The 110,283-nt window shown below is 61.4% G+C and carries 116 protein-coding genes, 2 tRNA genes and 2 riboswitches (2 of these 120 only partly in view); of the genes, 56 read left to right on the top strand and 62 right to left on the bottom strand.

Annotated elements, in window-relative coordinates; all coding sequences use genetic code 11:
• Together Q1A89_RS10375 and Q1A89_RS10370 are read left to right on the top strand one after the other, a co-directional pair.
• A protein-coding gene (locus tag Q1A89_RS10375) for an ABC transporter substrate-binding protein (RefSeq protein WP_299727287.1) crosses the window boundary here: on the top strand, positions 1-930 show its 3' portion. The gene continues 60 nt to the left of window position 1, outside the view; only the last 930 of its 990 coding nucleotides appear in the window; its start codon lies beyond the left edge, outside the window; its stop codon occupies positions 928-930.
• Positions 931-1,048: 118 nt separating this feature from the next.
• Entirely contained in the window at positions 1,049-1,312 is a 264-nt protein-coding gene (locus Q1A89_RS10370; RefSeq protein WP_299727284.1) for a hypothetical protein, read from the top strand.
• Between the two features lie 137 nt (positions 1,313-1,449).
• Here the strand turns inward: Q1A89_RS10370 and Q1A89_RS10365 are convergent, their stop codons facing one another.
• Entirely contained in the window at positions 1,450-1,818 is a 369-nt protein-coding gene (locus Q1A89_RS10365) for a DUF4157 domain-containing protein (protein WP_299727281.1), read from the bottom strand.
• A 696-nt stretch (positions 1,819-2,514) separates the two neighbouring features.
• On the opposite strand from Q1A89_RS10365, the gene Q1A89_RS10360 reads away from it, so the two are divergent.
• The gene (locus Q1A89_RS10360; protein WP_299727278.1) at positions 2,515-3,108 is read left to right on the top strand and encodes a Fic family protein; all 594 of its coding nucleotides are present in this window, start codon (positions 2,515-2,517) and stop codon (positions 3,106-3,108) included.
• A 258-nt stretch (positions 3,109-3,366) separates the two neighbouring features.
• Here the strand turns inward: Q1A89_RS10360 and ettA are convergent, their stop codons facing one another.
• Complete coding sequence (gene ettA, locus Q1A89_RS10355; protein ID WP_299727275.1) at positions 3,367-5,022, bottom strand: energy-dependent translational throttle protein EttA; 1,656 nt, start codon at positions 5,020-5,022, stop codon at positions 3,367-3,369.
• A 96-nt stretch (positions 5,023-5,118) separates the two neighbouring features.
• Between ettA and Q1A89_RS10350 the strand changes: the two genes are divergently transcribed.
• Genes Q1A89_RS10350 through dacB form a run of 3 tightly spaced genes read left to right on the top strand, consistent with a single transcriptional unit; the run spans position 5,119 to position 7,801 of the window.
• A complete protein-coding gene (locus Q1A89_RS10350; RefSeq protein ID WP_299727272.1) occupies positions 5,119-5,589 on the top strand; it encodes an MOSC domain-containing protein in 471 nt (156 codons plus the stop codon).
• A 56-nt stretch (positions 5,590-5,645) separates the two neighbouring features.
• Positions 5,646-6,254, top strand: a complete 609-nt coding sequence (locus Q1A89_RS10345; RefSeq protein ID WP_299727269.1) for a nicotinate-nucleotide adenylyltransferase — start codon at positions 5,646-5,648, stop codon at positions 6,252-6,254.
• Positions 6,255-6,307: 53 nt separating this feature from the next.
• Positions 6,308-7,801: a D-alanyl-D-alanine carboxypeptidase/D-alanyl-D-alanine-endopeptidase gene (dacB, locus tag Q1A89_RS10340; RefSeq protein WP_299727266.1), complete on the top strand. Its 1,494-nt coding sequence runs from the start codon at positions 6,308-6,310 to the stop codon at positions 7,799-7,801.
• Between the two features lie 35 nt (positions 7,802-7,836).
• Here the strand turns inward: dacB and Q1A89_RS10335 are convergent, their stop codons facing one another.
• On the bottom strand, positions 7,837-9,069 hold the full coding sequence (locus tag Q1A89_RS10335) for a D-amino acid dehydrogenase (RefSeq protein WP_299727263.1): 1,233 nt from the start codon (positions 9,067-9,069) through the stop codon (positions 7,837-7,839).
• 63 nt (positions 9,070-9,132) lie between these two features.
• Positions 9,133-9,240, bottom strand: a riboswitch (glycine riboswitch).
• Between the two features lie 18 nt (positions 9,241-9,258).
• A riboswitch (glycine riboswitch) is annotated at positions 9,259-9,352 on the bottom strand.
• Between the two features lie 209 nt (positions 9,353-9,561).
• On the opposite strand from Q1A89_RS10335, the gene Q1A89_RS10330 reads away from it, so the two are divergent.
• Genes Q1A89_RS10330 through Q1A89_RS10315 form a run of 4 tightly spaced genes read left to right on the top strand, consistent with a single transcriptional unit; the run spans position 9,562 to position 13,918 of the window.
• Positions 9,562-10,686, top strand: coding sequence for an MlaE family lipid ABC transporter permease subunit (locus tag Q1A89_RS10330; protein ID WP_299727240.1), 1,125 nt, complete (start codon positions 9,562-9,564; stop codon positions 10,684-10,686).
• Entirely contained in the window at positions 10,683-11,474 is a 792-nt protein-coding gene (locus Q1A89_RS10325) for an ATP-binding cassette domain-containing protein (RefSeq protein WP_299727237.1), read from the top strand. Before Q1A89_RS10330 ends, Q1A89_RS10325 begins: the two co-directional genes overlap by 4 nt.
• 18 nt (positions 11,475-11,492) lie before the next feature.
• Entirely contained in the window at positions 11,493-13,271 is a 1,779-nt protein-coding gene (locus Q1A89_RS10320) for an MlaD family protein (RefSeq protein ID WP_299727234.1), read from the top strand.
• Positions 13,268-13,918 carry an ABC-type transport auxiliary lipoprotein family protein gene (locus Q1A89_RS10315; protein WP_299727231.1) on the top strand — a complete coding sequence of 217 codons (651 nt, stop codon included), beginning with the start codon at positions 13,268-13,270 and terminating at the stop codon, positions 13,916-13,918. The genes Q1A89_RS10320 and Q1A89_RS10315 overlap by 4 nt, the downstream gene beginning before the upstream one ends.
• Before the next feature lie 3 nt (positions 13,919-13,921).
• On the opposite strand, the gene Q1A89_RS10310 is transcribed toward Q1A89_RS10315, so the two are convergent.
• Both Q1A89_RS10310 and Q1A89_RS10305 read right to left on the bottom strand, forming a co-directional pair.
• Positions 13,922-14,323 (bottom strand): DUF4864 domain-containing protein, encoded by a 402-nt coding sequence (locus tag Q1A89_RS10310; protein WP_299727228.1) that lies wholly within the window; start codon positions 14,321-14,323, stop codon positions 13,922-13,924.
• Positions 14,324-14,398: 75 nt separating this feature from the next.
• The gene (locus Q1A89_RS10305; protein WP_299727225.1) at positions 14,399-15,976 is read right to left on the bottom strand and encodes a lysine--tRNA ligase; all 1,578 of its coding nucleotides are present in this window, start codon (positions 15,974-15,976) and stop codon (positions 14,399-14,401) included.
• A gap of 144 nt (positions 15,977-16,120) precedes the next feature.
• Here Q1A89_RS10305 and Q1A89_RS10300 point away from each other — a divergent pair, with 144 nt between their 5' ends.
• Positions 16,121-16,546, top strand: coding sequence for a tellurite resistance TerB family protein (locus Q1A89_RS10300; protein WP_299727222.1), 426 nt, complete (start codon positions 16,121-16,123; stop codon positions 16,544-16,546).
• 24 nt (positions 16,547-16,570) lie between these two features.
• On the opposite strand, the gene Q1A89_RS10295 is transcribed toward Q1A89_RS10300, so the two are convergent.
• Positions 16,571-17,452 (bottom strand): cobalamin-dependent protein, encoded by an 882-nt coding sequence (locus tag Q1A89_RS10295; protein WP_299727219.1) that lies wholly within the window; start codon positions 17,450-17,452, stop codon positions 16,571-16,573.
• Between the two features lie 167 nt (positions 17,453-17,619).
• Here Q1A89_RS10295 and Q1A89_RS10290 point away from each other — a divergent pair, with 167 nt between their 5' ends.
• A complete protein-coding gene (locus tag Q1A89_RS10290; RefSeq protein ID WP_299727216.1) occupies positions 17,620-19,905 on the top strand; it encodes a glycosyl hydrolase family 28-related protein in 2,286 nt (761 codons plus the stop codon).
• A 37-nt stretch (positions 19,906-19,942) separates the two neighbouring features.
• On the opposite strand, the gene Q1A89_RS10285 is transcribed toward Q1A89_RS10290, so the two are convergent.
• Positions 19,943-20,590: a hypothetical protein gene (locus Q1A89_RS10285; protein WP_299727213.1), complete on the bottom strand. Its 648-nt coding sequence runs from the start codon at positions 20,588-20,590 to the stop codon at positions 19,943-19,945.
• 119 nt (positions 20,591-20,709) lie between these two features.
• Between Q1A89_RS10285 and Q1A89_RS10280 the strand changes: the two genes are divergently transcribed.
• Complete coding sequence (locus Q1A89_RS10280; RefSeq protein WP_299727210.1) at positions 20,710-21,180, top strand: DUF427 domain-containing protein; 471 nt, start codon at positions 20,710-20,712, stop codon at positions 21,178-21,180.
• Positions 21,181-21,222: 42 nt separating this feature from the next.
• Here the strand turns inward: Q1A89_RS10280 and Q1A89_RS10275 are convergent, their stop codons facing one another.
• From Q1A89_RS10275 to Q1A89_RS10255, 5 genes are all read right to left on the bottom strand, one after another.
• The gene (locus Q1A89_RS10275; RefSeq protein ID WP_299727207.1) at positions 21,223-21,561 is read right to left on the bottom strand and encodes an EamA family transporter; all 339 of its coding nucleotides are present in this window, start codon (positions 21,559-21,561) and stop codon (positions 21,223-21,225) included.
• A 216-nt stretch (positions 21,562-21,777) separates the two neighbouring features.
• Complete coding sequence (locus tag Q1A89_RS10270) at positions 21,778-22,197, bottom strand: hypothetical protein (RefSeq protein WP_299727203.1); 420 nt, start codon at positions 22,195-22,197, stop codon at positions 21,778-21,780.
• 259 nt (positions 22,198-22,456) lie between these two features.
• Positions 22,457-22,975, bottom strand: a complete 519-nt coding sequence (locus Q1A89_RS10265; RefSeq protein ID WP_299727200.1) for a hypothetical protein — start codon at positions 22,973-22,975, stop codon at positions 22,457-22,459.
• Between the two features lie 254 nt (positions 22,976-23,229).
• Positions 23,230-25,428 (bottom strand): excinuclease ABC subunit UvrB, encoded by a 2,199-nt coding sequence (gene uvrB / locus Q1A89_RS10260; RefSeq protein ID WP_299727197.1) that lies wholly within the window; start codon positions 25,426-25,428, stop codon positions 23,230-23,232.
• A gap of 54 nt (positions 25,429-25,482) precedes the next feature.
• Positions 25,483-26,631, bottom strand: a complete 1,149-nt coding sequence (locus tag Q1A89_RS10255; protein WP_299727194.1) for an adenylate/guanylate cyclase domain-containing protein — start codon at positions 26,629-26,631, stop codon at positions 25,483-25,485.
• A gap of 100 nt (positions 26,632-26,731) precedes the next feature.
• Between Q1A89_RS10255 and Q1A89_RS10250 the strand changes: the two genes are divergently transcribed.
• The 3 genes from Q1A89_RS10250 (at position 26,732) to Q1A89_RS10240 (ending at position 27,617) form a co-directional block, all read left to right on the top strand.
• Positions 26,732-27,043 carry an ETC complex I subunit gene (locus Q1A89_RS10250; protein WP_299727191.1) on the top strand — a complete coding sequence of 104 codons (312 nt, stop codon included), beginning with the start codon at positions 26,732-26,734 and terminating at the stop codon, positions 27,041-27,043.
• Entirely contained in the window at positions 27,031-27,495 is a 465-nt protein-coding gene (locus Q1A89_RS10245; protein ID WP_299727188.1) for a GNAT family N-acetyltransferase, read from the top strand. The genes Q1A89_RS10250 and Q1A89_RS10245 overlap by 13 nt, the downstream gene beginning before the upstream one ends.
• Before the next feature lie 45 nt (positions 27,496-27,540).
• Positions 27,541-27,617: transfer RNA gene (locus Q1A89_RS10240), tRNA-Arg, on the top strand.
• An 8-nt stretch (positions 27,618-27,625) separates the two neighbouring features.
• Here the strand turns inward: Q1A89_RS10240 and Q1A89_RS10235 are convergent.
• Entirely contained in the window at positions 27,626-28,108 is a 483-nt protein-coding gene (locus tag Q1A89_RS10235) for an acyloxyacyl hydrolase (RefSeq protein ID WP_299727185.1), read from the bottom strand.
• Between the two features lie 236 nt (positions 28,109-28,344).
• Between Q1A89_RS10235 and Q1A89_RS10230 the strand changes: the two genes are divergently transcribed.
• The 3 genes from Q1A89_RS10230 to Q1A89_RS10220 all read left to right on the top strand — a co-directional run bounded on the left by Q1A89_RS10230 (position 28,345) and on the right by Q1A89_RS10220 (position 30,143).
• Positions 28,345-28,770 carry a hypothetical protein gene (locus tag Q1A89_RS10230; protein ID WP_299727182.1) on the top strand — a complete coding sequence of 142 codons (426 nt, stop codon included), beginning with the start codon at positions 28,345-28,347 and terminating at the stop codon, positions 28,768-28,770.
• Entirely contained in the window at positions 28,767-29,510 is a 744-nt protein-coding gene (locus Q1A89_RS10225; protein WP_299727179.1) for an SDR family NAD(P)-dependent oxidoreductase, read from the top strand. Before Q1A89_RS10230 ends, Q1A89_RS10225 begins: the two co-directional genes overlap by 4 nt.
• Before the next feature lie 63 nt (positions 29,511-29,573).
• Positions 29,574-30,143: a TetR/AcrR family transcriptional regulator gene (locus Q1A89_RS10220; RefSeq protein WP_299727176.1), complete on the top strand. Its 570-nt coding sequence runs from the start codon at positions 29,574-29,576 to the stop codon at positions 30,141-30,143.
• Between the two features lie 30 nt (positions 30,144-30,173).
• Here Q1A89_RS10220 and Q1A89_RS10215 read toward each other — a convergent pair whose 3' ends face one another.
• The 3 genes from Q1A89_RS10215 to Q1A89_RS10205 are packed head-to-tail and all read right to left on the bottom strand — an operon-like array spanning position 30,174 to position 34,319.
• Positions 30,174-31,472, bottom strand: a complete 1,299-nt coding sequence (locus Q1A89_RS10215) for a hypothetical protein (RefSeq protein WP_299727173.1) — start codon at positions 31,470-31,472, stop codon at positions 30,174-30,176.
• An 8-nt stretch (positions 31,473-31,480) separates the two neighbouring features.
• The gene (locus tag Q1A89_RS10210) at positions 31,481-33,070 is read right to left on the bottom strand and encodes a hypothetical protein (protein ID WP_299727170.1); all 1,590 of its coding nucleotides are present in this window, start codon (positions 33,068-33,070) and stop codon (positions 31,481-31,483) included.
• A gap of 49 nt (positions 33,071-33,119) precedes the next feature.
• Positions 33,120-34,319: a hypothetical protein gene (locus Q1A89_RS10205; RefSeq protein ID WP_299727167.1), complete on the bottom strand. Its 1,200-nt coding sequence runs from the start codon at positions 34,317-34,319 to the stop codon at positions 33,120-33,122.
• A gap of 172 nt (positions 34,320-34,491) precedes the next feature.
• Between Q1A89_RS10205 and Q1A89_RS10200 the strand changes: the two genes are divergently transcribed.
• Both Q1A89_RS10200 and Q1A89_RS10195 read left to right on the top strand, forming a co-directional pair.
• Positions 34,492-35,031 carry a hypothetical protein gene (locus Q1A89_RS10200; RefSeq protein ID WP_299727164.1) on the top strand — a complete coding sequence of 180 codons (540 nt, stop codon included), beginning with the start codon at positions 34,492-34,494 and terminating at the stop codon, positions 35,029-35,031.
• 38 nt (positions 35,032-35,069) lie between these two features.
• Positions 35,070-37,232, top strand: a complete 2,163-nt coding sequence (locus Q1A89_RS10195) for a hypothetical protein (RefSeq protein WP_299727162.1) — start codon at positions 35,070-35,072, stop codon at positions 37,230-37,232.
• A 3-nt stretch (positions 37,233-37,235) separates the two neighbouring features.
• Here the strand turns inward: Q1A89_RS10195 and Q1A89_RS10190 are convergent, their stop codons facing one another.
• The 4 genes from Q1A89_RS10190 to Q1A89_RS10175 form a co-directional block, all read right to left on the bottom strand.
• On the bottom strand, positions 37,236-37,850 hold the full coding sequence (locus tag Q1A89_RS10190; protein ID WP_299727160.1) for a DNA-3-methyladenine glycosylase I: 615 nt from the start codon (positions 37,848-37,850) through the stop codon (positions 37,236-37,238).
• Between the two features lie 3 nt (positions 37,851-37,853).
• Positions 37,854-38,141 carry a YciI family protein gene (locus Q1A89_RS10185; RefSeq protein WP_299727158.1) on the bottom strand — a complete coding sequence of 96 codons (288 nt, stop codon included), beginning with the start codon at positions 38,139-38,141 and terminating at the stop codon, positions 37,854-37,856.
• 7 nt (positions 38,142-38,148) lie between these two features.
• Entirely contained in the window at positions 38,149-38,730 is a 582-nt protein-coding gene (locus Q1A89_RS10180) for a TetR/AcrR family transcriptional regulator (protein ID WP_299727155.1), read from the bottom strand.
• 108 nt (positions 38,731-38,838) lie between these two features.
• Positions 38,839-39,999 carry an amidohydrolase gene (locus Q1A89_RS10175; RefSeq protein ID WP_299727152.1) on the bottom strand — a complete coding sequence of 387 codons (1,161 nt, stop codon included), beginning with the start codon at positions 39,997-39,999 and terminating at the stop codon, positions 38,839-38,841.
• Between the two features lie 58 nt (positions 40,000-40,057).
• Between Q1A89_RS10175 and Q1A89_RS10170 the strand changes: the two genes are divergently transcribed.
• Positions 40,058-40,381, top strand: coding sequence for a hypothetical protein (locus tag Q1A89_RS10170; RefSeq protein ID WP_299727149.1), 324 nt, complete (start codon positions 40,058-40,060; stop codon positions 40,379-40,381).
• Here Q1A89_RS10170 and Q1A89_RS10165 read toward each other — a convergent pair.
• From Q1A89_RS10165 to Q1A89_RS10150, 4 genes are all read right to left on the bottom strand, one after another.
• The gene (locus tag Q1A89_RS10165) at positions 40,360-40,938 is read right to left on the bottom strand and encodes a dihydrofolate reductase family protein (protein WP_299727146.1); all 579 of its coding nucleotides are present in this window, start codon (positions 40,936-40,938) and stop codon (positions 40,360-40,362) included. The genes Q1A89_RS10170 and Q1A89_RS10165 overlap by 22 nt on opposite strands.
• Before the next feature lies 1 nt (position 40,939).
• Complete coding sequence (locus tag Q1A89_RS10160) at positions 40,940-41,437, bottom strand: SRPBCC domain-containing protein (RefSeq protein WP_299727143.1); 498 nt, start codon at positions 41,435-41,437, stop codon at positions 40,940-40,942.
• Entirely contained in the window at positions 41,434-41,769 is a 336-nt protein-coding gene (locus Q1A89_RS10155; RefSeq protein WP_299727140.1) for a metalloregulator ArsR/SmtB family transcription factor, read from the bottom strand. The genes Q1A89_RS10160 and Q1A89_RS10155 overlap by 4 nt, the downstream gene beginning before the upstream one ends.
• A 95-nt stretch (positions 41,770-41,864) precedes the next feature.
• Positions 41,865-42,491, bottom strand: coding sequence for an HTH domain-containing protein (locus Q1A89_RS10150; protein WP_299727137.1), 627 nt, complete (start codon positions 42,489-42,491; stop codon positions 41,865-41,867).
• Between the two features lie 66 nt (positions 42,492-42,557).
• Between Q1A89_RS10150 and Q1A89_RS10145 the strand changes: the two genes are divergently transcribed.
• The 3 genes from Q1A89_RS10145 to Q1A89_RS10135 all read left to right on the top strand — a co-directional run bounded on the left by Q1A89_RS10145 (position 42,558) and on the right by Q1A89_RS10135 (position 43,924).
• A complete protein-coding gene (locus Q1A89_RS10145) occupies positions 42,558-42,980 on the top strand; it encodes an SRPBCC domain-containing protein (protein WP_299727134.1) in 423 nt (140 codons plus the stop codon).
• A complete protein-coding gene (locus tag Q1A89_RS10140) occupies positions 42,973-43,389 on the top strand; it encodes a DUF6855 family protein (protein WP_299727131.1) in 417 nt (138 codons plus the stop codon). Before Q1A89_RS10145 ends, Q1A89_RS10140 begins: the two co-directional genes overlap by 8 nt.
• Positions 43,390-43,735: 346 nt before the next feature.
• Complete coding sequence (locus Q1A89_RS10135) at positions 43,736-43,924, top strand: hypothetical protein (protein WP_299727128.1); 189 nt, start codon at positions 43,736-43,738, stop codon at positions 43,922-43,924.
• An 871-nt stretch (positions 43,925-44,795) separates the two neighbouring features.
• Here the strand turns inward: Q1A89_RS10135 and Q1A89_RS10130 are convergent.
• The gene (locus Q1A89_RS10130) at positions 44,796-45,827 is read right to left on the bottom strand and encodes a hypothetical protein (protein WP_299727125.1); all 1,032 of its coding nucleotides are present in this window, start codon (positions 45,825-45,827) and stop codon (positions 44,796-44,798) included.
• Positions 45,828-45,940: 113 nt separating this feature from the next.
• Between Q1A89_RS10130 and Q1A89_RS10125 the strand changes: the two genes are divergently transcribed.
• The 5 genes from Q1A89_RS10125 to Q1A89_RS10105 all read left to right on the top strand — a co-directional run bounded on the left by Q1A89_RS10125 (position 45,941) and on the right by Q1A89_RS10105 (position 51,376).
• Positions 45,941-46,558 carry a hypothetical protein gene (locus Q1A89_RS10125; RefSeq protein WP_299727122.1) on the top strand — a complete coding sequence of 206 codons (618 nt, stop codon included), beginning with the start codon at positions 45,941-45,943 and terminating at the stop codon, positions 46,556-46,558.
• A 43-nt stretch (positions 46,559-46,601) separates the two neighbouring features.
• A complete protein-coding gene (locus Q1A89_RS10120; RefSeq protein WP_299729110.1) occupies positions 46,602-47,264 on the top strand; it encodes a response regulator transcription factor in 663 nt (220 codons plus the stop codon).
• Complete coding sequence (locus tag Q1A89_RS10115; protein ID WP_299727119.1) at positions 47,264-48,604, top strand: HAMP domain-containing sensor histidine kinase; 1,341 nt, start codon at positions 47,264-47,266, stop codon at positions 48,602-48,604. The genes Q1A89_RS10120 and Q1A89_RS10115 overlap by 1 nt, the downstream gene beginning before the upstream one ends.
• 97 nt (positions 48,605-48,701) lie before the next feature.
• A complete protein-coding gene (locus Q1A89_RS10110; protein ID WP_299727116.1) occupies positions 48,702-49,493 on the top strand; it encodes an endonuclease/exonuclease/phosphatase family protein in 792 nt (263 codons plus the stop codon).
• Between the two features lie 200 nt (positions 49,494-49,693).
• Positions 49,694-51,376, top strand: coding sequence for a Na/Pi cotransporter family protein (locus tag Q1A89_RS10105; protein WP_299727113.1), 1,683 nt, complete (start codon positions 49,694-49,696; stop codon positions 51,374-51,376).
• Here Q1A89_RS10105 and Q1A89_RS10100 read toward each other — a convergent pair.
• From Q1A89_RS10100 to Q1A89_RS10080, 5 genes are all read right to left on the bottom strand, one after another.
• Positions 51,336-52,079, bottom strand: a complete 744-nt coding sequence (locus Q1A89_RS10100) for an inositol monophosphatase family protein (protein WP_299727110.1) — start codon at positions 52,077-52,079, stop codon at positions 51,336-51,338. The genes Q1A89_RS10105 and Q1A89_RS10100 overlap by 41 nt on opposite strands.
• Positions 52,076-52,984: a TIM barrel protein gene (locus Q1A89_RS10095; RefSeq protein ID WP_299727107.1), complete on the bottom strand. Its 909-nt coding sequence runs from the start codon at positions 52,982-52,984 to the stop codon at positions 52,076-52,078. The genes Q1A89_RS10100 and Q1A89_RS10095 overlap by 4 nt, the downstream gene beginning before the upstream one ends.
• A gap of 10 nt (positions 52,985-52,994) precedes the next feature.
• Positions 52,995-54,731: an iron ABC transporter permease gene (locus Q1A89_RS10090; protein WP_299727104.1), complete on the bottom strand. Its 1,737-nt coding sequence runs from the start codon at positions 54,729-54,731 to the stop codon at positions 52,995-52,997.
• Positions 54,701-55,660 (bottom strand): ABC transporter ATP-binding protein, encoded by a 960-nt coding sequence (locus Q1A89_RS10085; protein WP_299727101.1) that lies wholly within the window; start codon positions 55,658-55,660, stop codon positions 54,701-54,703. Before Q1A89_RS10085 ends, Q1A89_RS10090 begins: the two co-directional genes overlap by 31 nt.
• 131 nt (positions 55,661-55,791) lie before the next feature.
• Complete coding sequence (locus Q1A89_RS10080) at positions 55,792-56,787, bottom strand: extracellular solute-binding protein (RefSeq protein ID WP_299727098.1); 996 nt, start codon at positions 56,785-56,787, stop codon at positions 55,792-55,794.
• Positions 56,788-56,930: 143 nt separating this feature from the next.
• Between Q1A89_RS10080 and Q1A89_RS10075 the strand changes: the two genes are divergently transcribed.
• Entirely contained in the window at positions 56,931-58,091 is a 1,161-nt protein-coding gene (locus Q1A89_RS10075) for an ROK family transcriptional regulator (protein ID WP_299727096.1), read from the top strand.
• A 163-nt stretch (positions 58,092-58,254) separates the two neighbouring features.
• On the opposite strand, the gene Q1A89_RS10070 is transcribed toward Q1A89_RS10075, so the two are convergent.
• The 3 genes from Q1A89_RS10070 to pyrC form a co-directional block, all read right to left on the bottom strand.
• Entirely contained in the window at positions 58,255-58,488 is a 234-nt protein-coding gene (locus Q1A89_RS10070; RefSeq protein ID WP_299727093.1) for a hypothetical protein, read from the bottom strand.
• Between the two features lie 358 nt (positions 58,489-58,846).
• Entirely contained in the window at positions 58,847-59,461 is a 615-nt protein-coding gene (gene plsY, locus Q1A89_RS10065; RefSeq protein ID WP_299727091.1) for a glycerol-3-phosphate 1-O-acyltransferase PlsY, read from the bottom strand.
• Positions 59,462-59,478: 17 nt separating this feature from the next.
• Entirely contained in the window at positions 59,479-60,783 is a 1,305-nt protein-coding gene (gene pyrC / locus Q1A89_RS10060) for a dihydroorotase (RefSeq protein ID WP_299727089.1), read from the bottom strand.
• A gap of 247 nt (positions 60,784-61,030) precedes the next feature.
• On the opposite strand from pyrC, the gene Q1A89_RS10055 reads away from it, so the two are divergent.
• A complete protein-coding gene (locus Q1A89_RS10055) occupies positions 61,031-61,669 on the top strand; it encodes a TetR/AcrR family transcriptional regulator (protein ID WP_299727087.1) in 639 nt (212 codons plus the stop codon).
• Positions 61,670-61,678: 9 nt separating this feature from the next.
• Here Q1A89_RS10055 and Q1A89_RS10050 read toward each other — a convergent pair whose 3' ends face one another.
• Complete coding sequence (locus Q1A89_RS10050) at positions 61,679-62,404, bottom strand: YHYH protein (RefSeq protein WP_299727085.1); 726 nt, start codon at positions 62,402-62,404, stop codon at positions 61,679-61,681.
• 422 nt (positions 62,405-62,826) lie between these two features.
• Between Q1A89_RS10050 and Q1A89_RS10045 the strand changes: the two genes are divergently transcribed.
• The 6 genes from Q1A89_RS10045 to urtE all read left to right on the top strand — a co-directional run bounded on the left by Q1A89_RS10045 (position 62,827) and on the right by urtE (position 69,521).
• On the top strand, positions 62,827-63,210 hold the full coding sequence (locus Q1A89_RS10045; protein ID WP_299727083.1) for a hypothetical protein: 384 nt from the start codon (positions 62,827-62,829) through the stop codon (positions 63,208-63,210).
• A 293-nt stretch (positions 63,211-63,503) separates the two neighbouring features.
• Entirely contained in the window at positions 63,504-64,781 is a 1,278-nt protein-coding gene (gene urtA / locus Q1A89_RS10040) for an urea ABC transporter substrate-binding protein (protein ID WP_299727080.1), read from the top strand.
• A gap of 101 nt (positions 64,782-64,882) precedes the next feature.
• Entirely contained in the window at positions 64,883-66,805 is a 1,923-nt protein-coding gene (gene urtB / locus Q1A89_RS10035; RefSeq protein ID WP_299729107.1) for an urea ABC transporter permease subunit UrtB, read from the top strand.
• A gap of 1 nt (position 66,806) precedes the next feature.
• A complete protein-coding gene (urtC, locus tag Q1A89_RS10030) occupies positions 66,807-68,087 on the top strand; it encodes an urea ABC transporter permease subunit UrtC (RefSeq protein ID WP_299727077.1) in 1,281 nt (426 codons plus the stop codon).
• Entirely contained in the window at positions 68,084-68,824 is a 741-nt protein-coding gene (gene urtD / locus Q1A89_RS10025; RefSeq protein ID WP_299727074.1) for an urea ABC transporter ATP-binding protein UrtD, read from the top strand. Before urtC ends, urtD begins: the two co-directional genes overlap by 4 nt.
• Complete coding sequence (gene urtE / locus Q1A89_RS10020) at positions 68,814-69,521, top strand: urea ABC transporter ATP-binding subunit UrtE (RefSeq protein ID WP_299727071.1); 708 nt, start codon at positions 68,814-68,816, stop codon at positions 69,519-69,521. The genes urtD and urtE overlap by 11 nt, the downstream gene beginning before the upstream one ends.
• A 7-nt stretch (positions 69,522-69,528) precedes the next feature.
• Here the strand turns inward: urtE and Q1A89_RS10015 are convergent, their stop codons facing one another.
• Positions 69,529-70,500: a hypothetical protein gene (locus Q1A89_RS10015; RefSeq protein ID WP_299727068.1), complete on the bottom strand. Its 972-nt coding sequence runs from the start codon at positions 70,498-70,500 to the stop codon at positions 69,529-69,531.
• Positions 70,497-71,348, bottom strand: coding sequence for a DUF6502 family protein (locus tag Q1A89_RS10010; RefSeq protein WP_299727065.1), 852 nt, complete (start codon positions 71,346-71,348; stop codon positions 70,497-70,499). The genes Q1A89_RS10015 and Q1A89_RS10010 overlap by 4 nt, the downstream gene beginning before the upstream one ends.
• Before the next feature lie 145 nt (positions 71,349-71,493).
• Between Q1A89_RS10010 and Q1A89_RS10005 the strand changes: the two genes are divergently transcribed.
• Positions 71,494-71,982 carry a fasciclin domain-containing protein gene (locus Q1A89_RS10005; protein ID WP_299727062.1) on the top strand — a complete coding sequence of 163 codons (489 nt, stop codon included), beginning with the start codon at positions 71,494-71,496 and terminating at the stop codon, positions 71,980-71,982.
• A gap of 54 nt (positions 71,983-72,036) precedes the next feature.
• On the opposite strand, the gene Q1A89_RS10000 is transcribed toward Q1A89_RS10005, so the two are convergent.
• Positions 72,037-73,179, bottom strand: a complete 1,143-nt coding sequence (locus Q1A89_RS10000; RefSeq protein WP_299727059.1) for an alpha-D-ribose 1-methylphosphonate 5-triphosphate diphosphatase — start codon at positions 73,177-73,179, stop codon at positions 72,037-72,039.
• 34 nt (positions 73,180-73,213) lie between these two features.
• Between Q1A89_RS10000 and Q1A89_RS09995 the strand changes: the two genes are divergently transcribed.
• Positions 73,214-73,894, top strand: coding sequence for a DUF1045 domain-containing protein (locus Q1A89_RS09995; RefSeq protein WP_299727056.1), 681 nt, complete (start codon positions 73,214-73,216; stop codon positions 73,892-73,894).
• Here the strand turns inward: Q1A89_RS09995 and phnN are convergent.
• Genes phnN through phnG form a run of 9 tightly spaced genes read right to left on the bottom strand, consistent with a single transcriptional unit; the run spans position 73,876 to position 79,806 of the window.
• Complete coding sequence (gene phnN, locus Q1A89_RS09990) at positions 73,876-74,418, bottom strand: phosphonate metabolism protein/1,5-bisphosphokinase (PRPP-forming) PhnN (protein WP_299727053.1); 543 nt, start codon at positions 74,416-74,418, stop codon at positions 73,876-73,878. The two genes, Q1A89_RS09995 and phnN, sit on opposite strands and share 19 nt — an antisense overlap.
• Positions 74,415-75,098 carry a phosphonate C-P lyase system protein PhnL gene (gene phnL / locus Q1A89_RS09985; protein WP_299727050.1) on the bottom strand — a complete coding sequence of 228 codons (684 nt, stop codon included), beginning with the start codon at positions 75,096-75,098 and terminating at the stop codon, positions 74,415-74,417. The genes phnN and phnL overlap by 4 nt, the downstream gene beginning before the upstream one ends.
• A gap of 59 nt (positions 75,099-75,157) precedes the next feature.
• Positions 75,158-75,928, bottom strand: a complete 771-nt coding sequence (phnK, locus tag Q1A89_RS09980) for a phosphonate C-P lyase system protein PhnK (protein ID WP_299729105.1) — start codon at positions 75,926-75,928, stop codon at positions 75,158-75,160.
• A gap of 1 nt (position 75,929) precedes the next feature.
• A complete protein-coding gene (locus Q1A89_RS09975) occupies positions 75,930-76,322 on the bottom strand; it encodes a VOC family protein (protein ID WP_299727047.1) in 393 nt (130 codons plus the stop codon).
• The gene (locus Q1A89_RS09970; RefSeq protein WP_299727044.1) at positions 76,319-77,191 is read right to left on the bottom strand and encodes an alpha-D-ribose 1-methylphosphonate 5-phosphate C-P-lyase PhnJ; all 873 of its coding nucleotides are present in this window, start codon (positions 77,189-77,191) and stop codon (positions 76,319-76,321) included. Before Q1A89_RS09970 ends, Q1A89_RS09975 begins: the two co-directional genes overlap by 4 nt.
• Complete coding sequence (locus Q1A89_RS09965; RefSeq protein ID WP_299727041.1) at positions 77,188-77,700, bottom strand: endonuclease domain-containing protein; 513 nt, start codon at positions 77,698-77,700, stop codon at positions 77,188-77,190. The genes Q1A89_RS09970 and Q1A89_RS09965 overlap by 4 nt, the downstream gene beginning before the upstream one ends.
• Positions 77,697-78,788 (bottom strand): carbon-phosphorus lyase complex subunit PhnI, encoded by a 1,092-nt coding sequence (locus Q1A89_RS09960; RefSeq protein ID WP_299727038.1) that lies wholly within the window; start codon positions 78,786-78,788, stop codon positions 77,697-77,699. Before Q1A89_RS09960 ends, Q1A89_RS09965 begins: the two co-directional genes overlap by 4 nt.
• Before the next feature lie 2 nt (positions 78,789-78,790).
• Positions 78,791-79,351: a phosphonate C-P lyase system protein PhnH gene (gene phnH, locus Q1A89_RS09955; RefSeq protein ID WP_299727035.1), complete on the bottom strand. Its 561-nt coding sequence runs from the start codon at positions 79,349-79,351 to the stop codon at positions 78,791-78,793.
• Positions 79,351-79,806, bottom strand: a complete 456-nt coding sequence (gene phnG, locus Q1A89_RS09950; RefSeq protein WP_299727032.1) for a phosphonate C-P lyase system protein PhnG — start codon at positions 79,804-79,806, stop codon at positions 79,351-79,353. The genes phnH and phnG overlap by 1 nt, the downstream gene beginning before the upstream one ends.
• A 102-nt stretch (positions 79,807-79,908) precedes the next feature.
• Here phnG and phnF point away from each other — a divergent pair, with 102 nt between their 5' ends.
• Complete coding sequence (phnF, locus tag Q1A89_RS09945; RefSeq protein WP_299727029.1) at positions 79,909-80,619, top strand: phosphonate metabolism transcriptional regulator PhnF; 711 nt, start codon at positions 79,909-79,911, stop codon at positions 80,617-80,619.
• A gap of 261 nt (positions 80,620-80,880) precedes the next feature.
• Here the strand turns inward: phnF and Q1A89_RS09940 are convergent.
• Positions 80,881-80,955 (bottom strand) — tRNA-Thr (locus Q1A89_RS09940).
• An 84-nt stretch (positions 80,956-81,039) separates the two neighbouring features.
• On the opposite strand from Q1A89_RS09940, the gene Q1A89_RS09935 reads away from it, so the two are divergent.
• From Q1A89_RS09935 to Q1A89_RS09895, 9 genes are all read left to right on the top strand, one after another.
• Positions 81,040-81,201, top strand: a complete 162-nt coding sequence (locus tag Q1A89_RS09935) for a hypothetical protein (protein ID WP_299727026.1) — start codon at positions 81,040-81,042, stop codon at positions 81,199-81,201.
• A complete protein-coding gene (gene murA, locus Q1A89_RS09930; RefSeq protein ID WP_299727023.1) occupies positions 81,194-82,465 on the top strand; it encodes a UDP-N-acetylglucosamine 1-carboxyvinyltransferase in 1,272 nt (423 codons plus the stop codon). The genes Q1A89_RS09935 and murA overlap by 8 nt, the downstream gene beginning before the upstream one ends.
• Positions 82,462-82,929 (top strand): DUF2948 family protein, encoded by a 468-nt coding sequence (locus tag Q1A89_RS09925; protein ID WP_299727020.1) that lies wholly within the window; start codon positions 82,462-82,464, stop codon positions 82,927-82,929. Before murA ends, Q1A89_RS09925 begins: the two co-directional genes overlap by 4 nt.
• Positions 82,922-83,428 (top strand): GNAT family N-acetyltransferase, encoded by a 507-nt coding sequence (locus Q1A89_RS09920; RefSeq protein WP_299727017.1) that lies wholly within the window; start codon positions 82,922-82,924, stop codon positions 83,426-83,428. The genes Q1A89_RS09925 and Q1A89_RS09920 overlap by 8 nt, the downstream gene beginning before the upstream one ends.
• 67 nt (positions 83,429-83,495) lie before the next feature.
• The gene (gene hisD, locus Q1A89_RS09915; RefSeq protein ID WP_299727014.1) at positions 83,496-84,797 is read left to right on the top strand and encodes a histidinol dehydrogenase; all 1,302 of its coding nucleotides are present in this window, start codon (positions 83,496-83,498) and stop codon (positions 84,795-84,797) included.
• 183 nt (positions 84,798-84,980) lie between these two features.
• On the top strand, positions 84,981-85,460 hold the full coding sequence (locus Q1A89_RS09910; protein WP_299727011.1) for a UPF0262 family protein: 480 nt from the start codon (positions 84,981-84,983) through the stop codon (positions 85,458-85,460).
• Complete coding sequence (locus Q1A89_RS09905) at positions 85,461-85,922, top strand: low molecular weight phosphatase family protein (protein ID WP_299727008.1); 462 nt, start codon at positions 85,461-85,463, stop codon at positions 85,920-85,922. It abuts the gene before it with no gap.
• Positions 85,919-86,314: a ketosteroid isomerase-related protein gene (locus Q1A89_RS09900; protein ID WP_299727005.1), complete on the top strand. Its 396-nt coding sequence runs from the start codon at positions 85,919-85,921 to the stop codon at positions 86,312-86,314. The genes Q1A89_RS09905 and Q1A89_RS09900 overlap by 4 nt, the downstream gene beginning before the upstream one ends.
• 2 nt (positions 86,315-86,316) lie before the next feature.
• A complete protein-coding gene (locus tag Q1A89_RS09895; protein WP_299729103.1) occupies positions 86,317-86,892 on the top strand; it encodes a GNAT family N-acetyltransferase in 576 nt (191 codons plus the stop codon).
• Positions 86,893-86,901: 9 nt separating this feature from the next.
• Here the strand turns inward: Q1A89_RS09895 and Q1A89_RS09890 are convergent, their stop codons facing one another.
• Positions 86,902-87,264, bottom strand: coding sequence for a hypothetical protein (locus Q1A89_RS09890; RefSeq protein WP_299727002.1), 363 nt, complete (start codon positions 87,262-87,264; stop codon positions 86,902-86,904).
• A gap of 188 nt (positions 87,265-87,452) precedes the next feature.
• Between Q1A89_RS09890 and Q1A89_RS09885 the strand changes: the two genes are divergently transcribed.
• Complete coding sequence (locus tag Q1A89_RS09885; protein ID WP_299726999.1) at positions 87,453-87,578, top strand: entericidin, EcnA/B family; 126 nt, start codon at positions 87,453-87,455, stop codon at positions 87,576-87,578.
• Between the two features lie 392 nt (positions 87,579-87,970).
• Here Q1A89_RS09885 and Q1A89_RS09880 read toward each other — a convergent pair whose 3' ends face one another.
• The gene (locus Q1A89_RS09880; protein WP_299726996.1) at positions 87,971-89,143 is read right to left on the bottom strand and encodes a hypothetical protein; all 1,173 of its coding nucleotides are present in this window, start codon (positions 89,141-89,143) and stop codon (positions 87,971-87,973) included.
• Between the two features lie 355 nt (positions 89,144-89,498).
• On the opposite strand from Q1A89_RS09880, the gene lepA reads away from it, so the two are divergent.
• Together lepA and Q1A89_RS09870 are read left to right on the top strand one after the other, a co-directional pair.
• A complete protein-coding gene (lepA, locus tag Q1A89_RS09875) occupies positions 89,499-91,295 on the top strand; it encodes a translation elongation factor 4 (RefSeq protein ID WP_299726993.1) in 1,797 nt (598 codons plus the stop codon).
• Positions 91,296-91,657: 362 nt separating this feature from the next.
• Entirely contained in the window at positions 91,658-92,509 is an 852-nt protein-coding gene (locus tag Q1A89_RS09870; RefSeq protein WP_299726990.1) for a hypothetical protein, read from the top strand.
• Positions 92,510-92,557: 48 nt separating this feature from the next.
• Here the strand turns inward: Q1A89_RS09870 and Q1A89_RS09865 are convergent, their stop codons facing one another.
• On the bottom strand, positions 92,558-93,115 hold the full coding sequence (locus tag Q1A89_RS09865) for a transposase (protein WP_299726987.1): 558 nt from the start codon (positions 93,113-93,115) through the stop codon (positions 92,558-92,560).
• 687 nt (positions 93,116-93,802) lie between these two features.
• On the opposite strand from Q1A89_RS09865, the gene Q1A89_RS09860 reads away from it, so the two are divergent.
• Positions 93,803-94,117: a TraR/DksA C4-type zinc finger protein gene (locus tag Q1A89_RS09860; RefSeq protein ID WP_299726984.1), complete on the top strand. Its 315-nt coding sequence runs from the start codon at positions 93,803-93,805 to the stop codon at positions 94,115-94,117.
• A gap of 54 nt (positions 94,118-94,171) precedes the next feature.
• On the opposite strand, the gene Q1A89_RS09855 is transcribed toward Q1A89_RS09860, so the two are convergent.
• From Q1A89_RS09855 to Q1A89_RS09815, 9 genes are all read right to left on the bottom strand, one after another.
• Positions 94,172-94,753 carry a hypothetical protein gene (locus tag Q1A89_RS09855; protein WP_299726981.1) on the bottom strand — a complete coding sequence of 194 codons (582 nt, stop codon included), beginning with the start codon at positions 94,751-94,753 and terminating at the stop codon, positions 94,172-94,174.
• Positions 94,754-94,992: 239 nt separating this feature from the next.
• Positions 94,993-95,556: a PA14 domain-containing protein gene (locus Q1A89_RS09850; RefSeq protein WP_299726978.1), complete on the bottom strand. Its 564-nt coding sequence runs from the start codon at positions 95,554-95,556 to the stop codon at positions 94,993-94,995.
• A 108-nt stretch (positions 95,557-95,664) separates the two neighbouring features.
• Positions 95,665-96,144: a class I SAM-dependent methyltransferase gene (locus tag Q1A89_RS09845; RefSeq protein WP_299726975.1), complete on the bottom strand. Its 480-nt coding sequence runs from the start codon at positions 96,142-96,144 to the stop codon at positions 95,665-95,667.
• A complete protein-coding gene (locus Q1A89_RS09840) occupies positions 96,131-96,889 on the bottom strand; it encodes a polysaccharide deacetylase family protein (protein ID WP_299726972.1) in 759 nt (252 codons plus the stop codon). The genes Q1A89_RS09845 and Q1A89_RS09840 overlap by 14 nt, the downstream gene beginning before the upstream one ends.
• Positions 96,886-98,016: a glycosyltransferase gene (locus Q1A89_RS09835; protein ID WP_299726969.1), complete on the bottom strand. Its 1,131-nt coding sequence runs from the start codon at positions 98,014-98,016 to the stop codon at positions 96,886-96,888. Before Q1A89_RS09835 ends, Q1A89_RS09840 begins: the two co-directional genes overlap by 4 nt.
• A complete protein-coding gene (locus Q1A89_RS09830; RefSeq protein WP_299726966.1) occupies positions 98,013-98,597 on the bottom strand; it encodes a histidine phosphatase family protein in 585 nt (194 codons plus the stop codon). Before Q1A89_RS09830 ends, Q1A89_RS09835 begins: the two co-directional genes overlap by 4 nt.
• The gene (locus Q1A89_RS09825) at positions 98,594-99,661 is read right to left on the bottom strand and encodes a glycosyltransferase family 4 protein (protein WP_299726963.1); all 1,068 of its coding nucleotides are present in this window, start codon (positions 99,659-99,661) and stop codon (positions 98,594-98,596) included. Before Q1A89_RS09825 ends, Q1A89_RS09830 begins: the two co-directional genes overlap by 4 nt.
• Positions 99,658-100,896, bottom strand: coding sequence for a glycosyltransferase (locus tag Q1A89_RS09820; protein WP_299726961.1), 1,239 nt, complete (start codon positions 100,894-100,896; stop codon positions 99,658-99,660). Before Q1A89_RS09820 ends, Q1A89_RS09825 begins: the two co-directional genes overlap by 4 nt.
• The gene (locus Q1A89_RS09815; RefSeq protein WP_299726959.1) at positions 100,893-102,116 is read right to left on the bottom strand and encodes a hypothetical protein; all 1,224 of its coding nucleotides are present in this window, start codon (positions 102,114-102,116) and stop codon (positions 100,893-100,895) included. The genes Q1A89_RS09820 and Q1A89_RS09815 overlap by 4 nt, the downstream gene beginning before the upstream one ends.
• 289 nt (positions 102,117-102,405) lie before the next feature.
• On the opposite strand from Q1A89_RS09815, the gene Q1A89_RS09810 reads away from it, so the two are divergent.
• Positions 102,406-104,733 carry a mechanosensitive ion channel family protein gene (locus tag Q1A89_RS09810; protein WP_299726957.1) on the top strand — a complete coding sequence of 776 codons (2,328 nt, stop codon included), beginning with the start codon at positions 102,406-102,408 and terminating at the stop codon, positions 104,731-104,733.
• 91 nt (positions 104,734-104,824) lie between these two features.
• Positions 104,825-106,867 (top strand): DEAD/DEAH box helicase, encoded by a 2,043-nt coding sequence (locus Q1A89_RS09805; protein ID WP_299726955.1) that lies wholly within the window; start codon positions 104,825-104,827, stop codon positions 106,865-106,867.
• Between the two features lie 24 nt (positions 106,868-106,891).
• On the opposite strand, the gene Q1A89_RS09800 is transcribed toward Q1A89_RS09805, so the two are convergent.
• The 3 genes in view from Q1A89_RS09800 to Q1A89_RS09790 are tightly spaced (at most 4 nt apart) and all read right to left on the bottom strand, a layout consistent with a single transcriptional unit that may run on beyond the window.
• Entirely contained in the window at positions 106,892-108,043 is a 1,152-nt protein-coding gene (locus Q1A89_RS09800; protein ID WP_299726952.1) for an ABC transporter permease, read from the bottom strand.
• A 4-nt stretch (positions 108,044-108,047) separates the two neighbouring features.
• A complete protein-coding gene (locus Q1A89_RS09795; protein WP_299726949.1) occupies positions 108,048-109,076 on the bottom strand; it encodes an ABC transporter permease in 1,029 nt (342 codons plus the stop codon).
• Positions 109,073-110,283: the 3' portion of an ABC transporter substrate-binding protein gene (locus Q1A89_RS09790; RefSeq protein ID WP_299726945.1), read on the bottom strand. The gene runs 712 nt beyond the window's last position; 1,211 of the gene's 1,923 nt are visible here — the last part of the coding sequence; the start codon falls outside the window, past its right edge; its stop codon occupies positions 109,073-109,075. The genes Q1A89_RS09795 and Q1A89_RS09790 overlap by 4 nt, the downstream gene beginning before the upstream one ends.

Here is a 110,283-nt window from a genome sequence, read left to right as displayed (position 1 = left end):
CAAGCGGCCGACGATGTGACCCTGCAACTCAAATGGGTCACCCAGGCGCAGTTTGCAGGCTACTATGTCGCCCTCGACAAGGGCTTCTACGAGGAAGAAGACCTGAACGTCACGATCAAGCCCGGCGGGCCTGACATTGCCCCGACCCAAGTGCTGGCCGGGGGCGGTGCGGATGTCACCGTCGAGTGGATGCCAGCGGCTTTGGCTGCGCGTGAAAAGGGTCTGCCGATGGTCAACATCGCACAACCTTTCAAATCGTCGGGCATGATGCTGACCTGCCGCAAGGATGCGGGTGTGAGCAGTACCGATGACTTTGCGGGCAAGACGCTGGGCGTCTGGTTCTTTGGCAACGAATTCCCGTTCCTGTCGTGGATGAGCCAGCTTGGCATGGCGACGGATGGCTCTGACGGCGGTGTGACCGTCCTCAAACAGGGCTTTAACGTCGATCCGATCCTGCAGGGGCAGGCGGCGTGCGTGTCGACCATGACCTACAATGAGTATTGGCAGATCATCGATGCAGGGCTGACGCCCGAAGAACTGCAGGTGTTCAAATACGAAGATCAGGGTGTCGCCACGCTTGAAGACGGCCTCTATGCCCTTGAGGAAAACCTCGCCGATCCGGAATTCGAGGACAAGATGGTCCGCTTCGTGCGCGCCTCGATGAAGGGCTGGAAATATGCCGAGGCCAACCCGGATGAGGCGGCAGAGATCGTTCTGGACAATGATGCTTCGGGTGCGCAGACCGAAAAGCACCAGAAACGGATGATGGGCGAAGTGGCCAAGCTGACGGCAGGCAGCAACGGCGCGCTGGACCCGGCAGATTATGAACGCACGGTGGCCTCGCTGTTGTCGGGCGGGTCTGACCCGGTGATCTCGAAAGCGCCCGAAGGGGCTTGGACCCACGCGATCACGGACAAGGCTTTGAACTGAGAACTTGATCCAGCGTCAAATCAGGGGGCCAGCCACGCGGTTGGCCCTTTTTTGCGACAAAACACTGGAAATCCGAAACGCGCGCGCCACCTCTTTACCGGATAAGGGAGTGCGCCACATGACACGGATGGAAAATTTGCAACCAGACCTTGAGGAACAGGCCCGTCAGGACGCGGTCTATCAGGCGGCGATGGCGTCGATCAACGCGTCAAAACGCGGGGTCGAGCGGCAGGGATACGTGGTGATGGGCGGCGCGATGTCCTATGGAGAGGGCGCGCTGGGGGATGGCTGGTTTGGCAAGGTCAGCCACGGCGCCAAGCTGTTCATGATCGCCTTTGGCTGCGCCGTGCCGCCGTTTCTGGTGTGGTGGGTGCTGCTGTGATCCGGGCAGATTCCGGACATGCCCGTTTTTGATGTCCCATGCTGGGACAGGACTCCGGACATGAAAAATCAATGGGTTACAGAGGCGGATTAACCATCCGTTAGGACCTCCCCGCCTCCAGACACCCGTTTTGCAACCTATTTCGAGACCAGAGCCTTGCCCTTTTGTTCCTTGGGCAGCTTCTTGCCCCCGGCCTGCTGGATGACATGGGTCAGCTCGTGGGCGAGCAGATCCTTGTTCTTGGCATCACCGGGTTTGGCAAAGTAGATGTTGGGACCCTGGGCAAAGGCCTTGGCGCCCAGTTCCTTGCACATGTCGGCCGCATTGCCACCCGTATGCGCCCGCACCTTCTTGAAATCGCCGCCAAACACTTCTTCGAGCGTTTCGACAACATCGGCAGGGATCTTGGCGGCCTTGGTGCCTTCGGGCTCTGTCTTGAGCGCTTTGACCTTAGCCTTCTTGCCTTTGAGCTTTTCGGCGATTTTCTTGACTTTTTCGTTGGGCATGCGGGTGATCTCCAATGGGGATGTATTCAATACGAGACAGTATAGCACGGCCGGAGGCACTGCGGGAAGTAGGGTAAACCGGTAGGGGGTTTGGGGGTGGCTGGTGGTGAGCGGGCAGCTCTTTGTGGAAGGCTATCCGGCGCAAGGTTTGGCACATTTTAGCGTGGAAACGCCCCGCGTTTTCGCCGCCTCAGCGCTCATGCAATGAGCGCGTACCCGGCAGCGTAGTCTGTAAGACTGCGCGAGAGGGACCGACCGCCCCCCAGGGCGGGGGCGACTGCGTCTCCCCCGGGGTCTTGCGACCCTCTGGGGCCTCAAACTATCCACTGGAAAGTTTGCGAGACGGCCTCTGACCCGCGGTCGTGGGCGATTTTTAAACAAGTGTTGCAAGACAGGTATAGTATTAGGTGGACTGTTGATACATATTTACAGTACCTAGAGAGCAAGAACAATAAGAGAACAAATGGAGAAACTCATGGCGGAAAGAAAATCAGCACTAAAAAGAGCTCCAGCACGGCCTGAACTGGATGCGCTGTATGAGGACTCACGTCAGCACGAGCTATCTGACGATGAACTTAGGGCACAACGAGCGAGCTTTGTGTACGGGAATGCTCCGAAAGGCTCTCGTATATCCAAGGAGTCGGCTGCAGCTTCTGTGGCACATGTTCGCTTGCGAGCTTCGGTCGGCTGATAAGCATGTTTGTTCTAGAACAGGAAGACCAAGAGCTGTTTGATCGTGTTCAGGAACAAAACCTAAACCGTCAATATGAACTTTTGACAAACTGCATTGAGATCGGCCTAGTCAAAGGGCCGGTTTCCTTTGACAAGTATCTCCTTTGGGCGCTCAATCATGTTGCCGTTGCGAATATTTCTCAATTCGGAGGGCGGTTTCGAAAAGAGCCAATCTACGTGGGCGGGCATTTGCCACCACACTTTAAAGATGTGGACAACTGGATGGATAGGTTCATCTCAACTGTCCAAGAGAATTGGTACATCTGGAGCCCAACCGAACTAGCAGCATATGGTTTGTGGCGTATGAATTGGATCCACCCGTTCATAGAAGGCAATGGACGTACTGCACGTGCGATTTGCTACTTCTTACTCTGTGTTCGATCAGGAGCCCTTCTGCGAGGCGACAAAATTGTTCCTGAACGAATAAGAGAGAACCGCACCGGGTACGAAACCGCACTCGTGGCAGCTGATACGGCTTGGGATGCTGGCCATTTAGATTTCACTCAAATGGAGAACTATTTGGCAGATTTGGTAAGAGCACAACTACGAAACGACTAAGCTTTAGAGTAGGTTAACTACCAGTAAGCTCATGAACTTTTTACGATTGGAGCGCTTAGGCTCCAGCGCAAATATCGAAATTGCACCGGGTACCGCTACGCGCGTTTGCTTTGCAAACACTCTTCCACGCACGCCTTGAACTCAAACGTAAACACAAGAAATCCGCCTGCAACCCAAGCGCCCCATTCTCATCTGAGTGCGAACGGGCAGGCTTGCGCCTACCCTGCCTCGCACCCGTTGAGTTTTACGCAGTAAAACTCAACGAGCGAACTTCTTGTGTTTTAGTCGTTTGGGTTCAAGGGCATCTGGCCCCAACCGACGCTTCTTATCTTCCTCGTAGTCCTCAAAGTTCCCCTCGAACCACTCCACATGCGCATCCCCTTCGAACGCCAGAATGTGCGTGCAGATGCGGTCCAGGAAAAACCGGTCGTGCGAGATCACCACGGCGCAGCCGCCGAAATCGACAAGCGCGTCTTCCAAAGCGCGCAGGGTTTCGACGTCGAGGTCGTTGGTCGGTTCGTCCAGCAGCAGCACGTTGCCGCCTGATTTCAAGAGCCGTGCCATGTGGACGCGGTTGCGCTCGCCCCCCGACAGCAGGCCGACTTTCTTCTGCTGATCGCCGCCCTTGAAGTTGAAGGACGAGCAGTAGGCGCGCGAGTTGACCTCGGCATCGCCAAGCTGGATCAGTTCGGCGCCGCCCGAGATCGCCTCCCACACATTGTGGTCGGGGTTCAGGTCGTCGCGGGACTGGTCGACATAGGACATCTGCACCGTGTCGCCGACCTCGATCGTGCCCGCATCCGGGGTTTCCTGACCGGTGATCATCTTGAACAGGGTCGATTTGCCCGCGCCGTTGGGGCCGATCACGCCGACGATGGCGCCGGGGGGAATCGAGAATTCGAGGTTCTCCATCAACAGCTTGTCACCCATGCCCTTGGTCAGGCCGTTGATGTCGATCACCTTGCCGCCAAGGCGCTGGCCGTTGGGGATGACGATCTGGGCATAGGCCAGTTTTTCGCGCTCGGAGGTTTCGAGCATGTCGTTGTATTTGTTGATCCGCGCCTTGGATTTGGCCTGACGCGCCTTGGCCCCCTGCCGCATCCACTGAAGTTCGCGTTCCAGTGTTTTCTGGCGGGATTTGTCTTCGCGTGCTTCCTGCGCGAGGCGTTTGGCCTTTTGTTCGACCCAGCTTGAGTAGTTGCCTTCCCATGGCACGCCTTTGCCGCGATCCAGTTCGAGGATCCAGCCTGTGATCGAGTCGAGGAAATAGCGGTCGTGGGTGACGATCAGGATCGTGCCCTTGTAGTCGATCAGGTGCTGTTGCAGCCACGCGATGGTTTCCGCGTCCAGGTGGTTGGTTGGTTCGTCCAGCAGCAGCATTTCGGGCGCTTCGAGCAGCAGTTTGCACAGGGCGACCCGCCGCGCCTCACCGCCGGAGAGGGTGGTGACGTCCGCATCGTCCGGAGGGCAGCGCAGCGCCTCCATGCTCACGTCGATTTGGCTGTCCAGATCCCAGAGGTTTTCCGCATCGATCTGGTCTTGCAGTTGCGCCATCTCGTCCGCCGTTTCGTCCGAGTAGTTCATCGCCAACTCGTTGTAGCGGTCCAGCACCGCCTTTTTCTTGGCCACGCCCAGCATGACGTTGTCGCGCACGCTGAGGTCCGGGTCGAGTTTGGGTTCCTGCGGCAGGTAGCCGACCTTGGCCCCTTCGGCGACCCAGGCCTCGCCCGTGAAATCCTTGTCGAGGCCAGCCATGATTTTCATCAGCGTGGATTTACCCGCGCCGTTGACCCCCACGACCCCGATCTTGACCCCGGGCAGGAAGTTGAGGTGGATGTTTTCAAAGCATTTCTTGCCACCCGGATAGGTCTTGGAAACGCCGGACATGTGGTAGACGTATTGATAGGCGGCCATGGCACGCTCCTTTGGGCTGTCAGGACTGGTTTTGACCGTCAGATACAGGCGCGCAGGGCGGGGTGCAATGGCGGTGCGGCCCAATGGGGGGATGGGATGAGTGATCTGCATGTGATGATGGCCCGGTCTGCGCAGGCGGGGCGTGTGACGTGGATCGGTGTGCGTGGCGCGCGCCGTGTGGACGTCATACCGGTGGAGCGGGTGGCGGTGACGTTCGAGGGCCTTGAGGGCGATCATGCCCGACCCGGCAAGCGTGCGGTGACGTTGGTGCAGGCCGAGCATCTGGCTGCCATTGGCGCCTATCTGGGTCGCGAACCGGTGCTGCCTGCGCAGTTGCGTCGCAATCTGGTGGTGGCGGGGCTGAACCTTGCGGCGTTAAAGGGGCGCGAGGTGGCGTTGGGCAGTGCCGTTCTGCGTCTGAGTGTCATCTGTGCCCCCTGTTCGCGGATGGAGGAGACGTTTGGGCATGGGGGCTATTCTGCCGTACGTGGGCACGGCGGGTGGTGTGCCGAGGTGGTGCAGCCCGGTCAGGTCGCCCTTGGTGATGCGGTGCGTCCGGTTGATTGACAATCGCGCCCATCTGCGGTCGTGTCCGGCCTTGCGGTTTTGACGACAGGGCAGCGATGCGCCATTCCTTTCCCCTTGCCCGTCCGGGACAGACCATCGGCCTGCTGGGCGGGTCCTTTGATCCGGCCCATGAGGGGCATGTGCATATCACGCGCGAGGCGATGAAGCGGTTTGGGCTGTCCCGTGTGTGGTGGCTGGTCAGTCCTGGCAATCCGCTCAAAACCCGTGGCCCGGCCCCGTTGGAGCAGCGGATGGAACGCGCCCGCGCCGTCATGCAGGACCCGCGTGTGACGGTCACTGATATCGAGGCCCGCCTCGGCACGCGTTACACCGCACAAACCCTTGCCGCCCTTATGGACCGCTATCCCGGCGTGCGCTTTGTCTGGTTGATGGGGGCGGATAACCTTGCGCAGCTGCACCTGTGGCAGGACTGGGAATGGATCATGGAGCACGCGCCCGTCGGCGTGCTGGCCCGCCCGGGAGACCGCATTGCAGCGCGGATGAGCGTGGCCGCGCGGCTTTATCGACACTACCGCATTGCGGGCCGAGCGAGCCACATGCTGGCCCGTGCGGATGCGCCTGCGTGGTGCTTTGTCAACGTCGCGATGTCGGGCCAATCCTCAAGCGCCATACGTGCGGCGGGCGGCTGGGGCGCGGTTGATTAAACGTGATCGCTTGAGTGCTTGTTTGCCCCGCGCGGCTGGGGTTACATGCCCCTATGTTCAGCACGATTTCCAGACGGGTATTCCTGAGTTTCCTCGCCAGCGGAGCGGCCACGGCCGCCCTGTCCGCGCCTCCTGCGGCCTCGCTGCGCCCCGTGTTGCGCGGCGCGGAGCATGCCAAGAAAGCGGTGCCGGGGGCGGAGGCCATTGTCGCGGCCGCCAAGCTTGGGGGACAGGTCTGTTACGCGGTTGCCGATGCGCGCACGGGCGCGCGCCTTGAAGGGGGCAATGCCAAGACCGGCACGCCGCCTGCAAGTGTGGCCAAGGCGGTCACGGCCCTTTATGCGCTGAACATTCTGGGGCCCGGGCACCGCTTTACCACGCGGCTGGTGGCGACGGGGTCGGTGTCGGGCGGCGTGGTCACGGGCGATTTGATCCTTGTGGGCGGAGGTGATCCGACGCTCGATACGAACGGACTGGCTGCCCTTGCCGCCGCCCTCAAGGCCAAGGGCATCCGCGAAGTGCGCGGGAGCTTCAAAGTCGCCGAAGGCGCGCTGCCTTATGTAAAGACCATCGACACCGAACAGCCAGATCATGTCGGCTATTCCCCCGCAGTCAGCGGCGTGGCCCTGAATTACAACCGTGTGCATTTCGAATGGAAACGGTCCGGCGGCGCCTATGGTGTGACGATGGATGCGCGGTCGGATAGGTATCGCCCGGATGTCTATGTCGCCAAGATGCAGATCGTGGACCGCCGTGTGCCGGTCTATACCTATGCCGATGGCGGGCGCAGCGACAATTGGACGGTCGCCAAAAGCGCGCTGGGCAATGGCGGGGCGCGCTGGTTGCCGGTACGCAAGCCTGCCCTTTATGCCGGTGACGTGTTTCAGACACTGGCCCGCTCGCACGGCATCGTTTTGAAAAACCCCAAGGTTGTGGATCGCGCGCCGGGTGGCACCGTGCTGGCCAGTCATCAAAGTGACGATCTGCGCACGATCCTGCGCGACATGCTGCGCTTTTCCACCAATGTCACCGCCGAGATGGTGGGGATGTCGGCCACCGCCAAACGCACGGGCAAGGTGCCTGCGAACCTGCGCGCCTCGGCCGCCGAGATGAACCGCTGGGCCAAGGCGACGCTGGGCACCACGGGGATGCGGCTGGTCGATCACTCGGGCCTTGGCGGCAAAAGCAAGATGACGGCGGATGACATGGTGCAGGCGCTGGTGCGTGCCCATGACAGTGCGGTGCTGCGCCCGATCCTGAAACCTGTGGCCATGCGCGATGAAAAGCGGCGTATCCTCAAGAACCACCCGATCACGGTGGATGCCAAGACGGGCACGCTGAACTTTGTGTCGGGCCTTGCGGGCTATATGACCGCGCGGGACGGGCGGGTTATGGCATTTGCCATCTTTGCCGCCGACGAGGCGACGCGGTCGCGGATTTCCAAAGCCAACCGCGAGGCCCCGCAGGGCGCTCGCAGCTGGAATGGACGGGCCAAGGTCATGCAGCAGCGGCTGATTGACCGTTGGGGTACGGTGTACGGAAGCTGAGACCCAAGTAAGGCGGATCTTGATCCGCCCTACAGTCAGGCCGCGTTTTTCATCCGAGTGGCGTCAACGCTGTCGGCAACCCCTTGGGCGGTGGCTGCTGCCAGGGTCCAGCCCAGATGTCCGTGCCCGGTGTTGTAGAACACGCCGGGTTTCTTGCCGGGGCCGACCTTGGGCAGCATCGAGGGCAGCATGGGCCGCAGGCCCGCCCATGGCACGCAATGTTCGGTCGAGACGGCGGGAAAGAACGTTTCGCACCAGTCACGCAGCGGCTTGATCCGGTCATCGCGGATGTCGAGGTTGTAGCCGTTGAATTCGGCTGTGCCCGCAATCCGCAACCGGTTCTTGCCCAGACGCGAGGTCACGACCTTGGCCTGATCATCGAGCAGGCTGACCCATGGGGCGGCTTCTTGGCTGGCGCCATCGTCGAGGTTGACGGTGATCGAATAGCCCTTGACCGGATAGATGTTCACGTGGTCCCCGAGTTGGGCGGCGATGGCACGGCTGGCCACGCCTGCGCAGACGACGATGCCGTCGAAGACTTCGCTGTGCTTATCCTTGCCTTCTTTCCAGTCGAGGCGCACGTCGGTGCCGGTGTGTTCGATTTCGGTGACGATGGATTTGTAATGGAATTTGACCCCCATCTTTTCGCAGCCATCGCTGAGCTTGCGGGAAAAGCTGTGGATGTCGCCGGTAAAGTCGCTTTCGGTGTAAAAGCCGCCCAGTGTTTCGGTCTGCAGCGCGGGTTCGAGTTTTTGCACTTCGGCGGCTGAGACTTCGCGCCGTTCGAGCCCTGCCTTTTCCAAGAGCACGTTCACGCGCCGGGCGTGGTCGAATTCGGACTGTTTTTTGTACACATGCAGGATGCCGCGCTTTTCCATGTCGAAGTCCACGCCGACCTCATCGGCGAAATCCAGCAGGTGCTGGCGCGCGGCGATAGCGAGCCGTGCGGTTGCGATGGTGTTGGCCTCGTAATAGGGGATGTTGCCGACGAATTGTGCCATCCAGGACAGTTTGTGCCAGCTGGGTTTGGGGTTCACGAGCAAAGGCGCGTCGGGGTGGAACATCCATTTCAGCCCCTTCATCACGGTGCCCCAGCGGGTCCAGACCTCGGCATTGGAGGCAGACAGCTGGCCGCCATTGGCGAAGGACGTTTCCATCGCCGCATAGCGATTGCGGTCAAAAACAGACACCTGATAGCCGCGGCGGGCCAGGGCGTAGGCGGTGGTGATACCGGTGATACCGGCGCCGATCACGGCGATATGGGTCATGGGTGGGGTCCCCTCAGATTTGCGACGCAGTTGACACGGACGCCTCCGGCGGTTTGCCGGATTGCGTCCCCATCTGTTGCGTAACCTGAGAGTTTCACGCCGATATGCTGGCGCTTTCTCCGTCGGTGGGCCGGGGGCGTCTGCACCCGACCGCTCTCCAGATCGTCGATATGCCCCGGGTTTTGGGGCGCGGCTGGCACGGTTCCTGATGCCTGAGAGTTTGTTGGGGCGTTTGCTCCTTCGGCGGCAGGCGAATCAGCCTGCGCTCTCCCATGTCAGCCTATGCGACTGAGCGCGATATAGGGGCTGTGTGGGCGTTCGGTCAATGGATTTGATTGCACGATTGCTTGCGCTCATCGTGAGCGTGCCCGGCCCGCCACATGGGCCCGTTTTTGCCAGCGGGCAAAGGCCGTGGCCATTGCCAGAGCGTTGCGGTATCAGGGACGGGTTGCCCCGTATTTTCCCCTGATCCAGCTGCCGGATTGATCGTTGATGAACGCCCCGACCCTTTTGTTTGAGGACACGCAGGATGCGCCGGTTTTGCGCGTCGCCGGGCGTTTGGCGATTGAATATCTTGAGGATATCGAGCCGGAGTTTCACAAGATCACAACGGCTGCACCCCGCCTGCGTGTCGATCTCGATGGGCTAGAGGCGCTGGACACCAGCGGGGCGTGGCTGATCGCGACCCTCAAGACCCGCCTTGAGGCCCAAGGTGTCAGTGTCGAGTTGATCGACGCCTCGTCCAACCGCATAGCCCTGATCGACACGGTGCAGGAGGCGCTGCCCAAAGAGGACGACAACGCCCAACCTGAGCGCGGGATCATCGCGTGGGTGGCCAGCATTGGAGCGGCCACGGCGGCCATGGGGGCGTCGGCCCTGTCGCTTGCGAGCTTTCTGGGCGAGGTTCTGTCCCGCTTTTTCTACGGCGTGGTCCGTCCGCGCCGCTGGCGCACGGCGGCCCTTGTCAGCCAGATGGAGGAGACCGGGTTTCACGCCATTCCCATCGTGATGCTGATGAGTTTCCTGATCGGGATCGTGCTTGCCTTTCAGGGGGCCTCGCAATTGCGCCAGTTCGGAGCGGAGGTGTTCGTCGTCGATCTGATCGCCATTTCGATCCTGCGCGAGTTGGGCATTTTGCTGACCTCGATTATCGTGGCGGGCCGGTCCGGGTCGGCCTTTACCGCCTCTATCGGGTCGATGAAGGTGCGCGAGGAACTCGATGCGATGCGCACCCTTGGCCTTGATCCGATCGAAGTGCTGGTGCTGCCTCGTGTCATCGCGCTGGTCATCATGCTGCCCATTCTTGGCTTTATCGCCAATATCTCGGGCCTCTTTGGCGGCGCATTGATGAGCTGGATCGAGCTGGGCGTGAGCCCGAGCATGTTCATCACGCGTCTGCAGGAAAACACCGACATCTGGCATCTGATCATCGGCATGATCAAGGCGCCCTTCTTTGCCGCCATCATCTCTGTGGTCGCCTGCTGGCAAGCCATGCAGGTCAAGGGATCGGCGGACAGCGTGGGGCGTCACACCACCACATCCGTGGTGCAATCCATTTTTCTCGTGATCGTGGCCGACGCCGTGTTCTCGATCTTTTTCTCGGAGCTGGGGGTATGAGCGACAGCCCGGCCACCCGGCCCGACCGCGAGGCGGTGATCACCGTGCGGGGGCTGCGGAACCAGTTTGGGCCGCAAGTGGTGCATGACAATCTCGATCTGGACGTCTGGAAGGGCGAGGTGTTGGGCATCGTCGGCGGCTCGGGCACCGGCAAATCCGTGCTGTTGCGCACCATTGTGGGCCTCAACCGTCCTGCTGCGGGGTCGATCAACGTGCTGGGGGCGGATGTGCTGAACGGCACGCGCGAGGAACGGTTGGCCGCTGAAAAGCAATGGGGCGTCGCCTTTCAGGACGGGGCGCTGTTTTCATCGCTCACCGTTTTGCAGAATGTCGAAGCGCCGATGCGCGAGCATATGAAGCTGAGCCCGGCGCTGATGAAGGCGCTGGGCGAATTGAAGATCAGCCTTGTGGGCCTGCCGCAACTGGCCTGTGGCAAGCTGCCCTCGGAACTGTCGGGCGGTATGCGCAAGCGCGCCGCGCTCGCGCGGGCATTGGCACTGGACCCGGCCATCGTTTTTCTGGACGAGCCGACTGCCGGCCTCGACCCCATCGGGGCGGCGGCCTATGACGAATTGATCAATGAACTCAAACGGTCGCTGGGGCTGACGGTGTTTATGGTGACCCACGATCTCGACTCTCTTTATGCAATCTGCGACAGAATTGCAGTGCTTGCCGAAAAGCGGGTGCTGTTCGAGGGGCCGATCGAGGGGATGACAGAAATCGACCACCCATGGGTGCAGGAATACTTTACCGGACCGCGCGCCCGTGCGGCCCAAGAGAAAACCTGAGGAAGGCTGCCGCCAGTTATGGAAACCAAAGCCAACTACGTTCTGATCGGGTTGTTCACCTTGGGGGGAATCCTTGGCGCGCTTGGGCTTTTGCTGTGGCTGGCCAAAGTCGAGGTTGACCGCCAATACGCATATTACGACATCCTGTTCGAGGATGTGTCGGGCCTTGGGTCGGCCAGCGACGTGCGATACAATGGTTTGCCCGTTGGGCAGGTGGTTGATCTCGATCTGGACGAGGTGGATTCTTCGAAAGTGCGGGTCCGCATCGAAGTGGCCGCCGATACGCCCGTGAACACAGAAACCGTCGCCAAATTGCAATCCCAAGGGGTCACAGGCGTCAGTTTTGTCGGCCTGTCCGGCGGGTCGGAAACCTCTGCCGCCTTGCCAAGCAATAGCGAAATCCCGTCCGAACGCTCTGCCTTGCAGTCGGTGTTCGAGGGCGCGCCCCTGGTCCTCGACCGGGCGGTCGAGTTGCTGGAAAACGTCAATGACGTGTTTGACCCGCAAAACCGTGAGGCGGTGGCGACGCTGTTGGAAAACCTGTCCTCTGCCTCGGCCCGCATTGATACGGTGCTGACGGATTTTGAATCCCTGTCCGGCGATCTGGGATCGGCCGCCCGCGAGATTGCGGATTTTACCGACCGGCTGGATACGCTGGCTGACACGGCGGAAACCACGCTGACCACGGCCACGACCACTCTGGAGACGACCAACGACACGGTGGCCCGTATCGGGACGTTCACGGATGAAGATCTGGTTCCGCTGGCGGATGATCTGCGCACAGCAACGCAAACTGCGACCCGGGTGATCGAAGAAGTCGGCAGTGACGCAAGCGAGATTGCCGCGCGCATTGATGAACTGGCCCTGAGGGGCGGCACGGTGCTGGAGAGTGCGAACGAGACACTGGCGACGGCGAACCAGACATTCACGACGGCCAATGAGGCCATCGAGGGCATCACGTCTTTCACCGACAACAATCTGGTGCCGCTGTCGGATGACCTGCGCACAACCACCCAGACCGCCAATCGGGTCATCACCGAAGCGGGGGGCGAGGTGCAGCGGATTGCCGGGCGGATTGATGATCTGGCGGATCGCGGGGGTGTTGCGCTCGATTCCGCTGCCGTTGCACTGGATGATGCGCAGATCACCATCCGGGATGCCCGCACCACTGTTGCACGGGCCAATACCTATATCGACGAACAATTGACCCCGCTGACCAGCGATTTGCGCACCACGGCCCAGACGGCAAACCGTGTCATCGACGAGGTGGGCACGCGCGCAAATATTGTGGCTGACCGGTTCATCACCTTTGCCGATGATGGCACCGCGCTGATCGCGACGGCGGACAAGACCTTTACCAATGCCGATGTGACCCTGGCGGCTGTATTCACGGCGATGGAGGATGCATCCGTTACCCTCGCCTCGGCCAACAAGACGTTCGACTTGGCCAATCGCATCATCGAAAACGACGTCGAGGGTGTGATCAGTGATCTGAGTGGCGCGGCCAAGGCGCTGACCACGACGGTCAACAAGGCGGCGGAGAACATCGATATCGTTTCGGAAAAAGTGGTGGCTGCATCGACGTCTGCGGCCAACCTCACCGCGTCCCTTGAACAGGTGGTGCGCAACAATCAGCGTCAGCTTTCGGATTTTCTGCGGCTGGGCCTGCCTTCGGCCCTCAGGTTCACCGAAGAGGCCCGCAGCCTGGTTGTGAATATCGAGCGGTTGGTCAACAGGATCGAACGCGACCCGGCGCGCTTTTTGCTGGGCACTCAAAACTCAAGGTTTGACCGATGAAGATGTTTGTAAAACCATGGCCGCTGGCTTTGATCTGTCTGGTGTTCATGCCGGGCTGTGCGGCCTTGTCCGGTCTGACGGCGGCGAGTGTTCCGAACGAGTTGTACGTTCTGACCCCCAAAAGCACGTTTGACGCTGATCTGCCGCGCCTGCGCTATCAGATTGCGGTGCAGGAGCCTACGGCCACGGCATCGGTCGATACCGACCAGATCGCGGTGCAACCGACGCCCCTGCGCGTGCAGTACCTGCCGGAGGCCCGCTGGGTCGATCGCGCGCCGCTGATTGTCCAATCGCTGATGATCGAGAGTTTCGAGAATTCGGGCCGTGTGCCTGCGGTGGGAAGCTCGGCCATTGGTCTGCGCGCGGATTTCCTGATTGTCACCGACATTCGCGAGTTTCAGGCGATTGTGCCGCCGGGAGATTCCGACGCACCGCTTGAGGTGGATGTGCGTCTGAACATCAAGGTGGTCGACGCGTTTTCGGACCGGATCATCGCGTCCCGGTCGTTTGAAGAGGTGGCGCAGGCCGCATCTGATGAGGCCGTTGACGTGACGCTGGCCTTTGATCTGGCCCTTGGGGATACGTTGCGCGACGCGGTGGAGTGGAGCATTCGCGAAATCGCCTCTTACGGTGCGCCGCGGTTCTGAGGGTCAGGCGCTGACGCCCGCGCTTTCCAGCAGTTGGACGCCGTTGATTTTCCACCCGGCCTCGGTTTCGAGCATCCGGTAGTCGAGCACGTGCACGCGCCCCTCGCTGTCCACGATCTGCACTTTTTGCCAGAAGCTGCCGTTTTCCTCGCGCAGTTCGAGATATGTGACCTCGCCCGGGCGCCAGACCATGGGATAGCCCTGTGTGACCATGCGCCCGAAATTTTCCGGCGTCTGGAAGATGCCTCGGATGTTGGGGGAAGCGAATTCGAAGGCCTGGGCGAAGTTGTCGGTCTTGAACGCTTCGAGCTGCTCTGAAATTACACCTTCGATTTCAGTGCCTTGCGCCCATGCGGCGCCCGCCATGCTGGCAGCCAGTGCGACGCCCATTATCCAATTGCGCATGTGTCATCTCCCTCTTTGCAAGGAAGATGATAGTGCCGCCGTGCGTCGCGCCAAGTCTTGGCTGTTGCGTGAGGGTTAGCCGACGAGCGTGCCTGCCAGAGCATGATCGATCAGCGCGATGGTTTCATCGAGCCCGTAAAGCGCGATGAAGCCGCCGAAACGCGGGCCCTGGCTTGCGCCCAAGAGCACTTCGTAGAGGGCTGTGAACCATCCCCTGAGCGGGTCAAAGCGGTCGCGGCCTACAGCGTAGACCACGGATTGCAGCGCCTCGTCGTCCATGGCACCGTCATAGGCGGCCAGTTCTGCGCGCAGGGCCTCAAGGGCTTCGCGTTCTTGATCTGTGGGCAGTCGGTAGGTTTTGGTCGGCTTCACAAAGTCATTGTAATAGCGCACTGCAAAGCCGACGGCCTGATCCATGCCGGGATGCGTGTCGGGCCCAGTGTCCGGTGCATAGCGCTGGATGAATCCCCAGAGCGTGTCCTTGGTTTCGGCACTGCTGACCGAAGCGAGGTTGAGCAGCATCGAGAACGGCACCACCATGTCACTGGCAGGTACGTCGCCGCCATGGATATGCCAGACAGGGTTGTTGAGTCGTTGCGTGTCGTCCTGACCCGCATAGGCGCGCAATTGTTGGTGGTATTCGTCCACGGCCTTGGGGATCACGTCGAAATACAGCCGTTTGGCCGTCTTGGGCTTTTGATACATGAAGTAGGACAGCGACTCGGTACTGGCATAGGTTAGCCATTCATCGATGCTGATGCCGTTGCCCGAAGATTTCGCAATCTTCTGTCCCTTGTCGTCGAGAAACAACTCGAAGCTGTAATGTTCAGGCGGGCGCGCGCCGAGGGTCCGGCAGATCGCGTCATAGATTTTCTCGTTCGTGGCGTGTTCTTTGCCATACATCTCGAAATCGACGCCGAGAGCGGCCCAACGGGCGCCGAAATCGGGCTTCCACTGGAGTTTGACGTTGCCCCCGGTGACAGGCAGCGTCCATTCCTTGCCAGTCTCATCGTCAAAGGTGACCGTGCCGTTCTGCGCGTCCACGTGTTTCATGGGCACATACATGACCCGGCGGCTTTCGGGATGCAGGGGCAGGAAGATCGAGTAGGATTGCTGGCGTTCCTCGCGCAGGGATTTCAGCATGATCTTCATCAGGTCGTCGTATTTTTCCGCGCATTTCAGCAGAATCTCGTCAAATTGCCCTGAGGCGTAGAACTCGCGTGCAGAGACGAATTCGTAGTCGAACCCGAACGTGTCGAGAAACCGGCGCAGCATGGCGTTGTTGTGATGGCCAAAGCTTTCATATTTTTCGAACGGATCGGGGACGTCCGTGAGCGGGCGCTGCAGGTGCTGTTCCAGCCGTTCCGGATTGGGGACGTTGCCCGGCACTTTGCGCAAACCGTCAAGGTCATCGGAAAAGCAGACCAGTTTTGTGGGGATGTCCGAGATTTCCTCGAATGCCCGGCGCACCATCGTGGTGCGCAACACTTCGCCGAAGGTGCCGATATGGGGCAGGCCGGACGGTCCGTAGCCGGTTTCGAACAGCACATACCCCTTTTCAGGCGGCGCTTTCTCGTAGCGTTTGAGCAGCTTTCGTGCCTCTTCAAAGGGCCACGCTTTGCTTGTCATCGCACTGTCACGCAAACTCGACATAAGGTATTGTCCCAATTCATGTCCTGCCGCCCGTCGCGGAGGGCAATTCGACGCGCCCTGTTGTGCGCATCATCCCGCCGCTACCTATTGCGAGGGGGGGCAGCCGTCAATATTGAGGGGGTGCCGAAGTGGAAAGGAAGACCGATGTCCGAGACCGAACAGCTGAGCCTGACGCCGCAGGACGCCCTTGTGGCGGTGATGATCGCCATTTCGGCGTCGGATGAGGACATCCGCACCGCTGAACTGGTCAAGATCAATTCGGCCGTGAACCATTTGCCGATCTTTGCGAGCTACGATCCTGACCGCATGAACGTGGTGGCGCAGACCGTGTTTGATCTATTCGAGCAGGAAGACGGGCTGGATGCCCTGTTTGGCCTTGTCCGGGAGGCGCTGCCGGATCGGCTGTATGAAACCGCCTATGCCCTGGCCTGTGACGTGGCCGCAGCGGATGGGACGCTGGACGAGACGGAACTGCGTCTGCTGGAAGAGATGCGTTATGAGCTGGAGATTGACCGGTTGCATGCATCGGCCATTGAGCGCGGTGCGCGGGCGCGGCATTTGACCGTGTAGCCACAGCCCTTGGCCCAAGAGGCCCTATGCGCGGTGCGCGTTTTGCCAGGCGGCATTCATGATCTTGCGCGCCGCGTCGGCGTCGGTGGCGATGCCGTCAAGATCCATGAGGGCGACGAGGTCGCTTGCGTCATTCACAATATTGCCGCTCAGGAATATTTGTGCGCCGGGGTTGCTGATCCGCAGGGCGAGCACCAGCTTGGCTAGAGCCGCGGCGGAGTGTCCGCCTGCCGCAGACAGGCCGATGACCGTGCAGTCGAGGTGCGCGATTTCGTCGACCAGCGTGTCATGGTCCTTGCCGATTTTCAGATCGATGTCCCAGCCTTCCTTGCTGAACAGATCGCGTGCCATGCGTATGCCCAGCACGTGGGTTTCGCCCGGGACGGTCGCAAAGACGGCGGATTTCACTTCGACGGGCCAACGCGGAGTGAAAAGGTGGCTGAGCCCGCGCATGATGGAATAGATGCGACTGGTGCCGACTGTGACCTCGACAAAGGACACATGATCATCCGTCCACCATTCGCCCAGGCGGTAGGCCGCCTGCGCGAGGTAGGCGAGGTAGACGGCCTCGAGGCTGGCCCCATCTTCGCGGACGTCCTGAATGAAACGTGCCCCTTCCTGATCGTCGTCTGAAATGAGCGCGTAGGCCAGTTTTTCCACCCGTTCCGGGGAGGGGGCGTTGATCGAGTCGCCGCTGACTTGGCCACGCGATTTGATGCGGTTCAGGATTTCCTCGACGATGCTGCCAATTGAGTCCTCGGGCAGTTTCGCCTTGAGACTGCGCACGTCTGTGTGCGTCTTTTGATAGACATCACTGGAAAACTGTCGGGTCGTGTCCATCATGTCCGTGATCCCCGCCGCCGAAACAGGGCCGAATCCGGTGATCGGACCGTCGCCTGAGTGCATTGCTGACGTTAGGGCAGTGCGCCTCAATATGTCAACTTTAGTTTACATACCTGTTGCCTGTTGCCCGGGCAGAGCGCACGACCCCATGACCCCTCATTAACTCCTCGTTGATACTTCCCCTCTCCGAACAGGCCGGACCTCCGGCCCCTGCAAAAAGGGATGTATGGATGAACAAGGCGATCACTGATGGCGTGCTGCTGATGCCGCCGGCCTTTGCGAACGGTCTGGATGTTTGGTCGAGCGGGGATGGGACGCCGGGCTCTGACACCTATCTCAATGCGGCCAATGCGGCCTTTACTCCCGCCGATCAGGATTTCGGCGGTTGTCTGGAATTGCAGAAGACAGAGACATTTACGCGGGTGCGATACATGGGCGAAACGCCCTTGCTACCCGGCTGCTATCTGCGCGTCACCGCCCGGATCAAGGCGATCAGCGGCAGTTTGCCCGAGGTGCGCATTTCGGGCTATGCGGCGCGCGGTGACGGATCGGAAGTCACCGGTGTGACCACGAATGCGAATGTGCGCACTTTGACCAGCTACGGTGAGGTGGTCGAAGTGTCCGCCATCGTCGGGGCGGGCAATCGCGGCGGCGTGGACATGGTCTGGGGCTCTGAGCCGGTTTATGGCCATTTCGGCATCACACTGTCCGGCCCCAATGGCGGCATCGTACGTCTTGATGACATCGAGATCGAAGACATCACCTCGGTCTTTCTGCGCGACATCGTGTCGAGCGTGGATGTGCGCGACTTTGGTGCCGTGGGTGACGGGGTGACCGATGACAGCGACGCCTTTGACGCGGCCAATGCGGCGGCGGCGGGGCGCACCATTCTGGTGCCTGCCGGGACGTTCCGGTTGGAAAAGGACGTTGCCCTTGATCATCAGGTGAAGTTCGAGGGGCAGATTGATATGCCTGTCGACAAGATGTTCCTGCTGCGCAAGAGCTTTGATCTGCCCACCTACATCGAAGCCTTTGGCGACGAAGGGGTCGCCTTTCGCAAGGCGTTTCAGGCCCTGTTGAACAGTTCGGATCACGATAGCCTGGACCTGGGTGGTCGTCGGGTGCAGGTCGATGGCCCCATCGATATGCAGGCCGCCGTTCCGAACCGGGACCAGTTCAACACCCGCCGGGTGATCCGAAATGGGCAGATCGAGGCCGTCGGCGACAACTGGGACACTGTGGTGACGACCAGCCAGGCGACCTACAGCACCTCCAACACGCGGACGCTGACCAACGTGACCAACGCGGCCAATATCGAGGTCGGGTCACTGGTCGAGGGCAATGGTGTGGGCCGTGAAATCTATGTGCGCGAGGTCAATGTCGCCGCACAGGAAATCACACTGAACGCGCCGATCTTCGATGCGGTTGGCACGCAGAACTACACCTTTCGACGCTTCCAGTACCTTGTCGATCTGAGCGGTTTTTCCAAGCTGTCCAAGTTCAACATGAGCAGCATCGAGTTCCAGTGCAACGGCAAGTGCAGCGGCATCATGCTGGCCCCGGCAGGGCCGACATTCGAGCTTCAGGAGTGCTTTATCAGCCGCCCCTTGGATCGCGGTCTGACCTCGATTGGCGGCGGGTGTCAGGGCATCCTGATCGACCGGTGCCAGTTCCTGTCCACCGAAGAAAGCGAGACAGTGGATCAGCGCACATCCATCGGGCTGAACGTGAATTCCAACGACGCCAAGATCCGCGATTGCCGGGCCACGCAGTTCCGTCATTTCATCTGTGCGGCTGGGCAGAACCACTTGATCATGGGCAACCACTTTTTCCAGGGTGACGGTGTGTCGGGCGGAATTCGCACGGCGGGCATTGTCCTTCAGGACAACTTCACCGCCAGTGTGATCAGCGGCAACTATGTCGATAACTGCTTTATCGAGTGGACAAATGAGCGTGACCCCACACCGCAGTTTACGGCCGGGTTTTCGTTCAGCTCGTTCAGCCTGACCGACAACGTGTTCCTGGCCAGCGATGTGGCCGACTGGTTCAGCTATCTGGTGGTCAAACCCCACGGATCGGGGCATTTCCTGAATGGCGTTTCGGTCACCGGCAACCGCTTCCGCTGTATCAACGGGACGATGACCCGGGCCGAGCGTGTCGACACCAGCTTTGCCGATCTGAACCACGATCGAAATCGCTCTGTCTATTTCGAGGGCAATTCCTATCACAACGTGGAAGAGCAGGCCTCGAACCCACTGCTGGTGGCCCATGATCAGAACACCAACGCCAAGATCTGGACCATCGACACCAACAAGCAGCTGCCCTTTGAGAGCTTTTGCCAGTTCGTGGACTCGGTTGCCTTGACCGGAGACATCCGCAACACGTCCAACGCCCGCGTCTATGAAAACCCTGTGGGCAAGGGCCGGGTGGGCGCAAACGAGGATCAATTCACGCTGGAGTTCGCCTCGACCGTGCGTGGCCAGATCCGTGCCATGGTGCGCATGGACAAGGACTGATCATTGCTGCCGGGCGGGTGCCTGAACCTGCCCGGCGTCAAAAGTCGCGCCACAAGCCCAGTTTGAGCGCGACAATCCCTTCTTCGGATTCGACGCCAAGCTGGTAGCGCGTCGACCCCTCGGGTTTGGGCCGCCAGATCAATGAGGGCGCCAGAGTGGTCGCCTGATCGATCTCCGACCGGCTCCAGAACACCTGCATCATGACCTGGAAGTGATCTGACAGCGTGAGCCCCACCGTTCCGTCCACTTTGAATGTCGCCTCTTCGCTTTGGGTTTCCCACTCGACCGCTGTGTCGAGCGTTACCCATCCGGATTTGCCCCACACCGTGACTCCACGCCCAAAGCTGAGGCCCGCACGCACAAGGGGGACCGTTTCACTGCCAAAGGTGCCGCCCACCCCAACCTCGTAGGCCAGTTTGTAGGCCCGGTCGCCGGTCGGGATCGGCTTGCGCAGGAAAATGAATGCGGTGCCGTCGCCGGGTTGGCCCGTTGTCATGTCCATCGCCATGTCCGCCTTGAACCCAAGCGTCAGCTTGGGACGCAGCCCGTGTTCGACATAGATCGACCCGTCCACGCGCTGGTCCTCGTCCACCGTTGCCCCGAAGGACAGGAACGTCTTGCCCTCATCGCGCATCCACGCCCCCGCCCCGGCGGGCAGGGGCAACAGCAGAAGAGCGAGCAGCAAGGGGAGGCGCATCCAGTGCGGTCCAAAATGGTTAATCGAACCTGACTACGACCGCATCTTGGTTAACATTCCGTTAGGATGCACTCGCCAACGGGCTCGTGCGGATTATCTGTCTGGCCATGGAATTGCTGGTCGAAAACGTTCAATCCTATCCGCGTCCACCCGCCCTTGAGCCTGTGCCGCAGCGGGTGCGGGTGATGCTGGGGGGTGCGGTGATTGCCGATACGACTTCCGCCCTGCGCGTCCTCGAAACCCATCATGCGCCCAGCTATTATCTGCCGCGGGCAGACGTCACCTGCGCGATTGCGCCCTCGGCCGGGTCGTCCTTTTGCGAATGGAAAGGGCGCGCGGCCTATTGGACGCTGACGGCGGGTGGCGTGGTGGCCGAGGCGGCGGCTTGGAGCTATCCCAAGCCGGACGCGCGCTTTGCGCCCCTCAAGGATCATCTGGCCTTTTATGCAGCGCGGATGGAGGCCTGTTTTGTCGGCGCCGTCCGGGTTTTGCCGCAGCCGGGCGACTTTTACGGCGGCTGGGTCACGCCGAACCTGGAAGGCCGGATCAAGGGCGGGCCGGGCACGCGGCACTGGTGAAACGCAGTTGTGCCGATGAATTCGGGCGAGCGACGCGACCTTCTAGGCCACGCGGCTGAGCAGAACCATGGCGAGCAGGGCGCAGGCGAGCCCGGCATATTCCCGGAAATGCAGCGCCTCGTCGAACCAGAGCGCGCCGATCAGGGCCAACGCCAGCAGGGTGATCATGGAATAGGCGACACCCGCCTGCACCAGCGTGACGTGCTGCATGGCAAAGAACCAGAACAGCGCCGAAATGGCATAGAGGACGCAGCCCAGCACGACGAGGCCGGACCACATGTGCTGGTTTCCGTCGGCGGCATATTTGATGGCAGTGTCGCCGATGATCACGATCATGGCGGTGATGAGGGTAAAGCCGAAGCCGAAGAGTAAATGGGTCATGAAATTCGCCTTTTTTGAATGCGCGATGCGGATCTTGAGGCGGTGCTGAAATGTAATGGACGTCAGGTTAGACCACCCGGACGTGTGGGCGTAGTGGGGTATTCCGGACCCCTGCCTGCATGTGTGGATTGAGGGTGTCCCACGCTGGGACAGGTATGGCCCTCATATAAATCAAGGGCTTACAGAGGCGATTTAGCCCTTTGTTAACCTTTGGCCTCAGGTCAGCGGGGCTGCCGTGCAGGCGCGGAACTGCTGGACGGGGCCCGCCGCGCCGTCGAGCGAGACCGTCGCCGCATTGGTCGCGGTGAAGGCGGTGGCGGAGATGTTGAACTCGAGCCCGTCCAGCACGTTGCCAAAGCCGGAGTCCGTTACGGTGAGGGTCGGGCCGTCCGTCTGATGCCGCTGGGTCGAGATGATGCCCGCGCGCGGCCCGTCAAATCGGATGGAAAAGGCGGGGGCTGTGGGCCAGTTCTGCGGCGTTGTGACCTTGATCGCATAGAGGCTGGTGGTGTGGTCATAGGTGACGGTGACCGCGGCGCTCGCCTCGGTGTGTGTGAGGGTGCAGATGGGGGTTGGGGTGAACTCCCACGCGTGGGCCGGGGTGGTGAGGAGGAAGAGGGGGAGGATGTGGCGCATGCGGTCAAAGGTAGTCCGGTTGATGCGTCAGGCCAACGGTGACTGTTGGAGCGTAGGGCGGCGCCCGACCTGGGTGGGCGCTTTGGTTCAGTTGGTTTGCTGGATGGCTTTGAAGCCTGGATGTGGGATGGGTGGCTGGTGACATCGACAATAGTGCCCTCCCGGGGGGAGGTCGGGCGCTGCCCGGCGGTGCCGCCGGGCGATATGCGCCACCAAGCCGAGACCTAGTACCTAAACCCGCACGAGCAGATTTACCCGTTTACTCTAAGTCCGGAAAAGCAGGCACAAACTCTCCTGTTTCGTTTTGAATGAATAACTCTTTTAAGTCATAGGATGCTGTATCTTGTGTTAATTGCCACTCAGAAACGATTTGACCCCATTCTGACAAAAGAAGAGCCTTCGACTCTTGGTCTGCTACGTAGATTTTAGGCGTTGAAGCAACACCTTTGGTGTCTATTCCGGTCCAAACCTGCATTCCGCCTTCCGCTGACGGGTAACCCAGCGGTGCAAACTGAAAAGAAGCCAATTGATCAAAAATCGTATCGCGTTGAAGATCGAACTGATTCTCGATAGCCGCAGCAACTTTTCTGTTTGACTCCTGCATCGCACTATCAATCGCAGTGTTTAATTGAAAACGGATTTCTGACGCGCTATGTTTTTGAATTGCAAAGTTTCCTGCTAAAATCGCAGCAATCAAAAACCCAATGCCCAAAAAAAGAGTTCCATAAGTGATTTTATGCTTATCGTTTGCTTCAATAGAGGACAGGCGTTGCAGCACGTCCTTTTCAAAATCTGTTGCCGATCTATTGCTCCCACAACCAACCTAGGAGAGTATGGCGGCGACCATCAAACATATCAACACTATCGTGCAAAGACTCCAAAAAACAGTGCGACTAGGTTGTATCCTACGCGAACGTTCTATTCGATCAAGCGTTTCGAGAATATCGGCTTTTGCGTCTGACATGGTCTCATCCTTAACACGGATCAACTGATTGTTAAATTGATGGCACGAAACAGTTATCGAAGTGTTAACTACCGCCCCCGCCGCTTCACATTCCCGCCGCGTTGCCCAGCCCGGCCCGCCGTACTCCGACCGCTCGCCTTCTGCGCATCGCCCACGGCCTTTTCCACCGCGTATTGCCGCGCCAGAGGGTCATCCGCCACGACCAGATCCACCGCTTCCAGCCGTTTCACCTCGTCCCGTAGCCGTGCGGCCTCTTCGAATTCGAGGTTCTCGGCTGCTTTGCGCATGTCGCTGCGCAACCCGTCCAGCACCGTTTGCAGGTTGCCGCCCGCCATCCCGGGGTCGATCTTGGCGGTGACGCGGGACTGGTCGGTGTCGCCTTTGTAGAGGCCTTTCAGCACATCCTCGACGTTCTTTTTGACCGTGGACGGGGTGATGCCGTGTTCTTCGTTATAGGCCATCTGCTTGGCGCGGCGGCGGTCGGTTTCGGCCAGTGCGCGCTCCATCGACCCCGTCACCTTGTCGGCATACATGATCACCCGCCCATCGGCGTTGCGTGCGGCGCGCCCGATGGTCTGCACCAGCGAGGTTTCGGAGCGCAGGAACCCTTCCTTGTCCGCATCCAGGATCGCGACCAGACCGCATTCGGGGATGTCGAGCCCCTCGCGCAGCAGGTTGATCCCGATCAGCACGTCGAAGGCCCCGAGGCGCAGGTCGCGCAGGATTTCGATCCGTTCCAGCGTGTCGATGTCGGAGTGCATGTAGCGGACTTTTATGCCCTGTTCGTGCATGTATTCGGTCAGATCCTCGGCCATGCGTTTGGTCAGCGTGGTGCAGAGCGTGCGCATGCCGTTGGCGGTGACGCGGCGCACTTCGTCCAGCAGATCGTCGACCTGCGTGCCGACGGGGCGGATTTCGACCATGGGGTCCAAGAGGCCCGTGGGGCGGATCACCTGTTCGGTGAAGACGCCGCCCGCCTGTTCGAGTTCCCATGAGGACGGGGTGGCCGAGACGAAGACGGATTGCGGGCGCATCGCATCCCATTCCTCGAATTTGAGGGGGCGGTTGTCCATGCACGACGGCAGGCGGAAGCCGTGTTCGGCCAATGTGAATTTGCGCCGGTAGTCGCCTTTGTACATGCCCCCGATCTGGGGGACGGAGACGTGGGATTCGTCGGCAAAGACGATGGCATTGTCGGGGATGAATTCGAACAGGGTCGGGGGTGGTTCGCCCGGGGCGCGGCCCGTGAGGTAGCGCGAGTAGTTCTCGATCCCGTTGCAGACGCCTGTGGCTTCAAGCATTTCGAGGTCAAAGTTGGTGCGCTGTTCGAGCCGTTGTGCTTCGAGCAGTTTGCCCTCGTTCACGAGCTGATCGAGGCGGATTTTGAGCTCTTCCTTGATCTTGATGATGGCCTGGGACATCGTCGGTTTTGGCGTCACATAGTGGGAGTTGGCGTAGACGCGGATGTGTTCCATCACGGCCGTCTTTTCCCCCGTCAGGGGGTCGAATTCCGTGATGCTTTCCAGTTCTTCGCCGAAGAAAGACAGCCGCCAGGCCCGGTCATCGAGGTGGGCGGGGAAGATTTCGAGCGCGTCGCCCCGGACCCGGAAGGTGCCCCGGAAAAACGCCTGATCGTTGCGTTTGTATTGCTGGGCGACGAGGTCGGCGATGACCTGGCGCTGGTCGTAGGATTTGCCAACCTTGAGGTCTTGCGTCATCGCGCCGTAGGTTTCGACCGACCCGATGCCGTAGATGCAGGAGACGGAGGCCACAATGATCACGTCGTCCCGTTCCAAGAGCGCCCGCGTGGCGGAGTGGCGCATGCGGTCGATCTGTTCGTTGATCTGGCTTTCTTTTTCTATGTATGTGTCCGAGCGCGCGACATAAGCTTCGGGCTGGTAGTAGTCGTAGAAGCTGACGAAGTATTCGACGGCGTTGTCGGGGAAGAACCCTTTGAATTCGCCGTAGAGCTGGGCGGCCAGCGTCTTGTTGGGGGCAAGGATGATGGCGGGGCGTTGAGTTTCCTCGATCACCTTGGCCATGGTGTAGGTCTTGCCGGTTCCGGTGGCCCCCAGAAGCACCTGATCGCGGTCGCCGGCCATTACACCTGCGCTCAGTTCCTTGATGGCGGTGGGCTGGTCGCCTGCGGGCTGGAATTCGGTGTTCATGCGCAGCGGCTGCCCGCCTTCGAGCTTGAGGCGGGTGCGGACATCTTCGGCCGGGTTGGCAAGGAAGGTGTCGGTGGAATCGGTGTGGACATGGGGCATGGTGCTAACTTGGCTTTAATGGAGGCGCATGCAAGGGTTTGCGGCAGGCTGCTGTCAGGAAGTGGCAGGAGTGAAGAGCGCCATGGGCGTGTCCATGCCTTTGAGCCGTTCGGTTGCGATGTGGCGGGTTGGGGTGCCTGCCATGTCGGCCACGGTTTGCGAGATCAGCACGGACTGGTCCAGCCTGTCGCAGCAGGCCTCGACCCGGGCGGCGATGTTGACGGATTTGCCGAGGACGGTGAAGTCGATGCGGGCGCGGGCGCCGACATTGCCATACAGCACCTCGCCGTAGTGGATGCCGATGCCAAAGGAGACGGGCAGGGCGGCCAGTGCGGCAATCCCGTGGGCGGCATGGGCGGCGGCCATGGCCTGACGGCAGGCGCGCTGGCGGCCCTCGTCCGTTCCGTCGCCGGGAAACAGGGCCAGAACGCCATCCCCCATGAACTTGAGGATCTCGCCCTCGTTGTTGTCGACGGCGTCCGAGATGACTTCGAAATAGCGGTTGGCGATGTCGAGCGTTTCGGCGGGGGGCCGCGCGGCGTTGAGGGCGGTCCAGCCGCGGATGTCGGAAAACAGGATCGCGGCCTCGATGGTTTCGATGTCGCCGCGGGTGATCTGGCCGTCCAGCACCCGCTGACCCGTGCGGGCGCCGAGATAGCTTTTGGCGATGGCGGCGGCCAGTTGGTGGTTTGCATGGGCCTCGACCACCGGAGTCAGCACGGCGGCAAGGTGGTCGAGGCCGGATATCTGGTCATCTGAAAACCCGCCCGTACTGTTACAGACAAAGACGATCATGCCCAGACTGCCCCCGGCAAAGTGCAGCGGCAGCCCGTAATAGTCGGTGCCGCCGCGCTGTTGGATTTCGTGCAGCGACACGTGGTCATCCGCGCCCAGCACGCCTGTCAGGCGGCGGCGATAGGGGTGGCCCGTGCGCGCGATTTCAGCCAGCGGGCTACCTGCATAATCGGATCGCGCCTCAAGCCCGTGCGCGGTTGTGATGGGCTTGATCGGCGCGGTGTTGGCCTCCCAAATCACGCTGAGTGCGGCGGTGAGGGGATGTGTGGTGCGAAAGCTGATCCGCACACGCATCATCGCGGTGCCATCCGCGCGCAACCGCGCACCCAAACCGTCCACCAGACCCTGCAGATCCAGCATGCGGCCGTGGGAAAGCAACCAGTCCACATGAGGCGAGGGGTCAAACATGATCACCATTATGGACGAAGTCGGCGATGAGGCAATTCGCATCTTGCGAGGGGGCCTCGAATTGTCGATATAGTTTGGCAGTCGTTTCAGGAGTGTTCCCATGCGCGCACGCATCTTTCAGCCCGCCAAGACTGCCATGTCCTCGGGCACGGCCAAGACCAAGCATTGGGTGCTGGAATTCGCGCCATCCTCTGCCCGGTCGGTCGATCCGCTGATGGGCTGGACCTCGTCTGACGACACGCAGGCGCAGGTGCGCATGACCTTTGACACCAAAAAGGCCGCGCAGGAATATGCCGAACAACACGGCATCGACGCCGTGGTGCAGGACCCCAACAAACGCCGCGCCAACATCCGCCCCGGCGGCTATGGCGAGAATTTCGCAACCGGCAGGCGCGGGGCATGGACGCACTGAACGTCAGCCGGGACTCGCCTGACACTGCGGATGTGAAGGCGTTGCTGATGCGCCATTTCGCGTTGATGCGCGCCGGTTCACCCGAAGAAAGCTGTCATGTGCTGGAACCCGACGCCCTTCTGGAGCGAGGTGTCGCGCTGTATGCCGCGCGCGACGGGGACACCATTCTGGGCGTTGGCGCGTTGGCGCAGCTTGACCCCGATCATGGTGAGTTGAAATCGATGCACACCAGTGCCGAGGCGCGAGGGCGCGGCGTGGCCCGCGCGATCCTTGCCGCCCTTCTGGATGCGGCCCGGGCCCAGGGCATGACCCGCGTCAGCCTTGAGACCGGCAGTGCCGAGATGTTTGCCCCGGCCCGCGCGCTATATGCCGCGTACGGGTTCACCAACTGCCCGCCCTTTGGCAGCTACATCCATGATCCCCTGAGCGTTTTCATGACGCGGACGCTTTGAGGTACTTGCCCCGTGGCGACACCTGCGGCATGAACAGGGCAGCGCGGTCCCGTAGCTCAACTGGATAGAGCACCTGACTTCTAATCAGGATGTTGAGGGTTCGAGTCCTTCCGGGATCGCCAGTTCACGTTCATCGATCAAAGCGAAAGCGCAATGTCAGCGCGTTGACACCCGGGTTGGTGCTACCGAAATCCGCGTTCGATTTATGCGACAGGCCCAGCGATACCTTCATGCCGTTTTTCAAGGTGCGCCCCACACCGATCAGGGATCGAAACTCCAGACTGCTGCCAAGGTCCGTTGCCGGTTCGGTGTTTTCAAAAAAACCGGGGATAAAGCTTGCCTCGATGAACCAGTTGTTTTGCAGGGGCCGCAGTGCAGACAAGCCGACACCAATGAAGAAATCGCCGTTGTCATGGCCGGTTAGCGCGCCTGCGACCGAGATATCGGCCCCAGCCACATGCCAGACGGGGTCGGAATGATACTCAAGCTCTAAAACAGACACATCTACGTTATTGAAATCCGTGCGCCCAACCCCAACGACTAAATCGGCGGCCAGGGCCGCGCTGGACACAAGGTACGTGATCAAAACAAGGGACAAACGCAGGTAAATCATTTTCCGCTCCAGTCTGGTGTTCGTCAGTCAAAATAGGAACCTGTCAGTTCCGAATAAATATGAAAATACGCAACTTCGCGTGAGCCATTGCAACAAAGCAACACAGTCCCGTGGCAGGCATCGTGTCTTTGCCGCTGCCAACTGACCACCGCTCGGATGAATTGATCGCTTGTCCCTTGCGGTACAAGCTGCGTCATCCTATTTCCAAAATGATCGTTTTGGAAAAGGAGATCGAAATGGCCGACACACTGGGCTGGATGATCGAGGGTCAGACGTTTCGCGATGGCAGTCACTACGCGGATTGGGAAAAGGTCTATCAGGACGCCACATGGCACTGGCAATATGACACGCACGAGATGACCTTTGGCATCTACAAGCACGATGGCCAGTACTGGAAGCTGTATCAGGTCCGTTTCGTGGCACCCGACACCACAGATTTTGCCTATGCCTTTGGCGGGCAGGCGTGCCGCATGGTCGAGGTGGAATACACCCGCAAGGCCCGCTCGCCCCATTCGCATATGCCGATGGATCAGGGCACGCGGCAGTGGATTCGGACCTATGAATACGACCCCGAGATCATGGCGGTGATCACCACCGGCGAGGAAAACGAGAAATACGGCGCCCCCTATGCGGCATCCCGCGACAGGCGGCGCGCCTCATGACGACATCACCGCTTTGCATCATCACGGGCGTGGGCGACGCGACGGGCAGCGCCACAGTGCGCAAGTTTATCGCCGAGGGCTACCGCGTGGCCATGATCGCCCGCAACGCCAAGCGGTTGCAGGCGCTGGAAAAGGTGCATCCCGGCGCGCAGACCTATGTCTGCGACATCTCTGATCTGGGCCGTTTCAAGCGGTGTCTGGAGCGGATCGAGGCCGAGATGGGGTGCCCGGCCGTTCTGGTGCACAACGCGGTGTCGCACGCCTTTGGCCGGTTCCGCGGTCTTGACCCGATGCAGATCGAGGCCAATTTCAGGGTCAACACGACGGCCTTGCTGATCTTTGCCCGTTTCTTTGCCGACACGATGTTGGCCAATGGCGGTGGCGCGATCCTTGCGACCGGCAACACCGCCTCTCATCGCGGGGTGCCGAACTATGCCCTGTTTGCCCCGACCAAGGCGGCGCAGCGCAGCCTGTGCGAGGCGCTCGCCCGTGATCTGGGGCCCGAGGGCATCCACGTCTGTTATCTCAGCATTGATGCGGCCATCGACGCCACATGGCTGGGGACAAGTGATGAAGATCGCCCGGCATGGCTGACACCCCCGGACGACTGGCCGCATGCGCGCGAGGATTACTTTGCCCATCCCGACGGGATTGCCGCCGAAATCTATCACCTGACCCACCAGCACAAGACCACCTGGGCCTTTGAATATACCATTCGCCCGTTCGCCGAGAAATGGTAGCCTGCGCGGCACGTGCCGGGGCCGGTCGGCTGGCAACGTCCAATCGGAGACTGTGAAAAGGCGATGGGCAGACACAAGGAATTCGACCCCGACGCGGTCATCGACGACGCGCTTCTGGTGTTTTGGCGCAAGGGGTATTTCGATGCGTCGATGAAGGACCTGATCGAAGGGACGGGGGTGAACAGCTATGGCCTTTATTCGGTGTTCGGCTCGAAACGCGGGCTCTTCATCGAGGCGTTCAAACGCTACAGCGCCAGTGTGACCGACGACCTTGTCAAACGGATCGGCCGGGCAGAGGCGACGCCGGAGGGGCTGGCAAAATTCCTGGGCAAAGCGTCCAGAATACTGTCCCCGTCGGGCGAAAAGCTTGGCTGCTTTGTGTGCAATTCGATGGTCGAGCATTCGGGCGCGGACCCGGATATCGCGAAACTTGTCGATGCAAACCGCAAGATGCTGATGGATGCGTTTCAGGGCTTTTTGCGCCGCCAGAGCCGGGCGCAAGATGCGGATGAAGTGCGGACCAATGCAAGCCTGTTGGCAACCGGGCTGTATACGCTTGGGCTGCTCATCAGATCGCGCGCCTCAAAGCAGACGGTAGAGGATCACATCAAGTCGCTGACGGCCTTGGTCTGACGGCGGTTTGCGCCTTACGGACTGGTCAGGCTATGGCCCGACCTTCACCCGCCAACTGCGCGCGGTTGGCGCAGGCCTTTGCAGCAACACCGTGCGGCTCAGGTGCGCGACCCGCCCGTTGGCATCGCGGCGCACCGTTTTGACAGTCTCCCGCAGATCGACAGAGACACCGCCGCAACTGGCAAACACCACATGCAACCCTTCGCGTCCCTTGCGGGCAAGGTCAGCGGGCGCGTCCTGCGGCCAGCGATAGATGCGCGACACGCCGGTGAATTCATGCGGCACATCATAAAGCCGCACAGGCGCCTGTTTCAGCAGCCATGTGGTGTCAAAGCCGGTGCGCGCAAACGCGTCCGAACTGACCAGCAATTGCGCGACAAGACCCCAGCGAAAGACGTCATCAAGGTCCTTCAGATAGCCAAGGTCGGGCTGATCCATCAGATCGGGAAACTGGCGCGTCATATCGCAGGAAAACGCACGTGCGACGGGGTTGGTCTGGCCGGTGGCGGCAAATTCGCCCGCACTTGTCAGATGCTCTGCCTCGTCCAGCAGGGCCACGTTGGCGCGGCGGAACAGATAATCGCCATTGTCTTCGAGAATGTCGTGCAGCCCGGCTGAAAACCAGTAGCGGGTCATCGACCCCGAAGACGGGGTGCCGTCCTGCAGGAACCGGGTCAGGTTGCGGTCATGCACTGACGGCAGGTCGGGCACCGGCGACAAGCCGTTCGAGATCGTTTTCAACATGGCATCGGCAAACATCATCTTGGCCGACGGGCCGGTGCCGTGCGGAATGCCGAGGGTCTTGGCATCCATCGGTGTCTGGCAGATCAGCGGCCAGTCCTGTGCATATTGCGCCAGCGTCGTGTTTTCGACCAAGCGGTTCAGGGCCGCGATGCTTTCCGGTCTTGGGTCAATCGTCACGCCCGGAGCTGTCAGTGTCCGGGTTGCAACGCGCCGCCCTTGCGCGTCGATATGATGCGTGACGGGTGCGTATTCGTGCATCGCGTGGCGCAGCATCACGACGAAATCATCAAAATCGAGCGGGCCCAGACCGGCCCCTTTGCGCCCCACGAACAGGATGTCGCCCGCCGGGTCGAGGACAAAGCCGTCCACCCGCTTGAGTCCGAACAAGCGCCGCGCGTCCTCGCCGCAATCCGCAAGGCCCTGGCAGCGTTCCAGATTGCTCTGTACCGCCGCCAGCGACACCACAAAGTCGACCTCGTGCGGCAGCACAACCCGGTCCGGGGCGCAGTCGGTCGCCGTGGTTTGGGCATATCCGGCAGAGGCCGGGATCGCGAGAACCAGCAAGGCGGACCATATGAGGCGCATGAATGGCATCATTGCGACTCCCCGCAATCTGTCTGACCCGCAGCGGCGCAGGCAAGGGCGCGCTGGCGCAGGCTACTCAGGCTCGCATTGCGCGGGGTGTGATCATGGCGCACTTCGACGCCGCCGACTTCCGCACCGCCGCAGGCCTGCCCTGTGCAGGGCTGGTTCCGGTTCATCAGCCCCTGCGCCCGGCGCAGCGTGTTCGTGACGGGTTTGGGCGGGTAGTAGAATTTGTAATCTGGCGCCTCGCCAAAGGCGACGGTTTTGGACGGTTCGGACAGATAGGTGCTGAACCGATTGACCGCGTAATGCTCAACGGCCTTTTTGACGACATCCGTGCCAACCCCGGCAAGGTCCAGCCGTTTGGGCCCGATGAGCAGCGCAGGGATTCTGCGCCCCGGGATCGTCAGGCCGACTTGCGCAAATTCGATCCCCTGCGCCGTGATCCGGGGCGGAACGATGATGCGAATCCGGCGGATCGGCGTCCGCAGCATCACCGGCGTCAGGGATCGTTTGTAGTTGTCGTGCAGGATGCCCACCACATCCTTGGTCACGCCGGGGAAGAAACTGACGGTTTCTTGGGTGTCCGAGATCGCCTCGAGCGGCGGGCGCAAGTCGGTGATGATGCTGTGATCCATGGCGCGCCAGATCGGGGCCTGCACCCAATCGACAGAGGCGTCGAACGCGGCCCCGACAAACGGCTTGTTGCGCAGTAGATATTTGATCGGGTAACTGCCCAATTCCGTGGCAAGCAAGGTGTTGACCAGCACCCATTGTCCCATGAACGCCTCGGCGTCCTTGAAGGTTGCCAGATCCTCCAGACTGCGCGGCCCCGGCAGGGTTTCGATGAAGTCGCTGTAATAGGGGTCGTTGGTGCGGAATTGGCCCGATGTCCAATAGCTGTCCTGTCTGGATGCCGGGCCTGCTGTGCGTGCAGCCCGCAGATTGCTGTCGATCAGGCGCCAGGCCTTGCGCACGAAACGGTCCGAATTGGACATGGAGATAAGTCTGTGCGGCCCGTATTTGTGCTGCCACAAAGCACCATTGCCGCGCAGGTCAACCCGGAAGGCTGCGCCGCCATGGGTCCAGATGGTCGGGCGCATCAGCGAACCTGTGGCGTCGAAATAGGCGCTGTCGGTGGTGATGGATTTCAGCGTACCGTCGCCTGCGAAATGCAGCGCGGACATCCCGCCCTGTTCCGTCGGTATCAGCACGATGCGGGAGGTGGCGGCCGGGCGGGTAACCGGGCGTCGCCTTGCGGCCTCCGCGTCGGGGCCCAGCCGGAACAGCCGCCCGGTTTCGTCATAGACGGCAAAGTCGGCCGCATAGGCATCGCCCAGCTGTTTCGGGTTCAAAAGCGTGATGGCCGAGCCCGGCGCGGCGAGCCGCATTTCCACCGCCTTGCGGCGCTCGCGATCATAGATCAGACGATCCCCGTTGGGCAGTTTGACCAGACTGAGCGGGGCGTTGGGCAGGTGCCAATAGGCGGGTTGTGGGACGCTGTCTTGGGGCTGGGCCCGCGCCGCATCGCCCAAGGCCCAGAGCGCCACAGCCGCGCAGGCCAGTCCAGCCATCCCAAGCGCTCGCAATCTGAACATCGGGTCCTCCCCTCCCGGATCATCCTACCACATTTTGCGCCGGTCCGGGTCAGTCCGCCGCGTGGGCCAGCCGTTCCAGCGCATCAAACAGGGCGCGGTCCAGCACAATTTTCGACACAAGGCCAAGCCTGATGGCCTGCAAGAGCGTCCGGGCGCGATCATCGCCAGTCCCGATGGCAATGACGCCCTTGCGGTTGCGCCCGTTCGCCCGCTTGGCGATTTCGCGGATGTCGTTCACCCGCAATCCGGTCCACAGGCTCTGGATCTGTGCGGCCTCTTCACGCTCCGCATCCGTCAGTTCGACGTCAGCCAGGAGCAGGTTCCCGGCAAATTCCCCGACAAACCACGTCTCGATTTTCCGAAGGCTTTCGGCCTGCTGCTGTTCCATATCGGGGCCGCGCGGCGTGATGATCTTTTGAAAGTCGTGGCTGTTGGAGCCGTAACACTGCCCGTCCATGCCGCAGCCGGTGATCAGAGTGCCGTATTGTCCGGCGGCATGGCTTTCGGGTCGGTCAAGATAGCCCCCGAGCAGACGCTGATAGGCGGTCGAGCTTTCCAGCATGATCTCGGCGAATTTCGTGCGCTCTGCCGGGTCGAAACTGTATTCGATGGGAACAAATGCGTTTACCCCCAGCGCGTTTGCGCCCAGTTCGGCGTGGTCGTTGCCGGCCCATTCATTGGCGTTTCCGGCGATGGCCGTGGATGTGAATTGCCCGCGCCCCGTGCGGATGTTGCCGCAACTGGGCGCAAAGACGGGCGGCGCCCCTGCAAGTGCGGAATAGTCGACCTTGGCCAGTCCATGATAGACACCGCCGCCCCAGGTCACGCCCACACGGTCCGCGCCGCTCAGCCATTGGGTCAGGATCGACCCGACGCCGGTGGCAAAGTGATCAAGCTGCATTTTCCGGCCCGCATCGGGGGCCAGAATCTCGGGGTCGATGACCTCAATTTCGTGCAGGGCGACATCCGTCTGGTCCATTTCCAACGCCTGCAGGCGCGTCAGAAGGGCGGGAACATCCCGTTCAAACCGCGCCACCACCGCATCGGCGGCCGCGGACATCACGCCGTTAAAGCGAAAGGTCTCCACAAGGATGTTCTGGGTCTTTGCCGTGGTCAGCGCGCGGCTGATGCTGGGCTGAGATGTCTCCAGACGTTTGGCAAGTTCCACTTGATTGAGCTGGCTGCCATATTTTGCGCTCAGCTTGGCGACGATCAACGCCAAGTCCTGCTGCGTCAGTTTATCGAGCATTTTTCCCCCTGTTTTTCTCGTTTGAGAATACGGCAATTCGGAATGCCTGTAAACATCATATTCAGCTGTGAATAAGAATGATCCCAACATGGATTGACAATTCGCGCCTGACGGGCATAGGATGTCAGAGCAACAGCCTTTGGGGGAGGGTATGCGACCACATCCACTGCTCATGATCTTCGCGCTCGGGATTGACCCTGTGATGGGCCATGCCGATCCCGCGCTGAACGGCATCACCGAGGCGCGTTTCAACGCCTACACGCAGGCCGCGACGGTCAGCTATTCCGCGCATGAGACGCCCGAGATCGGCTTTGCCGTGGCCGCGGATGGGTGGGCGTCGCTGGCGCATAGATTTGATAGCGCGCGTGATTTTACGACCTATTCAGCGGTGCGCATAACGCTGTCGGTCAAGCAGCCCTCGACGGCGCTGCTGCGGGTGACCCTGAATGACCTTGTTCCCGGCGCAGGCATCACCAGCCCGGATGAAATGCACTGGCTGGATATCAACGGCGCGCTCGTGCAGCCCCGAATGGTCAGCCACACGGTGCCACTGTCTGACCTTCGGTTGAGCGAAGGCGTGGGCGCGCGGCACAATGACGGGGTCTGGAGCCCGGGCAGCGTGGCGGGATTTGAAATTAACATCGTTGGTCAGGGTTCTGAGACCAGCGGCACGCTTGTTTTGCACGAATTATCATTTGTCCCGGACGGGTAGGCGCGTTTCGGACGTCGGAATTTGATGGGGGGAAATCAATGGAACATTTCAAAGCTTTTGGGTGGCCGCTGCTGGTCGTCAACCTGTGCGGGGCCGCAATTGCAGCCACCATCTGGACACTCCCGGCGCTGCGCCCCGATTTCATCCCAGATGTCACCAGCCTTGTCATCGTGGCGGCGACCGCGACAAACCTGATCTTTCTTATTCTGGCGGCGTTCTGGTCCGGGATGGTCACCACGGTTGTCAAGGCCATCGTCGACGGCTTTGTCGCGGCCCTCAACTACTTCTCGCACAAGATCCGCGAGACAAACTGGATCCTGCCGCTGTGCCTTGCGCTTTACTTTGCCGGGGCGGTTGCGCTGGCCGAGATTGGCGTGGCCCCGCACTATTCGCAATGGGGCGGGTTTGAGGGCGAAACGCTCAGCTTCTTTGCGCGATATACCGGGATGCTGATCGGCTTCGCCCTCGTGGCGCTGCTGATCTATTGGCTGATGCGCGGCTGGTATCGCGTGACCTATGCCAACCTCGAAGCGATCGAACAGCACTATCCAAAGAGCATTGCGCGCGCAATCTGCCTCGTCCCCACGGCCACCGCACTTGGCCAGCTGATTTCGGCGGCCGTGTCGTTCGAAGGGCTCGCCATGCTCTGGCAGCCGCGTCTGGGCGACAGGGTCTATTTCGACATTTCGCTGGCATGGGCTGACATTCTGGGCGCCACGGACGGGGCCGAACAAAACGCCGTGAACTGGGTGGTGACGGGCGCGGAATTCTGGGCTGCGATCTTTGCCATCGCGCTCAGTTTAGGGATCTGGCTCAGCGCGAACTTTGCCACGCATCTGGTCATGAACGGGCAAAAGCCAAGCGTGGCCAGCGTGTTGGTTGTGGTCATCGTCGCCTCGGTGTCTATCGCGACCGCCTGTTATTTTCACTACGGCGCGCCCGCCACGCAGGCGGATTTGCGCACTGGCGTGGCCGAGACGGACGAGGTGATCGAAACCTACCGCGCCGAGGATGCCCGCAATCTGTCCGGGTTGGAAAGCGACGCGGCGAGCCTTGTGCAGAACTATACCACCGAGTTGCATCTCGAAATCAGCGAGGCCCTGAACGGCGAATTTGTCGCCCTGACGGATACGTTTGAGAACGGGCTTGCCGTTTATGCCGATCTCGACGCGCTGGTGTCGCAACTGTCTGCGAACGAAAAGATCTGGCGCGAGCGGGAAAATGACGAGGTGTGCTGTGGCAAGTACACAGGTGGTCAGGCCGGTTTTGGCCAGGTCGCTCAAAACCTGCGCGACATTGCCGATGCCTATGGCAAGGCGCAGGGTTCTCTGGCCGGGTTTTCCAATGTGCGGACCGGGATGATTGCCCGGCTGGACGTGCTGAAACTTGAATATAGCGAGGCGCTGGTCAGTCTGGATTTCGAAGGGGCCCGCACCATTCTGGACCGGATCAACCGGCAGTCCCAGCAGATCTATGCGCTGTCACCAACCGGCAGCATGGGCGAATTGCTGGCTGTTGTGTCCACGCCGCTGGTCGAAGGGGAAAGCAGTGCGAATGCAGGTCTGGCGACCAAACAGGCCGAGGCACTTGCCGGTTTCGAAACCGAGTTGAGCCTTGCCAAGGTTGCGGTCGACGAGCGCATGCAGGCCTGGAACAAGGGCCTGTCCGAATTTGGTGCGCGCGCGGCCCCTGATCGGGTCTTGCCCGGCGACATGCGACTGGATTTGCGCAAGGAGATTGAGAACCTCGATGCCTTACGCGTCGTCATCCTGCAGATTGAAGATCGTCGCCTTGCCGGCTTGGCCGGCGTCGAGGCGCAACTGGCCACGATCGACAAGGGTATCGATGCGCTCTTGGACTCCCTTGCGCTCTTGGCGGACAGCGCTGGCATCGCGCAGGACATCAAGACGGCGCGGCGGGATTTAAAGGCCTTTGAGGGCTTTGACCGCGCACCGATCGAGGAACGCGTCGGTGCATTGGAACTGGCCAAGGAAAATCTGGAACAGCGCCTTGCGCAGCCGTCCAACTATCCTGAGCCCGGCGAATTCGTACAAAAACCGCCGCTCAAGACGCTGCTGACTTCGTGGGATATCGGCATTATCTACATCGCCCTTCAGGTGACCCTCGATCTTTTTTCCCTAGGTCTGGTCTGGATCATCAGCAGCCTGCACGCCCGAGACCCCAAGCCGCAGATGGCGTGAAAATTACTGCTTTTCGGGTGGCGTGAAGGCCTGCCGTGCCGCCGCCGCCTTGTCGCGGATGACGCATCCCCGCGCGTGGTCGTTGATCAGGCCCATGGCTTGCATGAACGCGAACACCGTTGTTGGCCCCAGAAACTTCCACCCGCGTTTCTTCAAGGCGGCGGCAAGGGCGCGCGAGGCGTCAGAGGTCGAGGCGGTCTGCGGTTCCGCCAATGTCGCGGCGTCCGGTTCAAAGCGCCAGACAAAGGCGGCGAGCGACCCTTCTTCTTCGACCAGGGCGCACAAGCGGCGGGCATTGTGGATCGTCGCCTCGATCTTGGCCTTGTTGCGCACGATGCCGGCATCCGCCATCAAACGCGCATGATCCGCGTCGTCGAAATTGGCGATCTTGGTATAGTCGAACCCGGCAAAGGCGGCCCTGAAATTCTCGCGCTTGGCCAGAATCGTGCGCCAGCTCAGCCCGGACTGGAAACTCTCAAGACACAGCTTTTCGAACAGGCGAATGTCGTCCGAAACCGGAAAGCCCCATTCGGTGTCGTGATAGTGCAGAAACTCAGGCGCCGCATCGCTCCACCGGCAGCGATGCTGGTTGTCAGGGCCTTTGACCAGCTTGTCCACGCGCTAGCCCTTCAGTGCGTCCATGGCGGGCGTCGCCTTTTTGACATCGACCTCGATGATCTCTGCGTTGACCACATCCTCAGCGACAAAGGGGTCGGCATTGATCCGGGCCTCGATCTTGTCGCGGCTGGTGTCGGTGGCAATGATGGCACCGCCGCCTGCGGGTTTCAGCGACCCGACACAGTGAAACACGCCATCGGCAAACCCTTGCGCAATCCATTCATTGTGGGCTGCCATGAACTCGGGCGCGGCCGAGGCATTGGCGGAAAACCGAAGAGTGATGATGAACATGTCGCGTCTAACCTTTCACGGGTGATAGAGGTTCCAATTGGTCCAGCCACGTCTCCAGGGCCGCGACTTCGGATGTCAGCATCTCTTCGTCCTTGAAGGCCGAGGCCATCACCGCGACCCCCTGTGAGCGACCCAAAAGGTGCAGCGCCAGCTTTTGCGCGCGCGCGCCATGCCCGAGGGCCGCGAATTGCTGCGCCAGCCAGTCTTGAAACAGCCCAAAGATGTCGGCCGCGCGGCTGTGGGCATCGTGATCCAGCTTGGTCAACTCGGTGGTCAGCGTGCCGACAGGGCAGCCATAGGCCATGATCTTGGCCTTGTTGGCGATCATCAGCCGGATAAAGGACACGATCCGGTCGCGCGGTGCTGCGTCCTCTTCCCATGTGGTCAGCATGGCCTTTGTCTTGGCCATCCGCCGGTCAATCACGGCATCGAGGATGTCGTCCTTGGATTTGAAATGGTGATAGAAATTGCCCCGCGAGATGCCGACCGCCTTGGCGATATCAGCAAAGGACGTCGCCTCGAACCCCGTCTCGTAGAACAGGTCGTCGGCCTTTTCCTCGATCATGTCGCGGGTGGTTGGTTTGGGCATTGGCGGCCTTGGTCCATGTCGCTTGGCGCTGAATTTAGGACAAGTGTCCTAGGGAGTCAATATACGAGACTGCCGGGTGCTTTTGAGGTGGCGCAGTCAAAAAGGAAGCTACGCGCTTCCCAACAGATCCCGCGCAATGCGTTCAAAGATCGCGGCACCAATCGGGATCAGATCATCGGGAAAGTCATAGTCCGGGTTGTGTAGGGCCGCATGGTCTTCGCCCGGTCCCAGACACAGCATCGCGGCCTTTGCGTCCCACCCGAACACCCCAAAATCCTCTGAGGCACGCATGGGCACGCTCTCCTCCCCGTGCGGGACCCCGATGGCGTCCATCGCCTTGGTCGCCACCGCGTAGGCCTCTGCGTCGTTGATTGATGCCGCAAAGTGGTCGTGAACCTCGAAGGCCACCTGCAACCGGAATTCCTCTGCCACCGCGGTGGCAAGCTGGCGCGCCGCAGTTTCTAGTTGCTCCAGACCGGCATCATGGCCCGTGCGCAGGGTGGCAAAGATCTCCGCCTCACCCGGCGCGATGCCAAAGGTCGGCTCGCCGAGCTTGGCGTGGGTCACCGTCACCAGACGGAAATCCGCATTGCGCGGTCCGCCTTCACCCTGCCCAAGCGCGTCAAGCGCCGGGATCAGCCGGGCAACCGCGAGGGCAGGCGACACGCCATCCTGCGGATCGGCGGCATGGGCGGTCTTGCCGCTCAGCCTGATCTTGAGCCCGAGAGAGGCGCAGTTCATCAGCCCGACGCGGGTCGCGACATGCCCAAACGGGCTGCCGGGTTCATTGTGAATGGCAAAGGCCCAGTCGGGCTTGATCTCCGCGAAAGCCGGATCAGCCACCACTGCCTTGGCCCCGCTGCCGTCCTCTTCGGCGGGCTGGAACATCAGCACAACGCGCCCCCGCGCAACAGGTTTGCGCGCGATCATGCGGCCAAGGGCAAGCAGCATCGTCATATGACCATCATGGCCGCAGACATGGCTTTTGCCCGGTACGTCCGACAGCCATGCAATGGCATCATTGCGCTCTGCAATCGGCAGCGCGTCCAACTCGGCACGAAACAGCACCGTCGGCCCGTTCTGACCACTGTCAAAGACCGCCGCGACCCCGTGCCCGCCCAAGCCCGTCAGGATACGGGTCGGCGACATCGGTTCCAGTGCTGCCTGAATGGTGCGCGCGGTCTCCGCCTCTTCGCCAGAGATTTCCGGTTTTCGGTGCAGGTCACGGCGAAACGCGGTCAGTTCGATGAGATCACTGTTGGTCAGCATGTGTCGCCCTGTTTTCAAATGCAGATAGCGCCCATGTCAGGACGCGATGAGAGGGGCCATGAATAGCATCGTTCCGCGCCGCCTCAACCCGCCTTCATGGTCTGATCCGTGCGGTCAATCTTTGCCTCGTACCGTGCCCGCCGCCTGTCCGCTGATCGTGGTCCCGCTGGCCATCCTCGGTCGCCTCGTGCTGTTCAAGGCCAGATACATGACCTTGGGCAAAGCCAAAGATCGCAGTCGGTCAGGCCCGATGGTTGTTCAGCGCATCGCGCGCGCCATTTATCCGTCCGATGTTCACCATACGGCGCACGGGCCCTTCTGTTCGCAGGCCTGGTGGGCGCGTTCATTCGGATGGGCGGATCAGGCCCTCCCGAGGATGTGATGCATCACGCCATTCTCCAGCGCCTCGGCGGTCTGCACGGTATAGGACCGGGGCGTGACGCTGTCCTCGAACAACCGCTTGCCCGCACCGACCACCACCGGAAAGGTCCAGACCCGGAACTCGTCCACCAGATCATGGGCCTGCAGGGTCTGGATCAGCGCGGCACTGCCATGGACCTGCAACAGCGGTCCGTTTTCGGCTTTCAACTGGGCCACGGCACCCGCGATATCGCCGTTCAGCGCGTGCGCGTTGGCCCAATTCAGCGGATCAGTCCGAGAGGTGGCGACGTATTTGCGCGCCGCATTCATCCGCTCGCCCGTTTCGGATTTCGGCGCGTTCGGCCAGTGGCCCGCAAAGATGTCATAGGTTTTGCGGCCAAACAGGATGTCATAGGGATGCGCCATCGCGACACGCTCCACATGCGGCATCACACCAGCCCAATAGGGCGCGGCCCAGCCGCCCATCGCAAAGCCGCCCGAGGGGTCTTCCTCGGGCATGCTGGGCGATTGCATGACCCCATCGAGGGTCACAAAGGACAGAACCGCAAGCTGCCTCATCTCACTGTGCCGCGTCGAACAGGGACTGCGCCAGCGCCGCCATCTTGTCGAAGGCCTGCGCCCAGCCGCCCGCACCTGCGGTGCCTTCGGGCACGCCGACATGGACCATGACGATCCGGGTCTTGCCGCCGACATCCTGCAGGTCAATGATCACTTCGGTGATGTCGGGAAAGCCCTCGGGCATGCCCATGGCCTGTGGCGGAATGATGGTGCCATCCGCGTCGCACATGCTCTCGGTATAGACGAGGCGATCGGGCGCGCTGACTTCCTTGTAGACCCCGGTGAACCACATCTCCATCGACCGTTCGGGGGATTGCAGCGCCATGCAGACCTTGCGGGTGCCGCCGATTTTCACATCCATCTCGGCGGTCGGGACGGACATGCCGTTGGGGCCGTACCACCGTTTGAACAACGCCGGATCGGTCCACATTTTCCATACGAGATCGATGGGCGCATCAAATTCCCGCTCGATCCGAACCCAGTCCTGTGCGTCGCTCATTGGTCGTTTTCCTTTATTTCGTTCAAAAGAGTGTCCATCACGTCAAAGCGGGCGTCCCAGATAGGACGGTACTGCTCTGTCCAGCCTGAAATCTCGCGGATCGGCTGTGTTTCGAGCTTGCACAGCCGGAACTGCGCATCCCGTTCCCGCGAAATCAGGCCCGCGTTTTCGAGTACCCGGATGTGCTTGGACACAGCCGGCAGTGACATATCAAACGGTTCCGCCAGCGCATTCACGCTGGCCGTGCCCTTGGCGAGATGCGCCAGGATCGCCCGCCGCGCGGGGTGGGCCAATGCGGCAAAGGCCGCGTCCAGTTGATCGCTTTCGGTCATGTCTGTAGTATTATACCAACTCGTTAATTAAGCAAGTGGTTAAATAGCGGACATGGAGTGAACCACCGGACGATGCGATGCACCGATGCGAAAGCCTATCCCGGTTTGAACCGATGCCCCGAGATGTTCAAACGGCCCCAGGACGCTTCATCGTTCCACGTGTCCGTCAGCCCATCCTGCACATGCCACGCGCCATCCTCGATCTTCATGCCCGTCGGATGGATGATCTGCTCGGACGGCGTGGCAAAGCGCAACCGCACGATCGAGCGCGCCTGCACCGCCCTCGCAAGGGCGCGGATGCGGGGGTCATCCTGTGGCGCGCTGGCCTCCATGTTGAAACGGGCCATCATATCAATGCACAGATGGCGGGATGTATCGGGCAGGCTTTCGACCAGCTTGGCGCGGGCCTGCTCGGCGGCGTGCTCAAGCCCGAGGGCGGCGATCATCGGATTGGACGTCGACAGGATCAGCCCAAGCGCGCGCGCCTCGTCCCGCGCAAGGCCGGTGAACCGGGTGCGATAATTGAACCCCAGCTCGATCCCGCCCTGATTGCCCTGATGCACGATGATCGGCAATCCGGCCTCGGTCATCGCGTCCACATCGCGCAGAATGGTGCGCGGCGCGACCTCGAGCTCAGCGGCCAATTGGGCCGAGCTTTGCCGCCCGCGGTTCTGCAGCAGCAAGAGGATGCGAAGGAGTCGGGAGGCGCGCAAACGGGTCATCCAAACATGACAGAAGATGTCATATTAAGGGTGCTAGACGTCATCCCGTCAAGATAAGGAAAGACCGTGAAGACGTTTGAAACAGAAATACAAATCGACGCCGCACCCGCCCGTGTCTGGCACATGCTGACCGACGACATGCCACGCGCGCCCGAGGCCTATGGCATTCTGCGTCTGGACGGCACACTGGCCAAAGGCGCAAAGCTGAAACTGTGGTCCGAAGTCTCGCCCAAGCGCGCCTTTGCCTTGAAGGTCACGGGCTTTGACGCGCCACATTCGATGGTCTGGACCGGCGGCATGCCCTTCGGGCTGTTCGTCGGCACACGCACCTTTACGATCACCGGGGCCGGGTCAGGCAGCACCTTTCACATGATCGAGGTTTTCTCCGGTCCCATGGCCGGGCTGATCACCAAATCCATCCCCGACCTCACGCCAAGCTTCAAAAAATTCGCACAGACACTGAAACAAAGGGCCGAACAAAATGACTGATGTAACCTATGGATCGGGCACGCAGGATGACCCGTGGATCCTCAAGACCCCGCCGCTGTCTTCCGAATTTCTGGCCTGGAAGGATGAGACCAAAGACCCGCAGGCGCTGGTGGTTCAGGTCGGCAAGACCCAGTTGTCCTACCAGTTGCGCTGTCTCGCCGATGCGCATGAGATGTTGAAGGCTCATGGCGACTGGATGCTCTTGGGCAACGCGGATGAGGGCAAGCCGGTGAAAGAGGGCACGCTGGAACACTGGGCGCGCAGCGACAACAATCCGGTGGGCGGATATTACGGCCTGCGCAAAGGCTATCGCGGGCGCTTTGCCAACTATGTCGCTCCCACGCTGGAACTGCTGGGCCTGGTCGAACTGGAACACAATGCGCGCAATAATAGACTGCGGGCAGTGTGACAGGGCGGGTCGGGACGGCGCGCAGCGCGTTTGTCTTCGGTCTGCGTTCTGCGTCTATCCGTATACCCGCTGGGCTGACCTATGTGCCGCGAACAATTTCGGGCGTGGCGCTTTGCCAAGAAATTTGCGGATTGTGTTTGCATCGGGTTCGGAGCCGAAACGCTGAGAAACGCGCAAGAACTTACCTTACGTAATGGTTAACCGAAGATGAACGAGCAGTTTGCTACCGGTTCATCAGAATCATGCGATTGTCCTTCCATGGAGCGCCGACTGGGGTCGGCAGCAACAAATACACCTCGAATAGTTTGGCAGCAGATCGAACAAAAAAAGGATGGAAGGAGAAAACATGACAGTCGCTTTGGTAGAGAAAGCTCGGTTTGGTCGATTGATCGCCCTGGAAGCCCTTGTGGCCCGCAAATCGGGACACGAACCCAAAACGGTTTCGCTGGAAGCTGCGAGATCGGCAAGCCGGTTCGAGAATGTCGATCACCTGATGGAACGCTACGACCAGATGGAGAACATCTTTGCCGCTTGATCCTCGCCTCTGTGCTCTTTCAGGAGCGCCGCGTGTGGATGCGGGCCGACAATTGCAAGGCATACAGACCGTCTGGGTTTACGGACGCGCCGTCGAACCAAGACCTGCCTGATCTGACGGACTTATTTTCGGGGCACTGGCCCAAGCTGCATTTTGCCCGGACGTAGAGTCCGTTTGGCGACCCTCCAATAGCAGACGCTGTTGCCTGACTTGGACAACACACGCGTCCCTCCATCCCATTACGACAGTAGATCTGCTCAACGCGACGACAGTTGGCTGCCAAGATAAATGGACCCGGTTACTTCCTCCACGTGATCTTGCTCTCTTCGGGATCACCTTACGCGACGCACATTCAGACGCTTGACCTACGTGTCCGTGGACCGCCCAAAAGCCGCTCTTCAAAGAGCGGCTTTCGTGCATTCTGGGGGCACCCAACCTTGAAGAAACCTGCGCAAATCAGAGCAGGATTGCCGTCGGTCAGGTGTGGTGCGGATGCTTTCATGACGACAGGATGTACAGGTACGACGTTCGCCACTGGATTGGTCTGGGGATGGACAGGCAACCTGGGGTGCCGCGGTGCGTCCTACTACCCAGACTGATGATACGGACAGCAATGGAAAACGCCCGCTCAAAAACTGAGCGGGCGTCCCATCGATCACTTGTGGCGGGGTAGGTCTCGTGGCGACGTTATGCATTGGCCCGTCGCCGACTGTTGCGTCGATCTGCCGTTTTACCTGCTTTGCCCGGGCGGAAGGTTTGAACCGACACGCCCGGGCAATGAGATGCATCCCAATTGCAATCAGTGCTGCAATCCCACCTATGATCCTCGCAGATCACACAACACTCACCCCGCCGCTTTGCGTCCTCGGCGTCAAAGGCCGAGGATCGATTTCACAGCTGCCTCGACCTCATCTGTCACCGGCTTGTTGGCCGCCTCTTCGAGCGCGGCGCGTTCCACTGCCGGTTGCTCCGCCACAGCTTCAGCCAACGCTTCGACGTCCTCAGCCGTCTCTTCATATTCGACGGCGGCCTGCTGCTCTGCACTCAGCTCATCTGCGGTCTCATTGAGCGCATCCAGATCCTGCTGGGCGTCTGCCAGTTCTGCTTCGATGTCAGGATCTGTCCCGCCCGCATTCTCAAGGGCGTTTTCCAGATCTCGGACGCGTTCGGCCTGCGCCTCAGCATCCGTGACAGCCGCATCAAGATCGGCGTTGATCTCGTCGAGCGGGCGTTCGGGCGGCGTGAAGCCTTCCAGCAGAGCCTCCTTCGCGGCCAGGTCTTCGTTAAGCGCCTTTCCCTCAAGCACTGTGTCCCGATACGCGCCGATACGCCCAACCCGAGAATTGGGAGCTGCATTTGCAAATGCGTTTTCATTCGCGTTTGCGGCATTCAACGCACCCAGTTCGGACGGGTGAACGCCCAGAGCGAGTGCCATCTTGTTACCTTTGGGCTTGCTGGGTGGCCGTGCGGACGCCTGCGGTTTCGCAGGTTTTGACACTTTGCGCACTGCCTTGGCCGGGGCTTGCTTGACCGGCTCGGTTCTTGCTTTTTCCTTTTTGCCGCCGAACAGGCCTTTCAAAGAAAAGCCGTTGCCCCCCGACCTTTGCGATTTGGCGCCACGGTTGGATTTGCCGTCAGCCTTGCCGCCGCCCGCCTTGTCGGCACCGCCCCCGCTGTTGCCATTGCCCCCGCCGTTGCCATTGCCCCCACCGTTGCCGTTTCCACCGCCGTTGCCCCCACCGTTGCCGCCACCGTTTCCGCCGCCGCCGCCATTTCCATTGCCGCCGCCGTTCTTGGCATAGGCGTAGTCTGGTGCTGCAAATGTAGCGACCACCGCCGTTGACCCGATAAGGGCAAGGGACAGTGAACATGCTTTGATGAACTGTTTCGATGTGACTTTCATAATGGCCTCCGTGCGCCGTATTCTGAATGTTCTGATGACGCTGACGAAAGCGCGCCGTTAAGACTGCACAAGAATCGCAACCCAACACGGGCATTTGACATCATTGCTGTTGAATGCAGCTGGAACTGGTCGTTCATCGCCGGTTCATGTTGGATTTGCTAGATACTCAGGATGAAGTTGCAAATGCGTGGTTTTTTCACATGATCAGGTTCTATCTTTCTGTCAGCCTGTTGGCGCTGTCCTTGGCGGGACAAGCCGATGCTGCTGCACGGGAATTGAACCCGTCAGAACTACGCAAAGCCAGCGCATCCGGGAACACCATCGGGTTGAAACGCGTCATGGACGGAGTCGCAAATGCCGTTGGCGGTACTGCTGTCGATGCCCGCGCGTTCGAAGCGGACGGCATATATTACCGGGTTCTCGTCAAAAAGCCAAATGGCCGGATAGTAAGCGTGATCATCAATGCGCAGACCGGCAAGCAGCTGTCGGGCAAGACCAGTCTTGGACGCGAAATCTCCAACGCGGCAAAATCCTCATCCGGCTCGTCAAACCGTGCCAACGGCAATGCCGGCAAGGGCAATAACAACGCTGGCGGCAACGGAAACGGCGGCGGCAACGGCAACGGTGGCGGCAACGGCGGTGGTGGCGGCAACGGCAACGGCGGCGGTGGCGGCGGCGGTGGTGGCGGTGGTGGCGGCGGCGGTGGTGGCGGCGGCGGCGGTAAAAAATAATCTTGCCACAAAAACTCCAAATTTTTCGGTTAACCAAAATTCCATGAGAGTTTTGTTGGCAGAAGATGAGCCGCAGTTGTGCGCGCAGATCAAGCGGTTGCTGGTCGCCGAGGGGCGTGTCGTTGACGTTGTCAATGACGGCGTCGAAGCGCATTTCATGGGGTCAACCGAACCCTACGACATGATCATACTGGATATTGGTCTGCCTGAACGCGATGGTATCTCTGTCCTGCGCGATTGGCGCAAAGAGGGCATTGCGACCCCGGTTCTGATCCTGACAGCGCGCGATGGCTGGAGCGAACGCGTCGATGGTCTGGACGCCGGTGCCGACGACTATATGACAAAGCCCTTCCACATGCCGGAACTGGCCGCGCGCGTGCGCGCGATGCTGCGGCGTCAAAGTGGCCATGTGAAACCCGTGTTTGAACTGGGAAATGTCCACTTCGACACGCGCAACGGGCGGGTAACGACGGACGGAATTCCTGTCGATCTGACGGCCCAGGAAATCGCAGTTTTGACTTATCTGTTCCACAATACGGGGCGCATGATATCGCGCACCGAACTGTCGGAACACATCTATGAATACGATGGTGACCGGGATTCGAACACGATCGCCGTGTTCATCACGCGGTTGCGGAAAAAACTTGGGCCTGACCTGATCACCACGGTGCGTGGGCGCGGGTACATGATCGACGCTGCGGCCTGATGCTGTCTTTGCGGCATCGTGCGTTGCTGGGCGGGATCGCCTCGGGGGCCATGTCTGTCGCGGTTGGCACACTGGCGCTCTATTCCTACATCGATGCCAAGGCGCTTGAGCGGTTCGACAGTACGCTTCAGGATCGGCACACGCAGCTCGTGGTCGGTCTGAGCGTTGCGACCCAGACTCCTGACAAGCTGCGGGATTTGATGTTCGACCCCGCCTATGGCACCCCGTATTCCGGTCGATACTGGCAGGTCACAAACAGCAATGGCGATATTTACACATCGGCGTCCCTGTTTGACGAAACCTTCACCGAACCCGCGGATTCACACTCCGGAATGACCGTTTGGAACACCACTGGCCCCGAAAACGAAGCCATCCGCAGCGTCTACCAGCAGATCACCTACGAGGACGGGACCGAATGGGGGATCAGCGTCGCCGAAAGCCGCGCAGAGTTGAACAAGGACCGCAACGAGACCCGACGCAGCCTGCTCTTGGCCTTTGCGCTGGTGGGCGTGATCGGCATGGCGGGGTCCATCCTCAGCATGTCCGCGGTTCTTGGGCCTTTGCGTAAATTGCGCGCCGACGTGGCACAGCGCTGGGATGAGGATGACGAGCTGAAACCGGAGGAATACCCTGATGAGGTCTCGCCATTGGTTGGTGACATCAACGTCTTGCTGCATCGCAATCGGGACATCGTGTCGGGCGCCCGTCGGCAGGCTGCAGATCTGGCCCATGCGCTCAAGACACCAACGGCCATCCTGCGCAACGAACTGACCGCGTTGTCCGAGGATGACGTGGCAATTGAAAAGGCGCAGGAGGCTCTGGACCGTATCGATGCACAGCTTGGCCGTTCCCTGGCGCGCATGCGGGCCGCGAATTCTGCAGAACTCACGCATTCACGCACAGACCTTTCCAACTCCGTCAACCGGTTGTCGCGCCTGTTCGTGTCGATGGCCGAGCGCGACGGCAAGGCGATCGAAATCAGGAACGAGGACGATCTGTCGGTGCGTATGGATGCGCAGGACATCGAGGAGGCCATTGGCAACCTGCTGGATAATGCATTGAAATGGAGCAAGAAAACGATCCACTTGACGGCCAGAAAGGTCAAGGACGGCATCGAGCTTCTGATCGAGGATGACGGCCCCGGCATTCCCGAGAACTCCAAGCGAGAGGCACTTCGCTCGGGCGGGCGGCTGGACACGTCGACGCCGGGTACGGGTCTGGGGCTCGCGATTTCCGTTGACTTGCTCAAGGCATACGGCGCCAACCTTATGTTGGGAAAGTCGTCGGTTCTCGGCGGTCTTGCCGTAAGGATCACAATTCCGGCGCAGATCGCTCGATAAACAACCCAATGGATCTGGCCGTGCGGTTGAATCCTGTCCATTTTCCAACTGTCGACGCAAGCGTGAGCAGCAAGATGGGGGGTATGTTTTGAAAGTCATGTGCCTGAATGGATGGGGTGGAAAACTCCACCAACACCTGCTGCCGTACCTGTCGAACGCGGCCCCGGATATCCTCTGCCTTCAGGAAGTCATTCACAGTCCCGCGTCGGAAAAGGACTGGCTGACATACCGGGACGGGGATCATGTTCTGGCCCAAAGAGCGAACCTGTTTCGGGATGTGTCCCATGCCTTGCCGGATCATCAGGCTGTGTTCTGTCCGGCGGCGCAGGGCGTGCTTTGGGACGGGGATCAGTCAATCCCGTCGCAATGGGGCCTTGCCACATTCGTGCATCGCGCGCTTCCGATCATTGGGCAGGTGCAGGGTTTCGTTCATAAAGACTACTCGCCCGTCGGCTATGGTGATCATCCACGATCCCGCAGTGCGCACGGCGTTCGCGTCTATGACTATGCGGCGGATCGGTCCGTCAGCGTCACCCATGTGCACGGCCTGCGCGACCTTGACGGAAAAATGGACACACCCGAGCGCGCCGATCAGGCCCAGAGGCTGCTTGAGTTGTCCCGACAGGTATCCGCGCCCGGTGATCTGAGTGTGATTTGCGGGGATTTCAACGTGGAGCCCGCCAGCGAAACGCTTGCGATACTGGCCGACGCGGGGTTCACGGAACTTGTGACGGGAAGAGGTTTCGACAGCACGCGCAACGCGCAATACAAAAAGCCCGGTAAATTTGCGGATTACATGCTGATCGACAGCGAGGCGGCCGTTCGCGGCTTTGATGTGATCCATGACCCCGAAGTCTCTGACCACTGTCCTCTGGTGCTTGAACTTTAGCCTGTGATGAGGGTGCACCCATTGCTGCGATTGACAGCGCGCAGGCAGCACGCCATATTAAGTTACACTGTGTAATTTAGGGTGATTGAGGTGAGCGAGGCAAAGTTTCCGACGCTCAGAGCGTTGGGCATTGAGACAATCCTTGACCCGATGGATCGCAATGCCCGCGCCGCCAGCATGATCCGTGAAGCACTTGCGCAATGATCGCGCTGACAGAGCTTTTGGGTGCCATCGCGCTTTTGCTGTTCGGGTTGCGTCAGGTCCGAAACGGCATGATGCGCGCATATGGGACTGAGTTGAAAATCATGTCTCGGCGGACCGAGGGACGCGTCGGGCCTGCCTTTGTCGCTGGCCTGATCGCGGCAGTGCTTTTGCAAAGCAGCACCGCAACCGCGATGATCACGGCAGGCTTTGCGTCCCAGGGCGTGATGAGCACCGCAACCGCCTTTGTCACAATCCTTGGCGCGGATGTCGGCACCGCAATCGCCGCAGCGCTCGCCTCGCAAAAATTGACGTTTATGGCGCCGTTCCTGCTGGCCTGCGGGTACTTTGGCGGGCAATTGGCGCAGCAACCGCGCGCCGTCGGCGTGACCAAGGCCATTGTGGGGCTCGGTCTGGTCCTGCTCGGGCTTGGGCTGATTGGCGCGGTCTCGGCACGGATGGGTGCGCAGCCTGATTTTGTTGTCGTGCTGAATGTTTCTACCCAATACCCGCTGTTGATCGCGGTCCTTGGCGCCACGACGGCGATGGCCGCACATTCCAGCCTTGCCGTTGTTTTGCTGACGGCCGGGTTCATCGCCGCAGGTCTGATCACGGCAGAACACGGGATCTACCTGATGCTGGGCGCAAATGCCGGGGGCGCCGCCTTGCCCGTCATCGCCAATTTCCGCGCAGTGCGGGATGCGAAATTGCCGGTGGTTGCGAACCTGATCCTGCGGCTTGCCGGGATCGCCGTGGTCTTTGCCTGCGCGCCAATTATGGCTCTGCAGTTGGGTCATTGGATGACCGATGCCTATGTGCCTGTCGCCGCGCACTTTGCCCTCAATCTCGGCATTGCCAGTGTCGGGGTTGCCGCGCCGGGCCTGTGGCTTGGTCTCGCCGGACGCATTGTGCCCCGCGACACCTCAATCGACACAGATTTACGGCCGCAATTTCTCGACCCGCAATTGCAGGACACCCCGATCCAAGCCCTGGCCCAGGCCAAACGCGAAGCCATAAGCATGGCCAATATCGCGCAACGTATGGTCACGGACGCCCTGCCGATGCTGCGTGACACTGATCCCGAGGTCGCCAGCACGACCGCCCAAAAAGAAGACGGGCTTGATACGCTGTTTGAAGCGATCAAGATGTACCTTGCGCAAACGATCCAGTGCCCGCTGACAAATGCGCAAAGCCAAAAAGCGCAGGATATCCTCAGCTTCACTGCCAGCATGGAGCATATCGGCGACATCGTGGCCGGTGATCTCATGGACCTCGCGCGGCAAAAAACCGCGCGGCACATCGCCTTTTCCACCCAAGGTCTGGCTGAAATCGAAGCTCTCCATGCGCTGACGTGCATCAATTTCGATCTGTGCGTGACTGCGTTTTTGACCTACGACCCGGACCTTGCCCGCCAGCTTTACGATTCCAAGGCGCGGGTGCGCGAGAGCGAGCAAAGCTCTATCACAGCCCATATCGACAGGCTTGGCGCGGGCGTCGGCGACAGTCTCGAAAGCAGCGATATCCACCTTGACGTGGTACACGCCCTGCGTCGGATCAACGGGCATTTGACGACGACAGCCTATCTGGTGCTGAGGGCAGCTGGCGAACAGCCCAGAACAAAGTGGCGGCCTGCGAAAAGGCCTAATCCAGTTGTGACAGAATGGCCGCCGGGCCTGCCTTGATATGGACGTCAAAGTCAGCGCCGCAAGGGTGGATCTGGGATGCCAATCCAGCCACACGGCACAGAACCGCGCCTGCCGCACAATCCCACAGCTTGATATTGTGTTCGACATATCCGACCAGCCGGCCCGCGGCGACCATGGCCAGGGCAGACGCGCAGCTGCCCACGGAGACGATGTTGTACCCTTTGGCCTCTAGCCCGCTTTCACAGGCCATACGGTCCGCCGCACTCCAGACCGGGTTCCGCCCCACGCCAAAGACCACTGGCGCGGTATTGGTGATCGGTGGCAGCGTCCCGTCGACGCGCAGGTCAAACTCTGTCCCGCCGCTCACGACAAAGCCAATCGCAGGCATGGCGATGATGCCGATCACGGGCTTTCCACCTTGAAGATAGGCAATCGACACCGCCCAGATCGGCAGGCCGCTCAGGTAGTTGGCGGTGCCATCAATGGGGTCGATCACCCAGCAATCATTGGCTGCCGACCCGCCCTGTTCTTCGCCCACGATCTGATCACCGGGAAAGGCATTGGCGATGATATCCCGCGCGAGCGCTTCGGCCTCGCGATCAATACGGCTGACATAGTCCGCGTGGCCCTTTTCCTCGACCTGCACCTCGCCCAGACGGTGAAACCAATCCAAAGTGAACGCGCTCAGGGCGGCAGAGATACGCTCCATCAGGTCAAATCGACCTTGCAGGTCTGTCATAAAGCGTTCCCGCTGCGTGCCGCCTGGATCATCGTCTCGATCCGCACAGCCGTCGCATGGGCGCGTTCGTAAAAGCTGGAAGGGCGCAGACCGTAGCGGTCGTATTCCGTTTCAAAATTCACGGGGGTTTCATAGGCCGTGGCCGCAATCCCTTTGGTCACCAGATCCCAGTTGATCCGCCCGTCAAAGGGCAGCAAATGATCGTCACAGGCGCTGAAATTGTCATGGATGTGGGTACAGATCAGCCGGTCGCCAAACTGATCCAGCACGCTGATGCCGCCGGGTTGCGTGATTTCCCAATGGCCGGTGTCATAGCACAACCCGATGAAATCGGCGTCGTAACGGCTGAAGACACGGTCGAACATCTGCAGATACGTTTTGGCCGAGGCACTGAACAGGTTCTCAACCGCGATCTTGATCCCATGTTCCAGACAATAAGGCCGCACGGAATCCAGTGTCTGAAACAGTGGGGTATAGAATGCCTCGGCGGCCGCTGCACTCTCGTGATACTCATCGCGGACCTCAATGTGCAGCACCATGTCCGGAGACCCGAGTGCCGCCGCCAGATCCACCCGGTTCCTGAGCAGCTCGGCCCCGGCCTCACGTTGCCAGGCGTTGGGAGAATGGATGTCTTTGCGCGTTTCCCGGGCCAGGAACGTCTTTTCGGTCACCGGGTTCAATCCGTTTGAGGCATGGATCGTCTTCACCTTGAGATCAAAGCTGTTGATCGTGTCCCGGATGAACCCGATCTCGGACGCCGCGTACCAATAGGAGCTCCCTGAATCCGGGTTCCAGTTGATATGCGTGAACCCTGCCTTTTTGATCAGGCGCAGCGTTTCCTTGAGACCCTCGTCATACCAGCGGTCGTGGTTTGGCCAGTGCCAGACGGTGATGCAGGTCTCCATGGGATATTCCTTATACGTTGTTGGTTTTGGGGCCTTTTCCAAGGCTCAAACGTTCGGCGGACAGGACCACAACCAGCGAAAACGCCATGACAAGGACGGCGTAGACCAGCGTGATCGCGGCTTGTTCGGGGTCAGTGGATTTGTCGCTGTCAAGGATTGCAATCGACAAAGGACGGTTGTTCACGTTGTAAAGGAAAGCGGACAGCGGATATTCGGTCAGCATTTCGTTGAATGTATAGCCCCCGGCCAACAGCGCAGTGGGTGCCACCAGTGGCATCGTCACGCGGCGAAACCGGTAAAGCCCCCCGGCGCCCATCGACCGCGCGGCCTCGTCATAACTTGGATCGATCCCCATGAAGGCCGCGCGCAAGAAACGCACCATCAAGGGCAGCGCGTTGATCGCATAGCCGATTGGCAGAATGATGAACGACCCCAGCAACACCGCGCGACCCACCATCAGGTTGGGCGTGTCAAAGGTCAGGATCAGACCGATTGCCAACAGCACGGACGGCACAACCCATGGCAGGAAAAACCCGATGTCCAATGCCCGCGTCATCCAATTCTTGTGTTTCACCATGATCGGTACGGCAAACAATGTGGCCGACAGACCCAACAGAACCGCCAAAAGCCCCATGCGCATCGAGTTAAAGAACGGTTCGAACGCGGCCCCACCAGACAGAACGCGGATGTAGTTGGACAGGGTAAAGGAGGACGGAAACACCTCTGTCCCGATGCTGGCCGCAGGTGCAAAGGAAAACGCGACAACCAAGGCAACAGGCAGGACATAGATGAACGCCAGCAGATAGGTCACCCCGTGGAATGCGACATTGGCGGCTGGGTTTTTGATCCGCTTCAGCTCAATCGGCACCGGCGTTTTGGCACCGCCAATATAGGACCCGCGCGCCTCGATCCACTGCATCAGGACGATGATCGACAGGATGAAAAACCCAAGGAACAGCGCCAGAAACGCCGCCATATCAGGCCGGTTCAGCGCGTTCAGCACCAGAATGATTTGGCTGATCATCGTAAAATCGCGCCCGCCGATAATCTCGGGCACCGCAAAGGACACGGTTGAGGTGTAGATCGTCAAAAGCATCACCGCAAAGAGCGTTGGCATGATGACGGGCAGGACCACGCGGCGCAGAATATGGATTTCAGAGGCCCCCATGCTGCGCGCGGCCTCCACCGTCGAATAATCCACCCGGCGCATCGCGGCGCGCAGAAACAGGTAGTAAAAACTCGTCAGCAAGAACGTCTGCGAATAAAGCACCCCATGCCCGCCGATAAACCAATCGGATGGCAGATCAGGTACGATCCCCTGTAAAATCTGGGTCACAATGCCCGACGGACCATAGGTGAATTTGTACCCTGTCGCAGCCACAACACTGCCAAAGACCAGCGGCACCGCAAAGGCAACTTTCAGAAAACTGCGGCCGCGGACGTGAAAATACTCAAGCGCCGCGACCTGGAAAATGCCAACAAGCCCCACGGTAAAGGTGGTCGCAATCGTCATCCAGGCCGTGTTGAGCAAGGCCTGCTTGACCCGGCGCGACCGCGATAGATCCTCGGTGATTTCACCGATCCGCAGGCTGCCACTGTCAAAGAATGCCGTGTAGAACGTCGTGATCAACGGCATGATCAGAAACGTGACCAGGAACCACGCAAGCAGTCCAAGCGCGGTCAGAAACGCCATCTGTTCAAGGCGAAAGGTGCCCCTCACGACGGAGTGTCCGGGAAGATGTGCCATGCACCGGGCCGCACGCTCAGCGACACATCCTGGCCCACCGACAGGTCTGGCGGGCACTCAAACCCATACATCGTGGCCAACACTGTCTCTGCACCCACTTGGCATTCAACACGCACCTGCGCCCCCAGGTATTCGATATGCGTGACGCAGGCTGGCACACCAGCATGGCCCGCGTTCATCAGAGTGTTTTCGGGGCGCACAAAAACGGTCCCGTCGCGCACCTGTCCCGTCAGCGCTTTGGCCAAGCCGGCAGTCAACGCATTTGCATCGCCGATGAATTTGCACACAAAGGCGTTTTGCGGCTGCTCATACAACACCCGCCCGGTGCCTATTTGCTGGGTGTGGCCATCCTTCAGCACGATCACCCGGTCTGACATCGACAGGGCCTCATCCTGGTCATGGGTGACAAAAAACGCGGTAAATCCAAACTCTGCCTGCAGGCGTTTGATTTCGCGGCGCATGGCAACGCGGACTTTGGAATCCAGATTGGACAGAGGCTCATCAAACAGCAAAACCTTGGCCCCCGTGATCAGGGCCCGCGCAATCGCGACGCGCTGCTGTTGGCCGCCTGACATATCCGACGGGCGTTTGTGCAACTGTTCCTCTATGCCACTGGCACGGGCAATATCCGTCACACGCTGCGTGATTTCAGCCATGGGGCGTTTGGCCACGCGCAGACCAAAGGCGATGTTTTCAAACGCACTCATCGTCGGAAACAAGGCGTAGTTCTGAAAGACGATCCCCACATCCCGTTGCTCTGCAGGTTTGCGGGTGATGTCCTGCCCTTCCAGCGTGATGCTGCCGGATGCGGCACCAATGAACCCGGCAATCGTGCGCAGAATGGTCGTCTTCCCACACCCCGACGGGCCCAAAAGCGAGACGAACTCACCCGCCGCCACATCCAGAGAAAAGTCATGAACGACTGTCACCGCGCCATATGCAATGTCCAGGTTTTTGATGGAAAGAACGGGATCTTGCATAAATATGGCGTTCAGTTCTTGGAATAACAGGGCAGGACGGCCAGCATGCACCGGCCGCCCCAAGCAAGCCGGAGGAGCGCCTACTTGATTTCAAGTTCAATCTTTTGGAGCCATCCATCAAGGTTGGCGGCGACAAGATCCCAGTCAATCGCCTGCGCCGAAACAAGCTGTGCCTTCGCCTGCACTTCAGCCGGGGCTGCGGCAATCGCATCGGGATGGGATGGCATTTGGCCAAACTCGGTCGCATAGGCAGCCATCACCTCGACCGACCCAAACCAGTCGACAAAGGCTTTGGCGGCGTCGGCCTGATCCGTGCCTGCCATCACCGCGATCCCTTCGGCGACAATCGGCGTCCCATTTTCGGGGTTCACCAGAACAGGATCATAGCCTGATTTGCCCGCTTCCCGGAACGCACCGCCAAACCAGTTGAGGTCAATCGCGGCCTCACCGCTCGACAGGGCCGCAATCTTTTCGTCGCCCGAACTGACCAGGACGCTGTTGCCATATAGATCGGCCATAAAGTCCCAGCCGTCATCGCTGACCGTGCCGTTTTCGTCTGCGAATTGCACAAGGATACCCGCAAGAATGACCTGCGTTGTGCCCCACTTGGTTGGTCCCAGCACGTAGTTTTGCGCATAGGCGTCCTTTGTCAGGTCAAGCCAGCCTGAAGGTGCCGCGTCTGCTGCAATGCGGTCAGGGTTGTAGGCAATGACAATCGGGGTTTGCCAAAATTTGTGCACAACGCCATCCGCATCACTGTAGGACGCTGGCAGGCCATCGGCCCAGGTCGGCACATGCGCCTGGAACATGCCCTGCGCCTTCAGCCGCGCCATCGCGATGTCATTCAGCCCCAGAACGACATCCGCCTGAGGATTGTTTTTCTCCGCTTCCAGACGTGAAAACAGCTCGCCACCCCCAGCGCGCAAGAAATCAACATCATGCCCAGCGGCCTCAGCCTGCGCTTCGATCCATGCAACATTGTCCTCACCCTGTGGCGAATAAATGGTGAGCGCCTCGGCCTGCGCCATACTGACCGTGCCCAACAAAGCAGCGGCCAGTGAAAATACCTTAGTCATATCTCTCTCCCTTGGAGCGGACGATCTCAGTCCACGTTACACGCCCTGTCGTCATAAACCTCCAGCATGACAATTAAATTACATTGCGTAATTTATATATTGCGTATTAGGTCCACCCTGTCAAACCCCTGTCTGGAAATACCATGAAGCCGCTATCCCTGAATGAACGTCGCCTTGTTGAGTTGGTTGTCGCAAATCCCGGTCTGGCGCGCGTTGATCTGGCCAAGCGATCCGGCATGACCGGGGCCAGCATCACGCGGCTGGTTGCGGGGCTGCTGGAACTGGGGGTTTTCTCTGAAAAGACTGATCACAAAGGGGAATCCGGCCAACCCAAAAAAATCCTCAGCGTGAATGCACAGCGTTTCTTTGCCGCGGGCGTCACCTTTTCGCTCAGTGAAATGGACGTGGCGATCATCGACTTTTCGGGGGCGATCAGGGACAGCAAGACCGTCAATATTCTTGGCCTGTCCACGGAACAAATTGCAGAAAAAACGCAAGAGGAAATCGCCGCCATGCGGCGGACAATCCAGATCGATGACGACTGTTTCATGGGCACGGGCTGCTCCGCCCCCGGCAACTTTGGACCCGCAGGCACCACCATCAGGGCGCATCAATTGTTTCAGGACTTCGATGATCCCAAGAAAGTTGCGGCTTTCGGTGCCCGCATCGACGGTGCGTTCTTTTTGGAGAATGACGGGTCAGCGGCGGCCCTTGGCGAGCATGTTTTTGGCCGACAACCGGATGACGGCGCATCGTTGTTTCTTGTCCATATCGGCTATGGGCTTGGTGGTGGCGCGGTTGTCGACGGCAAACTGTTCAGGGGCGAGACCGGGAACGCCTGTCTTCCCGGCGTGCTCTTTCCTTACGGCGCACCTCGACCCACCGCACAGGACTTGATGTCCCACTTGGAGGCATCGGATGCCAACATCAGTGATATCAATGAAATCAGCCACAAATTCGACGATCTGCAGGACGTGATCCAGCCATGGGTCACCCGCGCCGCCGAGCAGTTGCGCCACGTTGTGCGCGTGACCACCGGCTTTTTCGACCCATCAATCATCATCATTGGCGGACGCCTTCCAATGGCGATCAACGCAGCATTGGTGGCCGAAATAAACGCCACACCGCTTGAGGGCCCGTCACGTGGACTAACCGCAGCCCACGTGCGTTCATCAACCTTGGGGCCCAAAGCCGGTGCCGTCGGTGCCGCCTGCATTCCTCTGTTTCAGTCGTTCTTTGGCGGGTCTTATTGGGATACCGGAAGCAACTATCTCAATGGAAGGCGAACAGAAGCAGCAGGGTAAGTGTGCAATGGCACTCACATTCCATCGTCCGGCGGGAATTATCGTTTCCGCGTTGAAAACAGACCTCGGCGCTGTTTGAAACGGCATTGGCGGGCGCCCCTGATTGGACTCCCGCTCGGGCCAGCGACATCAGCCCTTGGGTCAGCATTTTCGCATTGTGAATTCAGGCAGTTTTGGGCGCAGCCGCAATCCGGAGGATCGGAGCCTCGTAGCGTTGATAGATCAACATTTGACCGGCATCCGCAACGACTCCAATGTCGATCCAAGGATAAGCCTCACGGTATTCCGCGATGTTCGCAATGCCTGTCGCCGGGCCCTGACCACCGGTGACGAACCAGGTTTTGACCTGCCGTAACTTCGTGACGATCTCGTCCGGCTTGTGTCGCTTGATACCCATATTTGATCCTCCGTTTCCTAACTATAGGGGCGGACCAATTCAGTGGGGGAAGATCACAAGACGTTACGTTCACTGAATACATGCAAAACTGCGGGACAAAACCAAACCACGATCATCGATGGGTTTGTTTGTTTGCCAAACGTTGCTGCCATGCGTGTTTCGGCAGAAAACCCCGGGTTCGAAAACACGAATGATCCCCCGGTTGAGGCGCGTTTTACGGCAAAGGCACAACCGCAAATGCAGACATGGGCGCGACTGGGCCGAACTCAAACTTTGTCCGACAAAGCCAAACTTTGCAGACACCAACTCACTGAACACGCACGCGAACGCCGCCGAGGGCGTCGTCAACCCGCACCTTTCAGCCCGCTTTCTTGCCGATCTTCGGCTCTGTCCCCGCACGGATGCGCGCGATGTTGGCGCGGTGCCGCCAAAAGATCAGCAGCGTCAGGATCATGCCCAGCACCATCGCCTGAGCCGCACCAAGAAACAGCATCAGAAAGGTCGAGGCGGCCGCAGCCACCAGTGCGCCCATCGACGAAATCCGGCTGATGCCCGCACCCACCAGCCACGCGATGCAGGCGCCCACACCCACCGGCCAGTGCAGGGCCAGCAAGAGGCCAAGGAATGTCGCCACTCCCTTGCCCCCCTTGAAGCGCAGCCAGACCGGATAGCAATGGCCCAGCATCGCAGCCAACCCGGCGAGTTGGGCGGCATCTTCGGACCCCGTGGCGAACCGCGCCAGCAGCAGTGCGGCGGCCCCTTTGCCTGCGTCCAGAAGCAGCGTCAGGGCGGCGGCGGCCTTGTTGCCGGTGCGCAGCACGTTGGTCGCACCTATATTGCCCGACCCGATCTCGCGCAGGTTGCCCAGACCCATCACCCGCGCCAGCACCATGCCAAACGGGATCGAGCCCAGCCCATAGCCAATCACGGCCCAAAGCAGCAGAACAGCAGAGGAGGTTTCGATCAGCGGCATGGCAAGCCTATGTTACATCAGGGTTTTTGGTAGACGGAGACACCCGTCACATAAGTCGCCAAAACCTTACCCTGCATCCGTGCACCGTCAAAGGGGGTGTTGCGCGATTTGGACTGGAGTGTGGCCCGATCCATCACGAAGGGGGCGTGCGGATCAAAAAGCACAAGGTCCGCCGGGGCCCCGACGGCCAGCCGTCCGCAGGGCAGGCCCAGCCGCTTGGCGGGGTTCAGCGACATCGCGCGCCACAGGTTGGGCAGGGTGACGTGATCGCTGTGAAACAGGCGCATGGCTGCGGGCAGCAGGGTTTCAAGCGCGACGGCACCGCTGGCGGCGGCCTCGAAGGGCAGGCGTTTGCTTTCCTCGTCCTGGGGCGTGTGCATCGACGAGATGGTGTCGATCAGCCCGGATTGCACGGCTTCGGCCATGGCGATCCGGTCTTCTTCATCGCGAAGGGGCGGCTTGATCTTGAAGAAGGTGCGGTAGTCGGCGACGTCCAGCGCGTTCAGTGTCAGGTGGTGGATTGAGGTGCCAGCGGTGATGTCGAACCCGTTCTGTTTCGCCCGTTCCAGCGGGGGCAGGGCGCGCTGGGTGGTGATCTGATCGGCGTGGTATTTCACGCCCGTCATTTCGATCATCGCGATGTCCCGGTCGAGGCCCATCCGTTCGGCCATGGGTGAGACGGCGGGTAACCCGCGCAGAGAGGCGAATTTGCCCGAGGTGGCCGCCGCCCCGGCGCTGAGGCCGGGATCCTGCGGGTGCCCGATGACCAGCGCGCCGAGGCTGCGCACGTAAGCCAGCGCGCGGGTCAGCACTTTGCTGTCGGTGACCACGTGATCGCAATCGGTGAAGGCCACGGCCCCGGCATCGAGCAGAAAGCCGATCTCGGTCATTTCGCGCCCCTGCCGCCCTTTGGTCAGCGCGGCCATGGGCAACACGTTGACGGGCGCGGCCTCGCGGGCGCGGCGGATCACGAATTCCAGCGTCTCGGGGTTGTCGATGGCGGGGTCGGTGTCGGGGCGGGTGACCATGGTGGTGACCCCGCCTGCCGCAGCGGCCAATCCGGCCGAGCCAAAGCTTTCCTTGTGTCGCTCGCCGGGTTCGCAGACCTTGACCCCGATGTCGACAATGCCGGGCGCGAGGTGTTTGCGGTCGCAGTCGATGACCTGATCAAAGTTGACAGCTGTCAACTTTTCTCCTTCGAAATCAGTGCGTTGCGTTAAGACTTCGGTAATCTTTCCGTCGCGGACAACCAGCCCGCCGGTGGTGACGGTCCCGGCCTCGGGGTCGATCAGCTTGGCGTTCTTGAACAGCAGATCGCTCATGCGGCCTCCGCTCTGGCGGCAGGGAAGGAGGGAAAGAGGGACATGACGCTCCTGAATCTGGACCCGCCCGCCTTGTCGGGCAAAGCGCGCGGATTGTCCAGTCACACGGCCCATGCCCCCCCTCAAAGCACACCCAACGGTGCCGCAGGGTTTGCTTTTGTGCAGGCGATGGATAATCCTGCGATCAGACCGCCCGGAGCGGGACGAGACACGTCGCGCCGGGCACAGGGACAGGGGATAGGACGCCTTGACCAAAGCCGACACATCTCAGGACAAGAAGACCCAGATCCTGAGCGCTGCAACCATATTGCTGGCCCGGCAGGGTCTGCAGGCCTTTTCCTATGAAGCGCTGGCCCACGAGGCGGGCCTCTCGCGGCAATTGATCCGCTATTACTACGATGACCCGGACGACCTGATCGCCGATCTGTGTGATCACCTTGGCAATGCCTATCGCCAGACGCTGGTGGCGGGGGTTGTGGATATCGGCCAGGTCGAGCGGTTGGGGTTCTTCATGGATTTCTTCTTTGACCTCGCCGAAGGGTACCCGATGCCCGACAAGCTGGAGGTCTATGACGCGATGATGGCCTATGCGGGTGGCTCAGAGCAGGTGAAGGGCCGGATGCGTGGGCAATACCAGACCCTTGGGCAGGTGATGGTGCATGAGCTGGCCATCGCCCATCCTGCCCTCACGGGTGAGGCCTGTGAAGAACTGTCCTTTTTGTTTGTGTCGATGATGCACGCCCATTGGAGCTTTGTGGCGAGCCTTGGCTACAGCCGCGATCACGGGCGACTGGCGCGCAAGGCGATGGATCGGCTGATCGCGTCATATGTGGCCGAGACGCAGTTTACCCCTTGCATGGACAAGCCCTGGGCGCTGGACGGCTGACATCCCGGATCAGCGGAACTGCATGATCGTGGCGCCCTTCAGGCAATGGGGAAAGAAAGGAAAGCTGTCGGTGGCGAAATAGGTATAGGTGCCGTTCAGCATCGCGCCGTTGCATTCATCAAGGTTGCCGCTGCCTGCGACATAGGTCCAGTCCTGCACATAAGTGCCGTCATGCGCGCCACCCGGCGCGGTCACGCGGGTGCCGGATTGAAGCTGATAGGACGATTGCGCCCTGTCCCCGACATAGTGGATTTCGAACCCGTCCGCGGCCCAGCCAATCAGCGATCCGCGTGCATTGGCGAGGGGGTCGGCGATCCCGTGATAATGGTAGAGGCCGCGGTGATCGACATGGGCGTTGTTCTGATCAAGGCCAAGCGCGTCGCCTGCGCCCATCCCGTCGAGGCGCCAGCCCGAGGCCGGATTGCGCGAATGTTTGCGCCGGCTGCTGGCGTCATACCAGTCGGCGGTTCCCGGGCGGATGATGATCCCGTTGATGGCGATGCCGATGGTTTCAACCTCGCGTGCCTGTCCGGAATAGTCCGGTGTGGCATCCACGCAGAACCGGATGCGCTGTTTCGAGATCCTGTGCGGGTTGCCTGCGTTGGGAAAGGTCCCAGTCGCGTGATCCGGCACGCCGTCAGAGGACACGCATCTGAGGTCCTTGGACACGGTGATGCTGCTGTCGGCGAGGGCAGCGAGGGGAGTGAGCACGAAAGCGAGAAGGTAGCGGATCATCGTGGGTCCTTTTTTGGTCGGTTTGTCTTGGTTACACGCAGGGTGTGCGGGATTCCGTCGGAGGTTTTTGAGTGGGGGTGTTCGTGTGCGGCGAGCCAGTCCGCGGGGTGGCGAAGAAACGCTGTTTCCCGGGCGGTTTATGGATCGAGGATATCTCTCGGCTGGCCTGTCGCACCAAGATCAGCCAAATCGCCAGCCCGGTGGGGCGGCATCGTCCATTGTCTCTCGGACCAAAGGCGAGACATTTCCCGATCGATCGATCGGCGCTTCGCTTGATTCCGATCTTTGGTAGGGAGGGCTTGGGCGGGCATTCGCAACGGCTCACTTTATTGATGTATTTCCGCACCCTAGCGACGTCACACCTGTAAAAGTTTTCAAACTGCACGCTTGCGCGACGCAATTTGAGGTGCAAAGCTCGATTTATGAGCAGAATAAAAACGCTGATTGCAGGCGCGCTGATCATGACAGGCCTCAGTGTCCCCGCGCGCGCGCAGGACGATCTTGTGCTGATCTTTGCCGGATGCACGGGCCGGATTTCGGCCGAAATGGAATTTGCATGGCTGATGGGCGATGTGCGCGCGGATGCGTTGCAGGCGCAGCGGCAACGCTTTGTCTCGATCCTTGATGCGGTGATGCCAACCGAGCGGGCGCGCGAAACGCTGAACCACCGGGTCGAGGCGAAACTGGCGCATTCCGCGATGCTGACCACCGCCCATTTCGGCACGGATGCGCGGCTGTCCCGGCTGGCCAAGCAACAGACCCAACTGAACGTGCAGACCTGTCGCACGCTGCTGCTGGAAAGCTGACTGCGCCCATCTGTGCCCGTTTGGCGCACAGAAATCGCGCACAGCGCGTCAAATTCGCCTAATAATTGATCCGTTTCGACGATGTGCCCATGAAACTGGCAGGTTCGACTCGGCCCCGACATCCTCGCGCAGCTAAGCAGGCGGCGGTCCTGTTCGGGCCGATGAATTGTGCGGTGGCGTCAGTCTTGGAACCCTGGACACCACCGCACGCGCCAAACTTAAAGCGCTTGGGTGATATGTGGTCTGAGGACCTGTTTCGCAATCCCCTCGCGCACTGCGCTAGAGGATACGCAATGTCAAAGACCCTTTTTGGAACCACCGCTGCCGTGCTGCTGGCGACTGTGCTCCCCGCTGCTGCACAGGACTGCCCGATCAAGGTGGGTGTGCTGCACTCGCTGTCCGGCACGATGGCGATTTCGGAAACCACGCTCAAGGACACGATGGAAATGCTGGTTGAACAGCAGAACGCCGCAGGCGGTGTGCTGGGCTGCGAGTTGGAGGCCGTTGTGGTCGACCCCGCGTCGGACTGGCCGCTGTTTGCTGAAAAAGCACGCGAATTGCTGACCGTGCACGAGGTCGACGTGATCTTTGGCAACTGGACATCCGTGTCCCGCAAATCCGTGCTGCCCGTGATCGAAGAGTTGAACGGTCTGCTGTTCTACCCTGTGCAATATGAGGGCGAAGAGTCCTCGAAAAACGTATTCTACACTGGCGCTGCCCCCAACCAGCAGGCCATCCCGGCCACGGATTACTTCCTTGAAGAGCTGGGCGTCGAGAAATTCGCGCTGCTTGGCACCGACTATGTCTATCCCCGCACGACCAACAACATTCTTGAGGCCTACCTCAAGGACAAGGGCATCGCGGCCGAAGACATCTTTGTGAACTACACGCCCTTTGGTCATTCCGATTGGTCCAAGATCGTCGCAGACGTCGTCGCCCTTGGCGCGGATGGCAAGAAAGTTGGCGTGATTTCCACGATCAATGGCGATGCGAACGTGGGCTTTTACAAGGAACTGGCCGCTGCCGGTATCTCTGCCGATGACATCCCCGTCGTCGCATTCTCGGTTGGTGAAGAGGAACTTGCGGGTCTCGACACCTCCAACCTCGTCGGTCACCTCGCGGCCTGGAACTACTTTCAATCCGCTGAATCCGATGCGAACGAAGCATGGGTCGAAGCGTGGAAAGCCCGCATGGGTGAGGACCGCGTGACCAACGACCCGATGGAAGCACATTACATTGGCTTTAACATGTGGGTGAATGCGGCCACCGCAGCGGGCACCACGGATGTCGATGCCGTGCGCACCGCGATGTACGGGCAGGAGTTCCCGAACCTCACGGGTGGCACCGCTGTGATGCTGCCTAACCATCACCTCGCCAAGCCCGTGCTGATCGGTGAAATTCAGGCCGACGGACAGTTCGACATCATCAGCCAGACCTCCGAAGTGCCGGGCGATGCGTGGACCGACTTCCTGCCTGAATCCGCTGTGCTGGTGTCGGATTGGAAAGAGCTGGGTTGCGGGATGTACAACACCGACACCAGCACCTGCGTGCAGATCAAATCCAACTACTGATCTGACTGAAATAACAAGAAAAATCAGGGGGCGACATGTCGCCCTCTGCTCACCTGGGGCGGGTACACATGCAACGACTTCTGGCTTTTTTCCTGTGCCTCATGTTGGCGCTGCCTGCTGCGGCGCAAGATGCGGACGCGCCCATTCAACAGGTGATGCAGACCCATGCCGATCTGATCGCCAAGGCCTCGCGCCGCACCATCCAGACCGCCATCGACGCACTCACCGCCAGCGGCTTGCCCGCCGCCCAGGAGGTGATGGAACGCTGGCAGGACAAAGAGATGTGGCAGGACGAAACCACCGGCCTGTTCGTCTTTGTCGAGGAAATCGACCGCGACACGATCCGCATCTTTGACATCAGTGACGGCACCGATCTGGGCGAAGTTCCGGACGACAGCTACAAACAACTCAAACCCAATAGCGGCGTGCGCGGTCTGATCGCGGCGGGCCTTGTGAAATTCCAGTTGTTCGATGACAGCCCCGCCATCCGTCGCCTTGCGCTCGACGCCATCGCCCGCGACCCGGAACAGGGCCACCTTGCCGCCCTGCGCGATGTGATCGCCGATGAACCCAGCCCCGCACTGGCCGCCATCATGACCCGGCTGGAACGGTTGCTGACAATCGAATTCGGGGATGATGAGGCCGAAAAGATCGCGGCGATTGCACATTTCGACGGTGATCTGGGTGTCGATGCACGCGCCGCTCTCAACCCCCTTGTCACCACGCGGATCGAAGTAGGCGAAGCTGTTCCCGAAGGCCCCGAAGTGCTGCGCACTCTGCGCCCCGGTGACGAGGCCTTGCCGAAAACCCAAGCCTATCAACTGCTGGTCGATGCAGACCTCGCGCCGCCGCTGATCCCGGCCAGCGAAGTGCGCGAGGCGCTGATCCGCAACATCGACGGTAGTACCGTGGCGGGTGTGCAGGTCGCGAGCCTTAACACCGACCGCGCCCGCAATGCCGCCTTTGCCACGCTGGTGGCCGAAGGTTTGGCCGAACCCGCCGCCACCGAAGAAGAGATCGACACAGCACTCGCCGCCTACCAGTTCTTTGAGGTGTTCATCGGTGCCCCGCCCACCGTGGCGCTGGCCGCTAAGGACGTGCTGAGCGGCATCGAAACCAAGCTTGCGCTGAACCAGACCGCCGATCTGGCGCTGGATGCCATCTCGCTCGCGTCGATCTATTTCCTTGCCGCCATTGGCCTCGCGATCACCTTCGGCGTCATGGGCGTGATCAACATGGCCCATGGCGAGTTCATCATGATGGGGGCCTATACCGGCTATGTCGTGCAACTCTTTGTGCCCGATCACACTCTGTCGATCCTGCTGGCGATCCCGCTTGCCTTCATGGTGACCTTCGCCGCCGGGGTCGCGATGGAGCGGCTGGTGATCCGCTGGCTTTATCACCGGCCCTTGGAAACCTTGCTGGCCACGTTCGGGGTGTCCATCGCGCTGCAGCAGCTCGCCAAGAACATTTTCGGCACGCAGGCCCGCCCGCTGACCGCGCCCGGCTGGCTGGACGGGTCGATGGTGATCAACGACGTTGTTTCGATCAGCTATATCCGCATTGCGATTTTCATCCTCGCGCTGATCTTCCTTGCGCTGTTCCTCATCGTGATGAACCGCACGCGGCTGGGCCTAGAGGTGCGCGCCGTGACGCAAAACCCGCGCATGGCGGCGTCCATGGGCATCAACCCGGACCGGATCAACATGCTCACCTTCGGTTTCGGGTCGGGCATTGCAGGCATCGCAGGGGTCGCCATCGGGCTTTATGCCAAGGTGACCTCGGAAATGGGCAGCGATTATATCGTTCAGAGCTTCATGACCGTGGTTGTGGGCGGCGTCGGCAACATCTGGGGCACACTTCTGGGCGCGGCCATGGTGGGGTCCATGCAGAAGGGGATCGAGTTCCTCAACCCCTCCAACACGCTGGCGGCACAGACCTACATGATCCTGTTCATCATCCTGTTCATCCAGTTCCGCCCCCGCGGCATCATCGCCCTCAAGGGCCGCGCGGCGGAGGCCTGAGATGACCGATACACCTTCATTGTTCCCGAAATATGCCGGGGGTCTGGGGGCTGGCCCCCAGTCCCGTCCGTTCATCGCGCGCCACCCGTCCGTGCTGATCTTCATCGCGTGCCTCGCGCTCTTTACTCTCTGCGTCACGATACTGTCCGAAGGGTTCGGGATCGGGGTGGTTTCCACCAGTTTCGTCAAGACGCTGGGCAAGACATTATGCCTGTGCATGGTGGCGCTGGCGATGGATCTGGTCTGGGGCTATTGCGGTATCCTATCCCTCGGGCATATGGCGTTTTTCGGCATCGGCGGCTATGCCATCGGCATGTGGCTGATGTATGCGCGCACCGAAATCATCGTGGTGCAAAGCCTTGCCGCCGCGCCTTTACCCCCCACTGCTGGCGAGATTTCCCAGGGCATCGCGACCCAGATTTTCGGCGTCGTGGGGGCGTCGGAGTTTCCACCGATCTGGGCCTTTGCCCATTCGCTGCCGCTGCAACTGGCCGCCATCGTGATTGTGCCGGGGCTGCTGGCGCTGGTGTTCGGCTGGCTGGCGTTCCGCAGCCGGGTGACGGGGGTGTACCTGTCGATCCTGACGCAGGCGATGACGCTGGCGCTGTCGCTCTACTTGTTTCAGAACGACAGCGGGTTGCGGGGCAACAACGGGTTGTCGGGCCTGCAAAACCTGCCGGGCCTTGGGGATGTGCCGCAATCCACCGTGTCGATCTGGTTCCTCTGGGCCTCGGCGTTGGCCCTCGGCCTTGCCTATCTGCTGTGCGCGTGGATCGTGTCGGGCAAGTTCGGCTCGGTTATCCGTGCGATCCGGGATGACGAGGCGCGCGTTCGCTTCCTTGGCTATTCGGTGGAGGCCTACAAGCTCACCATCTTCACCCTAACAGCGGTGATCGCAGGGATCGCCGGGGCGCTTTATTACCCGCAGGCGGGCATCATCAACCCGGCGGAAATCGCGCCCATCGCGTCGATCTATCTGGCGGTCTGGGTCGCCATCGGTGGACGCGGGCGGCTATACGGAGCGGTGATCGGGGCGGCGTTTGTCAGCCTCGTGTCCACGTGGTTCACGGGCGGGCAGGCGCCGGATATCAACCTTGGCTTCTACACGATCTCTTGGGTTGATTGGTGGACGGTGCTGCTCGGCTTTTCCTTTGTCGTCGTCACGCTGTTTGCCCCCAAGGGCATCGGTGGGTTGATTGATCTCGTGCCCAGCCCGAACCGCCATGGCGCGGATTTGGGTCCCGATGCCGGGTCCTTGCGCGAAAGCGAGGCAGACAGATGAGCACCCTTCTCGAAGTCTCCGGCGTCTCCAAAAGCTTTGACGGATTCAAGGCGATCAACAACCTGTCGTTCCAGATCGGCGAGCCCGAAATGCGCGCGGTGATCGGCCCCAACGGGGCGGGCAAGACCACCTTCATGGACATCGTCACCGGCAAGACGAAACCGGATGAGGGCACCGTGCTGTTTGGCGAGAAATCGCAATCCCTGCTCAAGCTGAGCGAAAGCCAGATCGCGCAGGTGGGCATCGGGCGCAAGTTCCAGCGTCCCACCGTGTTCGAAGATCAGAGTGTCAGCGACAACCTGATGATGGCGCTGAAAAAGGACCGCAGTCCGTGGGCCGTCTTGCGCTTTCGCCCCGCCCGCGAAGACCACGCCGCCGTGGCGCGGCTGGCGGATGAAATCGGGCTGACCGACCAGCTGACCCGCAAGGCGGGCGAGTTGAGCCATGGTCAGAAACAGTGGCTGGAGATCGGGATGCTGCTGGCACAGGACCCCCGCCTGCTGCTGGTCGATGAACCTGCGGCTGGCATGACCCCGGCGGAGCGCGAGCATACCACCGACATTCTGGTTGAGGCTGCCAAGACCCGCGCGGTGGTGGTTGTGGAACATGACATGGAGTTTGTGCGCCGTCTCAATTGCAAGGTCACGGTGCTGCACGAGGGCTCGGTTCTGGCCGAGGGCAGCCTTGATCATGTGACGGCCAATGAACGTGTGATCGAGGTGTATCTTGGACGCTAATGTACTCGAAATCACCGATCTCACTCTGCATTACGGGGGCAGCCAGATCCTGAACCGTGTCAGCGTCACCGCGCGCCGGGGTGAGGTCACCTGCGTGATGGGCACCAATGGCGTGGGCAAGACCAGCCTCTTGAAGGCGATTTCGGGCACGCATCCGCGCTCGGGCGGGACATACACGCTCGACGGGGTCGAGATTGGCCGCGCATCGGCCCATGCGCTGGCACAGGCGGGGGTGGCTTATGTCCCACAGGGGCGCGAGATTTTTCCGTTTTTGACGGTGAAGGAAAACCTCGAAACCGGCTTTGCCTGCCTGCCGCGCAGTGAACGATCCGTGCCGGAGGAGATTTTCGACCTCTTCCCGATCCTCAAGGAATTTCTGGGCCGTCGCGGCGGTGATCTGTCCGGTGGGCAGCAGCAGCAACTGGCCATTGCCCGCGCCCTTGTGACCCGCCCCAGGCTGTTGCTGCTGGATGAGCCGACCGAGGGCATCCAGCCCAACATCATCCAGCAGATTGGCCGCGTTATCACGCAACTGCGCGCGCGCGGCGACATGGCCATTGTGCTGGTCGAGCAGTATTTCGACTTTGCCCGCGAGCTTGGCGATCAGTTTCTGGTGCTGGAGCGTGGCGCGGAAAAACTGCGTGGCCGTGCCGATGAGATTGAGCGGGATACGCTGCTGGCGGCTGTCTCAGTTTGATCCCCCGCTATTTCGAGGGCACAACCCGCGCCGCCGTGCCCGTCAGACCAGCAGAGAAATTCGCATCCTCCGCCGGGCGCAACAGCGCCTGCCGCAATCCTTGCCGTTCGGGCAGAACCACCGCGCGGCGCGCGCGGAACCGTCCGTCATAGGGGCCGAAATAGAGTGCGCGCATGCTGGCAAATGGATCAAGCGCAAGGCGACGATCAAAGCTGTGCCCGAGGCCCGAGATACGGAAACCCGGATCGTCGGCGATGGGTTCGAGATACCCTTCGATCGACAGTTGCCGCAGCGCCTGACCACCCCGGAAGCGGCCCAGCTGCACTGATGTTGCACCCAGCGTCCCGGCGGCAAAGGCGCCAGACACAACAGCAAACTGCCCCGCAATCAGGATCTCGCCCTCGGGCTGGGCAACGGGTGTCTGACCGATGGTCCAGCCCGCATCCGGGCTGCCGACCGCCACACCTGCCACACTGTCGAGCCCGGCTGGGCTGGTCTGCAACAGGCTTGTGCGCAGTGACCCGTCCGGCTGCCACAGCCCATGGGCGATCACGCGCTGGCCGACTGCACCCGCGACAGGCTGGCTGGTATCAAGGCGCAAGGCGGTCCCGTTGATCGCATAGCCCCGTCCGTTGCGGGTCAGCGTGCCAATCAGCGGCGCATCGACGTCGATTTGCAACGCCTCGAACCGGCCAAGGCGGGCCCGCGCCACCATGCTGAGCGCGGTGCCGGGCACCAAAAGGCTGTCGCTGGCAGGTTGACCGCCCGCAAAGATGCGCGCGCCAGAGGGCAATTCGACCCGCAACCCGTTGACCAGAACGCTGCCGGAACCCGTCATCAGACCGACAATGCCGGTGCCGCCAATGCCACCCTCGAACGGGTCGTCGCCGAGCTGGGCAGTGGTCAGGGCCGGGGCACAGCCGGTGAGGGCAGTTGCGCCCATCAGGCCGATAAGATGGCGTCGGTTCAGGCTGGTCACGTCTTTTCTGGCCCTTGTTCTTCGGCGCTTGTGTCAGCGTCTTCGCGGTAAAAGTAAATGCCGAGGCGATAGCGTTGTCGCGGACCGTCTGCGTCTTTGTCGCGGCGATGTGCGGCACTGCTTTGACGGTTGAGGTCCTCAAGAAGGACCTGGGATTGTGTGCGCGCCTCGGCCTCGATCTGATCCACCGCCTCGGGCGTCATCTGGTTGTAAAAGACCGAGCGTTCGAAGAACGGCGGTTGCTCTGACAGCAGGTTTTCGGTTGCCGCGGCCAGATGATCGCCGACATTGGCACCAAAGAACGCCTCTTTTTCCGCAGAGGAGGCCGTGCCCACAATCGTGTCCGCATTGAGATGCAGCAGATCATCCTGCGCGCTGACAAATCCGCCGCGTTCAAGCTCGTCGAGCACGGTGCGCGGGCGCACGTCCTTGCTGACGGATTGCACGAGGGTTTCGAAACTGGTGGCCGCGTCAGCGGCGCGCGACAGGGGCAGGGCGGCACCCTTGGCGTCCGTAAAATCCGGGTGCGACATCCACTGGCCGATCACCGTGGCCAACAGCGCAGATTTGCGCCGCGCCTCGGTTGTGCCATCGTCGGTTTCAGTGCGGATCGTGCGGATGTCCTTGCGGTGCACACCGGTCAGCAACGCGATGCGGCTGTCGGTGGGTGGAGTGCCGTCCAGACCGAAGCTTTCCTGTGCGACCTCGACATAGACCCGTTTCAAGAGCGCATAGATCACCGGAGCCGTCAGGCCGCGTGCGATCATCGTGCGCACCAGTGGGCGGAGTAACCCTCTGAGAACACGCAGGAATGCGTCTGATGCGCTGGTCTGATCGTTGCTTGCCATGCAAAGAGACTAGCGCCGTGTGGAATTTTTTTCCACGCCGATCCTTGATTTTTTGGTGCCGTGCGTCATTTCGCCTCTTGTGGGAAAAATTCCCACTCGAAAATGCCGTGGCCGCCCGCGCCACATCAATAAAGGAGACAGACCAATGAAACGCCGTAGCTTTGTGAAGATGACCCTCGCCGGAGCCAGCCTTGCCGCCCTCGGGGCCTGCGCCGAGATGAACACGACGCCCGACATCGTGGACACCGCCGTTGCTGCCGGGTCCTTCAACACGCTGGTTGCCGCCGTGCAGGCCGCCGATCTGGTCGACACGCTGAAAAGCCCCGGCCCCTTCACCGTCTTTGCGCCCACGGACGCGGCCTTTGCCAAGCTGCCAGCCGGCACAGTGGAAAGCCTGCTGCTGCCCGAAAACAAGGACCAGTTGGTCGCCATCCTCACCTATCACGTGGTTCCCGGTCAGACCCTCGCCGCCGATCTCGCCGGTCAGCGCCTGAGCGTGGCCACCGTGAACGGTGCCAATCTGCACATTGACGGGCGCAATGGCGTCAAGGTCGAAAAGGCCAATGTCACGCAGGCTGACATTCTGACCTCGAACGGTGTGATCCACGTGATCGACCGCGTTCTGCTGCCCTAAACCACTCCGGACGCATCCCGTGGGCCACTTGGGTCTGCGGGGTGCACCGTTCTGTCAGGCGACCTGTTGTCCGAGGCTCCAGACCTGACGGGCGTGGGCGATGTCGCCATCAATGGCAAAGCGCATGACATCCGCCCGCTTGCCGACCTCAAGAATACCGCGATCCGACAGACCCACCGCCTGCGCCGGATTGGCCGTGACAGTCGCGATCCCGCACGCAAGGTCCCCCCAGACGTTCCCCAGTTGCACCGCCGACAACAGCAGCGCCGAAGGCACGTAATCGGACGACACGATATCCAGCAAATCCTGAGCAGCCAGATCATGGGCCGCCACATTGCCCGAATGCGATCCCCCGCGCACGAGGTTGGGCGCGCCCATGATGATGGCGATGTTCTGGGTGCGACAGGCTGCGGCGGCCTCAATCGTGGTGGGGAATTCGGCCATCGCCACGCCGTGCCGCGCCGAGGTGGCGACTTGATCCGGCGTCGTGTCATCGTGGCTCGCCAGAACGGCGCCAAGGCGCTTGCCTTCGCGCACGGCGGCGGCCTCATGCGCGGCCCCAAGGCGCTGTTGCAGATCAAGCAGGTTGGCGAGATGTGTGGCAAACTCGGCCTCGCTCATCTGCCGTTTGCCCATCACATAGGCCTTCATCTTGTCCAGATCGCGAAACTGGCGCTGACCCGGCGTGTGATCCATCAGGCTGACTATGCCGACGCGGTCCTCGGCGGTGAATTCGGCCAGTTCCTCGGGCAGCGTTTCGGAACATATCTCGGCCCGCAGGTGCAGGAAATGGCTGACCTTCAGCGCATTGCGGGACCGCAGGTCCAGCAATTCAGAAGACAGCGCGCGCGCATATTTCAGATAGCGCCCCTTGCCCGCGGGAATCGATCCAACCCGCATCGCATCAAAGACGGTGGTGATGCCGCAGCCCGCCATTTCGCGGTCATGCGCCAGAATGGCGGGCCCGTGCGGCCAGGCGACATGCGGGCGGGGCGTGATGTGGCGCTCAAGATTGTCGGTGTGCAATTCGATCATCCCCGGCGCGAGGTAGTCGCCGTTGCAATCAACCGCGCCCGTCGGTACCGAGGCGCCGGTGTCGAGCGCTGCAATCACGCCGTCCCGCAGCACAAGGCTGCCGGTGACAACCTTATCGCGCAGGATCAGCTTGGCGTTGGCGAGGATCATTTCTTGTGTCATGTGACTGTCATCTCGAACTGGAATGTGAGTGTTCATGTTTACCCGTTACGCCATCTACCACACGCCCGCGCCGGGCACGCCATTGGCCACGTTCGGGGCGCATTGGCTGGGCTGGGACAGCGTGCAGGGCGCAACGCGCGCGCATCCCGATATGGGCGGGGTCGATATGGCCGGGATCACGGCCAGACCGCGCAAATACGGGTTTCATGGCACGATCAAACCGCCATTTCGACTGGCCGAGGGCACCACGGCCCAGGATCTGTCTGACGCCTTCGCCGCCCTTTGTGCGGAAGCCGCGCCTGTCACGCTCGAAGGGCTGGTACGCGCCCGCCTGGGCCGCTTTCTGGCCCTTGTGCCCAAAGGCGATGCATCCACTCTTGCGACTCTCGCCGCCCGGGCCGTGCAAGAGCTGGACCCGTTCCGCGCTCCGCCCAGCGAGGCGGAGATGAACAAACGCCGCGCCGCGCGTCTGTCGCCCGCGCAAGAGGCGCATTTGCTGCGCTGGGGCTATCCGTATGTGCTCGATCAGTTTCGCTTTCACATGACCCTCACCGGCCCGCTCGACGATCAGAGCGCAGCGGAAGTCGAGGCCGCCCTTGCCGCGCCATTGGCCGCACTGGACCTCGCGCCCTATCAGATTGATGGGCTGACCCTGCTGGGAGAGGATGCGAGTGGAAAGTTTCACCAGATCCATCGCTACACCCTCGCCGGATAAAGCGCGGCCAAGGCCGTGCTGACGGTTGCGGTGAGATCAGCAGAATTGTCGATCTCATGCGCGCTGATCCCCTTAGGCAGGCCCGATCCCGCCCGCGCCAGCCTGCGCCGGATATCTGCCGCATCCTCGCGACCACGCAGGGCAAGGCGGTCCGCCAGCACATCCGGGTCCGCCGTCAGCGCAATGACCACAAGGCCGGGAAACCGCGCCTGTGCCTCAACCAGCACCCCGCGCGACAGGTTGGCCAGCATATCGCGCCCCGCTGCCAGATCCGCATCGACGCTGGCCGGAATGCCATAATGCAATCCATGGGCCTCCCAATGCAGCGCAAAGGCGCTTGCTGCGCGCATCGCCTCGAACCGCGCCGGCTCGACCCCGTCAAAGGCCTCACCCCCGGCCGCACTGGGCCGGGTGATCACACGGCGCACAAGACCAAGGCGCGGATCGGCGCGCACCATCGCCTCCATCACAGTGTCCTTGCCCACACCCGAGGGGCCGACAACCGCGATCAGACGTCCGCTCATGCCGCCACCTCGGGGGCAAAGGCGCTGACATCCACTTCGCGATCGCACACCTGCGCGCGGGCCGCGGCGTCATGGAAAATCCCAAGGATCGCCGCCCCCCGCCCCTTGGCGTCGCGGATCAGGTCCAGCACCACAGCGCGGTTGGTGGCATCAAGGCTGGCGGTGGGTTCGTCCAGCAACAGGGCGGGGTAGTCATGGGCAAAGCCGCGGGCGAGGTTCACGCGCTGCTGTTCGCCGCCCGAAAAGGTGGTGGGGCTGAGGGGCCACAACCGCTCGGGGATATTTAGGCGTGCCAGCAGGTCTCGCGCCCGCGCACGGGCAGTGCCATCATCGACACCCAGGGCCAGCAGCGGTTCGGCAACGACCTCAACGGTCGGCACGCGCGGCACCACACGGAGGAACTGGCTGACATAGCCAAGAGTGTGACGGCGCAACTCCAGAATGGCGCGGGGCGGTGCGCAGGCCACATCCACATCCCCCACCATGATCCGACCCGCCTGCGCGGTGTAATTGCCATAGATCATCCGCATCAGCGTTGACTTGCCCACGCCGGAGGCGCCGACAAGGGCAACACATTCGCCCGGTGCGACGGACAGTGACGCGCCCTCCATGACGGGGATCACGGCGCCGCCCTGATTGCGCAGCACGAAACGTTTGGCGAGGTTTTCAACTGCGATCATAGCTTCATCTTCTTCTGACCAAAAATACCACGGGGTCTGGGGCAGCGCCCCAGCAGCACTCACACCTGCAACACACTGGACACCAGCAACTGGGTATAGGCGTGCTGCGGATCATCCAGCACCTGATCGGTGAGGCCCGTTTCCACCACATACCCGTCCTTCATCACCATCAAACGATGCGCCAGCAAGCGCACAACCGCCAGATCGTGGGTCACGATCACAGCGCTCAAGCCCATCTCGCGCACAAGGCCGCGCATCAGATCAAGCAGGCGCGCCTGCACCGACACATCCAGACCCCCGGTCGGTTCATCCATGAACACAAGGCGCGGGCCGGTCACCAGATTGCGCGCGATCTGCAGGCGCTGTTGCATGCCGCCCGAAAACTGGTGCGGGCGGTCGTCGATGCGGTCAGCGGCAATCTCGACCCGGCCCAGCCAGTCGATGGCCTGCCCGCGAATATCGCCGTAATGGCGCGCGCCCACGGCCATCAGCCGTTCGCCCACATTGCCCCCGGCACTCACGTTCATGCGCAACCCGTCGCGCGCATGTTGGTGCACAAAGGCCCAGTCGGTGCGCCCCAGCATGCGCCGCTCGGGTTCGGACATGGTGACCGTGTCGCGCATCCCGTCTGCGCGGGTATCGAACATCACCGCCCCAGCATCGGGCGGCAGGTGCCCGGCCAGACAGTTGAGCAGCGTGGACTTGCCCGACCCGGATTCGCCCACGATTCCCATCACTTCGCCGGGATAGAGGTCAAATGAGACGGCGGCGCAGCCCACGCGCCCCCCATAGGATTTCGACAGCCCCTCGACCTTTAACAGGGGCCGCACCTCATCTGGGGTCATAAGACAGCTCCAGCCGGGTGCCACCGGGTTCGCGCACCATGAAATGCTCTTTCGGACCCTTGCCCGAGAGCTCGGGGCCGAATTCCACCGTGACACCGGGCCAGGCCGACACCTTGTCGAACAAGGCCAAAAGCTGCGCAGACGAGGCAACCTTGAGCGCTGTGTGATGCAACCCGACATTGGAATGACGGTCAAAAGGCACGTCCCCGCGCTGCTGCCACAACGTCAGCTTCGCCTGCCCATCGGTGAGGTAGGCCGACGGATAATCCGGGTTGCCGCCAAACTGACTCCAGCCAAGCGCGCCGGTGAAAAAGCCGACGCTGGCCTCCAGATCGCTGACGGTCAGACCAAGGTGGTCGATCCCAAGGGTTTCGCTCATGTCGTTTCCTCCTGTCGGGGCGGGGTTGGTGCGGTGCCCACATGTCCTTTCGCGCGGCGTGTGCCGCAGTAATCCGTGTCCGAACACATGAACATGCGCGTGCCTGCGTCATCCACGATCAACTCGTCCAGATAGCTGTCACTCGCCCCACAAAGGGCGCAGGGGTGATCGGCCTTGCTGGCCTCGAACGGATGGTCCTCGAAATCGAGGCTGACCACGTCCGTATAGGGCGGCAGCGCATAAATCCGCTGCTCGCGCCCCGCCCCGAACAGCTGGATTGCGGCCATGCTCAGTTTCGGGTTGTCGAATTTCGGAATGGGGGACGGGTCCATCACATAGCGTCCCTCGACCCGGACGGGGTAGGCGTAGGCCGTCGAAATGGCGCCGTGGGCGCTGATGTCTTCGTAGAGTTTGACATGCATGAGGCCGTAATCCTCAAGGGCGTGCATCTTGCGGGTTTCCACCTCGGATGGCTCGAGAAAGCGCAAGGGTTCCGGGATCGGCACCTGATAGACAAGGATCTGGTCCTCGCTCAACGCCGCTTCGGGGATGCGGTGGCGGGTCTGGATGACAGTCGCCTCGCGCGTGGCTTGGGTCGTCGCAACCCCGGCCGTGCGTTCGAAAAAGCGGCGGATCGAGACGGCGTTGGTCGTGTCATCCGCCCCCTGATCGATCACCTTGAAGATGTCATCACCCGTCATCACAGCGGCCGACAGCTGCACGCCGCCCGTGCCCCACCCATAAGGCATCGGCATCTCGCGGCTGGCGAACGGCACCTGATAGCCCGGGATCGCCAGCCCCTTGAGGATCGCGCGGCGGATCATCCGCTTGGTTTGTTCGTCGAGATAGGCGAAGTTGTAGTCGCTCATGGGCGGTCCCGAGCGGAATATGCAAGGATGGCATCGGCCACGCCTGTGGGATTGTTCAGGATGTCGGTGTTCCAAATCCGTAGCTCGTTGAAACCCTGCGCGTTCAACCACGCATCGCGCTGCGCGTCGGTGGTGGATCTTGCATGATGTCCGCTATCCACCTCGATGACGAGACGCAATTCGGCACAATAGAAATCGACGATGTAGGGGCCAAGCGGGACCTGCCGGCGAAATTTCAGGCCCGCAAGACGGCGCGCGCGTAGCATATACCACAAGGCGCGTTCGGGCGCGGTCTGGTCGCGGCGCAACCGGCGGGCGCGTGCGGTCTGGATGGCGTTTTGGCGGATGGTGCGGTGACCCCTCTCCCTAACCCTCTCCCCTGGGGGGAGAGGGGACGTGCTGCGCCTGCTCAAAAGCGTCCTGCAACAAGGAGAACGGCGGGTTAACGCGCCAAAATCCCCTCTTCCTTGCGGGGAGAGGGTTAGGGAGAGGGGCTGCTCCAACCTCATGCCTCCACCTCCTGTTGCGCACCACGCGCCATCGCCTCTCGGCGCAGCTTGCGGATCAGCTCCAGTTCGGATTGAAAATCGACGTAATGGGGCAGCTTGATGTGCTCCAGAAACCCTGTCGCCTGAACGTTGTCCGCATGGGAGAGCACGAATTCCTCGTCCTGTGCCGGTGCGCCCAGATTGTCCTCGCCCAACTCCTCCCAGCGCAGCGCTCGGTCCACCAGCGCCATCGAAATGGCCTTGCGCTCAGAGGCGCCGAACACCAGCCCATAGCCCCGCGTGAACTGGGGCGGCTCGGTTTTTGAACCCTGAAACTGGTTCACCGTCTCGCATTCGGTCAGCTCGACCTCGCCGATCTCGATTGCAAAACCCAGCTCGGGGATCTCCATCTCGACCGCGCAGATCCCGATGCGCAACTCGGCCACAAAGGCGTGGTTGCGCGCGTATCCCCGCTGCGTGGAATAGGCGAGGCCCAGCAAAAACCCCTCATCCGCGCGGGCCAGCGATTGCAGCCGCAAGGCGCGCGTGGCGGGCAGGTCCAGCGGCGCGCGGGTGAGGTCGGGAGGTGTGTCTGGGCCGTCCGGTTCGGGTTGGATCAGCCCTTCGTCATCCAGAAAGGACATGATGTGGGGTTTGTCTTCCGCAACCACGTCTTGTCGCGGCGCATCCGGCACCTCGCCATCGGCGGCCAGTTTGAAGTCGAGCAATCGGTGCGTGTAGTCAAAGGTCGGGCCCAGCACCTGCCCGCCCGGCGCGTCCTTGAACGTCGCCGAAATGCGCCGGTCGCAGTCCATGGCGCCTGTGTCCACCGGAGCCGATGCGCCAAAGCGGGGCAGGGTGGTGCGATAGGCGCGGATCAGGAAAATCGCCTCGATCATGTCGCCACGCGCCTGCTTGATGGCAAGCGCGGCAAGGTCCGCATCATAGAGCGACCCTTCGGCCATCACCCGGTTCACCGCCAGCTTCAACTGTCCCTTGATCTGCGCCACTGACAGTTCGGCCACGTCCACAGGCCCGCGCCGTTCCTCGGCGAGCCACGCATGGGCGGCATCAATCGCCTTTTCCCCGCCCTTGACCGCTACATACATGCTCAGGTCACCTTCGTGCTTCGGGGCAGGGCAGCGATCTGCGCCCCGCTGGTAAAGATGAAATCAAGGCCAAGCGGAAACAGGGCCGCATTGCGCTGAAAGGCAGCGATCTCGGGCAGGTTCAACTGCGCGCTGTCCCTGATGCCCGGCCCGCGCAGGGTGGCACCCACAGAAACAAGGGTCTCCATCTCGACAATCACGGTGGCAGAGCGGTCCGGATAGTCCGGCGTCCCGATGGGCAGCGCATCCAGCGGCACGTCACCCCATGCGCCAACCACAAATGTCGCACGCGCAGCGTCAACCAGCGGCGCGCCGGTGTGAAAGGTGATCCAGTCGCGCAGCGCAGGCACATCGCAGGCCCCTGCCAGATGCACGCCTGTGTCCGGATCGCACAGCGTCATGATCACGGTCCCGGCGGCGACGGACAGCGGAGCAGGCGGCACCGCGCCACCGATCTCGTACATCCGGCCCGGCCGCGCCATCGCCTGCATCACGGCGCGAAAGGCGTCTGCGGCGTCGAGGGACGGGTCGGCAAAACCACCGGACAGGCTAGTCTGCTCCATCAATCTTCCCCCCGCGCAACGGTAAAGAAATCGACCTTGGTGGCGGCGGCCCGTGCGGCGCGCGCGCCCGCTCGGGCTGTGGCGGCCTTGCGCAGGTGGGCGATCACAGCCGCCTCGATCTGTGCAGCCTGATCCGTCTGCATCAGCGCATCCACAAGGGCTGCAATGCGCGCGTGATCCTTGCAGCGCCCCTGCACAAAGCCATGCCCGACCAGGCCCGATTCCAACCGCACCGAGGCGCGGGTGAAGGTCATTTCGCCCAAATTAAACGGCGCGCCCACAGCGCCCGCCCGCCCGCGCACCATGACGGCCCCTATTTCTGGCGCGCGCAGGATGTCGTGGGTGGGGGCCAGTCCAGTGCCGTCCCACAACGCCTGCACCATCGCGCTGTCAGCGCGGGCCAGCACGGACAGCCATGCCTTGCGGTCTGCATTCGGGTCAAAAGCGCCGTCCATCTATACACCTTGCGAAGTTGTCGAGATTCCTATACAACTAGACAAATCATAAGCGCATCCGATGCGCCCGTCCACCTCTCCCTTGCGAAAGATCTGCGACCCGTGGCCCGCACCCCGATCTGGAAGTCTATCGCCGCCACCCTATCCGGCGAAATCGGCGAGGGTCTTTACCTGCCCGGGGACAAGCTGCCGACCGAGGCGCAACTGGCCAGCCGCTTTGGCGTCAACCGCCACACGGTGCGCCACGCGCTGAGCGATCTGGTCGAGCAGGGGATTGTGCACACGCGGCGCGGGGCGGGGGCCTTTGTGGCGCAGCGCCCGACGGATTATCCCATCGGCAAGCGCGTGCGCTTTCACCAGAACGTCGCCGCCGCCGGGCGCACCCCGACCAAGCAGGTGCTGTCCTTTGAGACCCGGCTCGCCAGCCCCGCCGAACGGGTTGCACTTGCGCTGGAAGAGGGCGATCAGGTGCATGCCTATGAGGGACTCAGCCTTGCCGACGGCCAGCCCATCGCCCTGTTCCAGTCCGTCTTCCCGGCGGCCCGTTTCCCCGATTTGCGCGACACGCTGCAGGTTTCCGGCTCTGTCACGGCGGCGCTGCAGGCGGCCGGGGTCACCGACTACACCCGCGCCTCGACCCGCCTGACCGCCAAGACCGCCACCGCAACCCAAGCCCTGCACCTGCGCATCGCCGAAGGCGCCCCGATCCTGCGCAGCGTCGGGATCAACGTGGACGTGAACGGGACCCCCGTGGAATACGGCCGCTCCTGGTTCGCCGGTGACCGGGTGACGCTGACTTTGGGGGAGGGGTGAGAGGAGGCGCACGCGAATGGATGTGCTCACATTGAGAGAAAGAGTTTCGACTGGGCGCGCAGTTGGTTCGGGAAATGTGAAGTCCGGCGCTATGAGAGGGGATTGAACCAGCGCGCCGCGCAGCGGCGCGCGTCGCCCCGGCAGCGTATTCTGAAAGAATGCGCGAGAGGGGCTTCGCACGCAGCGTATCCTGCAAGGTTGCCCCTAAGTCGAGACAGGACGCTGCAACCAGCGTCGAGGTTAACCGGGAATTGAATGGTCTGGTGCTGTGAGAGAGGATTGAACTCTCGACCTCACCCTTACCAAGGGTGTGCTCTACCACTGAGCTACCACAGCGCCGTGGGCGGGTGACTAGCGCCAATCGACACCTCGCGCAACCCCATTCTGGACGCCCCTTCACCCCTGCGCTAGAGAGGCGTCATGGCAGACAAAACCGCACCCCAATCCAAGGCCAAAGAAGACCGCGAGGCCCGCCTCAAGGCGGCCCTCAAGGCGAATCTGGGCCGGCGCAAGGCACAGGCCAAGGCGCGCGAGGATTCGGGCCAAGCGGAGAACGAGGGCAAGGAGCAGGACAATGGATAGTATTCTGGTGCGCGGGAACGGTCCGCTGAACGGGCAGATCCCGATTGCGGGGGCCAAGAACGCATGTCTGGCGCTGATGCCCGCCACCTTGCTGAGTGACGAGCCGCTGACGCTGACCAACGCGCCGCGCCTTTCCGACATCCGCACCATGACGCAACTGCTGCAATCGCTGGGGGCCGAGGTCACCTCGATGCAGGACGGGCAGGTGCAGGCGATGTCCTGCCACGGCTCGATCAACACCCGCGCCGAATATGACATCGTGCGCAAGATGCGGGCCTCGAACCTTGTGCTCGGGCCGCTGCTGGCGCGCGAGGGCCATGCCGAAGTGTCCCTGCCCGGCGGCTGCGCCATCGGCGCGCGGCCCATGGACATCCACACCGACGGGCTGGCCAAGATGGGGGCCGAGATCGACCTGCGCGACGGCTACCTCCATGCCAAGGCCGTGGGTGGCAAACTCAAAGGGGCGGTGATCGACTTTCCCTTTGCCTCCGTGGGCGCCACCGAAAACATCCTGATGGCCGCGACGCTCGCCAGGGGCACAACGGTCATCAACAACGCCGCGCGTGAGCCCGAGATCGTGGACCTTGCCACCTGCCTGCGCGCCATGGGGGCGCAGATCGAGGGCGATGGCACTTCGACCATCACCATTCAGGGCGTGGACCGTCTGCACGGCGCCACCCACCGGGTAGTGACGGACCGGATCGAGCTTGGCACCTACATGCTCGCCCCGGCCATCTGCGGCGGCGAGGTCGAATTGCTCGGCGGGCGGATCGATCTGGTGGGCGCGTTCTGCGAGAAACTGGACGCCGCAGGCATCAGCGTCGAAGAGACCGAAAAGGGCCTCAAGGTGCAACGCAAGAACGGGCGCATCCGGGCGGTCGATGTGACGACCGAACCTTTCCCGGGCTTTCCCACCGATCTGCAGGCGCAGATGATGGCGCTGCTGTGCACCGCCGAAGGGACATCGGTGCTCGAGGAAAAGATCTTTGAAAACCGCTTCATGCACGCGCCGGAACTCACCCGGATGGGGGCCAGCATCGAGGTGCATGGCGGCACCGCGACGGTCAAGGGCGTGGACAAGCTGAAAGGGGCACCCGTGATGGCGACAGACCTGCGCGCCTCGGTCAGCCTGATCCTTGCAGGGCTGGCGGCAGAGGGCGAGACGCGGATTGCGCGGGTCTACCACCTTGATCGCGGCTATGAACATGTGGTGCGCAAACTGTCAGGTGTGGGGGCCAACATTGAACGGGTGCAGGGCGAATGAGTGACGCGCGGTTTGAAGACGGGCGCGAGAGCCCGCTGAACCTTGGGGCGCTGGACCATGATGACCTGCAGGTCGTCTCGTCGCTCGTCCAGGACGCGGTTTTTCCGATCACGGAAATGAAATGGGCGGCGCGGCAGCGGCGGTTCGCGCTGCTGCTCAACCGGTTCCGCTGGGAGGATGCGGGCAAAGAGCGCCACGCGCCCGAACGGGTGCAATCCGTGCTGGCTTTTGACAACGTGCTGCGGGTGGCGAGCAGCGGCATCGACCGCTCGGACGGAGACATGATCCTGTCGCTGCTCTCGATCAGCTTTGAGGCGGGTGAAGATGGGGCCGGGGACATCCTGCTGACACTGGCCGGGGACGGCGCGGTCCGCCTGTCGGTCGAGGCGATCGAGGCAACGCTCAAGGACGTCACACGCCCCTACACAGCCCCGTCCAAATCAATCCCGAAACACGATGACTGACGCGACCATTCGTGCCGCCACCGACCAAGATGTCCACACGTGGCGCGCATTGCGCATGGACGGGATCAAGCGCCACCCCCAAGCCTTTATGGTCTCAGCCGAAGAAGCCGCCGCCATACCCGTGGAAGAGGACGCCGCGCGGCTCAGTTCGGCCGACCGGTTTCTGGCTTTTTTAGATGATGCGCCGGTCGGATTGATCGGGCTCAACCCGCATGGCATGCCACGCACCGGCCATCGTGGCGAGATCGGTCCCCTTTACGTGGTTTCAGATGCGCGGGGACAAGGGGTCGCCGACGGGCTTTTGATGGCGGCCATGGATGCCGCACAAGCCAAGGGCATCTGGCAAATCGAATTGTCAGTCTATGTCGAAAACCGCCCCGCGATTGCGCTTTATGAACGGCACGGTTTTTCGGTGACCGGCAAAATTCCCAATGCCATCCATGGTGCAGACGGGTTCGAGGACGACCTGCTCATGATACGAATCTCGGATCGCACCTGACCGATCCCACCAGCCTTGAGACTGCGCCACTGGCCCGCTATGTCCCGGCAGGAACGGAGAATTGCACATGCCCCAGTTTCTTGACCATGCAGATGCGGATTTTGAGGCGCGGTTCACCGCCCTTTTGAACGCCAAGCGCGAGGACAGCCCGGATGTGGATGCGGTCGTGGCCGACATCATCGCGGATGTGCGGGCACGCGGCGATGCGGCAGTGATCGAGCTGACCGAGCGGTTTGACCGCATAGCGCTGACGCCCGAGACGCTGCGGATCACCGCAGCCGAAGTCGCGGCGGCGACAGCCGAAGTCAGCGCCGAAGATCGCGCGGCCCTTGAACTGGCCGCAACCCGCATCCGCGCCTATCACGCGCGCCAGATGCCCGAAGATGCAAGCTGGACGGACGAGGCCGGTGCCACGCTCGGCTGGCGCTGGACGCCTGTCTCGGCGGCGGGGCTCTATGTGCCGGGCGGGCTGGCAAGCTACCCCTCTTCCGTTTTGATGAACGCGATCCCGGCCAAGGTGGCGGGGGTCGGGCGGCTCGCCATCACCGTGCCCACACCGGACGGGGTGCTGAACCCGCTGGTGCTGTTGGCCGCACAGATCGCGGGCGTGGATGAAATCTATCGCATCGGCGGCGCGCAGGCGGTGGCGGCCCTTGCCTATGGCACCGACACCATCGCGCCGGTGGACAAGATCACCGGCCCCGGCAACGCCTTTGTCGCGGCTGCCAAACGGCGGGTGTTCGGCAAGGTCGGCATCGACATGATCGCGGGCCCGTCCGAAATCCTCGTGATCGCGGATGGCGACAATGATCCCGATTGGATTGCGCTTGATCTGCTCAGCCAGGCGGAACATGACGAAAGCGCGCAATCGCTACTGATCACAACGGATGCTGCATTTGGTCAGGCCGTGGCCGCTGCGGTCGAGGCGCGGCTCGAAACGCTTGAGAGGCGCGCGATTGCCGGGGCCAGCTGGCGCGATTTCGGGGCCATCATCACCGTGCCCTCGCTTGAGGTGGCCGCGATCCTGTCGGACCGGATTGCACCGGAACATCTGGAACTTTGCGTGGCAGACCCGCAGGCCCTGTCAGCGCAGATCACCCATGCGGGCGCGATATTCCTTGGTCAATGGACACCCGAGGCCATCGGCGACTATATCGGCGGGCCCAACCACGTGCTGCCCACCGCCCGCTCGGCGCGGTTCTCTTCGGGGCTGTCGGTGATGGACTTTGTCAAACGCACCACGCTGGCGCAGATGACGCCCGAAGCCTTGCGCGCCATCGGCCCCGGGGCCGAGCGGCTGGCCGCCTCCGAAAGCCTCAAAGCCCACGGATTGTCGGTCTCTGCCCGGCTGCGCAAGCTGAATGATTGAGGCCGCCCAGGGCCGACGACCCAGCGCCTGACGGCGCAGTCCGAGCGGTTTTTTGAGACAGAAAAGCCCGGACATGCCCAACGGGGCAAGGGCAGTCACGAAAATTACACGCTGGCATTGTGTTGCCATCGCCGCTTGCGTAAGCAACCCAGACCGTTCCTTTTGTTCGCGTGACTTTTGCCCATGACCCGAATTGCCCAGATCACTCTTGACGATGCCAACCTGCCTCCGCCCACGCCCGAGATCGAGCAAGAGCGCAAGGTGGCGATGTTTGACCTGCTTGAAGACAACACGTTTGTCCTGCCCGCGCGCGACGGGCGCGTCGTGCCGGAGGGGCCCTACATGGTGGGCCTGTCGATCCGGGACAAGCGGCTGGTCTTTGACGTAGAGACGGAAAGCGCGGAAAAGGCGGCGGAATTTCACCTCTCGCTCGGTCCGTTCCGACAAGTGGTCAAGGATTACTTCCAGATCTGCGAAAGCTATTTCGAGGCGGTCAAGAAACTGCCCCCCTCCCAGATCGAGACCATCGACATGGCCCGGCGCGGCATTCACAACGAGGGCAGCCGCGTCCTGCAGGAACGTCTTGCAGGCAAGGCCGAGGTCGACACCGACACCGCCCGCCGCCTGTTCACCCTGATCTGTGTTCTGCATTTTGGCGGTTAAATGACCCATCCCCTGCCGCAATCCGTGCTCTTTTGCTGCGATCACAATGCGGTCCGTTCGCCCATGGCCGAGGGGATCATGAAAAAGTTCTATGGTCAGGACACCTATGTGCAGTCCGTCGGCGTCAAGAACGACATGGAAATCGACGGCTTTTCCATCGCGGTCTGTCAGGAACTGGATGTCGAACTCAGCCGGCACCGCTCGCGCAGTTTCGACGAGATGGAGCAATGGGGGGACGATCTGTCCTCCTTTGATCTGGTGGTGGCGCTGTCGCCCGCCAGCCAGCGGCGCGCGCTGGAACTGACCCGCTTTTACCACCTCGACGTGGAATACTGGCCCATCCTTGATCCCACCGGCCTGGGCGAGACCCGCGAGGCGAAACTGACCAGCTACCGCTCGGCCCGCGATCAGATCATCGCGCGTCTGATCGACCGCTGGGGCCCGGCACAGGAGATATCGTGATGCAGATCATCGAGCGCTACTTTGACGGGTTCAACGCAGGCGATGTCGACGCGATGCTGGCCTGCCTGAGCGAGGACGTGGCCCATCACGTGAACGAGGGGCAGGTGCGCACCGGCCGCGCCGCCTTTGGCGACTTCTGCGCCCACATGAACCGCTGCTACAAAGAGACGCTGAGCGACATGGTGATCCTGACCAATCCCAGCGGAACCCGGGCAGCGGCAGAATATGTGGTCAACGGCAGTTACCGCGTCACTGATGCAGGCCTGCCCGAGGCGCGCGGGCAAAGCTATCGGCTCCCGGCGGGCTCGTTCTTTGATGTGCGCGACGGGCAGATCACGCGGGTCACCACCTATTACAACCTCGCAGACTGGGTTCGGCAGGTGTCGTCGTGAAAATGGAAACCCTCACCGGCACGGCCCTGACGGACGCGCTTGACGACATTGCCCGCCTGCGCATCGCCGTGTTCCGCGACTGGCCATACCTCTACGAAGGCACGCTGGACAGCGAACGCGAGTACCTGCAGGCCTACGAACATTCCGAGCGGGCCATCGCGCTGGCAGTCTATGACGGGGACTGGCTGGTCGGGGCCTCGACCGGCGCGCCGCTGGCCGAACATATCGGCGACTTCGCGCGCGCCTTTGCCGAAACCTCCATCGACATCGACACCATGTTCTACTGCGGCGAAAGCGTGCTGCTGCCACGCTATCGGGGGCGGGGCCTCGGCCACCGCTTCTTTGACGAGCGCGAGGACTACGCCCGCGGCATGGGCTTTGAAAAGATCTGTTTCGCCAGCGTCATGCGCCCGCCCGATCACCCGCTGAAACCGGCCGCCTATCAACCGCTTGACCCGTTCTGGAAAAAGCGCGGCTACGAACGGCTCGCCGGTGTCGTGGCGCAATATGCGTGGAAAGACGTCGATCAGGTGGTCGAGACGGAAAAGCCCCTGCAGATGTGGGCGCGCGATCTCTAAGCGCGGCGTTCAGCGGCAGATCTGTGCCGCCCGGTCGCCATAGGCCTTCCAGCGCAGCCAGAATCGCTCGTCGGCGGAGCGGTTCGACGTGCGCACCTCTTGGGCGGAATGCGGGTTCTTGAAGAACCCGACCCCGCGGCGCTGGTCATCGGCATTCAGGGACTGGTTGGCCACCGCCTGCACGCAGCCGCATTGCGCCCGGTTTGCCTGTTTGCGGTCCGATTGCAGGCAGGCCGAATAGATCGGCCCCGTGGCAAACAGGGACACCGGCGCACGTGGAGCACTGGCGCTGGAATAGCGCCCGGACCCGCTGGAACAGGCGGTCAGGGCGATGGCGGCTACACCCGTGATCAGGATCAACGTTGGTCTCATAAAAGAACTGCTCTGCTCTGCTCTGGCGGGTTGTCCCGCTCTGACGGCGCAAACTATGCCGGATTTTGCCGCCAAGAGCAATTCACGATGCAGAGTGCTGTTTGGGCGATGTTTACCGCGCCGCAAGGCGGTGTTTGACCCGCGCCAGTGGCCCGCCTATATCGGAGCGAGCAAAACCGGAGTTTCCCATGGCCCGCACCCGCCTGATCCTGATCGCACTCATCGCCACCGCAACCCTCGCCGCCTGCGAAACGGCCAAAGGGGTGGGACGGGACATCACGCGCGCAGCCGACGCGGTAGACCGGGCAATTTAAGCGCAGCGCCGCAGGCGGTGCGCTTCACCCCGGCGGCATGTCGCGCAGCGATGCGCGAGAGGGGCGCGAACCACCACGCCCTCCCGTAGGGCGGGGTTTCACCCCGCCACGCCAACCTCTCCAAGAATCCCCCGGCACGGACCCAAAGCCACCCGCCACCCGCAGCGGTCCGATAACAGCACTACAGATATCCCAACCCGCCCGGAGGCCCCGCCGGACCGCGCCCGACCCTCCCCCCGGGAGGGCGCATTGGTGATGTCACGCACCAAAGCCGTGTTTTGAGCGTGACCTCGCCGCGCATCGCCGGACCGGAACACGCGCCCACCCAGGCTCGGGCGCTTGCGCCAAGAGTGCTGTCTCTTCGTAGAAACTTGTCTGGGTAGGGCGGGGTTTCACCCCGCCGCCAAACTCATGGCAAACTTCCACGCAGCTTTTGCAACTGATTGAACGCCTTCGTTGGTCGAAAGGTAAGTTCCAACACCAAACTTAATGGCCCATTTGGTTCCAGCTTCGCCAGCCGTTTCCGCCGCTTTTTCCAGGGCAACATCGAGTTTCCCGCCGCAGTATTTGGCAATGACAACGGCTATGGCCCAGAGTTTTTGAGCCAGAGGCGCGATGCGTTCGGGATCGGGTTCGCTCTTTTCGACTTCTTGCTCCAGCTCTTCCAGCACAGGCCAAACCAACTCGATCTGGCCTCGCAATGCGACCTCTTGGTTCTCCAAAGGCGGGCCTTGGTTGTGGCCAACAGACGGGCTGTGATTTGCCGCACGGAGGCGGGACACCTCTCCCTTGAGCGCGGTGATTTGGTCGAGCAAGTCTCGTTTGGCCTCAATCCCCCGGATCGCTTCGGCGACCTTTGCCAGCGCATCCTCCCCCTCCCACAGTTCATCCGGCAAGGTCGCCACCTCGATCGCCAAATCCCAGTCGCGAAACGTGCCGTCCCACATCTGCGCGTACCACATGCGCCAGAATGCCCAGTCGACGTGATGTCCAAGAAAGTTCAGGAAATTATCGTGATGTATCGAAGACGCCATTGGTACAGCAGTCTTCCCCCACACAGGAGTTTGCAAAAGCGCAATTTGATTTTCTTTGGCGTCATTTGAGGCGGCGGAATAGGCGGAGGCCTTGGATGCAGCAATATTGCGGTCGTCTAGCCGGTATTCGGCCGCTTCGGCCGCGGAACTTGCAGAAGCGGCAACGGCAGCTGGGCCGGTGGAGAAGGCGGCAGACGCTGCGGAGCAGGACGCTGTTATAGCTAGGAAGGTGTAGTATTTTTCCTCGGTGCCTTGGGCCGGAGCGGAGTTCGTGATGGCGGTTGCCGCTGTCTCGGCGATGCGAGAGGCAGAGGCGGCGTTACTTTGCAATTCTTCTCTTTTTTCAGGACGACCTACGCCGCGAACCGCTGTTATGAGTATTGCTCGCAAAGACTTCAAATGAAGTAAGTGTCTATCTCCAAACATGCGAAGGTTTGACGCGGTGCGAAGGGCTGCGCGGCTGCTCATCAAGCATTGCTTCTCAACACTCTGCGTCTCGAACCACGCTTTCGCGCTGTCGAAGTTCGACAAGTCGACCTCAGCCACGTGCACCCTACCCGTCATTCCGCATCCAACATCCCCAACCCGTTCACATCACCATGACACCCCGCTCCCACATCCGCAAATTCTCCCTCATCCCCAAACCACCCGCATTAACCCCCCATTAACAAACCCCACCGCACGCTCTGTTAACCCGGCCTTCCGTGCACAGCCGGTGTACGCGCGGTGCACAGGGTGTGCACGCCCCGTGCACCTCCAATTCGCGTTAAAACACAGGCGTTAACCCTCGATTCGCGCAGCCTTCGGGAAACACCCCACCGAACGTTGCGTGGCGCGACGGTCTGGGCCATTGACCAAGCCCCACTTCCGCGACATATCCAAGCCCATGACACCGCTTTCACATATCCGCAATTTCTCCATCGTCGCCCATATCGACCACGGGAAATCCACGCTCGCCGACCGCCTCATCCAGTCGACCAACACGGTCTCTGAACGGGATATGAAGGCGCAGCTGCTTGACAGCATGGACATCGAGCGCGAGCGCGGCATCACCATCAAGGCCCAGACCGTTCGCATCAACTACACCGCCCAGAACGGCGAAGATTACGTGTTGAACCTGATCGACACGCCCGGCCACGTCGATTTCGCCTACGAGGTTTCCCGCTCGATGCGCGCGGTTGAAGGCTCGCTTCTGGTTGTCGATGCGAGCCAGGGGGTCGAGGCGCAGACGCTCGCAAACGTCTATCACGCCATCGATGCCGATCACGAAATTGTACCTATTCTCAACAAGATAGACCTGCCTGCCGCCGATTGTGACCGGGTGGCCGAACAGATCGAGGACGTCATCGGGATCGACGCCTCGGGCGCCATTCGGGTCTCCGCCAAGACCGGGCAGGGCATCACCGAAACGCTCGAAGCCATCGTGCAGCATTTGCCCGCCCCCAAGGGGGTCGAGGACGCGCCCCTGAAGGCGATGCTGGTGGACAGTTGGTATGACAGCTACCTCGGCGTGATCGTTCTGGTGCGCGTGATCGACGGACGGCTCAAGAAGGGGGAGAAGGTCAGGTTCCTCTCCAACAACACCGTGCACCACGTGGACCGGATCGGCGTGTTCCGCCCCGCCATGCAGGTTGTCGACAGCCTCGGGCCGGGCGAGATCGGCTTTCTGACCGCCTCGATCAAGCAGGTGCGCGACACCCGCGTGGGCGACACCATCACACACGAGCGCAAGGAAGTGACGCCGCTGCCGGGCTTCAAGCCCGCACAACCCGTTGTTTTCTGTGGTCTGTTCCCCGTCGACAGCAACGAGTTCGAAGACCTGCGCGACGCCATCGACAAGCTGGCGCTCAACGACGCCTCCTTCAGTTTCGAGATGGAGACCTCTGCTGCCCTCGGTTTCGGCTTTCGCTGCGGCTTCCTCGGGCTCCTGCACCTCGAAGTCATCCGCGACCGCATCGAGCGGGAATATGACATCGAGCTGATCACCACGGCGCCATCGGTGATCTATCACGTCTATGAACGCGACGGGTCGATGACCGAGCTGCACAACCCTGCCGACATGCCTGACCCGTCCACCATCGACCATGTGGAGGAACCGCGGATCAAGGCGACCATCCTCGTGCCCGACGACTACCTCGGTGACGTGCTGAAACTGTGTCAGGAGCGGCGGGGCATCCAGATGGACCTGACCTATGCAGGCAGCCGCGCGATGACGGTCTATGACCTGCCGCTCAACGAGGTGGTGTTTGATTTCTACGACCGGCTGAAATCCGTGACCAAGGGCTATGCGTCCTTCGACTATCAGCTCACGGGGTACCGGCAGGACAATCTGGTCAAGATGTCGATCCTTGTGAATGACGAGCCAGTGGACGCGCTGTCGATGATGGTGCACCGCGACCGGGCGGAGATGCGGGGGCGGGCGATGGTGGAGAAGCTCAAGGACCTGATTCCGCGGCACATGTTCAAGATCCCGATCCAGGCGGCGATCGGCGGCAAGGTGATCGCGCGCGAGACCCTGTCGGCGATGCGGAAGGATGTGACGGCCAAATGCTACGGGGGGGATGCCACCCGGAAACGAAAGCTGCTGGACAAGCAGAAGGCCGGGAAGAAGAAAATGCGCCAGTTCGGGAAGGTCGATATCCCGCAGGAAGCGTTCATTTCAGCGCTGAAAATGGACGGGTAACGGCTCCGGTTTTTTGCTGCCGTTGAGGGGTGTCCCAGCGTGGGACATGACTCGGGGTGTTTGAAATCAATAGGTTACAGAGGTGAATTAGGGGTTTGTTAGGGTTTTGGCAGTAGCCCAAATCTAATTGAGAGTTTGGAAGTTGCACCTGCTGCCCAACATTTCTTTCTTGCTAGGACGCTGACTAAAAATAACCCCGCCTACCAGACTTGAAATGCCGTAGGCTGCTCGATAACGATCGTCGTACCCAGTACGTATTTCGTGTAAGAATCGCCGCGACCAGTCTAAAAAACACGTACTCGGATTTGAATTTCGGGTCGTGGATAGCACGATACTTTGGTTGATTTGGAGGGGTTGGATGTATGGATAGCGAATATATTCCTGAAGGGGTTGAGTCGAGAGAAGTATATTTGACGGCTTTGGATATTCTTAAATCCACGAGCGAAGATGCTTTGATGAATGTCAAAGTCTTAATAGAAAGAATATCCAAAAAAATGGATACACCGCCCAAGCATTATTTGGTCTATAGAGACTTAAATATTGCGGCTCAAGATAGTCTTAGTCAAATCCGAAGCAAAAAAGGTCGTAATGGCGGGTACTTTAGGTTGCCAAAACCTGCCGTAGGGCTCGAAAAAACACCTACTCAGAAAGACATTGACAAGGAAAAGACTCTTGAAAAACACTTATGGCCTCTAGTGTCACTTTGGCTGAAACAAGTGAAGCGTATTCCCTTCGCAAGCGACGAAATTGCTAATCTAAAGGGCGGAGGTAAATGGTCGAACCCAGATGTTGTAGGCTTGAACCCGATTGAAGAGCTTGGGTTCTTTGATGTTGAAGTAACGACCGTTGAAGTGAAGCCGACGCTTACGCTGTGGCGCCAGTTCTTTTTTGAAGCAGTTTCGCATAAAAGGTTCTCAGAACGCGTCTATTTCATTTACAGAGCGACAAACCAAGACGCAGATCAAGTTGAAGAAATAAGAAAGTATGCTGAAAAGTATGGCGTTGGCTTAGTCAGTATGGAATTGACAGATGATGACTATGAATCTCTAAGGAATTGGAAAAGACTTGAAGAGGACGATAGGTCGGCGTTGTTGGAGTATTTTGTAGAAATAATGCCTGCTCCTTTCGAAGCAATCTCTGTGAGAGATAAGATTCAGTTTCTTAAGCAGTTGCGGATTACAACAAAGAGTGATTTGTACACATTCGGTATGTGATCAGTCTTCTTTTTGAAACGGGCACAAAAGACGCGGTGAAACCCCGCCCTACGTCAAGTTCATGTGGGCTCGGAAACGGGTGTCGCGATGTACGCTGGAATAGGGCCAGTCTTCGGGGCGTTCGACGAAGCCGTGTTTCACCGGGTTCAGCCAGCAATATCGGACGTGCGCCCAATAGTCGGCCTCATCCCGGATGTGGTGTTCCCAGAACCGGCGTTGCCATATGCCTGCATCCCCCTTGGCGATTTTGCTTGGGGAGCGGGGTAGGGTGGGGTTCCACCCCACCGCGTGTCCGAGCCGTTTCGCATGGGTGGGTTGAAAACCCACCCTACCGTTGTCGCGGATGTTGCGTGTGAAACGCGCTTTGATGGCGCCCCAGCGTGTGCCGTAGTTGCGATCTCCCGTCGGCAACGTCCAGACGCAATGCAAATGGTCGGGCAGGACGACCCATGCATCTATCTCGAAGGGCCGTTCGTTGCGGGTGATCCGCACAGCGCGGCGCAGCGCTTCGACCTCGTCGACCAGCAGCCGTCCGCCCCGTTGCGCGAGGGCGACGGTGAAGAAGATGGTGGCGCCGGTGACCTTGGGGCGGAGGTAATTGGGCATGTCGGATCATGGGTGTGGGATGGTTAATAGTGCGTGAAACCACCCAATCGGCTTTTTTTGGTGGGCCCCAAAACCGCCCCATACGACACCAAATCTGACCCATCCTAACGCACCGTCCTACAACAGAATTTCCCACTTATCCCCGACTTATCCCCTGAAAATAACTCATAGTATTCAACACTTTATCCACAAGAAATTCCGCATCGGCCCTATTTTTCTGTTGCGCGACTCGGGGGCTTGTCGCAATCTCAATTCACCGGCGCAGAGTTCTTCGAACAAAGCGGTGGACGCAAAGACCCCTCAGGGTGGCAAGCAGAACTGGATAGGTCCCTCGGGGTCAGGTCAGTCGAGCAGAAGCCAGGAGGATGCAGGCTCATATCGTTTGGATCGGAAACGGTCGTGACGACAGGGCGGTGTCAAAAGGGTTGATGCGGGGGAGCGTGGGTCGCAAGGCGCGCACTCTCGGTGACGGGTGGCAACACCCCGAGCAAGCTGGGCCCAAATCGCCCTCTGGGGGGATGATAGGTTCAAGAAGGCGTCAGGCTGGCGAGGGCTTCGGTCCGGACCACCGGGCGCCTTTCGCTTTTTCAGCCCCGCGCAACACGCCGCCGCACGGCTTGATTTGTGTCAAGGCGCGCAGGCCCACCCCGCCCCATCCTGTCTGTCGAACAAGACAGGAGATGGGTGATGCGCATTGCAGACCGACAACAGGCCCTTGAGGCCCGCCGCGCCGAACTGGTGGGCGATCTGACCGAGATCGAGCATCAGCTGGATGCCCCGGCCCCGAAAGACCTTGAGGATCGCTCGTCCGAGCGGCAGGGGGACGAGGTGCTGGAGGCGCTCGGCCATGCCGAACTGAACGAGGTCAGCCGCATTGACGCGGCCCTTGCCCGGATTGCGGCCGGGACCTACGGGGATTGCGTGAAATGCGGGGTCGAGATTTCGCAAGCCCGTCTGGACCTGCTGCCTGCAACGCCGTTCTGCAAGTCCTGCGCCATATAGGCGGTTGGGTATAGGGCGCGCTGCGCGGGGCGGTTTCTACCTTGGCGCGCCCTGTCAGATGAATTCCGCGCAGAGCCGCGAAGTCTTGGCATTTTCCGAGGCGCTGTCGATTTTTTTGGATTCCTTGTCGGAGGCTGTCATCAGCTTGCCGCAGGCCTCTTGTGCCGCTTTTTCGATCTTCTTGAAGGCGTTGGCGCGCAGGGTCTTGGCCTTGCTGAGCTTGAGCGTTTCTGGCTTGTCCAGGGTCGGAGCGACCGCCTGTTCTATATATTTGATCATGACCGGCGTGTATTTCTTGACGCTCGCCTTGCGGCTGGCCACGTGCATGTATTCGTGTTTGACGATATGGGCGTAGCAGGGGCTTTTGCGGTCGATTTCCTTGGCGTACTGGATCGAGCATTTGACCACGATTTCGACCGTGACCTCTTTGATCGCCAGTTTGACCGTCTTGTTGATCGGGTCGGTTTCCTCGTCCCAGTTGACCACGATCGAGGTGCAGGTGCAGGAGGAGTCGGTGACCGAGACGCCCACTTTGCCCCGGTCGGCCCCTTTCTGGATGGTTTTCAGCGGGGAGAGTTTGACGGGGATCGAGCTGTCGAATTTCACGTCGATGGAAAATTTGGTTTTGTTCGCCATGGCGGTGTGTCCTTTGGCAATGATTTTCGTAAATGGTCCGGGGTGAAGTGCCCCCGGGGTGATGAAATGGTGGTGCCGGTCCAAAAATATGAGGACCTTGTGATGAGGGTAAATTCTGTCCGGTTTTGTCGCAATGGGTTTGCGTTGATGGCGTGTGTTTGAGCGGATGCGCGCCGCGCAAAGCAAAGCGGCCCCGGCTGGGTCAGCGGGGCCGCTTTGGCGTCGTCTTTGCGTCGGGTTTACTTGTAGCCGAAGGCTGAGTTCGGCATCCAGTCGGGGGATCCGATTCCGGCGCGCATCATCAGACACGCGCTGCCTTTGCGTTGAAAGTACAATCCCTCGAGTTCGTACCACCCCGCTTCGGGTACAACGGCTTCGACCTGTTCGCTTGGGTCACAGCCGTGTACGCCGTCGAAAAACACAACTTCCTCGCCGCCGATTTTCATCTCGAGCCCGTCATTGCTCATGAAGTCGATCACGTAGGTGCCGGGGGCGTCGAAACGCACGTAGCCATTGATCACCGCGATAATCTTTTGTGCTTTGCCCGAGGTCAGTGTTTCATCGCCTTCGGCCGTGTCGCGATAGTCGAGCCCTGCCAGCGGCTCGCCCGGTTTGGCTTTCTTATAGGCGCGGCTTGCCTCGCTCAGGGTGCGCACGCTGTCAAAATAATAGCTGACCCCCAGCCCCTGCTTCAGGCCGCTTGGTTGCGGGTTGGCTGGTTTGAGTTGCAGCGGGGCGGCGAAGGCGGCTGTGGCCACCAAAAGCGCGGCACCCGCCAGAGCGGCCGTCTTTAACATCTTCATTCATTTACTCCCCTTGGTCTGGCCACTTTGGTGTGACCTTGAACGGCGGCACTCTAGAATGGAGTCCGGCGTTATGACAACAGGCGAGCCGTTATTGTGATGATGCCCTCAGGGCGCGCGGTAAAAGAGGTAGCGTTCGGGGTCGATCGTGTCCGGTCCCTTGATCTGTTCCAGCCCGATCAGCGGTTGTTGGGACAGCACCAGCCCGCCCGGTGTCATCACGTCCGCGATCAGCGGGCTGAGCGCGCCCCCTTCGGCGACGTCCAGTTCCTTGACCCCGTGCCCGAAGTCATAGTGCGCCAGCGCCATCCGGTGCCCGTGCCCGGCCAGTTTCCGCAGCATGTCCTCGGCCTCGCCCTGCAGAAAATCCTGCGCGGGGGGCACGCAGCTGGGATGCGGTTTCAGCACGCGGTCGATCACCCAGATGCGCCGGTCCGGGATTTCCTGGCGCAGGTGGTCAAAGGTGCGCCCGTTGCCGAGCCCCATTTCAAGGACGTCGCCCGGTGTTTCCCTGATCTGCTGGGCCGCCCAATTGATGCCGTCGATCTGCGCGGTGAGGCGGCGGCGCATGGATTCAAGTCTGCTCATGTGTCTCACTCTCCATCGTCCATGGGGCTGCGCCGCCGTCCAGCAATTCGTGCAGGAATGCGGCGGAAAATGTCCAGATAGCCTCCGTATGCACAAGGTGGTGTGTCAGCAGGCCGAACGGCTCCGTACTGTCTTCGGCGCCTGTGCGCCGCGCGTCAAGGTGCTGGCAGGCCTGCGCGATCAACTGTTCGGGATCGACGAGGTCGCGGCTGCCTTTCCACCAAATCGGATCGATGTGGGTGTTGATCTGGGCAAGGCCGGGTGCGGCCTGCACATCGATGCGCGGACCAAAGGTCGACAGGGCGGTGTAGCCTTGCGCGGCCAGCGCCTCGACCACCTCGGCCCCGATCCTGTTCCAGGGTGGGACAAACATCGCCCGCAGGTCCGCGCCAAAGATGTCGCGCATCCGGTCGATGGCGCGGCTGGCATCGGCCTGCGCGTCGCTGCGCGGGGTCAGGAATTCGTTCTTTTTTCCGACGCCGCCGCTGTGATCCTGATGGGCCCAGCCATGCACAACCGGGATCAGGATGTCCGGGTCCAGCCGATCGACCAGCGTGTCATCGACATGAGCCGGGATGATGGCAAGGTGCACCGGAATCCGTGCCTGCGCGCTGGCCGCCATCAGGCGATCAAGGGTAGGGGTGGCAGAAATTGCATCATCATCGCGCCACCAGACAGGCAGGGCGATACCGTCGCTACGCAGGCGCGCAAGGGCGGCGCGCAGAGGGGCCCAATCCGCTGTCATCGGCGCTGATCCGCCAGCATTCTGCGGGCGATTTCGACGGACCGGACGGCCCCGTTCATTCCCGACATGCGCGGTCTGCGGGCGCGTTGGCCCTGCACGTCCTCAAGCGCCATGACCAGCGCCGGACCGCTGAGCGCGTCCTGACTCAAGACCTCGATCCCGTCCTGCGAGCTGAGGGCCGCAGCGCGCAGCCCCTGTTCCACTTCGCCGCCGTCGTCAAAGGGCACAAGCACGGACGGCACCCCGGTTTGCATCACATCAAGCGCGGTGTTGTAGCCGCACATCGACACCGACGCCGCCGCCCCCTGCAACAGGCGGCGATAATCCGGGCGGGGCCGTTCGATGCTGACATGCTTGGGGGCCTTGCGGATCAGCCGGGCGCGCCGCTCGCTTTCGCCGCTGACAAGGAACAGCCACGCCAGATGGGGCGTCAGGTAGGCCGCGTCGATCGCCGCCTCGAACAGGCGATCCCCGACAGCGCCACCGCCCGCGCTGACCAGCGTCAGCCCGTGGGCGCCGGGCATGGCCGTTGGCGGGGCCGGGGCGACAAAGCCCGTGTAGTGCAGCATGTGGGCCAGCGTATCCGTGACCGGCCAGCTGCGATCCAGCGAGACGACCTCGGGGTCGGAATGCACCAGAACCCCGTCATAGAACTGCGCCACCATCTCTTCGGCAAATTCGGCCTTGGCCGGGGTGCTGGGCGGGGCGAGGATGTCGCGGATCGAGGACAGGACAAGCGGGCGCGTGTCCATCGCGTGGGCGGCCGCAAGCAGGGCGCGGAATTCGTCGCGCAGGACGCGACGGCCAAAGGGGAACAGCTCGGTGATCAGCACATCCGGGGCGTCGTCGGCCAGCGTCGCGATCAGCAGATCCTGGCGCGCCTGCCGATACGCGTCAGAGGCCTCGGCCCCATCGTCACCCAGAAGGGTGGAAAAATCGGTGCCGTTCGCGCGCAGGGGCGGCAGTTGCACAAGGCGCAGGCCGCCTGCATCGAAATGCGGGGCCGGTGTGCCGCCGCTGACCACGGTGACCGCGTCCCCGGCGTCGCGAAATGCCCGCCCGAGGGTCAGCGCACGGGCCAGATGGCCCGAGCCAAGCAAATGTGTGACGACAATCATTACCTTCATGAACCGACCCCTGTCAGACGGATGGGCCCGGGGTCGGCCTTCCAGTCCGTGCCATCGATGTGCAGCACAAAAAGGCGATCCCGCTTGATGCTAAATGGCGCGGGTCCTTCAAAATTCCACCCGGTTGCCATGGCCAGCAGCACCCGCATCACACCGATATGACATATGGCGAGTGTGTCCTGTGTCAGGCCCATGGCCCAGGGTTGCAGGCGCGCGCGCAGATCGTCCGGGCATTCGCCCTGCGGGGGGCGAAAGTTCCAGCCCCAGGTTTCGATATCGCAAAAGCCCGAGGCCGGATCGGCCTTGAGCGCGCTGCCCTGTGCCCCTTCCCACTGGCCCCAGTCCATCTCTGTCAGGGCCGGTTCGGGGCGGGCGGGCTGGCCTGTGATCAGTTCGGCCGTTTCCATGGCCCGCGACAGTGGGCTGGCGACCACATCCGCGTTCGCCCAGTCTTCGGGCAGCTGCAGGCTGCGCAGGTGCGCCCTTGCGGCGTCATCCAGTGGGATGTCGGTGCGTCCCTGAATGCGGCCCGCGCGGTTCCATGCGGTGTGGCCGTGTCGCAAAAGGGCGAGGCGGATCATGCAAGCGCCTCGAGTGTCTGTTGCAGGGTCTTGGTGGCTGCTCCGCGCAGGTGGTGTGCGGCGATGTCCGTGCGTGCCTGCGTGCCTGCCGCGCGGCGCAGGCTGGCGTCTTGTGCGAGGTCCAGAATGTGTGCAGCCATTTCTGCGGCACCGCCTTCGACGCTGGTCATCCGCCCCTTGACCACGTCCCGCACGCCGGGCCGGTCTTGGGCAACCACAGGGATGCCCGCCGCCTGCGCCTCAAGATAGGTGAGCCCGAAGGCCTCGTTCACGCCGGGCCAGAGCAGCAGGCTGGCGCATGCGTAGAGGTCAGCGAGGGCGTCCGCATCGAGCGCGCCGCGCAGCGTTACGCGTGTGCCAAAGGGGGCCATGAGGTCGGCCACTTCGCTGCGGGCCGGGCCGTCGCCTGCAATATCGAGATGCCAGTCGAGCGTCTCTGGCAGGGCGGCAAGGGTCTGTGCGATCAGCGCATAAGAGGCCAGCTTGTCCCCGTGCCGCATCATCCCCACGCTCAGCATCGGCCCGCTCAGCGTGCTGGCGGCGGGCAGGTCGGCGCGCGCGAGAAACGGGGCGAGGTGGCGCAGGTGCTGCCCGTCAGGTGCGTCGCGGCGCAGCGTCTCTGCATCGCGCAAGGTCAGGTAAAAGATGGTGTGGGCCGCATCGCTGGCGGACTCGGCCGCCCTTGCAAAGCGCGCCCAGGGGCCGGTCAGCCGTTTGCGCGCGCGGGTGCTTTCGATCTGCAGGTAGGGGATGTCGAGAGCCTGCGCTACCTTGGGGCCGATCAGGTCGGGGGCCTTGTAATAGTTGTGATAGGTCAGCCAGAGGTGCCAGTCCTGCACGCCGGGTGAGGACAGGATCCGGGTGACTTCGGCTTGGGCGGCGGCGAACAGTGCGTCTTGTGCCGCGCTGTCACCCTGTCCGTCATAGAGCCGCAGATCGCTGGCCTGCGTGACGCTGTGCCCGCCCTCTTGCAGCGCTGTGATCAGCGCGCGCGCCATGGCCCGGTCGCCCGACGGAACGGGGTGGTCGGCGGGTTTGAGCGGGGCGAAAAAGGCGATGTTCATGGGCCCATCACCGCGCGCAGGCGCTTTGCAAGGTGGTCGATGCCGGGTTGCATGGTGAATTCGGCGTGCAGGCGCGCGTGGGCCGCTTTGGCGAGGTTGGGGCCAAGGTCGGGCGTGTTGGCCAGCCGCGCGATTTCGGTGGCGATCACGCCGGGATCATCGTCGCACAGGATGCCATGGGTGCCGGTGTCGATGAATTCGGGGATCGCGGAGACGGGCGTGGACAGGATCGGCAGGCATTGCGAGGCCGCCTCCATCAGCACATTGGGAAGGCCGTCGCGGTCACCGTCTTCGGCCACGCGGCTCGGCAGCACAAAGAGGTCGGCGGCGCGCATGGCGTCGATGACCTCGGGCTGGTCACATGCACCGCGCCACGTGATGCGGGCGCTGATACCGTGGGTTTCGGCGCGTGCGCGCATCGCGTCGTTCAGCGCGCCGCCGCCGATATGCGTCCAGTGCCAGTCGATGTCGGCGGGCAGCTGTGCCAGCGCGTCGATCAGCCTATCAAAGCCCTTTTTCTCCACCAGCCGCCCGACGGACAACAGGCCAAAGCGGTCACCGGCCTTGCGCGGTGCGCGCGCGGGCGGGTCGGGAAAGCGCGACAGGTCCAGCCCGTGATAGACCAGATCGACAGGGGTGGAGGCGGCCAGATCGTTCAAATGTTCGGCGCCAAAGGCGGTGCAGGTCGCGCCATAGGCCGCCCCCGTGGTGTCTGCGGACAGCTTTTCGCGCAGCTCCCATTCGGGCGAGGTCCAGATGTCCTTGGCATGGGCCGAAAACGCCCAAGGGATGCCGCGCAGGCCTGCGGCGTAGCGTGCGACAGAGGCTGGCGTGTGCAGGAAATGGGCATAGATCGCGTCGGTGCCCGCAGGCAATTCCCGCGCCATCACGCAGGCCTGCCCAAAGCGGCGGACCCGGTTGCGGGTCTTGTCGCGGGCAAGATCGCGCAAGAATTGCGCGGCCATTCGCCAGAAGCGGGGCCGGATCAGGGCCGCGAGCACACCGCGCAACACGCGCAGGGGTTCGTCGTGCAGGTATTCGGGCAGGTAGCGCACGGGCGCGCGCAGCTGGTCATGCAGCGGATGGGTCTTTTGGTCGGTGGGATGGCGCAGCGACCAGATCTCGAAATCGATCCCGGCCCGTTCCAGCGCCACCAGTTCCTGCGCGATGAAGGTCTCTGACAGGCGCGGCCAGCCCTTGACCGCAATGGCGAGACGCGGGCCGCTTGCGCTCATTCGGCGGCGTCGATCAGTGTCGAGCGCATCAGCGCGGCGGCGCGTTCAATCACCACGTCCAGCCCGTCCAGCAACCCGTCGGCCCCGGCCTGAGAGGGGCGGTTCTGATGGGGCAGGGCGCGGATGGCAGCGATCATCGACTGGGGCGTCAGCCCGTCGCGGAATTCGTCGAGATTGCGCACAAGGCCCAGTTCCTCGGCCCGGTTGGCGCGAATCCACTGTTCCAGCCGTGGCTTGGTGCGGGGCACGATCACGGCGCGCTGATCAAAGGACAGCACCTCGCAGAAGGTGTTGTAACCGCCCATGCAGATCACGCCCTGCGCGCCTGCAAAGAGCGATTCAATGCGACTGTCAAACCCGGTGGCCGTCACCCGACCATCCAGTGCTGCCACGCGCGCTTCGAAGGCATCGCGGGTGTCACCGGACAGGAAGGGGCCATAGACCAGCACCGCATGGGGGGCGAGGTCGGGGTCCTGTTCGTAAGCCGTCAGCACCAGATCAACCATCGCCTCGCCATCGCCGCCGCCACCGGGGGTGACGAGGATATAGGGGGTGTCGGGCACGTCGGCGGGGTCGATGATGGCGCGGCGCAGATAGCCCGTCCAATGGGTGCGTGCGCGCACGTCATCCGACAGGGGCAGACCTTGTGTCGGGTCATAGACCGACCTGGGCCCATAGACCCACAATTCGTCGTAATACTTCTCGGCCGCGCCCAGCGCGCCCTTGCGCTCCCATTCGGAGGCGAGCACTTCGGGTTCGTCGAGCACATCGCGCAGACCAAGGACAACGCGGGTGCGCCCCTCTTGCCGCAGCGCTTCGAGCGTCGGCAACAATTCGCCGCGAAAGCCGGTGGGTTCCTTGTCGACGATCAGAAGATCGGGGTCATATTGGGCGATGGTCGAGCTGATCAGCCCCTCGCGCAGCGACGTGGTCGCCTCAAGATCCATGCCCGAGTTCTGGCTGACATAGCTGCCATCGGCCAGTTTCTTGACGCCGGGCAGGCGCAGGTGGTCCACCGCGCGCGGAAAGGTAAAGCGGCCTGCCACCGGGCTGCCGGTCAGGATAATGGCCGAGCCCGCGGTACCTGATTGCGTGAGCGCAGAGGCCAGCGCACGGCTGCGGCGCAAATGGCCAAGGCCAAACGTGTCATGACTGTAGAGAACGACCCGGCGCGGGCGCTGCCCGGAAAGGCCCGGAGTGGCAAGTTTCAATGCGCCCATCGTGATCGTCTTGTTCCTGTTCTTTTTGGCCCCCTTTTGCAGAGTGACCAAAAAACCTTTGTCGTTGGTAGCGCAGCATGCCTTGCGATTTCAAGCCATAGACCGCAGCGCAGGCCCTGACCGGACGGGCTGTGCGCATTGGCTGAGCAGCCCATGATTGCGCTATCGCATGGAAAACCGGCCATTGCAAAACACGCCCGTTCACATTTGCCGCGCGGCGCAATTGTTTTTGACGCGGCACGGGGTTAGCGTTTTGACGGGTGTGCAGGGGGATGGCCACAAAATGAAGATGAACACGATTTGGGTGTTGATGGCTGTGGCCGTTCTTTGGGTCGTGGCGTGGGCGCATGTGCCGGCACAGGCGCAGGGCCTGGGCAATCTGCTGACCCCGGCCGAGACCGGCACGCCGTCCGAGATTGACGAGCTGATGCGCGCGGCGGCTGAAAACGGCGTCAGCGTGGTTGTGATCGATTCCGATGGCCGCGTGCTGAACGACATCGACACCTCCGCTCCGGCGGCAGACGCGCAAGGCATGGGCAGTTCGCTGATGTCCATGCAGGACGATGCGATGGCCTTTCGCACGGCCCTGTCGGACGGGTTTGCCAACCTGCCCGCATCGATCAACGAAGTGCTTTATATCCTGCGGGCCACAAGCCCGGACGGGACCATTTTCGCCTATTTCAAAGTGCTGTTTTTGAGCCTTGGACTGCTGGGCGTGGGCATCCTGTTTCAGAACGAGGTCTACGGCAAGCGGATCGTGAAGGGTTTTGTGGTTGGCCGCATTCTGGAAAAGCCGGTGGGCTATGGCCAGAAGATGCCGTTCCTCATGTTCCGCTTCTTCATGGGCCTGATCGGGATCGTGATTTCGATGGCCGTCGCCTTTATCCTCGGGACGATCATCTTTGGCCCGCTGGAAAACCCGGCCCTGCAATTCACCGCGACGCTGATCAACATTGCCTATTTCGTGATCCGGGTGGTGACCAGTACGTGGCGGATGATCCTGTCGCCTTACCTGCCGCAATACCGCATTCCGCTGCTGTCGGATCCCGATGCGAAAAAGCTGTATCTGTGGCTCTGTGTCGGCACGATCCTCGGCATCTCGACAGTGCTGTTCGGGATCTGGATCCGCGAGCTGGGGCTGAATTTCGACGTCTATGTCTTTCTCTATTCGCTGCTGTCCTTTGTGGGGATGGTGCAAAGCATCCTGATCGTGGTGTTCAACTGGCGTGCGGTCACCAATGCCATTCTCAACGGCACCCCACCCGAAGCGGCCAGTTGGGTGTTGCGCACCCTGTCCCGCCTTTGGGGGCCGATCAGCATCGCCTTTTTCCTGTTTGCCTGGGGCGAGCAGACCTTTCATCTGGTGCTTGGCAATGCCGATGGCGTGCCGCTGCTGGTGGGGGGGTGGATCATCCTGACCACGATCATCGTGGTCTACGGCGTTCTCAATTTCTATATCGAGCGCGGCTTTGCCCGCCGCCGCTATATGCGCGAACACCAGTCCGTCGACCCGGATGACGTGGACGAGGATGACGTCGCCCCCATGGGTCCGCCACGCGGCGCGCTGACCTCGTTCGAGGATCTGGCCCGCCGCATCGCGGGCATCATTGCTTTTGTTGCCGGCAGCTACGCCTTTATCGGCATGTGGAGCCCGGGCTTCGGCATCGAGGATGGCAGCATCGCCGCGCGGCTGCTGGACGTCGTTGTCATCATCTTTCTGGGCTATATCGGCTATTACGCCTTTCGCATCTGGATCGACCGCAAGATCGCGGACGAGCAGGGCGATATGGGCGAGGGCGAGTTGGGTGACGAGGGAGGCGGGTCGAGCGCGTCCCGTCTGGCCACCCTGTTGCCGCTGTTCCGCAATTTCATGCTGATCCTGATTGTGCTGACCATTTTCCTGATCACGTTGATGGAGATGGGGGTGAATGTCGGACCGCTCTTTGCCGGGGCAGGTATCCTTGGTGTCGCCGTGGGCTTCGGCAGCCAAAGCCTTGTGCGCGACATCTTTTCCGGAGCCTTCTTTCTGTTCGATGATGCGTTCCGGCGCGGTGAATACATCGATGTGGGCGGGGTCAAAGGCACGGTCGAGAAAATCTCGGTCCGGTCGTTCCAGTTGCGCCACCATCTGGGCGCGCTGCACACCATGCCCTTTGGCGAAATTCAGGTGTTGACCAACTATTCGCGCGACTGGGTCATCATGAAACTGCCCCTGCGCGTGACCTATGACACCGATGTCGAAAAGGTCCGCAAGATGATCAAGAAGCTGGGTGTGGCCCTGCTGGACGATCCGGTGATCGGCGACAACTTTATCCAGCCGCTGAAAAGTCAGGGCGTGATCGAGATGCAGGATTCGGCGATGATCATCCGGGTCAAGTTCATGACCAAGCCCGGCGATCAATGGCTGGTGCGCAAGAAGGTCTACGAGGAAATCCGCGAGTTGTTCGCCCGCGAAGGCATCAAGTTCGCCCATCGCGAGGTCACTGTGCGTCTGGCGGATGACAAAAAGCTCGACGAGTTGACCGAGGAGGACCGCAAGGCGATCACGGCCGCCGCTCAGGCCTCGATCGAGGAAGACCTGATGGAAGGCGGCGCTCAGGACGGGGACGACCGATAAAGCCCCTCGACAAGCGGACGCAAAGGGCATAGGCGCGCAGGCTTGGCGGCGGGTCTGTGCCCGTGGCCCCGCTTTGACAGGACCTGACCCCGTGATCACACCGCTCCAGACCGCACTGACCGCCCGCGGCTACACCGACCTCACCCCCGTGCAGGAGGCTGTGACCGACCCGGACCTTGTGGGCGCTGACCTGTTGGTGTCGGCCCAGACGGGATCCGGCAAGACGGTGGGATTTGGTCTGGCGCTGGGCCCGACGCTGCTGGGGGACGAACCGCTGTTTCAGATGGCGGATGCGCCGCTGGCATTGGTCATTGCGCCCACGCGCGAGTTGGCGATGCAGGTCAAGCGTGAGCTGGGCTGGCTTTACGGTGAGACTGGCGTGGTCATGGCGTCCTGCGTTGGTGGCATGGACATGCGCGATGAAAAGCGCGCCCTTGCCCGTGGTGCACATATCGTCGTCGCCACACCCGGTCGCTTGCGCGATCACATCATGCGCGGCTCGATTGATCTGAGCGCCATTCGCGGCGTCGTGCTGGACGAGGCGGACGAGATGCTTGACCTGGGTTTTCGCGAGGACCTCGAATTCATCCTTGGCGAATGCCCTGACAGCCGCCGCACGCTGATGTTCTCGGCCACGGTGCCCGCGCAGATCGCGAAACTGGCCAAGACCTATCAAAAAGACGCCATCCGCATCGCCACCACGACGGGCGAAAAGCAGCATGCCGACATCACCTATCAGGCGATGATGGTGGCCAATCACGACGCCGAAAACGCGATCATCAACGTGCTGCGGTTCCATGAGGCGCCCAATGCCATCGTGTTCTGCAATACCCGCGCCATGGTCAACCGCGTCACCACGCGCCTGTCCAATCGAGGGTTTTCCGTTGTGGCGCTGTCGGGGGAGTTGACCCAAGGCGAGCGCACCAATGCGCTGCAGGCGATGCGTGACGGGCGGGCGCGGGTCTGTGTGGCCACGGACGTGGCGGCGCGCGGGATCGACCTGCCCAACCTCGATCTGGTGGTGCATGCCGAACTGCCCTCCAACCATGAAACCCTGCTGCACCGGTCGGGCCGGACGGGCCGTGCGGGCCGCAAGGGCACCAGCGCGCTGATCGTCACTGCCAAGGTGCGGGCCAAGGCGACGCGCATTCTGAAATCCGCACAACTTGATGCGGAATGGATCGACGCGCCGTCTGCCGATGCTGTGCGCGCAGCGGATGAAACCCGTCTGATGGATGATCCGATGTGGACGGATGAGATCGCCGAGGGCGAGGCCGAGATGGTCGCCAAATTCGTCGACGCCTTTAGCCCCGAACAGCTTGCCGCCGCCGTGCTGCGCATCCATGGCCTGCGCCATTCTGCGCCCGAACATCTGTCGGCTGTCGCTGGTGGTGACAAAGGCCCCAAAGCGCGCGCGCCATTCGGGCCGAGCACGTGGTTTTCCGTCACCGGCGGGCGCGATCAGGGCGTCGAAGTGCGCCGCCTGCTGCCCATCATGTGCAACGCGGGCGACATCACCAAGGACGACATCGGTGCGATCCGCATCGTGAATAACATGTCCTATGTGGAGTTGAAAACCGAGGCGGTCGCAGGCTTTGTCCAGAACCTTGGCGGGGCCATGGAAGTCGAAGGCGGGGCCAAGGTCACCCAGCTTGACGGTGTGCCGGATGCGGCAAGCCAGCCCAAGCCACGGTTTGAAGGCAAGCCGGGGGGCAAACCCAAGCGGGATTACGGGGACAAGCCGAAACGCGACTATGGCGACAAGCCCAAGCGCGACTTTGACGACAAACCCAAACGCGGCTTTGCCGATGCGCCCAAGCCAAAGAAACCTTCGGCCAAAAAGGTCTGGGACCCGGATGCCGCGCCTGCGCCCAAGTCGCGCAATGATGCCGCCCCCATCGACTGGAATGACACGTCGACCCCCAAGCCGCGCAAGCCCAAGCCGGGCACCAAGCCCAAGGGCAAACCGGGTGGGAAGAAGCCGTTTGCCAAGGCTCCGAGCACGCTTGAAAAAGCCGTGCAGGACGGCAGCGTCAGCGCGCCGAAAAAGGCCAAGTGGAACAGCAAGAAGAACAAGGCCCGCCGCGCCGCTGGCGGGCAAGGCGGCGCGCAGCCCCCAAAACGCAAAGGGTAGGGCGGGGTTTCACCCCGCCGTGGCTTAGCTGTAGGGGTCCAGACTGTCGCGCAGACCGTCGCCAAGGAAATTGAACGCCAGCACCACGATGATGATCGGCAGCATCGGGATCGCCGTCCACGGGTAAATCTCGATACTTGCGAGGTTTTGGGCGTCGTTCAGCATCACACCCCAGCTGACCGCAGGCGCGCGCAGGCCAAGGCCCAGGAAGGACAGTGCGGTTTCGCCGAGGATCATCGCGGGGATCGACAGCGTGGCACTCGCGATCAGGTGGGACATGAAATTGGGCAGCAGGTGGCGGCGGATCACGCGGCCCGGCTTGGCCCCCATCATCTCTGCTGCTCTGACATATTCCTCCTCTCTCAGCGAGAGGAACTTACTTCGGACCGCCCGGGCGAGCCCGGGCCAGTCTAAGAGCCCAAGTATGATCGATATGATGAAAAAGACGGATACCGGCCCCCAATTGCTGGGCACCGCCGCTGACAGGGCAAGCCACAGCGGCAGTTCGGGTAGGGAGCGCAGGATTTCGATGGCGCGGTTCACGACCCAGTCGATCCAGCCGCCGAAGTAGCCCGCAATGGCGCCAAAGCCGATGCCGAGGATGAAGGACACCGTGATCCCGATCAGTCCCACGGTCAGCGACAGTTGTGCGCCGTAAGAGATGCGCGAAAACACGTCCCGCCCCAGCCGGTCCGAGCCAAAGATGAACACCGTCGCCCCCTCGGGCGCGCAGAACAGGTGGGTTTCGGTGGGGATGAAACCAAAGAGGTTGTATTCGGATTTCTTGCAGAAAAATAGCAGCGGCATGGGCCGGGTTTTGTCGGTGGTGTAGGTCCAGCGGTAATTTTCGAGGTCGGCAAAGGCCTCGGTCGGGTAGACAAAGGGGCCGATGAACTTGTCCTCGTGCCAGAACCGGATCGCCTGCGGCGGGTGATAGAGGTATTCCGCACTGCGCTCGTTTGGCGTGTAGGGCGAAAAGAAGCCCGCAAAAGGGATCGCGAGATAGGCCAGAAACAGGAAGATGCCCGAGATCAGGCCCAGCCGGTGTTTCTTGAACTTGCGCCAGACCAGCACCCAGTTGGGTGCGTCCATGTCCGTGCGGTCCAGCGCCGACAGGTCCACATTGGGATCATACGGGGCGTCGTCGATAAAGCGGCCGTCGGGAAGGTTGCTCATGCTCTTATCCTTCTCGCGCGCCATAGCGGATGCGCGGATCAAGCAGCACCAGCAACAGGTCGGAAATCATTGTGCCGATCAGCGTCAGCAGGGCCACGAACATCAGCACGAAAGCGGCCAGGAACTGATCCTGTGACTTGAGCGCGGTGAGGAGCGCTGGCCCGATGGTCTGCAAGCCCAGCACCACCGACACAAGGACCGAACCGGACACCATCGCAGGCAGCAGGTTGCCGATATCGGCCACAAACGGGTTGAAGGCCATGCGCAGCGGGTATTTCGTCAGCAGCTTGGTCGGGCCAAGGCCCTTGGCCTGCGCGGTTTCGACGTAGGGCTTGCTCAGCTCATCCAGCATATTGGCCCGCAGGCGCTGCATCATGCCCGCAGCGCCCGAAGTGCCGATAACAAAGGTCGGCACGATCAGGTGGATGAGGATGGATTGGACCTTGGCAAGGCTCATCGGCTCGCCCTCGAACTCGGGCGACATCAAGCCCCCGATGGGCAGGCCAAGATATTTGTGCCCGTAATAGAACAGAATGAGCGCGAGCAGAAAGTTCGGCGTGGCAAGGCCGAGATAGCCGACAAAGGCGGTGGTGTAGTCCACCCATGTGGCCGAACGGGCCGCCGCCAGCACGCCAAGGGGCAGCGCGACCAGATAGACAAAAAGGACGGCGGCGAGGTTCACCAGGACAGTGAGCCACAGCGCATCGCCAACGATATCCGCCACGGGGGCGTCAAACTCAAAGGACCAGCCGAAATCGCCCTGCAGCAGGCCGGAAAACCCCTGCGGGCCGGGGATCGCGCCCACCCAGATCAGGTATTGCTGCCACAGCGGCCGGTCGAGCGCATATTCCGCGCGCAGGAATTCGGCCTTGGCCACGCCCTCGGCCTGACCGGTGGCGCGCAGCTCGGCGATCTGGTTCGAGAGGTAGTCGCCGGGGGGCAGGTTGATGATGATGAACACCAGCACCGACACCACGGCGAGTGTCAGCAGCATCGTCAACAGACGCCACACCGCGTAGCGCACGAACATCATTTGCTGACCTGCGCGATCTGTTCTTCATCGGAGAAATAGAACTCGTCCATCCGGTGCACGCCGAAATGGGCACCGGGATCCCATGCCCATTTGCCGAACTCAGGCACATTGCGCAGCCGGTCCGAGACGACGACGGGCTGGGGCGCTTCGGACAGGATGCCGATGCCGAACTGCTGATCGGCGTGGATGGCCAGCATGTCGCGCCAGATGCGGCTGCGTTTGGCGTCGTCATTGGTGCGTCGCCACGCCTTGCTCAGATCCATCAGCTTTTGTGCGGCGGGCAGATCGATGGGTTCGCCGGCGGCCCCGCGGGTTTGGTAATACTGACCCCATTTGGGCCAGGCAAAGAACACCTGATCGGTGGGCGCAAGATAGTCGGGTGGGGTAAAGGGCTGCGGAATGCCGTTGTCCCAGCCGAACCAGACGGCGGCCATGGTCACGCCGGAAAACACCCGGTTGCGCAGGATGTCGCGATCGAGCGGGCGCATGATCAGCTGAACCCCCAGATCGCGCCACGTGTCGGTGATGATGGCCAGCGCGTTTTCGACCTCTTGCCGCTCGCCTGCGGTTTCAATCACGAACTCCATCGGGCGGCCATCAGGAAGCAGGCGGATGCCTGAGGCGGTGTGTTCCGTCAGCCCCATCTCGTCCAGCAATTGGTTGGCAAGCTTGGGGTTGTAGATGGCCCAGTTCGTGAGGTTGGCGGAATCAAAGAACGGGCTTGCCGCCAGCGCAGTCATCCCGCCCTCTTTGCCCAGACCGAAGTAGAGCGCGCGGTTGATCATGCGCCGGTCGATGCCCAGCGACAGGGCGCGGCGGAAGCGTGCATCGCGGATCACCTCGCGCCAAACGGGGTCGGCAAAGTTCAGGTTCGGATAGATCGCGATCTGGCTGGCCGCACCGTTGGACCACAGGAACGTACGGTAAGGCGCGCCATCGGTTTCGCCCTTTTTCAGGATCGAGACATCGCGGAAATCAAGGCCGCGCGCCTGCAGGTCGGATTCGCCCGCGTTGGACTTGGCTGCAACCAGCCCCGAGCCGACGATGCCCATCTCGACCACGTCGATATAGGGCAGTTGCGTGCCGCGCGCGTCGATGCGGTGGAAATAGGGATTGCGGATGAACAACTGGCGCGAGGACGTGCCAGAGGCGACCATCCAAGGCTGCAACGTGGGCAGGGCCGCGTTGTCGAACTGGTACATATTGT

It is taken from the genome of uncultured Tateyamaria sp., assembly GCF_947503045.1.
In the GTDB taxonomy this organism is placed as follows: domain Bacteria; phylum Pseudomonadota; class Alphaproteobacteria; order Rhodobacterales; family Rhodobacteraceae; genus Tateyamaria.
This window is presented reverse-complemented; position numbering and strand designations above follow the sequence as displayed.

Coding starts and splice junctions, on each gene's coding strand:
- Q1A89_RS10330 (WP_299727240.1), top strand. CDS start 9,562: ATGAACGCCCCGACCCTTTTGTTTGAGGACACGCAGGATGCGCCGGTT.
- Q1A89_RS09865 (WP_299726987.1), bottom strand. CDS start 93,115: ATGCCCAATTACCTCCGCCCCAAGGTCACCGGCGCCACCATCTTCTTC.
- Q1A89_RS09830 (WP_299726966.1), bottom strand. CDS start 98,597: ATGATCCGCCTCGCCCTTTTGCGACACGGCCACACCGCATGGAACCGC.
- Q1A89_RS10250 (WP_299727191.1), top strand. CDS start 26,732: ATGCGCGCACGCATCTTTCAGCCCGCCAAGACTGCCATGTCCTCGGGC.
- Q1A89_RS10315 (WP_299727231.1), top strand. CDS start 13,268: ATGAAGATGTTTGTAAAACCATGGCCGCTGGCTTTGATCTGTCTGGTG.
- Q1A89_RS09825 (WP_299726963.1), bottom strand. CDS start 99,661: ATGAACATCGCCTTTTTCGCCCCGCTCAAACCCGCCGACCACCCCGTT.
- Q1A89_RS10205 (WP_299727167.1), bottom strand. CDS start 34,319: ATGCTCGATAAACTGACGCAGCAGGACTTGGCGTTGATCGTCGCCAAG.
- Q1A89_RS10110 (WP_299727116.1), top strand. CDS start 48,702: ATGTGCCTGAATGGATGGGGTGGAAAACTCCACCAACACCTGCTGCCG.
- Q1A89_RS10095 (WP_299727107.1), bottom strand. CDS start 52,984: ATGGAGACCTGCATCACCGTCTGGCACTGGCCAAACCACGACCGCTGG.
- Q1A89_RS10195 (WP_299727162.1), top strand. CDS start 35,070: ATGGAACATTTCAAAGCTTTTGGGTGGCCGCTGCTGGTCGTCAACCTG.
- Q1A89_RS10310 (WP_299727228.1), bottom strand. CDS start 14,323: ATGCGCAATTGGATAATGGGCGTCGCACTGGCTGCCAGCATGGCGGGC.
- Q1A89_RS10075 (WP_299727096.1), top strand. CDS start 56,931: ATGAAGCCGCTATCCCTGAATGAACGTCGCCTTGTTGAGTTGGTTGTC.
- Q1A89_RS09820 (WP_299726961.1), bottom strand. CDS start 100,896: ATGAGCGCAAGCGGCCCGCGTCTCGCCATTGCGGTCAAGGGCTGGCCG.
- Q1A89_RS10325 (WP_299727237.1), top strand. CDS start 10,683: ATGAGCGACAGCCCGGCCACCCGGCCCGACCGCGAGGCGGTGATCACC.
- Q1A89_RS10150 (WP_299727137.1), bottom strand. CDS start 42,491: ATGACCCGTTTGCGCGCCTCCCGACTCCTTCGCATCCTCTTGCTGCTG.
- Q1A89_RS10270 (WP_299727203.1), bottom strand. CDS start 22,197: ATGCGCCACATCCTCCCCCTCTTCCTCCTCACCACCCCGGCCCACGCG.
- Q1A89_RS10225 (WP_299727179.1), top strand. CDS start 28,767: ATGACGACATCACCGCTTTGCATCATCACGGGCGTGGGCGACGCGACG.
- phnG (WP_299727032.1), bottom strand. CDS start 79,806: ATGGACGGCGCTTTTGACCCGAATGCAGACCGCAAGGCATGGCTGTCC.
- Q1A89_RS09810 (WP_299726957.1), top strand. CDS start 102,406: ATGAACACGATTTGGGTGTTGATGGCTGTGGCCGTTCTTTGGGTCGTG.
- Q1A89_RS10005 (WP_299727062.1), top strand. CDS start 71,494: ATGAAACGCCGTAGCTTTGTGAAGATGACCCTCGCCGGAGCCAGCCTT.
- Q1A89_RS09845 (WP_299726975.1), bottom strand. CDS start 96,144: ATGAGCAGACTTGAATCCATGCGCCGCCGCCTCACCGCGCAGATCGAC.
- Q1A89_RS10300 (WP_299727222.1), top strand. CDS start 16,121: ATGTCCGAGACCGAACAGCTGAGCCTGACGCCGCAGGACGCCCTTGTG.
- Q1A89_RS10155 (WP_299727140.1), bottom strand. CDS start 41,769: ATGACCGAAAGCGATCAACTGGACGCGGCCTTTGCCGCATTGGCCCAC.
- Q1A89_RS09840 (WP_299726972.1), bottom strand. CDS start 96,889: ATGACAGCGGATTGGGCCCCTCTGCGCGCCGCCCTTGCGCGCCTGCGT.
- Q1A89_RS09970 (WP_299727044.1), bottom strand. CDS start 77,191: ATGAGCGACTACAACTTCGCCTATCTCGACGAACAAACCAAGCGGATG.
- Q1A89_RS10210 (WP_299727170.1), bottom strand. CDS start 33,070: ATGTTCAGATTGCGAGCGCTTGGGATGGCTGGACTGGCCTGCGCGGCT.
- Q1A89_RS10235 (WP_299727185.1), bottom strand. CDS start 28,108: ATGATTTACCTGCGTTTGTCCCTTGTTTTGATCACGTACCTTGTGTCC.
- Q1A89_RS10275 (WP_299727207.1), bottom strand. CDS start 21,561: ATGACCCATTTACTCTTCGGCTTCGGCTTTACCCTCATCACCGCCATG.
- Q1A89_RS10215 (WP_299727173.1), bottom strand. CDS start 31,472: ATGCGCCTCATATGGTCCGCCTTGCTGGTTCTCGCGATCCCGGCCTCT.
- Q1A89_RS09895 (WP_299729103.1), top strand. CDS start 86,317: ATGGAAACCCTCACCGGCACGGCCCTGACGGACGCGCTTGACGACATT.
- Q1A89_RS10245 (WP_299727188.1), top strand. CDS start 27,031: ATGGACGCACTGAACGTCAGCCGGGACTCGCCTGACACTGCGGATGTG.
- Q1A89_RS10365 (WP_299727281.1), bottom strand. CDS start 1,818: ATGCCCAACGAAAAAGTCAAGAAAATCGCCGAAAAGCTCAAAGGCAAG.
- Q1A89_RS09815 (WP_299726959.1), bottom strand. CDS start 102,116: ATGGGCGCATTGAAACTTGCCACTCCGGGCCTTTCCGGGCAGCGCCCG.
- urtA (WP_299727080.1), top strand. CDS start 63,504: ATGTCAAAGACCCTTTTTGGAACCACCGCTGCCGTGCTGCTGGCGACT.
- Q1A89_RS10180 (WP_299727155.1), bottom strand. CDS start 38,730: ATGCCCAAACCAACCACCCGCGACATGATCGAGGAAAAGGCCGACGAC.
- Q1A89_RS10170 (WP_299727149.1), top strand. CDS start 40,058: ATGAATAGCATCGTTCCGCGCCGCCTCAACCCGCCTTCATGGTCTGAT.
- Q1A89_RS10115 (WP_299727119.1), top strand. CDS start 47,264: ATGCTGTCTTTGCGGCATCGTGCGTTGCTGGGCGGGATCGCCTCGGGG.
- Q1A89_RS10010 (WP_299727065.1), bottom strand. CDS start 71,348: ATGGCAAGCAACGATCAGACCAGCGCATCAGACGCATTCCTGCGTGTT.
- Q1A89_RS10000 (WP_299727059.1), bottom strand. CDS start 73,179: ATGACACAAGAAATGATCCTCGCCAACGCCAAGCTGATCCTGCGCGAT.
- Q1A89_RS10165 (WP_299727146.1), bottom strand. CDS start 40,938: ATGAGGCAGCTTGCGGTTCTGTCCTTTGTGACCCTCGATGGGGTCATG.
- Q1A89_RS09935 (WP_299727026.1), top strand. CDS start 81,040: ATGGCAGACAAAACCGCACCCCAATCCAAGGCCAAAGAAGACCGCGAG.
- Q1A89_RS09890 (WP_299727002.1), bottom strand. CDS start 87,264: ATGAGACCAACGTTGATCCTGATCACGGGTGTAGCCGCCATCGCCCTG.
- Q1A89_RS09995 (WP_299727056.1), top strand. CDS start 73,214: ATGTTTACCCGTTACGCCATCTACCACACGCCCGCGCCGGGCACGCCA.
- hisD (WP_299727014.1), top strand. CDS start 83,496: ATGCCCCAGTTTCTTGACCATGCAGATGCGGATTTTGAGGCGCGGTTC.
- Q1A89_RS10070 (WP_299727093.1), bottom strand. CDS start 58,488: ATGGGTATCAAGCGACACAAGCCGGACGAGATCGTCACGAAGTTACGG.
- Q1A89_RS10045 (WP_299727083.1), top strand. CDS start 62,827: ATGAGCAGAATAAAAACGCTGATTGCAGGCGCGCTGATCATGACAGGC.
- pyrC (WP_299727089.1), bottom strand. CDS start 60,783: ATGAGCGATCTGCTGTTCAAGAACGCCAAGCTGATCGACCCCGAGGCC.
- Q1A89_RS10255 (WP_299727194.1), bottom strand. CDS start 26,631: ATGTTTGACCCCTCGCCTCATGTGGACTGGTTGCTTTCCCACGGCCGC.
- Q1A89_RS09855 (WP_299726981.1), bottom strand. CDS start 94,753: ATGGCGAACAAAACCAAATTTTCCATCGACGTGAAATTCGACAGCTCG.
- Q1A89_RS09860 (WP_299726984.1), top strand. CDS start 93,803: ATGCGCATTGCAGACCGACAACAGGCCCTTGAGGCCCGCCGCGCCGAA.
- Q1A89_RS09800 (WP_299726952.1), bottom strand. CDS start 108,043: ATGAGCAACCTTCCCGACGGCCGCTTTATCGACGACGCCCCGTATGAT.
- Q1A89_RS10350 (WP_299727272.1), top strand. CDS start 5,119: ATGAGTGATCTGCATGTGATGATGGCCCGGTCTGCGCAGGCGGGGCGT.
- Q1A89_RS10120 (WP_299729110.1), top strand. CDS start 46,602: ATGAGAGTTTTGTTGGCAGAAGATGAGCCGCAGTTGTGCGCGCAGATC.
- ettA (WP_299727275.1), bottom strand. CDS start 5,022: ATGGCCGCCTATCAATACGTCTACCACATGTCCGGCGTTTCCAAGACC.
- phnN (WP_299727053.1), bottom strand. CDS start 74,418: ATGAGCGGACGTCTGATCGCGGTTGTCGGCCCCTCGGGTGTGGGCAAG.
- Q1A89_RS10130 (WP_299727125.1), bottom strand. CDS start 45,827: ATGAAAGTCACATCGAAACAGTTCATCAAAGCATGTTCACTGTCCCTT.
- Q1A89_RS10050 (WP_299727085.1), bottom strand. CDS start 62,404: ATGATCCGCTACCTTCTCGCTTTCGTGCTCACTCCCCTCGCTGCCCTC.
- phnH (WP_299727035.1), bottom strand. CDS start 79,351: ATGGAGCAGACTAGCCTGTCCGGTGGTTTTGCCGACCCGTCCCTCGAC.
- Q1A89_RS09920 (WP_299727017.1), top strand. CDS start 82,922: ATGACTGACGCGACCATTCGTGCCGCCACCGACCAAGATGTCCACACG.
- Q1A89_RS10370 (WP_299727284.1), top strand. CDS start 1,049: ATGACACGGATGGAAAATTTGCAACCAGACCTTGAGGAACAGGCCCGT.
- uvrB (WP_299727197.1), bottom strand. CDS start 25,428: ATGCCCCATGTCCACACCGATTCCACCGACACCTTCCTTGCCAACCCG.
- Q1A89_RS09910 (WP_299727011.1), top strand. CDS start 84,981: ATGACCCGAATTGCCCAGATCACTCTTGACGATGCCAACCTGCCTCCG.
- Q1A89_RS10295 (WP_299727219.1), bottom strand. CDS start 17,452: ATGCACTCAGGCGACGGTCCGATCACCGGATTCGGCCCTGTTTCGGCG.
- murA (WP_299727023.1), top strand. CDS start 81,194: ATGGATAGTATTCTGGTGCGCGGGAACGGTCCGCTGAACGGGCAGATC.
- Q1A89_RS10320 (WP_299727234.1), top strand. CDS start 11,493: ATGGAAACCAAAGCCAACTACGTTCTGATCGGGTTGTTCACCTTGGGG.
- Q1A89_RS10185 (WP_299727158.1), bottom strand. CDS start 38,141: ATGTTCATCATCACTCTTCGGTTTTCCGCCAATGCCTCGGCCGCGCCC.
- lepA (WP_299726993.1), top strand. CDS start 89,499: ATGACACCGCTTTCACATATCCGCAATTTCTCCATCGTCGCCCATATC.
- Q1A89_RS10200 (WP_299727164.1), top strand. CDS start 34,492: ATGATCTTCGCGCTCGGGATTGACCCTGTGATGGGCCATGCCGATCCC.
- Q1A89_RS09925 (WP_299727020.1), top strand. CDS start 82,462: ATGAGTGACGCGCGGTTTGAAGACGGGCGCGAGAGCCCGCTGAACCTT.
- Q1A89_RS09850 (WP_299726978.1), bottom strand. CDS start 95,556: ATGAAGATGTTAAAGACGGCCGCTCTGGCGGGTGCCGCGCTTTTGGTG.
- urtB (WP_299729107.1), top strand. CDS start 64,883: ATGTTGGCGCTGCCTGCTGCGGCGCAAGATGCGGACGCGCCCATTCAA.
- Q1A89_RS09905 (WP_299727008.1), top strand. CDS start 85,461: ATGACCCATCCCCTGCCGCAATCCGTGCTCTTTTGCTGCGATCACAAT.
- Q1A89_RS10125 (WP_299727122.1), top strand. CDS start 45,941: ATGCAGCTGGAACTGGTCGTTCATCGCCGGTTCATGTTGGATTTGCTA.
- Q1A89_RS10305 (WP_299727225.1), bottom strand. CDS start 15,976: ATGTCGAGTTTGCGTGACAGTGCGATGACAAGCAAAGCGTGGCCCTTT.
- Q1A89_RS10280 (WP_299727210.1), top strand. CDS start 20,710: ATGGAATTGCTGGTCGAAAACGTTCAATCCTATCCGCGTCCACCCGCC.
- Q1A89_RS10290 (WP_299727216.1), top strand. CDS start 17,620: ATGAACAAGGCGATCACTGATGGCGTGCTGCTGATGCCGCCGGCCTTT.
- Q1A89_RS10090 (WP_299727104.1), bottom strand. CDS start 54,731: ATGGCACATCTTCCCGGACACTCCGTCGTGAGGGGCACCTTTCGCCTT.
- Q1A89_RS10100 (WP_299727110.1), bottom strand. CDS start 52,079: ATGACAGACCTGCAAGGTCGATTTGACCTGATGGAGCGTATCTCTGCC.
- Q1A89_RS10140 (WP_299727131.1), top strand. CDS start 42,973: ATGACTGATGTAACCTATGGATCGGGCACGCAGGATGACCCGTGGATC.
- plsY (WP_299727091.1), bottom strand. CDS start 59,461: ATGCCGCTGATCGAAACCTCCTCTGCTGTTCTGCTGCTTTGGGCCGTG.
- urtC (WP_299727077.1), top strand. CDS start 66,807: ATGACCGATACACCTTCATTGTTCCCGAAATATGCCGGGGGTCTGGGG.
- Q1A89_RS09835 (WP_299726969.1), bottom strand. CDS start 98,016: ATGAAGGTAATGATTGTCGTCACACATTTGCTTGGCTCGGGCCATCTG.
- Q1A89_RS10105 (WP_299727113.1), top strand. CDS start 49,694: ATGATCGCGCTGACAGAGCTTTTGGGTGCCATCGCGCTTTTGCTGTTC.
- Q1A89_RS09960 (WP_299727038.1), bottom strand. CDS start 78,788: ATGTATGTAGCGGTCAAGGGCGGGGAAAAGGCGATTGATGCCGCCCAT.
- Q1A89_RS10335 (WP_299727263.1), bottom strand. CDS start 9,069: ATGACCCATATCGCCGTGATCGGCGCCGGTATCACCGGTATCACCACC.
- Q1A89_RS10135 (WP_299727128.1), top strand. CDS start 43,736: ATGACAGTCGCTTTGGTAGAGAAAGCTCGGTTTGGTCGATTGATCGCC.
- dacB (WP_299727266.1), top strand. CDS start 6,308: ATGTTCAGCACGATTTCCAGACGGGTATTCCTGAGTTTCCTCGCCAGC.
- Q1A89_RS10345 (WP_299727269.1), top strand. CDS start 5,646: ATGCGCCATTCCTTTCCCCTTGCCCGTCCGGGACAGACCATCGGCCTG.
- Q1A89_RS09975 (WP_299727047.1), bottom strand. CDS start 76,322: ATGAGCGAAACCCTTGGGATCGACCACCTTGGTCTGACCGTCAGCGAT.
- Q1A89_RS10160 (WP_299727143.1), bottom strand. CDS start 41,437: ATGAGCGACGCACAGGACTGGGTTCGGATCGAGCGGGAATTTGATGCG.
- Q1A89_RS10230 (WP_299727182.1), top strand. CDS start 28,345: ATGGCCGACACACTGGGCTGGATGATCGAGGGTCAGACGTTTCGCGAT.
- Q1A89_RS10080 (WP_299727098.1), bottom strand. CDS start 56,787: ATGACTAAGGTATTTTCACTGGCCGCTGCTTTGTTGGGCACGGTCAGT.
- Q1A89_RS10360 (WP_299727278.1), top strand. CDS start 2,515: ATGTTTGTTCTAGAACAGGAAGACCAAGAGCTGTTTGATCGTGTTCAG.
- Q1A89_RS09965 (WP_299727041.1), bottom strand. CDS start 77,700: ATGAGGTTGGAGCAGCCCCTCTCCCTAACCCTCTCCCCGCAAGGAAGA.
- urtD (WP_299727074.1), top strand. CDS start 68,084: ATGAGCACCCTTCTCGAAGTCTCCGGCGTCTCCAAAAGCTTTGACGGA.
- Q1A89_RS09870 (WP_299726990.1), top strand. CDS start 91,658: ATGGATAGCGAATATATTCCTGAAGGGGTTGAGTCGAGAGAAGTATAT.
- Q1A89_RS09885 (WP_299726999.1), top strand. CDS start 87,453: ATGGCCCGCACCCGCCTGATCCTGATCGCACTCATCGCCACCGCAACC.
- phnL (WP_299727050.1), bottom strand. CDS start 75,098: ATGATCGCAGTTGAAAACCTCGCCAAACGTTTCGTGCTGCGCAATCAG.
- Q1A89_RS10175 (WP_299727152.1), bottom strand. CDS start 39,999: ATGCTGACCAACAGTGATCTCATCGAACTGACCGCGTTTCGCCGTGAC.
- Q1A89_RS09795 (WP_299726949.1), bottom strand. CDS start 109,076: ATGATGTTCGTGCGCTACGCGGTGTGGCGTCTGTTGACGATGCTGCTG.
- Q1A89_RS10220 (WP_299727176.1), top strand. CDS start 29,574: ATGGGCAGACACAAGGAATTCGACCCCGACGCGGTCATCGACGACGCG.